This is a genomic window from Corynebacterium sp. UMB6689, assembly GCF_030215295.1.
In the GTDB taxonomy this organism is placed as follows: Bacteria; Actinomycetota; Actinomycetes; order Mycobacteriales; family Mycobacteriaceae; genus Corynebacterium; species Corynebacterium aurimucosum.
The window spans coordinates 57,164-156,946 of record NZ_JASOLS010000005.1 but is presented as its reverse complement, the minus strand read 5'-3'; the positions used below and the strand labels follow the sequence as shown (position 1 = coordinate 156,946).

Sequence of the window (99,783 nt, the reverse complement as noted above, 5' to 3'; positions counted from 1 at the left end):
AAGTGTCCAAGGCCTCCATGGATTCCGTGTCCAAAAAGACACCGGACTCCATGTCCAAAAACCCTATGGACATAACAGCACTAGCGAAGTCGGAGCCATCACCGATCGCAAGAAGGATCTGCGCTGCGGTCTTGATGCCGACTCCGGGCATACTCATCAAGACCTCACAAAGAGGGAAATCAGCGAGCATCTCTTCAACCTGCTCAGCAATGGTGTTTCGTTGCTCTTTGAGGGCCTGGATGTTTGCAGCCAGTTGAGGAATTACTAACTCGGCGGCATCGCTTCCAGGCACGGTGACTGTTTGAGCTTTCAGCGCTGTAAAAATGTCGTCTACCAGCGGGGTGGGGTCTTTACGTGTGCGCTTGATCATCCAGTTCAACACTCGTTGGTATCCGGCTCTTTTTAGCCCCTGCGGTCCCTTGTAATGGATCAATAATTCCAGGATCGGCGTGCGAGTCAGGGTGCTACCAGCAAAAACTCGTTCCAGGCTGGGGTAGATCTGGGTGAGGACACTGCGAAGCCGATTGACAGTGCGAGTGCAATCGCGGGCGATGTCATCATCGAAGCCGGACAGCATCTTTAGGGCGGAGAGTACCTCATCATTGCGGTCGACGGCACGTAGCGTGTGGGGCATTGTGCGGGCGGTGTCGGCGATGATGAATGCGTCGCGTTTGTCTGTTTTGCACGTCCCGGATAGAGATCTGCAGCTTTGCGCATCGCAAGACCTGGCAGGTATCCGACTTCGCAACCGCAGTCCCGGGCTACAGCAATCGGTAGTGCGCCGATGGTGTTGGGTTGGTCGACGATCACGAGCACGGTGCCAAGCTTCTGAAGCTGGTGAAAAACGCCTGCTAGTTCGGATTCGAGTTGAGGCAACGGTTTGTCGAAGACCTTGTTGCCATCACGGTCTAAGGCGCAGGCGTGGTGTTCAGATTTGCCGACGTCTAACCCAAGGAATATGTCGATGGAATGCTCCGGAGACATGATGAGCTCCTAGAAAACGAGATGGGTATGGCGTTGTTCCAGTCGCTGGTGTCATGACCTTCGTTGCAAGCACCCACGTTACAAAGAGACCTAGTTTAAAACTGGCCGTGTCCCTATCAGCTGTCATCGAAAGTCCTGGCACCCGGCGGCAACACCCCCCGGATTATGGAAACTACAGGGCAGGTAAGCCATACCGGGACCAGCGACTATCCCCATTATCGGGGACACTCACAAGGTAACGGGAATGCGACCGGGGAAGCCCAACGCATGTGGGCCTCGAGCATTCGCGTTTTAGCGCTTCAGCCCCGCGATCATGGTCTTCAAGTTGCTGCGCAGGAAATCCTCGTAGGTTCCCGCGACCGTGCCCGGCTTGCCGAGCTCATCGGAGTGCAGTGGCTCGTCGAAGATCGGAATCCCGGCCTCCTTCGAGACGGTCTTCATGGGGCGCGTATCCACGTTCGACTCCACGAACAGGTGCTTCGGGCGCTTGTCCTTCAGCTGGCGCACGAGGTGTCCGATCTGCGCGGGGGAGCCGTTTTCATCCGTGTCGATCTGCCAGATATACAGCTGCTCCATGCCGTAGGTGTCGACCATGTATTGGAAGGCATGTTCACTGGCCACGAGCACACGATCCTCCTTCGGCAGCGCACCGATCTGCTCGCGGTAGTCGGCGTCGATGCTCTCCAGCATGGCCTTGTACTCCGCCCCCTTCTCCTCGATGTGCTCGGCACGCTCGGGCAGGGCCTCGGCCAGCGCCGCGGTCACGTTCTCGGCCATCGCGATGCCGACGGTCGGGTCCAGGAAGGCGTGCGGGTTGATCTCCTGATTGCCCTTTTCGTCCTTGAGGTACTTCGGTTCCACGCCCTTGGTGGCCTCGACCATCTGGGAATCGTCCAGGCCCGCGGTGTTTTTCAGTTTCGCGAGCCAGCCGTGCTCACCGCCCTCGAGGTTCAGCCCGTTGTAGAACAGCAGGTCGGCGTCGCTCGTCGCATCCAGGTCCGCGGGCAGGGGGTCGTAGTCGTGCGGGTCCGTGCCGGTCGGCACGAGGTTATGGACGTCCACCGCCTCGCCGCCGATCTCCTCCACCAGGTCCGCCAGCAGCGTGAAGGTGGTGACGACGTTCAGCTGCTCACCGTCTGCCTTCTCCTCCGTCGAGAAGGTCACGGCCCCGAACACGAGGGCACCGCCCACCAGGAGGGCCAACAGCGCGGCCAGTGGCTTATTGCCCAGCGAGCGAGCAATCAGTCCCTTGCCTGGCGCGAAGAGGAAAGCCAGCAGGAACAGCGCGCTGGCGGTCAGCACGATCGTCACGCCGGAGGACACGTTGTAGCTATAGCTCAGGAACAGCCCCACTACGGAGCTGAGCGCCGAGATCGCCACTGAAAGCCCGATCATCACTCCCAGCCGGTTCGTCAGCAGGTACGCCGCCGACGCCGGAGTAATCAGCAGGGAGACCACCAGGATCACGCCCACCGTCTGCAGGGAAATGACCGTCACCAGCGTGAGCACCACCATCAGCCCGTAGTGGATTGCCCGCACGGGCACGCCAGCCGACTGCGCCATGACGGGGTCGAAGGTGCTGAGCTTGAGCTCCTTGTAAAAGACCAGCGTGAGAATCAGCACGGCAGCGGCAATACCGATCGAGAGGTTGCGGTCGGCGTCCTGAACGGTCAGGACGTTGCCGAAGAGGATCTCCGTCAGATCCGTCGCCGTCTGCGCTTTCGCCATGAGCAGCACGCCGATCGCGAAGAAGGCGGAAAAGACGATGCCGATCGCCGAATCGTTCTTCACAGTGGAGCGTTCGCTGATCAGCCCGATCGCCAGTGTGGCGAGTAGACCCGCGACCACCGCCCCGAGGAAGAGGTTCGTGCCGAGCAGGTAGGAGGCCGCGACCCCCGGTAGTACGGCGTGCGAGATGGCGTCGCCGATCAGGGCCATGCCGCGCAGCACGATGAAGCTGCCGACGATGCCGCAGGCCACGCCCACGATCACCGAGGTGATCAGCGCATTTTGCAGGTAGCCGTGGCTGAGTAGTGAGTCGAGGAACTCCGCGATCATGCTGTCTCCTCCTGGAGGGCTGCCTGCCGTGGCGTGGGGTGGGCTGGTGCTGACGGCTCGCGGATGACGAGCGCGCCGAAGGCCTTCTGCAGCACGTCGGGGACGAAGACCTCCTCGGTGGGACCCGCCGCGACGAGCTCGCCGTTGAGGACGATGAGGTCGTTGTAGTAGCCGCGCACCGTGTTCATGTCGTGGTGCACGACGACGACGTGCTTGCCCGCGTCCGCCATCTGCCGCAGCAGGGTCACGATCGTCTTCTCGCTGGGGACGTCGATGCCGACGAAGGGCTCGTCCAGGAAGATGTACTCCGCGTCCTGGACGATGGCGCGGGCAAAGAGGACGCGCTGGAACTGTCCGCCCGAGAGTTCGCTGATGTGGCGGTGGCGAAAGTCCCACATGTCGACGTCCTTGAGAGCCTGGGTGGCTGCTTCGCGTTCGGCCTTGCCGGGGCGGTGGAAAAGACCCAGGCGCGGGTAAGTGCCCATCAGGACGGTGTCGAAGACGCTGGTGGGGAAGTTGCGGTCGAGGTCAGAGCGCTGCTCGATATAAGCGATTGCGCGGCGCTGCTCGGCGGGGGCCTTGCCGTCGAGGGTGACGGGGTAGCCGGCAGGGGCGCCGGTGGGGCCTGTGCCGTGGACGTTGTGTTTGTCCAGGATCTGGAGCATCGCCTTCATGAGGGTGGATTTGCCTGAGCCGTTGGGGCCGATGATGCCGTGCATGCCGGGGGAGTCGAGGGTGAAGCTGATGTTCCGAATCGCGGTGTTCGCGCCGTAGCTCACGCTCAAGTTCTGGACGCTAATACTCATGGCAGCCAAGAATAGTGTTCAGTTCAATGAATCACTAAATTCAATGTATTGAACTTTGGGGTGGGGTGGTGTTGGGGGGCAAGTAAACCATGTGACTAATGCCTTTTAAGTGGAACCATGTGCAAGTTTGAGCTGTACACAGAATGACCAGCTCAAACTTGCAAGTGACCAGCTTAAACCTGCCTGTCAATTGCCGGTCCAGGTCGCAACGAACAAGGAGAAACCCCACTCCGAAAAAGGGAGCGGGGTTGGGAAATAGAAGCGGCCGGGGCTAGTTGTTGAGGGGCTTGCGGGTTGCGGCCATGTGTTTGGCGCGCTCCACGTTGGCTGGGAGGAGGACCAGCGGTACGTCGAATTCCACTTCGCGCTCACAGAACTCGGTGAAGCTCAGCGAAGCCGAGGCGGAGTTGGAGGAAGTAGGGGCGGTATACATCTCGGCGAGCTTGGCCACGATAACGTGGTCGTTCTCGGTGGTGCCCTCGATGGGCCAGTCATGGTCCAAGGCGGGGGAGCCGGAGTACATCTCGATAGAAGCGTCTGCAGGCGGGGTGTAGGAGGCAGCCAGGTCCGCGGCCTCGAGCAAAGCGTGAGCGAGGACGTGGTCGAAGGACATGAGCACGACGTCATCCGAGGATAAGAAGCCAGCCTTCTGGGCTTCGAAAGCAGAAGAGAAGTTGCGGGCGGAGGCGATGAAGTCGAAGGCCTTCTGGTGATAGTCTTCGACACCGGCTGCCTTGAGGCGCTCCAGCGAAGAGATAGTGCCCGTCCAGCCTGGGTAGAGACCCACCGTGCGCTCCGGGAAACCGAGGCGCGTATCGGCATGAGCAACAATGCGGTCGCAGGCCAAAGCGGTTTCGAATCCGCCACCCAAGGCAACACCCCGCACAGCCGCTACCACGGGAACCGGGACGAACTTGAGTGCACGCAGGGTTTCCGAGCCATCCGAAATCAATGATTCGACGCGCGAAGCGGAACCCGATTCACCCGCAGCCGCAATGGACGCGAGGTCCGCCCCCGCGCAGAAGACCGGCTTGTCGTTAGCAATGACCAGAGCGACAAGGTTGGAAGAGGGCACAGCGTCGAGGGCGGCTCGAATGACCTCGAGAGCCGGGGTTGGCATGGAGTTCATCGGTGTGTGCAGGTCGATGATGCCGATGCGTCCAGCAGAGGTGGACACCGCGTAGACTGCGCCCGCCTCCAGAGAAACGATGGTCTCAGTATCAAGAGAAGACAGCGTTACGACGCCCTCGCGCGGCGCGAGCTCCTGACGAGAACCCGTCGAGGACAGCACTGAGCCCTCGCCATAAAAGCCACCCGCCTGAGCAGCAGCGGAGACCAATTCAGGAACGTCTGCACCATAAGCGGAGGCGACGTGGTCGATACCGATGGCGTCGGCAAGCGCGAAGATGCCCTTCTTCCAACCGAAGCCCAAGGTCAGGCCATCGTCGATGAGGCCCACGTGGTCCGCGATGGAGGGAGCTACCTCGCAGCAGTAGGCCAGCGTGTCGAGGAAGACCGCGCGGGCAAAACGGCCGCCGGGGGAGTCGGTGTTCATGACCTCGCGCGGATCCTTGAGGCCCACGACAGGATCGGACAACGTTGAGCGGGGGACGTATTCGTAGGAAGCGTTGATGACCTCGTCACGGCCGCGATAGAAGCCACCCTCACCAGTGCGGCCGGTCAGCCCCCGAGAAACGAGACCTTCGATGAAGGAGTCATTACCAAGGGGGACGTCAAGCAGCGGATCACCTGCCGGCAAGGCCGTCTCCAACGACGTCCAAATGGGCTTGACTAGCTGGAGACCGATGTAGTCGAGCAGCCCGAAAATACCGGTGCGGGGGATGCCGAAGGCGCGGCCGAAGGCAGCGTCCGCAAGCTCGTAGCTCACGTCGAACTCGCGGGCGCGGGCCACGCCGGCGGCCATCCAGTAACAGCCCACGCGGTTGGCAATGAAGCCCGGCGTATCGCGGCACTCAAGCGCAATCTTGCCCAGGGTTTGCTCGATGGTCGTTCGCAGAGCAGCCTCCGTGGAGCCGGAAGCGATGAGCTCTACCAGGCGCATGACCTTCGGTGGGTTGAAGAAGTGCGTGATGGCGAACTTGTCGCGGCGGGTCTCCGGCACGCCCTCCAGGAGCGAAGCCAGTGGCAGGGTAGAGGTATTCGAGCTCAACAGAGCGTCCGCAGACAAATAAGGCTCAATGGCCTGATAGAGCGAATGCTTGGCGCCGAGGTCCTCGAAGATGGCCTCGATGATCCACTCGCGGTCCTCCAGCAGGGCGTAGTCATCGCTGGCGCGCACGCGCTCGGCAAATTCCGGCAGGTGGAAACCCTTGCGCTTGAGCTGGATCTCGACGCCCCTCTGGGCGCCCTCCGCGTCCTGGTCCAGCAGCACGACGTCCATGCCTGCCGACGCACACAGTGCCGCAATGCCAGAACCCATGGAACCTGCGCCGATGACGGCTACCTTGGTGATGCTCATTTACTTCGCTCCATTCTCAATAATCATGGCGATTCCTTGACCGCCGCCGATGCACATGGTGACCAGGCCATAGCGCTTGCCCTCGCGGCGAAGCGCATAAGCTAGCTTGGTCAGCAGGATGACGCCCGTCGCGCCAACCGGGTGACCGTGCGCGACGGCACCGCCATAGATATTCGTCTTGGCCGGGTCGAAGCCCAGCTGGTCCTGCACGGCGATGGCCTGGGCGGCGAAGGCCTCGTTTGATTCGATGAGGTCAATATCCTGCAACTCCAGGCCGGCCTTTTCAAGCGCCTTCGGCACTGCAGCCACCGGACCGATGCCCATGCGCGTCGGGTCCACGCCCGCGATGGACCAGGACACAATCTTCGCCAGCGGGTCTAGGCCGCGCTTGGTCACTTCCTCCGCGGTGGCCAGCACGGCGGCCGCAGCGCCATCGTTGATGCCGGAGGCGTTGCCGGCGGTGACGGTTCCATCTTTAACGAAGACCGGCTTGAGCTTTGCCAGCTTCTCGACGCTCGTCTCCCGCACGCTCTCATCAAAGTCCAGCTCGCCGACCGGGACGATTTCCTCGGTATGCACGTCCTCCGCGCGGGCCTTCGCGGCACGCTCCTGGGACTCGGCGGCGAATTCGTCCTGGCGTTCGCGGGAGATGTTGTTATCCGCAGCGACGTTTTCTGCGGTGACACCCATGTGGCCGGTGCCGAAGGGGCAGGAGAGTGCGCCGGTGAGCCAGTCGTAGAGTTTGCCATCCCCCATGCGCTTGCCAAAGCGCGCTCCTTCGACGGAGTAGGGCGCGTTACTCATGGATTCTGCGCCGACGGCTAACGCTAGAGAGCCGTCGCCAGACTGCAGGAGTTGGGCCGCACTGATGACTGCTTGGACACCGGAGCCGCAGAGGCGGTTAACACCCATGGCAGTGGAGGAGTCTGGCAACCCTACGTTCCGGGCAATCGCGCGGGAGAGGTAGAGGTCCTTCGGCACGACGGGCATGACGTTGGAGGCCACGGCGGTATCTAGATCTTCGCCTTTTAGGCCCGAACGGTCAATCGCTGCCTCGGCCGCGAGAGAGCCAAGTTCGGTCAGGGAGAGGCGGGCGAGGCTGCCGCCGAATTTACCGATAGGCAGGCGTGCAGCCCCGGCGATGTAAATGTCCTGGGGCATGAATTCCTCCATAGATTTATGCGAATGGCCATTAGTTAACTTGTATCCTAGGTCACTTTCTATTGCCGTGCAATGAAATCAGGCGAGGGGTGTGGGGGTGGCTGCACTTTTGGCGTGGGTGTAACGTGCGCCACCCCCGCGCTGTTTACAGATTGTTCAACAACCCTTATGCTTTCACCAACGTTTAATGCGACCTTCGTCACGAAAGGTGCCCAACAATGAGTTCGGAACCCACCAATCCCTCCGCTTCCCAGGAAGCCGCCCAGAACGCGCCGCAAGAAGCGCAGGCTCCCAAGGGCATCGGCGCCATGGCCGGCGCCATGTTCCTCATGGCCACCTCCGCCATCGGCCCGGGCTTTTTGACCCAAACCTCCGTCTTTACCGTGCAGATGGGCGCGGCCTTTGCCTTCGCCATTGCGCTGTCGATCATCGTCGACATCGCCATTCAGCTGAACGTGTGGCGTGTGCTCGCCATCTCCGGCATGCGGGCCAACGAGCTGGGTAATACTGTTCTGCCCGGGCTGGGATGGTTCCTCGCCATTCTCGTCTTCATCGGCGGCATGGTCTTTAATATCGGCAACATCGCCGGCTCGGGCCTCGGCCTTAACGCCCTGCTGGGCATCGATGCTCGTATCGGCGGCCTTATCGCCTCCGCTATCGCCATCTTCATCTTCTTGTCCAAGCGGGCGGGCGTCGCGCTCGACCGCATCGTCGCCGCGCTGGGCGCCATCATGATTCTGCTCATGCTCTACGTGGCGATTGTTTCCCAGCCGCCGGTGGGCGAGGCCCTGAAGAATACCGTCATGCCGGAGAGCGTCGATTTCTTCGTCATCACCACCCTCATCGGTGGCACCGTGGGCGGCTACATCACCTTCGCCGGCGCGCACCGCCTCATCGACTCCGGCCTGTCCGGACCGGAAAACGTCAACGCGATTACCAAGACCTCTGTCCTCGGCATCATCGTCACCGGCATCATGCGCGTGCTGCTCTTCCTCGCGGTCCTGGGTGTCGTCGCCACGGGCGTTGCCCTCTCTGAAGACAACACGGCTGCCGATGCCTTCCGCCACGCCGCCGGCGAATTTGGTCTCCGCGCCTTCGGCGTTGTGCTCTTCGCTGCCGGCTTGTCCTCCGTTATCGGCGCGTCCTACACCTCGATCACCTTCGTGACCACCCAGAAGGTCAGCCCGCGCACCCGCAATTTCCTCACCGTAGGCTTCATCGTTGTCTGCGCCATTCTCTTCGGCATTCTCAACTCCGCGCCGCAGAAACTCCTCATTTTCGCGGGTGCCTTCAACGGCATCATCCTGCCCATCGCTTTCGCTATGGTGATGTGGGTCGCGTTCAAACGCCACGACCTTACCCACGGTGTTAAGCAGCCGATGTGGCTGCTCATCGCCGGTGTGTTAGCACTCGTGCTGGAAATCTTCATTGGCGTTAAATCCATCTCGGGAATCGTTAACCTATGGGCATGATGCAGACTCCCGCAGAAGTGCGCGCCTTTGCCCGCGCACACGACATGACCACCACTGCCGGCCACGCCCGCGGCTTTATGCAAGCCAACCTCATTGCCCTGCCGCGCGAGTACGCCTTCGACTTCCTTCTTTTCGCGCAGCGCAATCCCAAGCCGTGCCCCATCGTCGGCGTGCTGGAGGCCGGGCAGTTCACCTCTGACCTCATCCCGGGCGGGGACATCCGCACCGACATCCCGGCCTACAACCTCTACGAGGACGGCCAGCTCACGCAGACGCTTGGCGACGCTTCCCCTTTCTACTCCGAAGATATCGTCTCCTTCCTCATCGGTTGTTCCTTTACCTTGGAGAACGCCCTTCTGGAGAACGGCATTTCCATTGCGCACATCGACCAAGGTCGCAACGTACCGATGTATCGCACGACGATTCCTTGCGCCCCGGCGGGTGCCTTCTCGGGGCCGATGGTGGTCTCCATGCGCCCCATTCCTGCGAGCCAGGTGTCCGATGCCGTCCGCATCACCTCCCGCTATCCAGGCGTCCACGGCGCCCCGGTTCACGTGGGCGACCCGGCCGCCATCGGCATCGAAGACCTATCGCAGCCCGATTTCGGCGAAGCCGTCGACATTCCTGAGGGCACAATCCCGGTCTTCTGGGCGTGCGGCGTGACTCCGCAGGCCATCGTGATGAACTCGCGGCCTAGCCTGGCCATCACGCACGCCCCAGGCAAGATGCTCGTCACCGACATCCCGGACCGCGATTTCCTCATCCCCTGAGCCCCAGTTCGGTGGCGTTTTCCTCTAGCTCTCATGACGCCGATACATGGTTCTACTCAGATGGTTCTGGTCAGAAGGTTTGTTTGGGGGCAAACAAACCTTCTGTGAATGCGTACATGGTTCACTTGGGGGTAAACGAACCTTTTGACCCGAACCATCTCACTAGAACCATGTGGGCCGAGCAGTTTCGCGCGGGTGGAACCGGCTAACAGGAGCGCAGGCGCAGCTAGAGGACCCGAAGAATCGATTCCATCGCGCGCATCAAGTCCGCGCGGCAGGCATCGGCGGCGGCCTCACGTTCGCCTTGCGCGATGAGGTGGGCTAAGTCGATGTTGGCCTGCACGTGGTTATCGTGAATCTGCGGGTAGCGCTCCAATGTCAGCAAGAATGTGAGTCGCATGCGCGCTAGGAGATGAGACATGGAGCGGTCCAGCGTCGGTGAGCCCAGACCAGCGACCAACCTCTTGTGGAAGCGCTGGTTGATGAGGGGGCGGGGAGCGCCGTCTTGCACGGCGGATTCGGTCAGCCGCACCAACTCGCCTGGGTCCTCAAAGGCGGCGTAGCGCGCAGCAGCCGGCTCGATGGCGGCGCGCGCTAAATATAGATCGCGCACGAAATCGGCATCCGGGGTGGCAATGAAGACGCCCCTGTGCGGGATGCGCTCCACGATCCGCTCGGAAGCGAGCATAGCGAAAGACTCCCGCAAGGTGTTGCGGGAGCATTCAAAGCGCTCGGCTGCGCGGACCTCGCTGAGCTGCTGCCCAGGCATGTACTCGCCTTCGGAGATGGCGGCGCGGAGGGCGGAGGCGACGGAATCTGCAAGCATGCGACTTACAGTAGCCCGCCGGCTAGGAAATCGTGGCGATCACCGCACCCGGTTCCAGCCTCGAGCCTTCCTTCGCCACACGGCTTAGCTTGCCCGAGGACGAGGCCTTGACCGCGGATTCCATCTTCATCGCCTCGATCGTGGCGATGGCCTGGCCTTCTTCGACCATCTCGCCGTCTTCTACGTTCCATGCCACGAGGTTAGCCTCGTAGGGGCATGTCACCTCGTTGCCGCTGTCGCTGGCCCCAGACGCCGCGCTTGCCGACGCCCCCTTCACCGGCCCCTGCGACAACATATCGGTGGGGAAGCCCACGCTGACCAGCTTGCCGTCGATTTCCAGCGCCACGCGGGTGCGCTGCGCGTAGATGGCCTCGACAGGAACGGTAGTACTCGTGGCCTCCGCGGAGGGGCGGTAGTTGTGGTCGAGCCAGTCGGTGTAGATGCCGGCCGCGGCATCGGCGTCGCCATGGTCCACGAGGACCTGGGAGGAGACCATATCGCGGTGGAAGGGCAGCACGGTGCGAACACCTTCGATATCGAATTCCTGAAGGGCCTGCTGCGCGCGTTTCAGCGCGATCTCGCGGGTTGGGCCCCAGACCAGGAGCTTGGCCACGAGCGAGTCATAGTAGGGCGGCACGATGGATCCGGAGCGCACACCCGAATCGACGCGGATGCCAGGACCGGTCGGCGGCTCAAAGCGCACGATGGTGCCGGGGCAGGGAGCGAAGCCGTTGAGGATGTCTTCGGCGTTGATGCGGAACTCGAAGGCGTGGCCGTCCATTTCAGGGTCTGAAGCATGAGCTTCAGACGCATGCGCTTCAGACGCATCGGACGAAGATGAGGACACGAAGGAAAGGGGTTCGCCGGAGGCGATGCGGAATTGCTCGGCGATGATGTCCACGCCCGTGACCATCTCGGTCACTGGGTGCTCCACCTGCACGCGGGTATTGACCTCGAGGAAGGAGATCGTGCCATCCTCGGAGACGATGTACTCCACCGTGCCGGCACCGGTGTAGCCCACCTTTGCGCAGATAGCGCGGGCACCCTCGTGGATGCCGGTGCGCTGTTCGTCGGAAAGCGCGGGCGCCGGGGCTTCCTCGATGAGTTTTTGGAAGCGGCGCTGCGTGGAGCAATCGCGGGTGCCCAGCACGGCGACGTTGCCGTGCGTATCGGCCAGAATCTGCGCCTCCACGTGGCGCGGGTGCGTCAGGAATTTCTCCACGTAGCACTCCGCGCGGCCGAAGGCCTCCTTGGCCTCGCGGCCGGCGGAGTTGAAGGCCGCCTCGATGTCCTCGAGGTTTTCCACCACCTTCAGGCCGCGTCCGCCGCCGCCGTATGCAGCCTTGATGGCGATGGGCAGGCCGTGCTCCTCAGCGAAGGCGCGGGCCTCCTGCCAGTCATCGATGGGATCAGAAGTACCCGGTGCCAGTGGGGCGCCGACCTCCTCGGCCACGCGGCGCGCGGCAATCTTGTCGCCGAGCAGCTCGATGGACTCAGGCGACGGGCCAATCCACGTCAAGCCGGCCTCGGCCACGGTGCGGGCAAAGTCGGCGTTCTCCGAGAGGAAGCCATAACCGGGGTGGATGGCGTCAGCGCCGGCGCGCACGGCGATATCGAGAAGCGCCGGGATGTTCATGTAGGTATCCGCCGCGGAGTTGCCGGGCAGGGCATAGGCTTCGTCGGCCACCTGGGTGTGCAGGGCGCCGGCATCGGCTTCGGAGTAAATGGCGATGGAGCGGATGCCCAGGTCACGCGCGGTGCGGGCGATACGGACGGCGATCTCGCCGCGGTTAGCAATAAGGACTGCAGAGATCATGGGTGGGTGTTCCTTTACTAGTGTTTAAGCGAGTTCAAAGCGGACCGTCGCCCCCGGCGGGAGCTGCGCGGCGATATCAATATCTTCTTCGAGGACTGTGGCGATGACCGGGTAGCCACCGGTCACGGCGTGATCGCGGAGGAAAATCACGGGCTCGCCACTCGGCGGTACCTGGACGGAGCCAGCGACCATGCCCTCCGAGGGCAGCTCGCCCTCCCGGGCGCGGCTCAACGCCACGGAGCCCTCCGGGCCGACCAGGCGCACGCCCACGCGGTTGGACTGTGCAGTAACGGTCCACTCGGTGGCCAGGAACGCCTCCAGACTTTCGGGCGTAAACCAGTCATCGCGCGGGCCGAGCACGCAGCGCAGCACACCCTCGGTCTGTCCGTGCGCGCCTTCGCGAACGCGCATCGGGTTGCTCAGCTGCGCATCCGTCATTGCGGTGGAGCGGGGGAGGACACCGATGACATCGCCCAGCCGTACCGGTGTAGGCCCCAGCCCGGAGAGCACGTCGGTGGAGGCTGAGCCCAGCTCCGCATCCGCCACGATGCCACCGCGGATGGCGATGTAGCTGCGCAGGCCCACCGTCGCGGGATCCACCGTCACCGTCGAACCTGCGGTGACGAGCACTGGGCGCGCGAGGTGTACCGGCATATCGTCGAGAAGCACGCGGGATTGGGCGCCGGTGACGCACACGACGGCGTCGGTCAGCGCGCGCAGGCGAATGCCGCCGATATTCTCTAGTACGGTGGCGCCGCGCGGGTTGCCCACCGCGACGTTAGCTGTGGCTGCAGCGGCCAAGTCCGCAGCACCCGAGGGCGTGACGCCCAAGTTGCCGCGGCCGGGGCGGCCCTGATCCTGATAAAGCGTCAGCAGGCCAGCATCGAGGACCTCCAAGCGCGGCAAGCGCGCCGGGGTGCGGCGGCCAAAAGGCGTGGTGGACACCACGTCCGGCAGCGAGCTCACCGCGCGATAGCGCACGCGGTCACCGGGCTGGACCAGTGCCGGCGGGTGGGCATCAGATTCCCACATCGGAGTTGAAGTAGTGCCCAACAGCTGCCAGCCGCCCGGGGAGACGCGCGGGTAGACAGCGGAGAAACCGCCGGCAATACCGACGGCACCAGCCGGCACCGCAGTGCGCGGGGTGGCGCGGCGCTCGATGTTGAAATTCTGCGCCGAGTCCGCCGGGGTGCAATAAGTAAAACCGGGCGCGAAGCCGCCAAAAGCGGCGAGCCACTCGGTGGACGTGTGCCAATCAATGAGGCCTTCGCGCGACATACCCATCAACTCGGCGGCCTCATCGAGGTCCTCGCCGTCATAGAGAACGTCGATCTCCACAAAGCGCGGATCCTCGCCCGCCTGCGCGGTGGGGCGGAAATCCTGCAGCTTCTCAGCGGCTGCGGCGGCGGAGTTCGGCGTGGCAAAGGTCAGCAGCAAGGTGGTGGCGGCGGCAATCGCATCGACTTGGTCCTTGAGTGGATTAGCGTCGAGCGCCGCGTGCCACGCCATGACTTGGGACAAGTCCTCTAGCTCTACGAGCAGCGCGCGCGTTCCTACGGGGTGAATATGCATCAGATGGCGCTCCGAATCTCAATTCCGTGCGCCTGCAGTTCCTTGACCACACCGCGCAGCAGCTGGACCGCGCCGGGCGAATCACCGTGCGTGCACACCGACTGGGCATCCACGTTGAGCACGGAGCCGTCGATGGCGGTAATAGAGCCGGTTTCGGCGACCTCGAGCACGCGCTTGACGACGTCCCCCTCATCACCCATTACCGCATTCGCCTCGCGTCGTGAGACGAGCGTGCCATCGGGGTTGTAGTTGCGGTCGGCGAAGGCCTCGCGGATGACGGTGAGGCCCTTCTTTTCGGCGATGTCGACGGCGATGCCGCCGGGCAGCAGCATGACGGGCAGGTCGCCGAAGGCCTTGATGCCGTCGATAACCGCGTGGGCCTGGGCCTCGTGGTGGACGATGGTGTTGTACATTGCGCCGTGCGGCTTCACGTAGGCCACCCGAGTCCCGTTGGCCTGGGCCAAGGCTTGGAGGGCACCGATTTGGTAGGTGATTTCGGCGGCAAGCTCGGCAGGGGCGTAATCGATGAAGCGACGTCCGAATGCTGCTGGGTCGTTATAACCAACGTGCGCGCCGACGGTAACTCCTGCTTCTGCGGCCGCCTTCAGCGTTCCCGCGATGGAGTGCGGATCGCCGGCGTGGAAGCCGGTGGCGACGTTGGCGGAGGAGACGAGCTGGAGCATCGCGGCGTCATCGGCCACGGGGTTGCCGGCGGTAGTCTCGCCGAGGTCAGCGTTGAGGTCTATGTGCAGCGCGCTCATAGCAGGAGGACACCTCTTCTATAGTTCCCGAATTGTTGAACAATCTATGGGTGACTAGTGTAGCCCGCATCACGTCATTTTGTGAAGTGTGTCCCTCATCTTTGCGGCTGTGGGAAGTGAAAGCACCCCCATCGCTGTCGCGTGATGGGGGTGTTGCTGGTTAACGCCTTTAGCTTGGCGCTTTAAAAGCTTAGGTGTAGAAGCTTTGAACTAGAACGGGAGGTTGATTCCCAGTGCCTGTGCTGCGGCTGGGCCGACTGCGGCCAGTGCGCCGAGGACACCTAGGACGATAGCGGCGATGCCCAAGTCGGTCGGCTTGCCGTCTTTGGAGGAGAGCTTGCCCTTGAAGTCATCGAAGGAGCTCTGGCCATCCTTGTTCTTGTCGCCCTTGTCTCCGTCGCTGCTGCCGTTGTCGCCGCCCTGCTCGCTGCTGCCGTTATTACCCTCGGTACCGGCGGAGGAGCTGGTGTTGGTGTCCTGGCTGCTGCCCTCTTCGGCGTGAGCGGCGGTCACGCCTGCGAGTGCGAGGGCGCCGGTCAGGGCTGCTGCGGTGAGGTTACGGGAGATGCGCTTCATGTTTCTTCTCCTGGGAATAGATCGGGAAAGTTGGGTCAATGCCGTATCAGACGATGTTGTCACCGTTAACTGATTTCGACTGCCCACATACTAACCAGAAAAAAGTGAGATGAGTCAAACTATTTTGTATTTTTAAGCTATTCCACGGGAATTGTCATGAAGGTCTCAGGGTGCGGGGTGGCGGTTGGGGGTGTCTGCGAGGAGCCATTTTGTGGCAATGCTCCTGGTTAACTTTGATGTTGTGGCCTATCGATGTTCTAGTTCATTCGTTGAATTTTTAACTTGCCTCAAGGTGTGCCACCGGTTGGGCGGTGGTGATTTGCGCGTCGGGAGGTTGGCAAAACGCATAAACCGCGTTCCTCCGCCTTTAGGTGGGGGAGAAACGCGGTGTGTGGCGCTAGTTGTTCTTAAGCGAAGAACTTGCGACGAGCGGCGAAAGCGCCAGCAGCGATCATGGCTGCGAAGACCAGGGCGGCAAGGCCGCGAGCAACGGTGTTGGAGCCGGTCTCAGCGGAGATACCGCGGGTCTGTGCCGGGGTCTGTGCGGCGGTGCTGTCAGCAATCTGGCCACCCTGGGCGATGACCTCGTCCTTGTTCTCCTGCAGCATCTGCTCGGAAGCAGCCTTCTCCTCGGCGGTCGGAGCGTCCTTCTGTGCAGCCTCCTGAGACTTCACGTAGGTCTTTCCATCCTTGGCCAGGTACCAGGTCACGCCACCGATGACGAGGGCAGCCGGCAGAGCCAGCCAAGCCAGCTGCTTCTTGTCGAAGTCAGTCTCGCTGGAGGAGGGGTCTTCATTGGTGGAGCCTTCGCCCTCGTTGGTGGAGCCTTCGTTGCCCTCGCCTTCCGGGTTTTCTGCATCGTCGGCCGGAGCATCCTCTTCAGGAGCTTCCTCTTCAGGGGCCTGCCGAGCCTGCAGTTGCTCCCAAGCCCACTGTGCCTGCTCTTCGGTCAGTTTGGTGGTTCCGTCCAGCTCGCCGTCCTCGTTGCGGTGCGCGTAGGTACCGTCGGCCTGCCTCTGGTAGGTCACGCCATCGAGTTCAAACTCGGCCGGGGCCGGGATCTGGGCAGAGGCAACGGCGGTGCCGCCGAGTGCGAGGGAACCAGCCAGGACGGCTGCGGTCAAAGTGCGGTTGATGTGCTTCATAAGTTTCTCCTTGTGAGGGTAGTGAGAGGGATTCAACCCAACGTGAACAACAATAGTCACAACTTTCACATCAGTCACAAGGGTTTGGGGGTTTCTCTTATTAACATGGCGGATGCTTATCGCGCCAAACGGGCCGCGTGTTCGACACGTGGAAGCCTGCCCATTGTGTCTTTGGGGCCTGTTTACCTGCATGAATGTGTAGGGCGAAATCGTTGAGCTGCGAAAATATTCGATAAAACACCAATGCGCTGAGTGTCCCCCTCTATGGGGGTATGGCAGGAAGCTCTAGCCTTGGTTAGTGGCAGCTTCAGGCGTTTCGGCTACGCCTTCAAACTGCCACCCCACCACTGCATTGCGTTCCGCCGCTGCCAGTGGGTTGGCTGGCTGGATGCAGCTGATGGTGAGCAGGCGGCCGGGCTGGGCATCGGCGCCCCAGATGCTCTCATCCCGCTCGAGACCGTCCTTTGAGGGGTCGTGCAAATCCGTTGCGGTGTACACCAGCCACTGATCGCCGGAGTTTTGCGTGCGCAGGTAAAGCTTGTCGCCTATAGAAGCCTTGTGTTCATCGGCGCGGCCGTCATAGAGATTATTGAAGACTGCCGGCACGCCCGCGCCGGTATGGCCAGCAATAACCACGATGTCCTGTGCATCCGTAGCAGGAAGTGAATAAGGCTTATCTTCCGCGATATAGGTGCAGGCCTTATTCATCGAGTCCGGATTGATCTTGTTGTCTTTGACTCGGCAGGAGCCTTCCTCGAAATCTGTGCGTACGTCAATCGCGGGGATGTACATTTCGACTGCGGGGGAGGGCTCGATGACTGCGGCGGGTTCCGTGACTACGTCGGCGGGTTGCGGCGCGGGTGCTTCTGGTTCCTTATTGAACTTAAGCGCGGCGACAATCCCGAGGAACACCAACGCCAGAATCAGGAGGACCCCCATCCCGCGACGGCTGTCAGGCTGGCGATGGCGCGCTGCGTGGCGCCGTGGTGAAGTTCCTTGTTTTCTCGTCGGTGCTGTTCGTGTTGGTGTTTGTTGGGTAGGCGCCGACAGGGAAGCGGATCGCCGTGAAGGGGTAGCGGTCGAAGAGGGAGAAGTTAACCGTTCTTGGCTGGGGCGGCGTCGCGGCCGGTAGGCCGAGCGCTCAGGGGTAGCGTCCGCGCGGCCTTGAAGAGAGCGGCTACGGCGTGCACGCTCAGCACGAAGATCAATACGGATTCCTTCTTCCGGCAGGCGGTAGCTATCGCGCTGTGCCGAGTAGCGAGAATCCATGGTGAGCTCCTGAGAAGAACGATAATTAGAAAATTACAGTACTACTCGCTCAGTAACCATTCCTTAAGTGTGCGTTATGAATCACTTGTTACCGAAGCTCATCCACGCGTTTTCCCTCACAGGCGAGCTGAAAGCGTAGTGCGTAGGTGATGAGCCAGTGGGTGGACATGAAGTGGCCGTCGACAAGCTGCGGTTGTGCGCTGGCAGCAAGCGCCTGTGCGCGGGGTAGGACGGAGGCGTCGAAATGCTCAGCGAGTTCAACGAGCATCCACGCCCTGGTCAGCGCTAGGCCGTAGAGGTGGGCCAAACGGCCATCGGTTGGGTCGAGTACCTCAGGAATTTGTGTAAGAAAGTCCAGTGCCTCGGCGCGGTGGGGAAGGAAACTGTCGAACCACCGCGGGAAATCCGGCAGAACGCGCGACATGAGTAGCGCCTCCGATAGTCCGTTGGATAGGAAATCGTGCCCAGACAGCTCCCATTCGAGCGGGTAGTTGTGGTCGTCGCCAAAAAGGAGAACCGAGGCGAGCTGCAGCAGCCAGGCGCGCCCATAGGGTATTTCATATCCGGGGTGGGCAAGGAGGTAGTTGTATTCCGTGGTGAGGGCTTCTGTGCTGAGGCGATCGTCGAGAAGCGCAGAAAGTTCTTTGGGAGACTCGGGACCAAGAATCTCGTTTAGTAGCGTGCCTGAGTACTGCATGTGGACGCTGGAGTGCCAGTTGAAACAACCGTAGAAACTGGGGTGCAGCTTGCGGGGCGCACGTCGCAGTCTTCTGTGGAAGCGCTTGTGTGGTGCATCGCGGCGGGGAATTCGCGCTCGAGTGCGGCCGCAATTGTTTCCGCCCAGTCGCTGGCACAAGTTTCTAGCGAAGTCATGCGTTAAGTATGGCAAAGCTGAAGGTGGGGTGTGTCTTCTCTTGACTTCTGGGGTGTGCGTTTGAAATTGACCATCGAACGCATGAGCGACATTGTGGTGTTGATGTCCGGTCGCCCTCGTATTCTTTAGAGCAGGCATCCAAGAGGTGGGGGAATGCACGTCCGCACGCACGCGGTCTAGCAAGGGTGTCTGGAGCTACAGGCAACACTTCGTCTTGGGGGTTGCCATTATCGAAGAAGGGGGAACCTTGAGGTTCTTGGAACACAAGCCGACGACGTTTAGTAAGAGACAAGTACATCGAATAGGAAGTGCGTTACGGAATGGGGAAGCGGTTGATGAGGAACGGTTTGGTCTGTTCTTGGGCCAGCAATCAGCCCTGTGTGATGCGATAATTCAAAAAGCAGGTCAGACCATGGCACAACTTGATAATCGGTTGACGCTGAGTTCAGACTCGATTGTGGAGCCAGATTCAGATACATACTTCCTGGGTTCTCGTGTAAAAACACGAGACACGTTGAGGGAGAAGTTGAGTCGAATGCCGAGCTTTCCTTTGGAGAATATCCAAGACGTCTCTGGAGTACGGCTGGATCTCGACGTGACTCTAAAGGAACAATCGATACTGGCGGAGCTTCTTTCTCGAGATCTTATGAAGGCTGGGGCGAGGAAGGTAGAGCTCCGGGACATGCGCGAGGAACCGCACTCGGGCTATCGCGCGGTGCACCTACATGTGATGTCTGAGGCCGGGCGTGCAGAAATTCAGTTACGAACGGCGCTTCAGTCGCAGTGGGCAAACCTTTATGAAATGGCAGGAGACTTGTAGGGGAGAGAAATCCGATACCTCGAATTCGGCGGAAAAATTCCGGCAGGATTTGAGATTGAGACCCGCGCTTTGCATGAACTGTCCGAAGTCGTAAACAGGGTGGAAAAGCTCGTCGATATTCTTACTGAGCCTTTCGAAGGCAACCAACCTGCTGATACAACGCAAAGAGAAGCACGTCAATTGCGACGTAGCATGTATAAGATGCTAGATAAATTAATCCATGAATTCGAAGAACGCCGAGTTCAACGTGACGTGGAGGGAGAATAAATCGATGCCAGCCTATTTGATTAAATACCATCGACCGACAGGTGCACTGGAAGTAACTGAGTACGAATCCCTCATCGAGGGAACCCGCGCTCGTCATAGACTGGATCAAGTAAATAAGGATCCTGACGTCGAGATTGTGGCGATTGGCGCTAAGAATTTAGAATCCGTCCGCCATACGCACGCGCGCTACTTCTTCCGTGAGAAGACCGCGCCGCCGTACCCCTTTGTGGCTTAAAGCTTGAAGCTTTGAATAGCGCAGTTGGCGAATACTAGCCGCGAAGGATTTTCGCCATGGCCTTTCCTTTGGCTAGCTCGTCAACGAGCTTGTCCAGGTACCGAATATTCTGCATCAGTGGGTCCTCGATGTCCTGGACACGGTGCCCGCAGATGCTGCCAGTGATGAGGTGGCGAGACGGGTTCAGTTGAGGGGCCTGCTCGAAGAACTCCTCGAGGGTGATCTTTTGCTCCCGGACCCTCCCCAGTCCTTCAACCGAGTAGCCGGTAAGCCAGGTGATGACTTCGTGGAGCTCGCTGACAGTCCTGCCTTTGCGCTCCACTTTGTTGACGTAGTGCGGATAGATGTCGGCGAAGGGCACGGAAAAGATTCGATGAGGCATGTGGCGCAGTATATTCGTGGTCCTCGAAATGCGTGGAGGCCGTTCGGCGTCGCGGGTTAGCCGTGCCAGAGCGACGAGATTAGCATCGCCCAGTGGTTGTCACCTATTGGTAGGAATCGCCTGCGCTGTTGTGGTTCCGCAATGCTCGCGCTGCCGTTCTGCAAAGACTTCGTTGCCATTCTGCAAGGTTCCCATTGCCGTTCTGCAATGCTCCCGCTGCCGTTTGATCATGCTGTGAAACGCCAAAAAGAGGGCACCCTCGGCCGCTGCGAAGCGGTGTGAAGGTGCCCTCTTTTGTAAAGTCTGGGCGGGTGAGATAGCTGGGTTAGTTCCAGACGGGGGCATCGCCAAGCTGCAGCTCGGAGTAGCGCGCCTCCGGAACGGTGGCGGAGTAGGGCTTGCCCACGGCCTCCCATTCCTGATCAGCGTTGCAGCGAACGTCCTGCCCGTCGGTGTCGAGCATGGTAAAGCCCCACACCAGCTTGCCCTGGGAGTTCGCCGGCAGAGTGTACGGGCCAACCTCTTGGTTGAGCTTCCAGTGCTGCTCGTGGACATAGTTGAAACCGTAGGTCTGGGTCAGCACCTTGGCCAGTTCGCCCTCGCCCTTGATGGAGCCGGAGACCTCAATGGTCTGAGTGCGGGCCTGGGTCACGGTGTGGCTGACCGGCACGGGCTCATCGTTACGGTTGGCCACGCTGGTGGCATCCGTCTGCTTGAACCAGCGGCGAGTGGCGGTGACATAGGTGCCATTCTCACCGGGTGTTGCGCAGTGCGTGCCCGGCTTGAAATCATCGTTCCAACGCTGGGGCAGCTCGAAGTCCCCGCCGAAGTCAGCGGCGTGGGCAACGGGAGCGGCTGCCAGCAGGCTCAGCGCAGCGAAGACGCTCGCGGCAGCGCGCGCGATGGACTTCTTCAGCACGTCTTAGCCCCAATCGTTGTTGTCGCGGGTGGAGACCTCCACGTGGCGCTCCTTCGGCAAGGTAGCGGTGAAGGTGTCGCCGTTAGCCTGCCAGGTGTTATCGGAACCGCAGATGGTCTTCTGGCCCTCAAAGTCGGAAACCACCCAACCCGCGCGCATGACGGCGGTCTTGCCCGGAGCGATGTTGTACGGGCCGACCTGCTCGCCGACCTCGTAGGACTGGGAGTCGGTGTAGCTGGAGGAGAAGGTGAAGTTGATCAGATCCAGCAGCTTGAAGTCCACACCGGCGGAGACGTTCCAGGTCTTGGTCTTGGTTTCCTTGATGGAGCGGGTCACCGGCAGCGGCTCATCGTTGTAGTTGGAGATGGTCCAGGAGCCAGCGGAGCCGTCGAAGTAGGTGCGCTTGATCTTAACGGTCTGGCCGGTGTCGCCCGGGTTGGTGCAGTGCTCACCAATGGTGGTCGGGTTGGCCGGGCCCAGGTCACGTGCCGGGAGGGCGTTGGCGGCCGGGGTAGCGATCAGGCCGCAAGCGACGGCCACGGCGGCGGTGGTGGAAGCAATCTTGGTCTTGAACATGGTGATTTCTCCTTTGGGAAGTAAAAGGGGGATTAGTAGATGGTCTGGGTCGGGACTGGGAGGTTGTGGTACTCCTCCGGGGTGACGTCCTCGGTGCGGGTGGAGCCGTCCTTGCTTGTGATGGTGGCCTCCGCCCAGAAGCCGCTGGGTGCGGTGGTCTGCTTGTAGTTGGAGGTCAGGCTGTACTTTCCGTCCTTACCGCAGTGGATTTCGCGGTAGTTGATGCGGGTCATGGTGGTGCCGTACTCCACGCGCACGCGTTCGCCGGGAGCGAGGTCGATGTGCTCGAGTTCAGTTCCCACCGGCATGTAAGCGCGCTTGACCGCGCCGACGGATTCGAGCCAGCCCTTCGGGATATCCCCGCGGTTGCCCTGCCAGTTGGTGTACGGCGCGTGCTCGGCGCCGACGACGAAGTCGGTGACCGGCGCGTACTCGTAGTCACCCTTGGACCAGTTGAGGAAGTCCGTGGAGTAGCCCGGCTTGCGGAAGGTCGGCTTCACCGCAGTGATGTCCAGCGGGTACCAGGAGCTATCGCGGCCTTCGCAGGTCTCGCCCTCCTTGGGCCAGGAGGGATCGCGCTGCAGTTCCTCGGAAGGCTGCATGATTTCATCCTTCTTTGGATCCGCAATCTTTTCCAGGCTGGGGCCGGATACGGAGGTGTAGTTGCCCTCGATGGGCTTGGAATTGGCGCCCGGGGAGCGGGAGGGAATCTCCATGGCCAGGTCCGAAACGGAGCCGTCCGCCTTGATGATGTAGGCAAAGGCATAGCGCTCGGCCGGGCCCTTGCCGCGGATGACGTTTGCACCGGGCATGTTCTCCAGACGGTCGTCGTTGCAGCCGACGAACATGGAGATGAAGTCCTTTTCCACCACGCCGTATTCCACGCGGAAGGACTCGCCCGGCTTGAGCGTGATGGGGCCAAAGGTTTCCTTCTCCTGCCAGCCGTTACTCAGCTTCAACCCGATATCGGACTTGGCGGTGGTGTCCCAGCCAGAAGGCATAGCGGCCTTGGAGTTGGCCTCAATCTTGTGGTTGGTGCCCGTTTCCACGGAGGCGGTGTATGGCACCTCCTGGTTCGTGGTGTTCTTGAACTGCAGGGTGCCGTCGCTTAGGTAACGGCGGCCGGTTTCTGCGAAGTGCCACTCCGGCGTGGTGATATCTTCGCCTGCTGCGCTGCAGCTCTTGTAGAGGTTCGTGATGGGGTAGGCCTGTGGCATGGGCGGAATGCTGGCCGCCTGTGCCACGGGCGCGATGAAGACCGCGGTTACCATCGCGGCTGTAGCTGTCAGCGGCGCGAGCACGCGGAGTCCCTTGATGTGCACCTGGATACCGTCCTTAAAGAAACTCAAAGAATGATGGGGAACTAATTTAATCCTGAAGCAATCCTAGGTGTCGGAAGCGCACTCCTAGGAAAAGTAGGAATGGTTTTTCTTAGGACGATGGGGGAGTTAGCAATGTCAATATGGTGACTGCCAGTGTTTTGACCTTTCGTGCACAATAATTTGATTAACCCTATATGGGGTTGGTGAATTTTAGCGGTTCTAATCAAATCCGCTGGCAGTGTGCTTCACTCTGCCCGTTTTCTACCGTGAGGTTGAGGGGACTAACGGTCCTGCTATGTCCGAATCTCTCACTCGGGGTAAGAAACGCGCGGAGGGCACTACGGTGCAATTGGCGCTGAGCTTGGCGACGTCCCCCTCACCCCGCCGCCTGCTCTCCCTTATGCGGGGCGGGGTACGTGCTGGGTAATGCGAAAGTATATTCCCATCGGGCCGCTAATAATCCACCGCCTCGCGCACGATGGGGCAGGTCATGCAGTGCCCGCCGCCGCGGCCGCGGCCTAGCTCCGCGGAGCCGATCTCGACGACCTCAATGCCGGCGGCTCGCAGCTTCTTATTGGTGTGCTTGTTGCGGTCATAGGCCACCACCACGCCGGGCTCGATGGCTACGACGTTATTGGCGTCATCCCACTGCTCGCGGGCGGCGGTATAAACATCCCCGCCGGTTTCGATGACCTCGAAGCTTCCGATGCCGAGCGCCTGGGCGACGACATCGAGGAAAGACTGGGTGGGCAGTTCGACGTCGAAAGGCGCCGTGCTCGTCGAAGGGCGCAAGACGATGGGCCGGATGGTGCCCACGACCTTGGGGTAGGCGGTGACCTTATCGGCGTCCAAGAAAGTGAGTACGGTGTCCAGGTGCATTGATGCGCGGTCAGCGGCCATGGCGGCGATGATGATCTTCTCCGCCGCACTCTCCTCGAAGAGCCGCATGGCCAGCTGGCTCACGCCCTGCCATGTGGTGCGCTCACCCATGCCGACGAGGACGATGCCCTTGCCAATCGGCATGATGTCACCGCCCTCTAGTGCTGCGAGACCCGGCTCCTCATCGGTATTTCCGTACCAAAATTGGAAATCTGCCTGCGCAAACCGCGGGTGATAGTTGTAGATAGCCCGCGTCAGGAGTGTTTCCTGGTGGCGCGCCGGCATGCGCATTGGGTTGAGCGAGACTCCGCCATAAATCCACGCCGAGTTATCGCGCGCGTACTGCGTATTGGGCAGCGGGCGCAGCGCAAAAGCGTCAGGCCCGTAGATCTCACGCATGGCGTCGATGGTGCCGTGGCCTAAGCCTTTCGGGATTTCGGCGAAAGGCAGTCCGCCGATGAGGAGCTCTGCCAGGTGCGCGTTGGACATCTCGTTGAACCAGTGGAGCAGCTCGCCGCCGATGCCCACACCGACGTTCTTATCCAGCAGCTTGAAGTCCAAGATGAAGTCACGCCCGCCCGGGGTGGCCAGGGTCTCCTCCAAGAGCTTGTGCATCTCCAGCACCTCGACGCCGTAGCTGCGCAGCTTGGTGACGAACTCCGCGTGATGCTTCTTGGCCTCGTCGACCCAGAGGACGTCGTCGAACAGCAGCTCCTCACAGTTGCTGGGGGTCAGCCGCTCGTGCGCGAGCCCCGGCGCACACACCATGACTTGGTGGAGCTTGCCAACCTCGGACCACACGCCCAGCGGGGGAGTTGTCATCTGCGTGAACCTTTCTTCGCGCGCGGTGAACCGTGTCAGCCACGTGCGTAGTGAGAGGCGGCACCGCAAGGAGGAAGTGTGAACTAGATGACAATTCTAAGATAAGTTTGAACTTTTTCAAGCTCCCGACAGCGAGGAAAACCCACGTAGGCGCAGGTTTTGCGGCGGTTTGCATACTATTATCCGCGTTTATTCAGACGGTCCCAGCGCGCACACGGTGCGGTTTCACGCCGCGCTTGGCGACGCCCTCCCTCCACCACTTCGACAACACCGACGCTGGCAGGTGCTGCATTCCCCGGCGAGCCGGATGAATAACTTTGAGAGGAATGGAAACTCTGCGCGAATAGTAGAGATGTAAACGCGCGGGGGTAGGTGTGGCGTGCAGTCCGAGGGCGAGGGAGGCCTCGCTACTGGGCGTCGAAGTCTTCAGCTATAAGGCTTGCCGCGTGCTCGCGGAGGTAGTCACGTAAGTACGGCAAGGCGAAATCGACTTCGCCGTGGCCCGTGGTGGTGATCATTTCGGCGTCGAGAAGCCGGCGGCGATAATTGCCTACATAAGAATCAGTCTTATTGAAGCGTGCCTTGATATCCGCCATCTTGGAAGGGCCATCGCTTTGAGCCATGTAGACCAAAAAGCTTCGGTCGACGGGGGAGAGGTCCGACAGCGCTGGCTCATGAACAAGTTGGCCGAGCTTGCGCTGTGCTGTTGCGACTCCTCGCTGAGCAGCGTCGATAGAAATCTCGGTACCTCCGTCAGCGGTACGCGCCTTTTCCCTAAAGGAGCACTGGCCGACGAGCTGAATCATGAATGGATATCCATGGCATGCCTCAACCGCGGTTTCCAAAGCGTCCTGTGACCATGAGGTGGCGGCGCTGTGAAGGGGTTCCTCCAGTGCTTCACGTACATCCGAATCGGAGACTCTGCCCAGTTCAATGCGGTTGGCGCGTCGAAGAAAGGTGACTGGATTGGTGTCGCCACGACTGTTCAGCTTCCCGGAAAGCAGAGGTCTAATTGAGGACGGGATGCCTGCCATGACAACGGAAATGTCCTCACCCTCGCGAACTAAATGTTGAATCGTGGCGCCGAACTCTATGAGCTCCTGGCTGCGTTGGTGGTGCATTTCATCCAGTGTTACAAGTACCCCACCGGGCTCCTGGCGGGATTTCCGGTCTAGTTCACGTTTGTAGGCCAGTAAATCTTTCAGTGCATTGCGCAGTGAATATGTGGACTCTGCAATAGCTCGAGTATCCCAATTGAGCCCGCCTCCAATGCCGAGGATGGAGACGTTGAGGCCTTTGAGCTGCTTCCTCTCTTTAGCCAGAAGCTGAATAATGCTGCTACGCAGTCGCTCAACAAAACCGGTCGTTGCAGTGTCACTGAGCGTGAGCCAGCCGCGCTCGAGCGCTTCGTCTTCGAAGGCGTTTAGAAGGACTGTCTTGCCGATGCCGCGTGGTCCGATGATGAGTGAGATCCTCTCATGGGCACCAGGGCCTTCATCGAGTGCAAAACCGAAATCACGAATGGCATCGCTGCGGCCAACCAACAGCGGGGGAGTGGCGCCGAGAGTAGCCGTAAAAGGGTTGGTGTGTTTCGGATTCATGTCCCTCACTCTAGACCACAGAGCTTTTGAAGTCTTGTGAAGTTTATGAATTTTGTGAATTCTTTGAAGTTTATGAAGAGCTTTGAAGTTTGAAGAAAGGCCGCGCCGCTATCAATAGGAAGTGGCGGCGCGGCATGGAGCGATTGGGAAAGAAGCTGGTTTACCAGCCCTTTAAGGAGCATCTTTGGCGCAAGGGAAACTCCCCGGACATCGTCGTGGATGAATCGAGTTTGGGGGAGCGAGCATCCCGCCGGGTTGAACAGAAAGCGAGCACGTACTCACTCAGCAACATTTAACTGGCCACGTACTGTAAACGTATGACTCAGGACGCTTTGAAACCTATAGCGGAACTGCCCCGCGGTGAGTTCGCATTCCCTGGCCCGCTTCGCGACGCCCTCGTCACCGCCATCCTGAACAGCACCAAGACCACTACGACGTCCTTGTTGGCCGAATATCCGCACGGCTACAGACCGCAGGAGGACGTGGGCAACCTCGAAGCAGTCCTCGATTCACACGACAACGTTGTGTGCGTCATCTGTATCACCGAGGTCCAGGTCTGTCGGCTCGCCGACGTCAGCGACGAGCACGCCATCGCCGAGGGCGAGGGCTACATCAATGCCGACGAATGGCGCGCCGGGCATGAACAATTCTGGCGCTCACCCGAGTTCGTTGAATACATCGGGCAGTTAGACATCAACGATGACACTCAGGTGGTGTGCCAGCGTTTCACTGTCGACTCGCGGTACCCGACCAAGGGGTTGGTGCCGTGGAAGGCCGAAACCTAGGAGAGGCGGTACACCTCGTAGTCATCCGGCACACCTGCGCCGGGAACGTGCTGCAGACCGAGCTTCAATGCTAGAGCAATCGAAGCCTCGTTGGTGGGGTCGATGATGGCGACGACAGGGAGCTGCGGGAAACGTTCTCGCGCACTGGCAATCGCAACGGACGCAGCCTCCTTGGCAAAGCCCTGTCCCTGTGATTCGGGTGCGAAGCGGTAGTAGAGGTTGAGTACTTCTTCACCAGCTTCCTCGCTATGGCGCACACCGGTGAAACCAATAGTGCTGCCATCAAGCGTGGACACCACGTAGTAGCCCAGCTGCTTCTCTCGCCAATTGGCTTGCCATGCGCGTGCCAGCTCCACGGCTTCCTCCCTAGTCTTCATAGCCAGTTCAGGGCGGTGCTCGTAGGTGCGGGCATCCGAGTGAATGGCGAAGATGGCGTCAATATCGGCATCCGTCGGCACCGCAAGGAGAAGCCGGGGAGTGCTCAGAGCATGAGTATCATTCATTGTGATTTCCTGACGTTGGAGATGCTGTCAAGTCAGGCTACCTAATTTGTACGCGCGAGATGCAGTCGATTTCTGCGTTGGGGCAACCTTATCGTTAAAGCTGGTTATCGGGTGGTTGCCTTTAAAGGCGCAGCAGCCTACATAGTCGTTCACCGACAATCTAGGCGCTGGTGCGGCTGGTACCTGATGGACGGGTGCAGTTTGCCGAGCTTTCTGCTCCGCTAGGTGAGCAGCCTCAGCTGCTTTCCGCTCTGAACAGCAAGCAGCCTCAGCGTGTGATCCTCACGAACGCTGGGATCGGGGGGCGTACCGAGGCTGCCGATCCAAAAATCCCTGAATGGCGCCCTGTAAAGAGAAAACCATCTCTCTACCGGGCGCTTTTAGTAGCGGGGCGCACGAAGCCTACCGCCCAAAGTTCTGCACAGCATACAGCTTGCCATCAGCACCGATGGCCATGCCGATGCCCACGGACGTGGCTCGGGGGTCGAGCAGGTTTCTGCGGTGGCCGGGGGAGTCCATCCACAGCTGGACAACGCGGGCGTCGGAGTAGTCGCTCCATGCCTGGAGGACGTTCTCGCCCCCGGCTGGCAGGCCGGCGGGGTAGTGGGTCCAGTAGTTCGGGCGGTGTCGGGTCTTGCCATCGCGGCTTAGGGTGTTGGCCCAGTCTTGTGCGAGGTTGGTCAGATTCGTGTCAACACGCAGCGGTGCGAGGCCATTGGCCACGCGTTGGGCATTGGTTTGCTTAATAATGCCTTGCACACTGGCGGATGCGCGGGGAGCTGGGGCGGCTGGGCCGCTAGCAGAGGGCTTTGTATTGAGGAGCGCGGCCGGGGCGGAAGAACCGAAGGAACTAGCAGCCTGAGCAGGGGTGTTGAGGGAGCCAGCGAAGAGTGCTGCGGTGGCAGCAATCGGGACGACAATTTTTGTGGCGGTATGTCTAAAGTGGAGGCGGAACATAGTGGGCACCTCTTTCTGCTTCAGGGTTAAGTGGCAGCTTTTTGCCGCGTACCGATCGGTACTTTCACTTAAAATTAAAGCTCTCTTTGGCGCAGAAAGACCAGTTGACCAGCAGTTTTAAGCTTTGCCTTTATGTTTGTCGCCTTTCATGTCTCGCCCCTTAGGCTTCTTTAGATTTCCCCTACTTTCGGCCCGACTTTGTAAAGGTTGAGCCGATTGTTTCAGTCAGTGGGGGTAATGTGCGGGGGTGCTCGCTCAGGATTGTAGCCTTGTGTTCAGGGGTTTTAGGTGAAAAGGGGGCAACTATTGTTGAAACCTTGGCCGTTTCTTTGTAAAAGCATGGAGACTTTCTGTGAACGTATAGCGTGCACTTATGTGTAGTGGGGTGGTACGGCAAGTGAAAGTGCGACGACGAGCGCGAATGGGCTTGAGCGCGGGGCATTTGTCCCGTTTGAAGATTAGGAAAGATAATACTGCTATTGGGGTGGGCTATTTGAGTGAGGTGTGGCGGTTGCCGGTATATCAAGAAGGGCCGCTCGGAAAGCTTGCTCGGCATGGCAGTACGGTGAGTAGCCGAGCTAAGCAGCGGGATCGGCAAAGCCCCGCATCACGTCAGATTACGCAATGCGGGGCTAGTTCGGCGCTACGGGTTCAGCGCTAGGAGCGGGTGAGGGAGTTTACTTGATGTCCTTTACCACGTCCGGGTTCTTGTCCAGCCACTCCTGGACGGCCTCCAGCTCCTTGCCTTCGCCGTACTCGTTGACCACGAGGTCTTCCAGGGTGCCGTACTGTTCATCATCCAGCTTCAGGCCCTTGAGCCACTCGGCCACCTCAGGGTTGTCCTCCTCGAAGCCGTCGCGGGCTAGCCAGTGCAGACCCTCAGTATCACCCAGGGTGCCCTTCGGGTCCTCGAGGTCCTTGACTGGGAACTTAGCGTTAGCCCAGAACGGACGCCACAGGGTGACTACGATGTCCTCCTCAGCGTCGGTAGCGGACTTCAGCTCAGAAAGCATAGCCGGGGTGGAAGAGGTGGACAGGTTGTAGCCGTCCAGCTCGTAGCCTTCGATGGTCTCCTGGGAGGCCTTGGTCAGGCCTGCGCCCGGCTCGATACCCACGACCTGGCCGCCGAAGCGGTCAGCCTGGCCCTTCAGGTCCTCAATGGAGTTGACATCATCCATGTACTCCGGCACTGCCCAGGTCAGGCGGGCATTTCCGTAGTAGGCGCCATAGTCCTCAATCTTGTCGGAGTACTTGTCCATGTACTGCTTGTGGGTGAACTCGGACCAGGCAGACGGGTAGATGTCGATGTCGCCGGAAGCGAGGGCGGTGTAGACCACGGCGGCGTCGTTAAGCTGCTCGTGCTCAACGGTGTAGCCGGCCTCCTCCAGCTTGTTCTGAAGAAGGTGGGCAGTGGACAGGCCATCGGTCCAGGACGGAATGTAGCCCATGGTGATGGTGCCCTTGTCACCGTCATTGTCGGAGCCAGATGCGGAGTCCGAGGAGTCAGAGGAGCAGGCCACGAGGGAAGCGCTCAGCGCGAGGGCAGAGACGGTGGCCAGAATCTTACGGGAGAACATTTTTGATGGTCCTTTCAGATATCGAAATGGTAATGATAGGCGCGGTGCCACTCACGCCGGAGGTTTAAGCGTCATTGAGCTTGGGCAAAGCATCGCCATGGGTACCGAGCCACTCTTGGACGGCTTTGTCTTCGTCGCCATCCTCGTACTCGTTGACGATGAGGTTTTCGAGGGACTCGTACTGCTCCTGATCCAAAGTGAGGTTCCCGAGGTAGTCAGCGACGTCGGGGAACTGCTCGCTAAAGCCCTTGCGTGCGAGCCAGTGCATGTTCTCTGGCTCTCCCATGGAACCTTCCGGATCCTCTAGGCGCTTGATGTCGTACTGGCTGTTGGCCCAGAAAGGGCTCCAGAGGGTGACGACGATGTCCTCTTGATTGTCGATGGCATTTTCTAGCTCAGCCAGCATCGCTGGGGTGGAGGAGGTTGCCAACGTGTAGCCTTCATCCTCCAAGCCATAAGCATCGACGGTGTTGGAGGACAGCTCAGTCAGGCCTGCACCGGGTTCAATTCCGACGATTTTCCCGCCGAAGCGATCCGCCTGCCCCTTGAGATCAGAGATGGAATTGACATCGTCCATATAGGTGGGAACCGCGAAGAAGCTTTCGGCCTTGTCGTACCCAATTCCCAAGTCTTCGAGGTTCTCGCCGTACTGGTCCATGTATTTCTTGTGAGTACGCTCGCTCCATGCCAGCGGGAAGATATCAATGTCACCGTTATCGAGTGCGGTGTAGAACACGGCGGCGTCGGAGAGCTCTTCGAGCTCTACGTCATAACCTGCTTCGGTGAATTGTTCTTTGAGGAGGTTGGCCCCGGATACCGTATCGGTCCACGCAGGCATGTAGCCGAGGGTAAGAGTCTTATCCTCGCCCGAGGAAGAGCAGGAGGCCAAACCACAAGCTAAAGCCGCAATAGAAACGGCGGCCACTATCTTGTTTTTCAACATTGTGAGTCCTTCTTGTTCTTTGTGTTGACTGTTTTCGGTCTGTCTAGGGTTTCTCCGTGCGCGGTATTACTTGCGCACCAAGTTCAGAATCGAGGCCGGGTAGCTCTTGAGCGAACCCAGAGCCGCGGTGAGGCGGTCAAGGAAGACAGCCAAGATAACCACAGCGAGTCCGGCTTCAACACCCTGCGCAATATCCAGGGTGGAAATGGCGGAGACCACTTCCTTGCCTAGGCCGTCCGCGCCCACCATGCCGGCGATGACCGCCATGGACAACGAGAGCATGATGACCTGGTTAATACCGGCCATGATGGTCGGCACGGCCAGCGGGAGCTGGATGCCCTTGAGGATCTGCCAATTGGTGGCACCGTAGGACTTGCCGGCCTCTACGGTTTCGCTATCCACCTGGCGGATGCCCAGTTCGGTCATGCGCACACCCGGAGGCAGCGCGAAGATGATGGTGGAGAAAATGCCCGGGACCACGCCGATAGAGAAGAATGTCACCGCTGGGATGAGGTAGACAAAGGCCGGCATGGTCTGCATGAAGTCCATGATGGGGCGGATGATCGCGCTGGCAGTGTTCGACTTTGCTGCCCAAATGCCCAGTGGAACCGCCAGGATGGTGGCAGACAAAGTAGCAATGAGCACCAGCGACATGGTCTCCAACATGGTGTCCCATTGGCGCATGCACATCACCAGCAAAAAGCCCAGGGCGGAGCCGATGGCGAACTTGGGCGAGCGGAAGAACCAACCCAACAACGCCAAGATGACGAGCATGATGATGCCAGGGACGGAGAGGAGCACCTCTGAGAAACCGTCAATGAGGAAGCTCATGATGGCGGAGAAGGCGTCGAAAAGCACGGCGGCGTTATCGGTGAGCCAGTCAATGCCGTCCGAGACCCAATCGCCCACGGGGATGCGGGGCAATGCGTTTTGATCCATGGCTTAGTTCTCCTCTCCAGTGGTGTCGATGTCACTCGATGCGGCGGACAAGAGAGTCACGCGCGGAATAACACCGGTGAACTTGCCGTTTCCGTCGACAACGAGCAGAGGGGTCGTGGTGTCGGCGGCATATCCGAAGAGCTCCGCAATGTTCTGGCCCTCATGGACAATGTGCGTGGTGCTGGAATCCAGTGGCAGCTCGCTGTTGCCGTTGCGCACCGCCTTGGCGATGTCCTCTTCCCAGACCACGCCGGCTGGTGTGCGGTCGGCATTGAGCACCACGAGCCAGGAGTTTTGAGATTCGCGCAGGAGCTTTTGCGCGGTGAGCGGGCCCTGGCTCGCGTTTAGGGTGTTCTGTGGGCGTTCGACGATATTCTCCGCATTGAGTACGCGGGAGCGGTCGACATCCTTAACGAAGTCGGCCACGTAATTATTGGCGGGGTTTTGCAAAATCTCTTCGGCGGTACCAATTTGTTCCACTCGGCCGTCGCGCATCATGGCGATGTGGTCACCAATACGCATGGCTTCGTTGAGATCGTGGGTAATAAAGACGATGGTCTTGTTGAGGGAAGCCTGTAGGTCGATGAGCTGATCCTGCATGTCCTTGCGGATGAGCGGGTCCAATGCGGAGAACGCCTCATCCATGAGCAGGATGTCTGTATCTGCTGCCAGCGCACGGGCGAGGCCCACACGCTGCTGCATGCCGCCAGAGAGCTCGTCTGGCATGGAATCACCCCAGCCCTCGAGTCCCACCATGGCCAAGGCTTCTTCTGCCTTGGCCTCGCGCTCTTGCTTTCCGACGCCCTTGATTTCCAGCCCATACGCAGCGTTCTCACCGACAGTGCGGTGGGGTAGCAAAGCGAAGGACTGGAAAACCATGGAGATACGGTCGCGTCTTACAGCGCGTAGCTCCTCCTCCGACATGGCTGCTAAGTTTTGGTCGCCAATGAAAATCTCGCCTGAGGTGGCATCCCACAGACCGTTGATCATTCGGATGAGCGTGGACTTTCCGGAGCCCGACAGGCCCATAACAACGAAGATCTCCCCCGGTTCAACCTCAAAGCTGGCATCAATCACCGCGGCGGTGAGGCCCTGCTCGCGGAGATCTTCACGAGTAGACCCATTCTTGAGGGATTCCACCCCTCTCTTGGCATGTTTGCCAAAGACCTTGTACAGATTCTTGGCAGTAATCGCTGCCATTTCCCCTCCTTGCTGCGGGAATCGCTAACTCGTCCACCGTGTCATGACATCCAGATTGTTTCAACCAAAAAATCAGCTTGCGGACAGGTTTTGCAGTTAGCTGCGCGCTCGCGGCGCGTGTTGTGAAGAGTGCAGTCCCATGCCTGAGTGCTGCGGATACTTAGGGTTCTGACGTGGTGGGGGAGTCCACCAATCTCAAGCGAATAACGAAGCTATAACAACTTCCTGTTGTCGAGCTGGACCTTGCGGGCACGGTGCGCTGCTAGGCTCGTGCGTTATGGCACTGTGTGATGCGCCGATGCTTGTCGACGGCGGCCTCGGAACCCACCTTGAAGCCCAGGGGCATGACATCTCTGGCCCGCTGTGGTCGGCGCGGGTGTTGCGGGAGAACCCCGCGCTCATTGAGTCTGCGCACGTGGACTTCTTCGCCGCCGGCGCGCAGGTTGCTACCGCGGCCTCCTACCAAGTCACCTTCGATGTGCTTGGTGAAGAAGCGGAGAAGCTTCTTCGCCGCAGCGTCGCAGTGGCCCGTGAGGCGGTGCGAGTGGTCGTCGACAAGCGCACTGCCCATGGTGATCTGCTGGTCGCTGCATCCATCGGCCCCTATGGTGCGGGTCCGGGGAAGGGGACGGACTATGACGGTGCTTATGATCTGCGTCGCGGTGAGCTACAGCGCTGGCATGCCCGCAGGATAGCGGTACTCGCGGATACTGATGCCGACTTCCTCCTTGCGGAGACCATTCCCAACGTCGAGGAGGCGGCCGCATTGCTCGAGCTTCTTGAAGCACAGCTTAAGCCCTTCGCACTGAGTATTACCGGCGCCATCGCGGTGGACCCCGAGAAGCTCTCGCGGGTTATTGAGCTTGCCAACCAGTCGCCGCGACTGGGAGCCCTGGGCGTAAATTGCGTCGACCCATCACGGGCATGCGCGGTGGTGAAGCAACTGCGAAGCGGCACCGATAAGCCGCTTCTGGCCTGCCCCAACAGCGGGGAGAACTGGGACCACGGCGCTTGCGACTGGCGTCCTGCTCCCGTCGGTGCTATGAACCTGACCGACGCAGCGGTGGAGCTTCAGGCTGCAGGCGTTAGCTTGCTGGGCGGCTGTTGCCGTGTGGGGCCTGCCGAGATTCGGCAGTTGCGCAGCGTCATCAGTTAAGCCGGGGCCGGCAATGCCGAGAAAAACTGTGGCGCGGGAGATAGAGTGTTCCTATGAAAAAGTTTCCTCTACTCGCCGCATCCGCTGCACTTCTCATCACAACGCTGTCCGTGCCCGCCGCCAACGCTGAGCTGACTCAGACTGAGCGGGACCAGTTCCGCACCGATCCCGTCGGGGCGATTGCTTGGCAGGCTATTAAGGGCTCCTCGGAATACGTGCGCGCCGATGGCAACACGATGATGGCCGCGTCCTTCTTCTCCATGACTTCGCCTGGGGAGAGTATCGGCCTGCCAGCCCTGGAGAACTGCGCCGAGCGCGTCGGCTCCTCTTCGCCGGCAGGCGGTGTGCGCTACGTGGCGGCTGCCTTGTGCGCAACCTTCGACCGGAATGCCCGCAGTCAGGTGCAGCGCGGTGACTTTGGCTACGCGCCGCTGGGCTAAGCCGCGCCGTATTGAACCGCGCTACGTCACGTAGTGCGTAGCGCATAAAATCGGGTGGCGTGTGAAGGAGGATGATGCACAAGCACGTTGTGATCATGGGAGTCTCAAGCTGCGGTAAGTCCACGGTCGGGGAGTTGTTGGCGCAGCACACCGGCCTTCCCTTCCAGGACGGGGATGACATGCACCCGGCAGCGAACATCGAGAAGATGGCCTCGGGACAGGCGCTTGACGACGATGACCGGAAACCCTGGCTCGAATCCATCGGCCGCTTCCTCGCAGACCAAGAAGGTGGCGCCATCGTTGGTTGCTCCGCGCTCAAGCACTCCTACCGCGAACTCATTCGCGCCGCAGCGCCAGATACGGTCTTCGTGCACTTGCACGGCTCCTATGAGCTGCTCAAAGAGCGCATGAGTCAGCGTTCTGGGCACTTTATGCCTGTATCCCTGCTTGATTCGCAGTTCGAAACCTTGGAGGAACTGCGCCCAGAGGAAGCAGGAGTGGTGCTGGACGTCAGCGCCACCCCGGAGAAGCTTGCCGCCGCGGCGGCCGAGTACTTGCGGGCTTAGCTGGTGCTTCCTGACTTAAGTCATGGGTGGATGAGCAACGCCACTCTTGCACTGCTACTTGGTGTTGTTCGGCGGTGGGGTGGGATTGTTCCGCACTAAAATGGCCAAGTCAGGTTTCAGGGTTAGCTGGTGCTTTCGAGATCCTGCCGCTGCTCCAGCTGCGGCACTAGAGCAGCGCGGCAGCACCGTAGAAGATAAGGACAATGCCGAAGCCAATCGAGGAAATCAGAGCTTGGTTGACGGTCCATGTCCGCAGTGTGGTCGACACGTCCATGCCCATGAGCCGGCCGACGAGCCAGAAGCCTGAGTCATTGACGTGGCTGCCAAAGACTGAGCCAGCGGCGGTGGCAAGCGTGATGAGGACCAGCTGAATTTCATTGAAACCGCCGGCCTCGACGGCAGGCACCATGAGCGCGGCGGCCGTGGTGAGGGCAACGGTGGCTGAACCTTGCGCCAGGCGCAGGGCTACCGCGATGAGGTAGCAAGCCAGGATAACGGGGATGCCAAGGTCGGACATGGAATCCGCCAACGCATCACCAATGCCGCTGGTACGCAGTACCCCACCGAACATGCCGCCGGCACCGGTGATGAGGATGACGGAACAAATGGGGCCGAGCGAGGACTCCACAGTCTTCTCAATGGCACTCTTGCCTTCCCCGCGGCGCAGACCCAGCACGGCCATCGCCGCGAGAGTGGTAATGAGCAGTGCGATCGGGGTCTGGCCTAAGAAGATGAAGAAGCGCACCCACGTGGCCGAAGGATCGACGGCGCCAGCCGTGCCCAGCGTGGTCAAGCCGGTATTGCCAAAGATGAGCACCATGGGGATAAGCAGGATGCTGATGACCGAGGCCGGGGAGGCAGGGCGATCTGGCAACTCGGCATCGCTGACCAAGGCGCCGGTTATGGCCTCTTCCAAGCGGTAGGGATACTTCTTTCCTAAGTGGAGCCCAAAGCGGTAGCTGGAGAGATACCACGTGGGCAGCGCAACGAGGAGGCCGAAGATGAGGATCAGGCCGATGTCCGCGCTGAAGAATTCACCGGCCGCGACGGGGCCCGGGTGCGGCGGCACGAAGACGTGCATGACGGAGAAAGCACCGGCCGCAGGAATGCCATAGGCCAGGACTGGGCCATCCAAGCGCCTGGCCACGGCAAAGATGACCGGGAGCATCACCATGAGCCCCGCGTCGAAGAAGATGGGGAAGCCCATAATGAGGGAGGTCATGCCCAGCGCCAGGGGCGCTTTGTTTTCGCCGAAGAGTTTCACGAGGGCGTCGGCAAGCGTTTTAGCGCCGCCGGAAGTCTCCGCTAAGCGCCCGATCATGGCGCCCAGGCCCACCAACAAGGCCACGGAACCGAGGGTCGAACCGAAGCCGCTCGTCATGGTGGGAACCACGCCATCCAGCGGGATTCCCGCTGCCAAAGCGGTGAGCGCGGAGACCGTGACAAGGGTGACGAAGGCGTGCACCTTGAAGTGGATGACGAGGATGAGGATGACGGCAATGGCCGCCACCGCAATTCCTAACAGAGGTCCGGCGCCCAGCGTGGGCTCCCAAGTATCCATGACATTCATGAATGCTGATTTTACGTGCGCGCTGCGTGGTGATCTAGAGCTCACACGCTTCAGTTGTGTGCGGGATCGCCGGTGCTAGTTCACTCCGAGTGCCGGGCCCACCGTGGCCCAACTGATGGCCAGCTCTCGGCGGAACAGCCCCCACGTGTGGCGCCCGGCCGGAAGCTCGTAGTAGTCAAGATCAACGCCAGCGGCGGTGGCTCGCTTGGCGTAAAAGGAACTGCACCAGTAATCCAAGCGTTCGTTGAGGCCCAAGGCTGGGAGTGGTGAGTCCTCAATATCGACGTCAAAGTCTGCTGGGCCACCGCGGGAGACGATGACAAAGGTCTTCCGACCCTTTTGGTGTTCGAGGTTGAGAACCGGCGAATGCTGCGCCCACGCCGGATCCCACGGCGCGCCGAAAGAACGAGCTGGGTCCGTACCGTAGAAAGCCGCGCTTACCCATGCGAAGGACTGCGCGAGGATACCTGTGGTCGAAGGGCAGCCGGAGAAGGAACCAGCAACCTTGAACCGCGGATCAAAGGTCGCCAGCTCTAGAGCTGGGCCGCCCGAGTTGCTCACGCCCGCGATGCCGTCGCGGCCGTTGCCGTGAAACTCGGCGTCGATAAGCTGCGGTAGTTCCTTGGTGAGATAGGTGGCCCACTTGTATTTTCCGTGGGTGTCATGGGGCTGCGCCCAGTCGGACATCATCGAGCCATAAGCACCGCGGGGTGATACGACATTCACCTGCTTGTCGCGGAAGAACTCGGAAGCTCCGCCACCGTCCCACCACAGTGCGTCCTCGCCCCCGCCGGCGCCGCCCAGCAGGTAATAGGTCGGGCGAGGCTGAGTATTCTCTAATCCTCCCGGAGGAAGAATGATGTCGTTGGTGATAACGCGGTCCATGGCCGGTGAATAGGCCTTAAGTTCCCACACGTTGTCTTGGATATGCCGCAGCTCGCGCAGTTGTGACGGTGCAGTGGTCGCCGGTGGGCGCGTAGCTTCTGATGCGACCGTCGGGATTCTCACTTGCTGAAGTAACTTCCCCCAAGCAGCGAAGATATTATCGGCGAAGAGCACGGGCGCCAGCGGGCCCAGGGCTATGGGATCGAGGGCACTGGAGTGTTGATCGATGTTGGCGATATCGCTGCTCATCGCATCTGGCGCCTGTGCGTGTGCCGGTTGAGCGTGAGTGGAGGAAAGGATCAGCCCCACTGAAAGAAGGCCCGCTAGTGCGGTGCGAGAGAAATGCATTGGTTCACAATAGCCAACTAATTGTGTACCGCGAAATGCCGTCTGCGATATGAGAGCCTCGTGAAAGAGCCGCTGGGCACAAAGAAACCCCGACCGCGTATGGCGGTCGGGGTCCTCTCACTCTCTCACTGCCGGACTAAGCGCCGGCGGGCTGCACTCTCTGTGAAGCGGGCGTGGGGTGTTCCTTAGAACAGGCCCTCAGCCTTCTTGCCGGTGTCCTTGACGGTGATCTCGCGGGAGTCAACGTTCTGGTCGTTGTCGGTGGAGTTATCACCCTTCAGGCGGGAAATCTGGGTCACCTCGATGTAGTTCTTCAGGCGGCCTTCCTTGGTGTTGCCGTCGCCGAAGTCCAGGTTGGCAACGCGAGCGCTCTCGCCAGCGTTAATCGGGTTGGCCAGGGTGACCTCGAAGGAGCGGGTGGAGGTCTTCTCATCGAAGCCCAAGTCGCGGATGTGCGCACCGTTGGAGGAGCGCGGGGTGATGAGGCGGTCAACGCCCTTCGGGCCCTCAGCGGTCTTGACGTCAACGCGGTACTGGACAGCTGGGAAGTCGCCGTAGTAGCGCTCGGTGCCGACGTTCTCCAGGCGGAGAGCAACGGTGCCGGCAAAGCCTGCGTGCTTAGCGCCGGAGGTGGTCAGAACCGGCTTCAGGTCCAGCTTCTGCTTGGCCTCATCGGTCTTGCCGTTATCAAGGTCCTCCTGGACCTTCTTGTCGGCTTCCTCTTCCTTCTTACCCTCAGCCTCGGACACGGCCTTCTCCTCCGGAGCGACCTCGTTGTCCTTGATGACCTCGGCGTCAGCCTCCGGGGACTTCTCTTCCTCAACAACCTTCGGGTCGTTGACGTCGGTGGTGTTCTGAGCGTCCTTGTTTGGAGCGTAGGAATCAGCGATGTCGTCGTAGAGCTTGACGCGAACCTCGTTCTTCATCGGCTGCATTGCGGACCAGAAGGTCGGGGTGGACCAGGTGCCGTTCGGCTTGCAGTACTGCTGGGTACCGGTCATGTTCAGAACGCGGAAGCCGTAGGTAGCTTCACCGGTGTGGTTCGGCGGAACATCGTACGGGCCGATGGACTGGCCAGCCTCCCAGGACAGGGAGTAGGACGCGGAAGCACCGAGCTTGGTAGCAATCTCGTGGGAGACGCCGAAGGAGCCCTCGGAGTTCTTGCCGGAGCCCTTGCCGCCTGCGTTCATGGAGGTGGTCTCAGTGCGGTCACCGTTGACGGACAGGGTGATGGACTGGGACTTGGACAGGTCCTGCTGCAGCGGGATGTCCTTCTTGGTCTGGTTGGTGGTGGAGATGGTGCCAGCCGGCATGAAGTTATCGGTCACCTTGTAGACCACGGTGCGGTGGTCCTCCCACGGGTTGCAGACCGGGCGCGGGTTGAGCACGTTGGCCTTCATGTGGTCGGAGCCGTGGGACGTGTGAACGATGGGCAGCTTGGCGTTCACAGCCGGGGTCTCCGGGTAGGACTCGGTCTGGGTAGCTGCGGAGGCAGCCGGCGCGATGAGGGCAGTGCCTGCAATCGCGAGGCCGGCGATGAGGCTGGCGGTGCGACGACGCTTGGTCATTGTTGTTCTCCTGGATGAAAATTTTTGGGGCAATGTGGTGACGCACTGCGGTGGCGCTGTAGGAGCGCTGTTGTGCCCAGTGCGTGACGTGTTGCAACGATAAGACGCTTTTCAGGATCGCGCACCCTTAGAATTGTTAATATTTTTGCCCATGGAAGTATATTTCGATCGGGTGGGTCTGAAGTGAACATTTCACTAAGAAATTTGCGCCAACCTTGGTTTTGTCCCAGTAGACCGTATTCTGGGAAAACGTCTCTTTGACCGTTCGTTCACAAACTAAAGAATGACCCCATCGAGGGGTGCTTAAGGGGTGCGTTAGGGATGGTCGGCGGGTGGTTTGGCCCTGAGGGGGCAGGGATGTGGGCGCAGCCGTAGGCTTCTGAATTAAGGGATTTCTTAAAGGGGCTGCGTCATTCTTCTTCGATCTCCGGGTCTTCCGAACGGGCTTGCTCGAAGACCTCTGCCGCGGCGCGCAGATTAATGGTGCCGATGATGAGGCCGACTACGATATCCGGCCACGGGCTTGCCCATGCCAGCATGAGAAGGCCGGCGCCAAGAATGAGAATGTTGGCGGCAACATCGTTGCGCGCGGCCAACCAAGCACCGCGCGTGAGCGCGCTGCCGTGACGCAGTTGCAGCAATAACACCGCGCAGAGCAGATTGATGAGCATGGCGGCTACGGCCGTGCCGGAAAGCGTGAGCGGCTCGGGCACGGCGCCAGTGACGATCTTCCATATGGCCATGGCATAGGATGCCACGGCAGGAATCAGGATGAGTCCGGCTAGGCCATAGCTTGCTTTGCGACGCCGAGTCCCAACTTATTTTTCTTATGAGCGGTTGTGTATTAGTCGACGATGGTGACGTCGTCCTCGCGGCGGTGTCTTTCGCCGGCGAAGCCACCGAAGGCTGTAATGAGCGCGGTGGCGGCCAGGATGATAATTCCCGGTGTAGAGCTAGGCGTGTCATTGGAGGCGTTCAGCGCGGTAGCGAGGAAAGGCAGCAGTCCCGATACTGCCGACGCGATATTGGCAGAAATGGCCACCCCGGAATAACGGACGTTAGCCGGGAAGATCTCTGAGAGTAGGACGCCCGACACGGAATAGGTGATTGTAACTAGGGACAGTCCAATGCAAACAGCAAGCGTGAGTAGTACAGCATTGCCGGTATCGATCATCGCCCACAGCGGCCACGCCATGATGGCGGTGGCAAGCGCGCCGTATCCGATAACGCGACCGGGGCCAATCTTTTCGCCGAGGCGGCCGAAGATGATGTTGATAAAGATCTGGCACACAGCGCCGAGGAGGGTGGCGTTCACGACGGTCTGGCGCTCGAAGTCCAGCGTGGTTGTGGCATAGGAGAGGACGTAGGTGCTCATGACGAAGAAGCCGCCGATTCCTAGGAAAGCTGCCGCAGAGGCGAGGCATAGTTGTGGGAAGTGTTGTGTGAAAAGCTCCTTCAGGGAGCCTTGGTGCGCGGCTTCGTCTGCCTCGGCCTCCTCTTCGAGTGCTTTGTAGACCGGGGATTCCTCAGCCTTCGAGCGAATCCACAGTGCTACTGCCAGGAAGGGGAAGGCGATGAGGAAGGGGATGCGCCAGCCCCATGAGCTCACCGCGTCATCACCGAGCATGAGTACAAGCGCGAAGGCGCCGGAGGAGAGCAACGTACCGGCGGGGGAGCCGATTTGCACGAAGGCTGCGTAACGGCCGCGCTTTTCTGCCGGCGCGTGTTCGATAGCCATGGTTGTTGCACCACCCCATTCGCCGCCGACGGCGACTCCCTGGAGCAGACGCAGGATGACCAGAGTGATAGGTGCCCAGATGCCAATGCTGTCAAAGGTGGGCAGGAGGCCAATGACTCCGGTGGCTACTCCGATAACGACGATGGAGATGATAAGGGCTGGTCGGCGCCCCATCTTATCGCCAATTTGCCCGAAAATAACCGCGCCGAGTGGGCGGGCGAGGAAGCCTACGCCGAAAGTGGCGAAGGAGGCGAGGGTGGCGCCGGTGCCCGACATTCCAGAGAAGAAGAGTTCGTTGAAGACGAGCGCGGCGGCGGTGCCGAAGAGGAAGAAGTCATACCATTCGAGGGCTGTGCCGACGAATGCGGAACTGGCGATGCGGAAGACGTCCTTTGAGTCGACCTTGATTTCCTCGGCGCCGGATTGGGCCGAGGCGGCCGGCGCTGCATGGGTAGTCATATCGAGGTGCTCCTTATGTGAAATGCATTACCTTTCTATGGAACATTAGGTGCGCGTCACCTTGGGGTGAATGGGGTGGAGAGTTTTCTATGCATTGCCCCACTGGCTGAGTGCTGTGGTTGTGTCTGTGCACAAGTGCTATCGGGCAGTGCGATGGAGTGCTAGCAAAGCTCGCGCGGCATCCTTTGGGCGAGTGATGTCAAGACCGGTGAGTTCGTTGACGTGGCGTAGGCGGTTGAGCACGGTATTACGGTGGCAGTGCAGCGCTTCCGCGGAATCCTTGATGGACCCGCAGTTCAGGTAGGTGGTGATGGTCAGGTAGAGCGGTGCGTGGTGAAGCCGTAACTCGGCGATTGTCTGGGTGAGCTCCGTCATGCCGCTGGCGGTGAAGTCTGCGAGGGCATCTCCTGCGACGGCCCAGAGTGCATCGGGCGCTTCGGTGAGTTGGTTCAGCGGCCCGGTGGCGTCGAAGATGTGTGGTGCCTGATGTGCAGCCGCGTGCGCTCCGGCTAGTCCGGTGACGTTGCGAAAGAGCACCCCGGAAATATCTGCCAACTCTTTGGTCCTGCGTCCTGTGGAATGGCTGATGGGGCACTGTTCACTGGGCCAAAAGGCCACAAACATCCCGCGCACACCGTGGCCGAAGGCCTTGCCGGAGGAGATGGGTTCGTCGAGAAGCGCGCGCAACTCCACCGCCGCAGTGGGATGGGCCACCACGACATCGAAGTGGCAATCGGCATCCAGGTTGAGCGCGCGGGTGATTTCCGCAATGCCGAGCGTGCCCAGTGATTCGGCCGCAAAGAGCCTTTCCAAATGTCGGGCGTGGGCGCGGTGCACGTCGTGCTGCCCGCGCGCTTCTTCTAGGCGGTAGGCGTCGCGTACCACCAGGTTGTACATCGTCACAACGGAATGCAGCTGGGTCACGTGGTCGATGAGCACTTCCTGGTCCGCGCCGGCGGCCCGGCGTAAATGCTCCCAGAGGACCGTGAAGTCGAGCTGGATGGCGTCGATCAGCGTTGCTAATTCCACGCCCTGGTGTGCGCGCCGCCGACCCAGGCTCTGCGCGTGGGCGCGCAGCTCCTCCTCATCCATCGCGCCGACCAGCACATCGGAGATGCGAGCGAGGACCTCAAAGGCTGTAAGGCGTAGCTCGTCCTCGCTCACTAGTGAGTCGCCATAGCGCCCTGAGCGGCTAAAGGCGGTGAGGAAATCCTCCACCAGCCGGGGGATGGTGCCCTGGACATCCGCAACGATATCGTGCCAGCGTTGTTCGTGCATGTGCACAACGCTACACGGTGGTCACTGGTGAATTGCCCTCAATGTGGAGAGGTGTATCACTTCTGCGTTTAACCTGTGGGGGTGGACACAGCACGCACCGCGTGCAGTTCGTCGGAGAAACAGGAGAACACAGGAGGACGCATGATCACGCGCATCGACAACGCCCACATCCTGACCCAAGACCCTGCGCGGCCGGTCACGGATGCGGTGGCCTTTGCCAACGGGCGCATCCTGGCAGTGGGGCAGGCCGCCCGCGACCTGCCCGCTGACCAGGTGTGCGATGCCGGCGGGCGCACGCTGAGCCCTGGTTTTAATGACGTGCATTCCCACACCGTGTGGTTCGGACAAACGCTGCTGGAAGTCGACCTCTCCCGGGCCACAACGCCAGAGGATGTCTACTCTGCATTGCACGAGGCCGAGCCGAACCCCGACGGCTGGGTAGTAGCAGCAGGGTTTCGTCCCTCCGGGCTGGATGCGTCGGTGGAGATAGAGCAGCTCGACCATGCCACCGGTGGAGCTCCGCTGCTCATCAAACACAACTCGGGTCACGCCTACACGGTCAACACCGCGGCCCTGCGCGCGGCGGGCATCGACCCCGCCAACCCGCCGGAGGTGGAAGGCGGTGAGTTTGTTCGCGATGCCGATGGCCACTGCACTGGGCTGCTCGACGAAAACGCTATGCGCGCTATCCAAGAGGTGACACTGCCGGAATCCGGCGAGGAGATTGCCCGCGCCCTGGAACTGGCCACGCGCCGCTACCTCGAACGTGGACTGACCTCTGTCACGGATGCCGGTGTGGCTGGCGGCTGGATTGGGCACAGCCCGCGCGAGATTGCGGCCTATCAGAACGCCACCCTGCATACCCGCATGCAGGTGATGGTGACCATGGATGTGCTCGACGAGATTTCCGGACACGCCTCCGACGGGCCCGGCTGGGGCCTGGATGGTGGCCTGCGCACCGGCTTCGGCGATGAGTGGCTGCAGATCGGCCCCGTCAAGATCTTCAGCGATGGCTCCCTGCTGGGAACCACCGCCGCGCTGAGCGAAAACTATGCCTGCTGCTCCCACCACGGCTACTTCCAGGGGGATCCGGAGCAGATGCGCACCCGTGCGTTGCAGGCGGCGGATTCGGGCTGGTCACTGGCCATCCACGCCATTGGTGATGCGGCGGTGGATTTTGCGATAGAGACGCTGGAGGAGGCCCTCGACAAGCATGGCGTGCCCGCCATGCCGCACCGCATCGAACACGGCGGTGTGGTGCGCCCTGACCAGATTGAGCGCCTGCGCGGCCAGCCCATCGTGGTGGTGCCACAGCCGCTGTTCATCCAGGCTTTCGGTGATGCGATGGCGGACGCCCTCGGCCCGGAGCGCACCGCGTGGAGCTACCCAGGCAAGCGGCTTCTCGACGCCTCCCTCATCCTCCCCGGCAGCTCCGATCAACCCGTAGCACCCGGCGTGCCCCTGGACGTTATGCAGGCCTTCGTGGAGCGGCGCACCGCCTCTGGCCGGGACTATGGGCCTAAGGACCGTCTGACCCCAGCCGAGGCCCTCTATGCCTATACCGCCGGTTCGGCCGCGGCGACGGGCTGGGCCGGGCGCAAGGGGCAGGTGATGCCGGGGCAGCTGGCAGATTTTGTGCTGCTTTCCCAGGACCCGCTGCAGACTGATGACCTATCCACCATCGACGTGGCCGCCACCATCGTGGGCGGCGAGCTGCGCTACGGAAGTATTTAAGGAGTAGACATGCGAGCAACCACCAACGAACAATTCCTGGCCGATTTCCAGGCCATGTCCGCCAACGGTGCCACCCCGGGCGGTGGCGTGGAACGGCAGGCAGCCAGTTCCGGCGATAACCTCAACCGCGCCTGGTTCCACGAGGTCCTAGAGTCCCTCGGGGCGCGCGTCATCTATGACGAGATTGGCAACCAGTACGGACTCTTCGAGCTTGCCCCCGGCGCCGAGTACGTGGGCCTGGGCTCACATCTGGATTCGCAGCCCTTGGCAGGCCGTTTCGACGGTGCTTATGGCGTGCTGGCCGCAGCCCATGCGGCCGGGCGCGTGGCGCAGTCGGGTGCGAAGGCACGCTATAACCTGGCGGTCATTAACTGGTTCAACGAGGAAGGCTCGCGCTTTGCACCTTCCATGATGGGCAGCTCCGTGTTCGTGGGAACGCTGGCGCTTGATCGCGCCCACTCCGCCACCGACCTTGCCGGCGTCACTGTGGCGCAGGCCCAGGAGGAAGCCGGATGGGCCCCGCGCGGTGAAGCCCCGAAGCTTGCGTCCTATGCGGAGATCCACGTCGAGCAAGGTAAGGAACTTGAAGCTGCCGGCAACACGATTGGCCTGGTTACCGCCACGTGGGGTGCGAAGAAATTCCAGGCGGTGGTCTCCGGTGAGCAGGGCCATACCGGTTCCACTCTGATGGCCGATAGGAAGGATGCGCTCTTCGGTGCCTCCCTCATCATTGCTTCAGTAGAGCGCCTCACCCACGAATTCGCCGAAGGCCAGCTGCAGGCTTCGGTCTCGCAGCTAACACTGGAGCCGAACTCGCCCGTGACCATCGCCCGCGAGGTGCGCTTCAACGTGGATGTGCGCTCACCCTCCACGGAGGTGCTGGAGAAAGCCCAAGCGCGCCTGCAGGAGATTATCGCCGAAGCAGAGGAGGAATCACGCACCTCGGTCGAGCTATCCCCAACGCACGAGTGGGCACTCAACCCCTACCCAGCAGCCGGCGTGGCGCTCGCCCAGGAGGTCGTGGAGGAGCTGGGCTACTCGCACCAGGAGATCTACACGGTGGCCGGCCATGACTCGACCAACCTCAAGGAGGTGGTGCCGACGGTCATGCTCTTCATCCCCTCCGTCGACGGCATCTCACACAACGAAAAGGAATTCACCACGGAGGAAGACTGCGTGGCTGGGCTGGACGTGCTGGCGCACGTGGCGCAGCGCCTCGTGGAAAACGGTTGCGGGGAGGATTAGGCCCCTAGCGCGGTCCTGCACTAGTCATCCGCGCTAGTCCTCATCACTCCACGGCACATACCCGAAAGCCTTCAGCGCGGTCTCGAACCCACGCTTCATGGTGGTTAACTCTTCCTCGCTGAACTCATAGGTGCGCAGGCGCGCCGGGCCGGTGAGGGGGACGTGGAGCAGGAAGCGCCGGCCTTCCTCTGTGATGCTGCACAGGCGGCGGCGCAGGTCCTCTGGATCATCGTCGATGGCAATGAGCTCGTCACGCACCAAGCGCTTGACCGCCTGCCCGATGGTGGCGGGCTGCCAACCCAGCTCCTTGCGCAGTTGCAAGATGGGAATGGGGCTCTTTTTATCGATCAGCCGGAGGAGCGAAAGGTGCGAACCGGTGATGCCGTACTCGCGGCGTGCTTCGGTATCGAAGCGCGCGCGGGCGCGCTCGAAGCGGCGGTATTCCGCGATGGTCTCATCGATGAGGTCAAAATCCGTCACGTGATCAAGCCTAAGAGCTCGGGGTTGGTGGCCGCAAATGTTTATAGCGGCAACTCTATCCAAAGGTGGAGGGATCGATGGGGCGTTGTGAACGGGGGAGCTTTTCTACTACGAGGCGGTACGAGTCCGTCACGAGTTCGGCCAGAAGTTTCGGGGTCAGCTGGGGAGCTGGGTGCACCGACACCCAATGTCTCTTATTCATGTGGTAGCCGGGCGTGATGAAGGAGTGCTCGCTACGCAACGCTTCTGCATCCAGGGGATCGGCCTTGAGGATGGCCTGCTGGCGGCCAGTGACCGCAGTGAGAAGGAGGAAGACCTTGCCGCGCACCTTAAACACGTCCCAGTCTGGTCCAAAAGGATGCGTCAGCGTGGCGCCAGGGAGTTCCATGGCGTGGGCGGTGGCACTGGAGTGAAGGTCCAGGGCGCTGGAGCCGCTTGAGCAGGAGTTCATGTGAACCAGACTAGGTGAAAACACCGTTGGGCCCCGTCCTCCGATTCCTCGGGGAGGGGCCCAACGGCGTCTCTATCAAGTCCCTCCAACTATCAGCCATTGGCCGCCCTCTGGAGGGTGAGGGGTTCTCTCTCTCGCATGCGCTCTCTCAAACGCACAAGACAAAGTATGGCGGGCGACGCTGGAATCACCTTGTGCTCTCCCTGGCAGTTTTCTGCTAGTCAAAACTGGCCCTAATCAAAGCGTGCGGGACGCTTCTCCAGAAAAGCCATGACGCCTTCCTTGTGCCCGTCCGAATCCATCTGCGCGTACTGCGTGGGCTCCTCCCACGCGAGCTGCTCATCGAGCTGCCCTAGGGCTGTGCGGTTGATGGCCTCCTTGGCCTTGGCCAGGGCATCGCGCGGCGCGATGTGCAGGCGCTGCGCTAGCTGCAGCGCGGCCTCGAGGGCGTGGCCCTGGTGCGCGCGTTGGGCGACGATCCCAGCTGCCTCCGCTTCGGCGACACCGAGCTTGTCCTGGAGAAGTGCCAGTGCAAGTGCGCGGTGACGCCCGACGGAGGCGAGCGCGGTGAGGCTTACGCCGCCGTCGGGGATGAGGCCAATCTTGCCGAAAGGTAGCGTGAAATAGGATTCTTCACCAGCGACGATGAGATCACAGGCGAAGGCTAGCGAGGCACCTGCGCCAGCGGCCGCGCCTTCGACGGCGGCGAGGACGGGAATCTCGGCGGCCTGGATTTCGGTGACAAGCGCATTGAGCTGCGGCAGCATGGTGGACTCGGCAGGGTTAGGAGCTTTTCCCGCGGCCTGCGCGGCGGCTGCTGAGTGTGCGGCGGCGACCAGATCCGCGCCGGCGCAAAAGGCCGTCTCATCACCGGTGATGATGAGGGCGCGGACGGAGGGGTCTTGGGAGGCGGTGGCAAGCGCTGCAGAGAGTGCGAGACAATGCTCCTTGGCAATGGCATTGCGCCGCGCGGAGTTGTTGATCTGGGCTATGAGCGCTGAGCCTTCGCGGTGGGTGAGGATGGCGTCGGTCATGGATTAGTCCTTAACAAGCTCGGTGAGGGAGGAAATGATGCGTGCGGCATCGGCGGAAATGCGAGAGACGATGTCAGAACACGGAGCGACATCGTGGATAAGTCCCTGCGAGGTACCGCAGGTCCACACGCCGGCATCCAAATCACCAGTCTCGTAGACGGCACGGCCGCGCTTACCGGCGACGAGGTGGCGGATATCCTCGAAATCAGCGCCTTGGGCGAGGCGCTCGGCCACCTCATCGCTCACGGCATTCTTGGCCACGCGTGTGGAATTGCGCAATTCGCGGAGGATGAGCTGGGTATCCAGCTCGCTGCGCTCCACGATGGCCTGCTTGACGTTCTCATGCACTGGGGCTTCCGTGGAGGCCACGAAGCGGGTTCCCATGTTGATGCCCTCGGCGCCTAATACCAGTGCGGCGGCTAGCCCGCGGCCGTCCGCGAAGCCACCCGAGGCCACGATGGGAATGTCCAGTTGGTCGGCGGCGGCGGGGATGAGGACGAGGCCCGGGATATCATCCTCGCCAGGGTGCCCGGCACATTCGAAGCCGTCGATGCTGACGATGTCCACGCCGACTTTCTGGGCGCTGAGCGCGTGCCGCACGGAGGTGCATTTGTGGATGACAGTGATGCCAGCATCCTTGAAAGCCGGCATGTGGTCCTTGGGGTTGTTACCGGCGGTTTCTGCGATCTTCACGCCTTCCTCAATGATGACGTCGCGGTACTCCGCATAGGGCGGTGGGGTGATTGCCGGCAGCATGGTGAGGTTGACACCGAAGGGCTTGTCCGTGAGCTCGTGGGTCCGGCGAATCTCGTGGCGCAGATCCTCCGGGGTGGGCTGGGTGAGCGCGGTGACGACGCCGAGGCCACCGGCGTTAGATACGGCTGCGGCGAGTTCGGCACGGCCGACCCACTGCATGCCGCCTTGGATGATGGGATGCTCGATGCCGAGCCTCTCGGTAACACGGGTGGAAATCATGAGGATTGTGCTCCTTCGTGGTGAGGAAAGCGTGGGGGAGTGATGACTGAGTTCCTGAACTAAACGGCGGTGAATGGCTATTCGGAAAAATGGGAACGTAGTCGCTCGATAAGGTCATCGGATAGGGCGATGGGGCGGCGCGCGGAGACGTCGATAAGCACCAGCGTCGCCGTGGCAAACACGCACGGGGTGCCATCCTGAATGAGTTCGTGGGCGACTTGATAGGAGGTGTTTCCGATGCGGGAGATCCACACGCGAGCCTCGATGGAATCGGTGTAGGTGAGCTCGGCGTCATACTGGACTTCGAGGGATCGCACCACGTGAGCATAGGAATCGGTGGCGACAGGGTCGGTGAGAGTGGCGGCTGCACGGACACGCGCCTCCTCCAGGAGGGTGACCACTGTGGCGTTGTTGACGTGGGCGTTGGCGTCTTGGTCGGACCACCGCAAGGCGAGGGTTATGGGGATGGCGTTGGTGGGCGCGCGCATTGTTCCTCCTGGGGCGAGCGGGTAGAGTGATGTACATTACTATACATACGAATTGTGGTTCGTTGCTCGAATCGTGAGGAGAATGCCATGACGGATCTTCTGGGAATCGATGCTCTGCTGAGCGAAAAAGAAAAAGCTACCCGCGACCGCGTTGCCGCACTGGTGGATGAACACATCCGGCCGCATGTGGGGCAGTGGTACGAGGAAGCGATGCTGCCGGAGTCGATCTTCCCGGTGCTCGCGGAGGCTGGTCTGTTCGGAATGCACCTGGAAGGCTATGGCTGCGCCGGGCGCTCCGCGGTTGAATACGGACTAGCCATGCAGGAGCTGGAAGCAGGGGACTCCGGTATCCGCACGGTGGTATCGGTGCAAGGATCGCTGGCAATGTCGGCGATTTATAAGCACGGCTCGGAGGAGCAAAAGCAACACTGGCTTCCCAAGATGGCCGCCGGTGAAGTCATCGGTTGCTTCGGGTTGACGGAGCCGACTGCCGGTTCGGACCCGGCAAGCATGGCGACGGTGGCGCGCTACCGCTCTGGTGAATGGGTCATTGATGGTGCGAAGCGTTGGATCGGTTTGGCGAGCGTTGCTGGGGTAGCCATCATCTGGGCGAAGGTTTCTGAGGAGGACGCGGCGGCTGCCGGGGTGGAAGCGGGCGTGCGCGGGTTCATCGTGCCGACGTCTACGCCAGGCTTTAACGCCACCCCAATTACCCGCAAGCTGTCCATGCGCGCTTCCATTCAGTGCGATATTGAATTGGGCAGCGTTACTCTGCCTGCTGATGCACTGCTGCCCAAGCATCCAGGGCTCAAGGGTCCGTTTATGTGCTTGAACGAGGCTCGCTTCGGCATCAGCTTTGGCGCTTTGGGCGCTGCTCGTGATTCTTTGGAGGCGGCTCTGGCCTATGCCAAGGAGCGCAAGCAATTCGACCGCTCACTGGCGTCCTTCCAGCTCACCCAGCAGAAGCTGGTGGACATGGCGGTGGAGCTGAACAAGGGGCAGTTGCTGGCACTGAACCTGGGCCGCGCCAAGGATGCAGGCACGCTGGAGCCCTACCAGATTTCGGTGGGCAAGCTGGCTAATTGTCGCACCGCCATCGACATTTGCCGCCAAGCCCGCACCATCCTGGGCGGCAACGGTATCACCGCGGACTACTCGCCGCTGCGCCACGCCGCCAACCTGGAATCAGTGCGCACCTACGAGGGCACCGATGAGATCCACACGTTGATTCTGGGGCGCGTGCTGACGGGGGAGCAGGCGTTTAGCTAGAAATAAGCCCGAAACCTCTCCTCCAAGTGGTTTCGGGCTTAACTATTTCTAGTTGGCGATGAAGTACATCTGCTTATTGATGAATTCTTCGATACCGAGTGAGCCAAGTTCGCGGCCGAAACCTGAACGTTTGACACCACCAAACGGCAGTTCAGGGCCTTCACCAGTCGGGGTGTTGACATTGCTCATTCCAGAATCGATGCGTTCAGCAATAGCTTGGGCTCGCTTGGAGTCTTGAGAGAACACCGCTGCTCCGAGTCCGAAAACATTGTCATTCGCTATCTCGAGTGCTTCTTCATCGGTCTTAAACTTGTAGACAGTGGCTACAGGACCAAAGAACTCCTCGTAGTAGGAATCGCTGCCACGGGGAATATCTGTGATTACTGCTGGGGAGATGTAGGCTCCTTCATCAGAAAGCTCTCCGCCAACCAACAATTGACCGCCGGCTGAAACAGCGCGGTCGAGCTGGTCTTTGAGATTCTCTGCGGCGCTACGGGAAGAAAGCGGAGCATACACAGTTCCGCCGGCAGCATCTGGCAGCCCCGGCTCCATGTGCTGCGCAAGATTGACTAGTTCTTGAACAAACTCGTCATAAATGTCTTCTGCGACAATGAGCCGCTTGTTTGAATTGCAGGCTTGGCCAGTGTTGTACATGCGTGTTCCCCAAGCGAGCTCAGCTGCAGCTTTGACATTGTCCGTGTCGAGGATGATGTACGGGTCTGAACCACCAAGCTCGAGTACGGCTTTCTTGAGGTGCTCGCCAGCTTGAGCGCCAACGATAGCCCCAGCACGTTCGGAACCGGTAAGGGAAACTCCCTGAACGCGGGGGTCGGCGATAAAGGTGGAGATTTGCTCGTGGGTTGCAAAGACGTTGGTATAAACCCCTGTGGGAACGCCAGCATCGAGAAAGATCTTTTCGATCGCCAGAGCAGAACGCGGGCAAATCTCCGCGTGTTTAAGGATAATGGTGTTTCCAGCGACAAGGTTGGGACCTGCAAATCGCGCTACCTGGTAGTACGGGAAGTTCCACGGCATGATGCCGAGCAGCGGTCCAAAGGGGCGGCGGCGAATATACGCTTTACCGTCAGCCTCCGTGGGGATTTCCTGATCCGCGAGGAACTTTTCCGCGTTATCCGCGTAGTACTGGATAATGGCAGATGAAAACTCGGCTTCTTCGACGCCTTCAGGCAGAGGCTTGCCCATCTCTTCAGCAATGATGGCGGCGAGCTCATCCTTGCGTTCTTCGAACAGTGAGGCTGCCTTGGCTACAATCTCTGCTCGCTTTGCGACGGGAGTCGCAGACCACTCTGTGAAAGCCGCAGACGAAGCTTCGAGGATTGGCTCGATGGCAGCATTATCTAGCGCATCGAAGGTTTCAACGATTTCGTTGTTGGCTGGGTTCTGGACACGGTACTGAGACATTTTTCCTCCTAGGAAAAGGTTGGGGTGTTATCTGAACTGGAATCACTACGGCTAATCACTGAGCCGGTGAAGAAATCGGGATTGCGTAAACGGGTAATCATCATGAGGATCAGGCCAAGCACTAGGATGCTGGCCCCTAAGATGAATACGATTCCGACGCCTCCGAGGGAAGAACCAGAGCCAAAGCTCGGGTCCATGGAGTCATAGGCGGTGATGAAAAACATGATGAGCAAGAAGCCACCGCCCAGCAGCGGGAATAGGAACTTGAAGAAGAGGTTTCGCACTGAAGTGAAGAGCTCTTTTCGGAAATACCACAGACAGGCTACTGCCGTGATCCCGTAATAGAAGCAAATCATGAGACCAAGAGCAGCAATTGTGTCCCACAGTGCATTCTCCGAGAGCACCCTTGTAACGGCGTAGAACGTACCCGAAACGGCGGTTGCGATAATCGTTGCGACGGTTGGAGTCTGAAACCTTGGACTGATTCGCGCCAATTGTGGGGGAAGAGCTTTGTAGTAGCTCATTGCAAGAATCGTACGGGCGGGACTAACAAGCGTGGACTGCAGGGAAGCAAACGAACTAGCTAGAACCGAGATATAAATGAGGATGGCGAACGGGCCCATAATCGGGTAGGAAAGCACCGCAAAAATGGATTCCTGATTATCGGGGTTACCAGCGCCTAGTCCATTTTCACCGATTCCTGCCCACGCCATGACAGCCACCGCTGTAAGAACATACAAGATGATTGTGATGATGATTACGACGGTAGCCGCTCGTCCAGGAGTCTTTTCTGGGTTCTTGGTTTCTTCATTCATGGTTAGGGTGACATCCCAGCCCCAGAACATGAAGATGGATAGCGAGATGCCGGCTGCGACCACCGAGAAATCCTTCATCTCGAATGGGTTGAACCAACTGAATTGAATGGGAGTGAAGTCAAAGCCATCTCCGTTGTATGCCCGCCATAAAGCTGCAATGTCGAAGGAGAGAATCGCGATGATTTGAATTGCGACGAGGATGTACTGCATCTTCTGCGTTGTATCCATACCCCGATATGCAACCCAAGCTGCAGCAATCAAGAACACAAGGGTTGTTGGAATATTCACCCAGAGGTTCCGCGTGAGTTCAGCAAGCTCGGGCCTACCTGCAAGCTGTGCGATGAGCAGGTAAAAGAAGTCGACGGCTACGGCGGCCAGATTAGACAGGACCAGAATCGTAGCGGCGATAAGGCCCCAGCCACCCATCCATCCGACCCAGGGACCGAAAGCTTTTGTTGCCCATGTGAAGGTGGTACCGGAATCAGGAGCACGGTTGTTAAGCTCGCGGTAGGCAAAAGCAACAAGCAGCATTGGAATAAAGCCCAGAATGAGGACGGCTGGAATGAAGACACCCACCGCCGAAATAGCAGGTCCAATTCCCGAAGTGAGGGTATATGTTGGTGCTAAGCAGCTGATGCCAATGACAACTGCGCCGAGCAAACCAACTTTACCGACTGCCAGACCTTTGTCTGAAACTGTTGGTTGTTCACTCATGAGCGTTCACCTCCTTTCAGCGTCATGTAGCCCGAAGGGACAACAATTGTTGGAACCGGTACATGCTTGAGGATTCGATTTGCGGTAGCGCCCAAGAAGAGCCGACCTTCACTGGCAATACGTGCTGAACCAAGCACAGCTACTTCGCCTTCTTTCCAGCTAAGGTTTTGTAGCGCTGACTGGACACTTGCTCCCGATGTGGTGATGCGCGACGCCCGGCCTTTGGAAACCGCGTCTTGGATCGCCTCGGAAAGCTGCTGCTCGAAAGTGACCCCGGAATCTTCTCCGGAAATCTTCAAAGTAATGATGCGCAACGGGACTTCTCGACGGAATGCGCGGTCGAGCCCGATAGCAGCGACATCTGATCGTCCTTGTCGCGGGCCGACAAGCGCAGAAACGCCCGTTATCGGTCCGGGATATGAATAGCCTTGGGGAGCTAGCGCGACTGGGACTTGCGCTGTGTAAAGCAAAGAGCTGGCTACTGTACCGATGCGGAATCGGTTCAAGAGTCCGCCTGAGCGTGCTCCGACGATAATAAGATCGCACTCAAGTTCTTGCGCAGCGTCATTCAAGGCGAGCGCGGGATCGGTTCCCTCCACAACGTGCCACGTCGCAGAGATATCAGAAGGAAGACTCTCTAGTGCGGCGGTGAGACGCTGTTGAGTTTGCTTTCGCACGATTGCGTTGTAGCCAGGGTCCTGAGTCTGCACGCCAAACCCTTGGGGGGTAATTGGCGAAACGACAGAGACTAGTTTTAGGGTGACTTGGCGCTCGCGTGCGAGAGCGATTCCCAAGTTGAGTGCATCGTGGCCATCACTGGTATCGATATAGGCGACGAGCAAGGAGCCGCTAGTTTTGCGGCGTGGAAAATCGGTGAGTGGATTCATTGACAGTCACCGCTTATCCCTGCCCAATGATCTGCTGCGCAACGGTTTCGCCGATACGTACCGCGCCGTCGACGTGCTGGTAACCTGCACCAGCGATGTCAGAGGAAGAGTAATAGATCGGCCCGGTTGGTTGGTTTTGGAGATGGCCCCACCGCGATAATCCACCCAAATCGTAAGATGTTGCGTAAGCTCCGCGAGTCCATTCTTCAGCCGCCATATCGGAGAGGAAGAATGCGATGGGATTCTTTACCTTGTCACCAAGGTAAATGGACATTGCATCGAGGATTCGCTCCTTGCGTTCTTCAGCGGTGAGCGCCCACATTTCCTCGGCGTAAACATCGGAGACGAAGCCGACTAATGTGCCGAAGGTATCTTCCTTTCCTTCCTCCCCGCCTGCGAAGTTCTTTCCGTAATTTGTGTTGTCATAGATTTCGGCAACAAGTCGATCTCCGCCGAATGCAGTACCGGATAATCCGTCTTCGCGCCAGAAGGGGGTTTCATAGACAGCATGAACTTTAATCACTAAGCCCATGGAAATGTGCTGGTGGGCAACATGCTGCTCGCGTGGTAGCGGTGGCACATAGGAAATGCGATTGTAGAGGTTGGGCGGAACCGCAAGGATTGCGTATTGAGCATGGACAGTTGCTCGGTCTGAGTAGGCGGTTACGGTGCCGGGGCCGCCGTTGTTGGTTACACCGTTGCGGACATCCGCTTCAACATTATTTGGGGCGTCTGCCGTCGAGGGATCTGGCGTAGCCCACTCGAGAGTACGTACAGGTGAGCTCAAGATGACGTCGTCACCGAGCTCCTCAGCCATCGCTATGGAGACGGACTGCATGCCGCCAACGACGCGCTTGTCAAGCAAGAAGTTTTCATCAACAAGGTTGTCGAATGAGCCGGCCGATGAAGCCATGAGGGCTGCTTGGAGCACGGAAAAAGTCCGAGAAGGCTTGGTGAGCATCCCTGAGGAAATGTAGAGGGAGATGTTGTCGATTGCCTCGGAATCGTCGGAAAGGCTCTCTAGCCAGTCGCGGAACGATAGGCTGTCTAATTCCTTTGCGCGTGGGTGCTCCCAAGGGGAATCCGCGTCGACTTCCTCGGCTAGCTGATTAAGCTTACTAATCAGCCGATCCATTTCTGCAGCAGTTTCCTTTGAGGTCGGGAACGTATCTCCTTCGAACTCGTGTCGCGTGCCATCCGGGGAAACATAAACCGACTTTCCTTCGCGGTAGCGGTCGAAGGTTTCGAGACCAAGCTCTTCTACGAGCTCTGTCAGTCGTGTTTGATCGGGCGAGATCCACTGACCGCCGATTTCGATGAAATGCTCGGTGCCTTGGGCATCAAGCACCTTGCCGCTCCATGTTCGGCCGCCGACACGATTGCGCGCTTCGAGAACGCAGACTGACTTACCTGCCTTCTTTAGGGTGCGGGCAGCCATAAGACCCGAAGCGCCGGCGCCGACGATTACAACATCAACTGTGCGCTCTTCGGCGCTGGTATTACCATTTGGTTGCGTGACCATTGGAGTTTTTCTCCTTCGCGTGCAGTAGGTATGCGGGGGAGGGAACCTTCGTATGAACGACGGTGCTCCAGCGTTAAATTAAACCCTTTAATTTAACGCTGTGACTACAGTAACAAAGTTGCGGAGAGAATTGTAGGGATCACAGTGGAAAAAGTTTCGCGCCCCAAAGGGCGTCCGGTTAAAGCACTGGTAAACCGGCCGAAAATTGCCTCAGCCGCATTGCACATTGTTGAGCGCAAAGGGCTTGAGGCTCTATCTATGTCAGCGGTGGCGAGATCTATGAAAGTGAGCACCGCAGCGCTCTACAATCACATTTCAAATAAGGAAGAGTTATTGGCGTTGGTGCAGGATGACATCATTGCCAAAGTTGATATCTCAGTGCTCCAAGGTGCGCTCGCAGGCGAGATTTCGGCAGTGGATGCGCTTCGACAATGGGCATGGTCTTATCGTGACATTCTGGCTGCCAACATCCCTCTAATTCGCGTGATTACCCAGCTTCCTCTTTATGGATCGCCACAAACGATTGCGATGTATGAAGCACTAGTTCAAGTGATTTCACTTGCTGGTGTACCTGAACGGGATGTTATTACGAGATTGGTTGCAATTGAGGCATTGGTTTTTGGCTCTGCCTATGACGTACATGCCCCCTTGAATATTTTTGCTTCACCGGGGCCCGAGGATAGTGCTTTAAATAAGATGAATTCGATTTACTTGGCGCAGTTTAGAGAACAATCATCTAACGAAAAAGAACAAGCTAGACTTCGTGCGGACAGGTCCTTTGAGGCGGGGCTGGAAGCGCTTATACAAACGCTCCTATAGACGCCATGGCATCTTGATCAATGCAATCGTGCCAACGATCGCGTAGCCCTCCCCGGTGTGTCGTATGACCGGGGAGGGCAAAAATAGGTACTCGAAACTGCCTAGCTAAGTTCTACCTGGGCTTTTTAAGGTCCGTGTCTTTCGGCTTCGGGGCGTTCGGATCGATCGGGCGGCCATCAGCATCCAGATCATTGAGCTCTGCCAGTTCGGTGAAGTCGGCCTGCGCGTCGGCGAAGCCTTCCTCCGGATCAATTTCATCGAAGTTGCGGATGGTGCCGTCGCGCTCGTCCTTGAACATGTCCTTGCCGTAGACGACGAGCACCATGATGATGCCGGCAGCGAAGCCCCAGGCGGCTCCCTGGGTAGCGAGAACGCCGGCGGTGACACCTGCGATGCCAAGATCCTTTTGGTTCTTGGATTCCATGATGCCCACGCGCACGGACACGAAGCCCTGGATGATGAGAGTCAGCGCCAGACCCACCGGCAGGATGGGCTCAACGAAGGAGGTGATCGGCAGCAGCAGAAGACCCACGTTGGTACCCCAACGGAAGGAGCCCGCACCGCCGAAGATGGTGCGCATGGCGCGCTTGCCCTGCTTGTAGCGCTCGACGATGACCACGTGCATTGCCGCCCACAGCGGGCCACACATGGCGACGTCCGGTCCGATAATGGACATCAGCATGTTGCGGCCACCAAAAAGCAGGTGTGCGCGCGACGGGCTGTAGACTACGGCTTCGTCCGTGCGGACGTGGTCGGCTTCTTTGAGCACTGCGTTGGCCTGCAGGACGTCACCGAAGACGACGATGTAGGCGGCCAGCACCGTTGGTATGGCGGTGAGGAACATGTGCGCCGGCGGCAAACCAACACCGAAGACGGTGTACTCAGACCACAGAGTGATGAAGTCCGGCTTGGAGAAACCCCACTCCACGTCCGGCCAGGGGGCCTCGCCCGCCAGCGGCGCGACAAAGACCGCGACGAAGATAGCGGGCAGGATGCCTAGCGAAGCCAGGAAGCGCCAGCCGGCGGCTTTCTGTCGCAGGGCTTGGAAGCCACGGGAGTACATGAGGAAGAAGGCCACGGCCACCGCGATGGTGATGGTAATGGGGAAGGAGTGGAAACGTCCGCCTTCCTGGAACACCGAGATGATGGCAGCGATACCAGCGCCAAGGACGATGCCGGAGCGCAAGCCAGAGGGGATGAGGCGGACGACCTTCGATGCCCATCCCGTTATGCCTAGCGTTAAGGAGAATATGCCCAGCATGAGCTGGAAGCTGATCAGCGCCCAGATGCGCTGCTCACCCTCCGGGAAGGTCTGGATGTAGACCGTCAACAGTGGAATGGCCGGGGTAATCCAGCCGGGGACAACTGGGTCGCCCAGGATGTGGTGGGTGAGGTAGAGAAGGCCATTGAGCATGACGACGGCCAGCGCCGCTTCGTAGGGCATGCCGAGGGCCTCGGTCATCAGGGGGATAGCGCCCAGGTCGACCACGCACATAAACAGGCCTTGGGCGAAGTCCGGCCATTCCATGCGGTAGTGCACGAAGGGGAGGCGGACATCGAAAGGCCCCATCTTCCAGTGGGGCGAAGCTTGACCGATGCCCTGGTCTTCAGGTTCGGTGGCTTCGGTGGTTTCGGCCATGACGGCCTCCTTTCAAAGAAAAGGGACCAAGCCCAGCGGGCGTGAAGCGCGCGGGGCTTGGTGAGGAAAGGTGAGAGATTTGTTGAGGTTTAGCCGAGCTCTGTTTAGTCGAACTCGATGATCTGGCGCAGGGCTGCACCGTCGGAGAGGCGGTCCATGGCGGTGTTGATGTCCTCGAGCTTGATGTGATCAGAGATGAGGGCCTCTGCGTTGAGCTTGCCCTCACGCCATAGCTGTTCGTACTTCGGGATATCCTTCGACGGAACGGAGGAACCCAGGTAGCAGCCGTGCACGCGGCGTGCTTCACCGGTCATTACGAGCGGGTCGATGGTGATGGTGGAGCCCGGTGCCGGCAGGCCAACGGTGACGGTCAGGCCGCCCGGTGCGGTGACCTTGTAAGCGGTCTCCAGTGCCTTCGGGTGGCCGGCAGCCTCCACGACGGCGGTGAACTTCTTGCCGGACTCTTCGGCTTCCTGTGGGGTCATGGCGGAGGTGGCGCCGATTTCGAGGGCCTTTTCGCACTTGTCCTTCTGCATGTCGATGCCCACGATCTCCTTCACGCCGAGTGCAGCGGCGGTAATGATCGCGGCCATGCCCACTCCACCGAGGCCAACGACAGCGATGCTGTCCTCCGGCTTCGGATCAATCTCGTTGAGGACGGCGCCGCCACCGGTGAGGATGGCGCAGCCGAGGATAGCGGCGATGTCCGCCGGGACATCGGAGCCCACCGGTACGACGGAGAGCTCGGAGACCACGGCGTGGGTGGCGAAGCCGGAGACACCGAGGTGGTGCTGAACCGTCTCACCGTTGCGGGTGAGGTGGCGGGTGCCGCGGATGAGGGTGCCCTCGTTGTTGGTCTTGGAGCCAACCTCACACGGCATCTTGCCGTCGGTCTTGCAGCCGGCACACTCGCCGCAGCGCGGGAGGAAGGTCATGACCACGTGGTCGCCAACCTTGACGTTGGTAACACCCGGGCCGATTTCCTCGACGATGCCGGCGGACTCGTGGCCTAGCAGCATCGGCAGCGGACGGGGGCGGTTGTTGTTGACCACGGAGAGGTCGGAGTGGCAGAGGCCAGCGGCGGTGATCTTGACCAGAATCTCGCCCTCGCCGGGAGCGGAGAGCTCGAGCTCGCTCACGGTGATGGGCTGAGAGTCGGCGTAGGGGCGCTCATCGCCGGAGCGCTCCAGAACGGCGCCGCGAATGGTAATCGTGTCAGACATTGATACCTCCAGACATCGGATGGGGTTAATGCCTCGCAATGTACGCCACGTCACGTCGGAGAGGGCGAGAACGGCATGGGAAAAACTACACCCAATATATGCCCGGATGGAGAATTCTCTACCTGCTGAGCGCGTGAGCGCGCAGCGCTACGAAGACATCGAGCCCGCGCTGGCCCACGGCCCACTCATCTCCCATGAGCTCAGCGATCCGGTCGAGTCGCTGGCGCACCGTATTGGGGTGGATAAACATGGCGCGAGCTGTTTGCGGGATGCTGTGGCCGGAGAGCAAGTAGTGGTGCGCGGTATCGGTCAGCTCCGTGGAATGCTCTGCGTCATAACGCACCAACGGGCCGATCGTGCGCGTGGACAGCGCGCTCAACGCCTGCGGGTCCGCGCCCAAGATGAGGCCGACGGTGCCCAAGGTATCTTCGGTGACTAAGCGGCCTTGTACGCCGAGCGCTAAAGCTGACTCCAAGTAGGCCATAGCGGAATCGTGGGCGCTGCGTGCCGAATCCAGCCCGTCGAAGCCGATGGCAGAGACCGTCAACTCAGGGAATTCAGACAGCAGCGGGGCCAGTGCCTTATCAATTGCTCGATCCGGCTGGTACAGCACGCACACGTGCTGGTCGTGGTGTGTGATAGCGGCATTTCCCGGCAGAAGGTGCTCTAGTTGCGGGCGAGTTGGCAAACTCTTTGCCGAGTGTAAGCCGACGAAATAGAGCTGTACCGAAGAATTCAGGCTGATTCCCGTTAGGTGGCGCAGACGAACGATCTCCTCGCGCCCAGCATTACCCAGAGCGACGGCGTAGACGAGGTCATCGACTTTGCGCGCGGTGGCGTCGACAAGCGCTTCGGCAAAAAGAGCAATCGCAGTAAAGGCAGCGGAGGCGTGGCTGATGACGCGCAGTTCGGCATCGCTGAGCTCTTTGTCCACGCCAATCGTGCCTAAGGCCCGCCCGTTGAACTCCACGGGGAAGGTACTGGTTGGGGGAGTGTTCGGGGCACCTTCCGTGGTCCATAGGGACACCGGTGCATCGAGGCTATCAGCCAACACGCGTTCGAGTTCCTCAAAACTCGCGTTATTCATCAGCACGTGGAGCAGCTGCGTGTTGACCTCATTGAGCCACTGCAGTTCTTCGACATGGCGGCTGAGCGCAATCTGGGAGCGGGTCAATTCGGCCACGGATTCGCCTTGGCTCTCGATGACTTGCGCATTCTCCAGCGCCACGGAGGTAATAGAGCCAAGCACCTCGAGGGCCGCGATTTCTTCGTGCGTGTAGTGGCGGGGGTGGCGGTCGCCCACGAGCAGCGCGCCGATGGTGCGCCCGGCGATGCGGATCGGGGCGCCGAGGATTCCGCGGATTCCTTCGGCTTCTACCGCGCGGTCCACGTAATCCACGTGCGTAACGTTGGGATCTGCGGAATGGTCATAGGTCCACGCTGGGCGGTTGGTGGCGGCCACGATGCCGAGGACTCCGGAGCCCATCGGCATGTTGATGGTGCGGAATTCCTCCGTGACGACACCACTGGTGGCCAGCACCTTGGTAAAGCCGGTGTCCTCATCGTTGAGGCTGAGATAGCCCACGTCGGTGCCGATGGTGGAGCGCGCGTGGCGCACGATGGCCTGGAAGATATCAGTCGATTCGCGGCCGGAGTTGAGCATGTGGGAGACGTCGAGCAGTTTGGTCGACATCACCCGCCATGTGTGGTTGGCGCGCATGGTCTCTTCGATGGCCCGAAGCGCGCCAAGCTCCTCGGCCGCCAGTTGCTCGCGCAGCTCGTCGGGGACACGGGTGCCGCTGGCGAGATGGGAGAGTACGGGGCCGAGGAGAGACATGCTCCCTAGTTTAGGGGGCTGGTCGGGGCGCCACCTACTTCCAGTGGGAAGAGGAACGCTTGGTCATCTGCTCGCGGTACTGCTGAGTGGTGGTGGGCAGGAGCTCACCGGTGGCCCAGTCCAGGATGACGCCGTAGTGGCGGACCAGGTCGAGCTGGTCCAGCTCGCCCGCGTTGTAGCGCTCTGCCACGGATTCCGGGTCCTCCGCCAGCTTGTCCAGGCGGGAGGAGCGAAGTTCCTCACGTAGCTTCGTGGTTTCCTCCTCATCGAGCTCGTACTCATCGATCTCGGGGTCGATGGCGTGGATGACAACGCCGTAGTCTTTGGCAGCACGGCCCACGGACACGTAACCGTCGATGACGTCCTCCAACACGGCCTGCGGGTCACGCTCCAGGGCATCGCCGAATCCGCCACCACCGGCAGAGGGGCGTTCGAAGGTATCGCCCGGGCCGACTGGCACGTTGGAGAAGAGTGCGCCGAGGTACTTCTCATCCGGGGTGCCGCGGTTGAGCCACACGCCCTGCGGGATAGACGGCAGACCACCCTCGATACCCCAGGTGACTGAACGGGAGCGGTCACAGCAGTAGCTCATCACGGTCTGGTTCGCGTCCGTGAGCACGCCGCCCTTGGATACGCCGACGCCGCCGCGGAACTTGCCGGGGCCGGCCGAGTCGGTGACCAGCGCGTGGTGGCTGGTGATCACAGGGGAGAGGCGCTCCTGGCCTTCCACCGGCTGGACCGCCAGGCCCGGACCGAAGACCGGTGCGGTAGCAGAAGAACCATCGCGGTCGACGCGACCGCCCCAGCCGCCGGCCATCCAGTCGTACCACATGAAGAACTCGCCCTTATCCTGCGGTTTCTTCGCATCACGCGTATCCCAACCGCCGATGAGCAGGTATTCCAGGTTGAAGGCGCAAGCCATGGCGCGCTCCTGCATGAGCTGGGACCACAGCTCGAAGACGGCGTTCATGATCTTCTCGAAAGGGCCGGAACAGAAGCCGGTCACCGCGTGCGGCATTCCGGCGTTGACCACGGTTCCCTCTGGGCCGAGGTCGATGTCCATGGCGCGGTAAAGACCGGAGTTCAGTGGAACGTCGGGGAAGAAAGTCTTCGTACCGGCGACGATTCCAGAGAACGCGGAGCCATAGCCGGCGTTGAGGAAGCTGGCGACCGCCGGTGCGGAACCATCCAGTGAGTAAGAGAGGCGCCCGCCCTTGATGCGCATTGTCACCTTGATGGGAACCAAGCCTTCTTCCTTAGCGGGGTCGAGGTCGATGTAGTCGGTGGTGGACCACTCGCCGTCCTCCAAGTCGGCGACGCGGGCGCTGACGATGTCTTCCACGTAGTCCTGGACCTCACGCAGCGCGGTCCGCACGATGTCGACCGAGTACTTGTCCACGAGACGGTGGATTTCGCGCTCACAGACTGCGGTCGCCTCAGCCTGAGCCTTGAGGTCACCCATGACGATCTCTGGGCTGCGGGTGTTGCCCGCTAGGAGCTTGGCCACGTCTTTGAGGAACACGCCCTTGGACCACACGCGCACCGGAGTGATGCGCAGGCCCTCGGTGTAGTAGTTAGTGGCGGACACATCGAAGGAGCCCGGGACGGAGCCACCGGCATCAGCCCAGTGGCCCTTGTTCTGCGCGAAGGCCAGCAGGGTGCCCTCGTAGAAGATGGGGCGCAGGAAGGACACGTCGTTCATGTGCGTGCCGCCCTGATAAGGGTCATTGATGGCGAAAACATCGCCTTCGTGGATGTCATCGCCGAATTCCTCGAGCACGGCCTGGCACTGGAAGTGCAGCGTACCGACGTGGACGGCGATGTCCTGGTCACCCTGCATGACGGTGTTGCCTTCGGCGTCGCAGAGCGCGGAGGAGAAGTCGCGCGAATAAATAACGAAGGAATAGCAGGTGCGAAGAATCTGCTCGGACATGAGGTTGACCGAGGTGGCAAAGGCGTTCTTGAGCACCTCGAAGGTAACCGGGTCGAGCGTACGGCGGCTGGAAGAAGACGGCGACGGCTTCTGTGGCTGTGTCTGAGTAGTAGTCATGTCGATTCCTTTCAAAGGAGAGTCTTAGGCGAGCGTCTTAGGCGTTGGTCGCCTTGCCGATGTGGATGCGGATGTTGGACCACTCATCAATTTCTGCGCGGTCACCAGGCGGAATGACGGTGGTGGCGTCGAATTGATCGATGATGGCGGGACCGTTGAGCTTTGCGCCGGCCTTCAGATCCGGGCGGTGGTAAATCGGGACATCGGCCCAGCCGCCGTGCGCGGAGAAGTACACAGGGCGGGTGGTCTCCGGGAGCTCTGCCTCGTGCTCTTCGACGTCATAGTGCTTGAAGGGCGGGTTCTCCAGCTCACCGATAGCGATGAGGCCAATCTGGTAGAACTCTACGGCACCTTCGCGGTCAGCGAAGGAGTACTCGCGCTCGTGCTCGTCGTGGAACATGGCGACGGCATCATCGAGCGGGTTATCGGACTCGGGGATTTCCACGGTGAGGGAGCGCCACTGGCCGCGGTAGCGCATGGAGGCAGTCAGCTTGAACTTCATGCGCTCCTCTGGCACGTGCTCCTTGTGGAGGCGCTCGCGGGCTTCGGAAATGAGTGCCTGGAATTCCTTGCGCAGGTCTGCGGTGTCCACCTCATCCACAGGGGCTTGGTACATCTTGGTGATGTCGTGACGGATATCCACGAGCAGGCAGCCCTGTGCGGAGGTAACGCCCGGGTGCGGCGGGACGACGACGGTGGGGATGGAGAGGTCGCGGGCCACCTCGGCACCGTGCAGTGCGCCGGCGCCGCCGCCGACGACGAGGACGAAGTCACGCGGGTCGTAGCCGCGGCGGATGGACAGCAGACGAACGGCGTCGGCCATGTTGGCGTTGGCCACCTGGACGATGTTTTCCGCGGCGGTCTCGGTATCGAGGCCCAGAGGATCGGCGACGGTCTTGTTGACGGCCTCACGCGCGGCATCCGGGTTGAGCTTCAGCGCGCCGCCGATGAGCTCAGTGCCGAGGCGGCCGAGGGTGACATTGGCATCGGTATTCGTGGCTTCGGTGCCGCCGCGCTCGTAACAGACCGGCCCCGGATCCGCACCGGCCGACTGCGGACCATTGCGCAGGGATCCTGCCTCATCGATCCAGGCCTCCGAACCGCCACCGGCACCGATGGTGCCCACCTCAATGGACGGGAAGCAGATGGGGAAGCCGTACTCGACCTGCCACTGCTTGGTAATGCGAATATCACCTTCGTAGACCAAGGCGATGTCGGTGGAGGTACCACCCATCTCCAGGCCGATGGCGTTGGAGTAGCCGCAGCGCGTAGCGATGTCCTGCACCGCGATGGCGCCGGCGGCGATACCGGAGGCGGCCAGGCGGACCGGGTAGCGGGAGACCATCTCCGGGGTCATGGAACCGCCGCCGGAGTGGAGGAGTAGCAGGTCACCGTCGTAGCCGCCTTCCTCCAGCTGGCGGGATAGGCGGTTGACGTAGCCGGAGACGAGCGGGGCTAGGACCGCATTGGCGACGGTCGTGGAGAAGCGGTCGTGCTCGAAGATCTCTGGGAGGATTTCGGAGGAGGTGGAGATAGCGGCGTCGGGAAGCTCCTCGCGCAGGATCTCCGCCATGCGTTCCTCGTGGGAGGCGTTGGCGTGGGAGTTGATGAAGCAGATCGCCACGGTCTCAATCTTCTTGCGGCGCAGGATGCCGGCGATGCGGCGTGCCTCTGCCTCATCGAGCGGGGTGACCTCTGCGCCGTCGAAGTCGATGCGCTCTTCGACCTCGTAGCGGTCGCGGCGGCGGATATAGGGCTCCGGAACGTCGTGGTAGGCATCCCAGAGCTCATCCTTGGTGCCGTCACGGATCTCCAACACATCGCGGAAGCCCTTCGTGGTGATGAGCGCTGCCGGCGGGAAGCGGCGCTGGATCAACGCATTCGTGGCCACTGTGGTGCCGTGGGAGAACACCTCGACCTGGTTGAGCTGGACGTCGGCCGACTTGAGGCCGTTCATCACCGCCTTCATCGGGTCATCCGGGGTGGAGGGAACCTTGGCTACCGACAACTCGTGGGTCTCGGTGTTAACAATCGCGACGTCGGTGAACGTTCCGCCGACGTCAACGGATACGCGAAAAGGCTTGGTCTCCGTCATGGTGTGGACCTCTCTTTCAAAAGATGGTGAATTCGGTTGAGAGGAATCTTGATATGGCATGAGGAGGGGAGCAATGGAGAAACAGTGAATCAAGATGGAAAACGGTGGAGGAAACTCCAAAAAGCCAGGTTGCAGGGCGCTAGAATTACCTGATTAAAAGTAAGATAGGACACTATTTTTTGGAGGATTAAGTGGCGTCACAAGATGATCCGGTGCTGCGGATCGCCGATCTCGTCGTGATGGAGCCGCGGCTGCGCCGCTTGAGCAAGACGCTCGAGGATGAGAATTTTGTGGGGCTGTGCGCCGAGGGCGATGGGGACGTGGCGGGCTGGCTAGTCCTTCCCCAGCCGGAGGGAAGCCCACGCGCCATCCAGCGTCGGCTGGTCGACGCCGCCGGGGTCATCTTCCTCGACTCCGAGTTCGATGAGCAGGAAGTCCTGGACTCGGTAGAGGGAACCGGCGCCCTCCTGTACGGCACCGATGGGATCACGCGCCAAGATATCCGGCGCGCGGTGGATGAGCTTTTGCGGCGCCAACCCAACCTGGCGTCCTGGCGCAAGCTCAGCACCATCGGGCAATTAAGCCCCGGGTTGGTTAACCCGGCGCCGGAGTCCGAGATCCTCGCGCGATTTGCCAGGTTTAGTGGAGATTCCTTGCTGTTGTTGACCGTTGATGGTCGGGTTATTGCCGCCGCCGGCGAACTGCCTGCGCGGAGTATTGCACGTTCCCTGTCGGTGGTGGTCAACCACAGCACCACGAGCATGCACGTGGGGCGTTGGAAGGTCTTTGCCCGGTGGCTTGACATTGCTGGTGAGAGCCCCTCCTTCGACCATGGCTACTGGCTGATCCGGGGGCGGCAGACCAGTCAGGATGCAGACTTCGATGACCCCGCTTTCGCAGCGCTGGAGGAACTGCTCACCGCTTCCCTCATGGCGCAGAGAAACATCCTGCGCAACCACGTTGCCGAATCGAGCGCGTTGATGGTGGCGTTGTGCGATGAGAATTCGAATAGGGAAGAAGTGGCCACCACGTTGCGCAGGCGGGGCTTTTCGGAACACGCGAAAATGCGCCTCATCGTTTCCGATTCCATCAAGGATTCCTATCGCAGTGATGTGCGCGACAAAGCTTTCGCCGTGGCCCAAGATGCGGGCGTGCCACTGGTGCTGGGATATGTGGCTGGCCGTACCTGCGTGCTGACGACGCAATCGGGTACTGAGACCAAGATTGCGGATGTGCTCTTCGGCTCAGTGGGGCTTTCCGACGGCTTCGATACCGTCGAGGAAGGCCCGCAGGCGTGGCTGCAGGCATTGCTTGCCGCGGTGGTGGTGGAACGGAAACATTCCCTGCATCTACAGAGCATGGAGTTTTCTCAGTGCAGTGCCATTGAGAAGGCAGCGGCCTACCTGGGGCAGCGCGGCCTCGAAGATGCAGTGCGGCAGCTCGACCGCGCCATCGGCTCCATTAAAGATGGGGAAGAAATCTTCCATGCTTATGAGGCCGAAGGGTTTTCCGTCGCCCGCGCGGCCAAGGTCGTGGGTGTACATGCCAATACGGTCCGGCACCGGTTGGAGGCACTGGCGGAACGCATCCGCTTCTCCGATGCAGACCTGGTCCTGTGGGCGCTGTGGAAAGCGCTGCGCCCCCGTATGCAGCGCTAGGCGGCTGGATGCGGGGGCACGGAGAAGGTGTGAGGGCAGAGAGTGAGAGGGGGAGGGGAGAGAACTACACCTTCTTCTTGCTGCGTGGGATGGGCTTGCCGGTAATGAGCGCGTGGAGCTTGCCATCGCCAATCTGCATGTCCTCCGGGAGATCCGCGGAATCAACCTCCGTCATGATTTCCTTGATGAAGTCAGACTCCGGGATGGAGGAGTTGCGAGCAATGGCCACGAGTTCACGCATCTCCTCATCGGAGAGGTGGTTGTCATTCTCAAAGCGCTTCTTGAGGAGCTCGCGTGCGCGGCGGCGCAGGTCCGCTTCGGACTGCAGCTCCCCGCGGTTCTTCAGCCAGGCGAAGCCGATGATGAACATGATGGCGATGCCCATGTAGCCCAGAATCGGGTAAACCCAGCCGATGAGGTTGGAGAAGCCAATGAAGGAGAGGACAAAGCCGATGAGCACGGAGATGACATAGACCTTGTAGAAGTGCTGCGGCTTGCCGCGGGTGAGGCGCTTGGCAAAGGCATAGAACATGCCGATGGAGGTGTTATAAATCATGCCGTAAATAGCAACGGACATGGCGACACCAAGCCACGGGTGAATCTGCTCAATCATGGCCAGCGTTGGCATCTCAGCCTCGGTGATCGGGCCCACGGAGACGTAGAGGCCACCGACGAGGACCGCCAGCAGGAACAGGAAGCACAGGCCGCCGAGGATGCCGCCGTAGCCTACTTCCTTAGCATCGAGGAAGTTACCGCCAATAACGATCATCATGGAGACCACGACGATGACGTTAAGACCCAGGTTATTGATAGAGGAGACCCACCAGTTCGGCAGCGTGGTGGGAATGGTCTGTGCCTGATCGTTGAGGTGCGACCAATCGGGGTTGGACGTGAGCACGGTATAGACCGTGCCGATGGTGAGCAGGACGATGATGAACGGGGTGATAGCGCCGATGGCGATGGTTACCTTGTCCACGTCGAGCAGGCCAGTCAGCAGCGTGAGCACGAGCATGAGGACCGCGCCGATCCACACCGGCCAGCCCCACTGCTGGTTGAGGTTGGCACCGGCACCGGCGAACATGGCGAAGCCGATGCAAAAGAGACAGGTCAGCGTGGCGAAGTCGAGGACCTTCGACACGATGGGGGTGGACACCGCGTTGAAGACGGAGGTGTGCTCCTTGGCACGGTGATAAGAACCTAGTTGGAGAATAGTGATACCGGAGATGGTCATGGCCAGTGCAGCAACGATGGCACCGACGATGCCCATGTTGCCGAAGGCAACGAAGTATTGAAGGGCCTCGCGGCCGGAAGCGAAGGAGGCACCCGCGAGTACGCCGATGAAGGCCATCGCGATGCCGAATGAGCGTTTAAGCATGGTGAACCTAACTTTAGGTGGACAGAAATAGCTACTTATGCAAACGGGGCAGGCTGCCTTTGAAGGTGCCTGCCCCGTGCGTGATGGAGCGGAAGCTTCTAGTTCGCTGCCGCCTTGATGAACTCGGCGACGACTGCGAGCTCTTCCTCGCCGCGGTCAATGACACCGGCGGAGGTGAACAGCCCGTGGTGGTAGCCCAGAAGGTGCTTGTGCGTGACGTCGACGCCCGCCTTCGCCAGCTTGCCGGCGTACTCGATGCCCTCGTCCGCGAGCGGATCGTTATCCACCGTGATCACGAGTGACGGGGGCAGGCCCTCCGGTAGCTCTTCTAGCAACAGCGGGGAGAGATCCGTTGCCGTGCGCTGTGCCTCCTCCGTGACGAAGGTATCGATGAACCAGCGCATGGTGTCCGATGCCAGCGGGAAGCCCTCCTCCAAGCGCTTGTAGGAGGCACCGTTCTCGGTTCGCTCGCGGGAGCAATCCGTGATGGGGTAGAGCAGGATCTGGGAGCTGAGCTTGGCGACGTCTTCTTCGCCCACGAACTCGTTCGCCAGGGTAGCGGCGAGCTGGCCGCCGGCCGAGTCACCCGCTACCGCGATGGAGGTCACGGTCAGGCCGTGCTCGGCCTCAGGGTTGGACAACCAGCGGTAGGCAGCGCGGCAATCGTCGATAGCCGCCGGGTAGGTGTGCTCCGGGGCAAGGCGATAGTCCACCGCAACGACCGGGAGACCGGTCAGCACCGCGATACGGCGTACCGAGGAGTGGTGGGTCTCCAGGTTGCCCATGAGCCAGCCGCCGCCGTGCATGTAGAGCACCGCTGGGGTCTCCTGGCCGCGCTCCGCCTCCGGGCGGGGGTCGTAGAGGCGAACTTGGAACTGGTCAACCTGGAAATCCGTGGTCGCGGGTTCCTTCTCCTCGTGGAGCGGGTTGGCGTGGGCCGAGGCTACGTAGTTCTCACGCACCTGCGGGATGGGGAAGTTATGGAAGGACTTCGCCCCACCATCGCGGAAAGGTTTCAGCGCCTTCCACGCATCCTCAGCGACGGGACGCCCGGAAAAATCGTCGTGCAGAGTGTGCATTGTGAACTACCTCCTAGACCAGCTCGTAGTCGTTGAGCTCGAGCTTGTCGGTCAGCTCGTAGTACTCAGCGACGTTGCCGGACCAGTTGTTGATGACGCGGCCTTCTTCGTTCTTGTACCAGGAGGAGCAGTCAGCGGAGAACGCAGATGCCTCGAGCTCCTTCTGGATCTTGGTGTTGAACTCGTCGATGACGTTCTTCTTCACGTCGAGGGCTGCCTCTGGGTTCTCGCGCAGGTAAGCAACGGCCTGGGAGATGTAGCGGTCCTGTGCCTCGAGCATGGCCACCACGGAGTGGTGGTTGAGGTTGGTGTTCGGGCCATAGAGCATGAAGAAGTTCGGGAAGCCGTCCACGGTCATGCCCAGGTAAGCCTCCGGGGAGTTACCCCAGCGCTCGCGCAGGTCGACGCCATCGCGGCCAGCAATCGGCAAATCACCCTGGAACTCCTGGGAGTGGAAGCCGGTGGCGTAGATGACCACGTCAAAGTCGTGCTCTGCTCCGTCATCGGTGCGGATGCCGGTCTCGGTGAACTTCTCGATGCCAGCGGTGATGAGCTCTACGTTGTCACGGTTGAAGGTGGGGTAGAAGTCATCGGAGCGCAGAATACGCTTGCAGCCGAAGGCGAAGGTCGGGGTGAGCTTCTCCACCAGCTCCGGGTCGTTGACCTGGGAGCGCAGGTGCTCCATGGCCTGCTCGACACCCTCGGCAGCGGAATCGGTGCCCTTACGGGTGCGGTCGAAGCCCTCCTCGCGGACCTCGTGGATCTCCTGGCGGATAGCGCGGTAGGAATCCGGGTTCTCCTGGAACTCCTTAAGTTCCTCATCGGTGAAGATGACCTGGTTGCGCGGCAGGATGTAGTTAGCGGAGCGCTGGAACACGGAGAGCTTCTCCGCCACCTTTGCTACCTCCGGAACCAGCTGAACTGCAGAAGCAGCGTTGCCGATGACGGCGACCTTCTTGCCGGCCAGGTCAACGTCGTGGTTCCACTCGGCGGAGTGGAACTGCACGCCCTGGAATGCCTCGCGGTTCGGGAAGTTCGGAACCTTCGGCTTGGAGAGCTGGCCCCACGCACCGACGAAGACGCGGCCGTAGTAGGTCTCACCGTTGGCCTCGATCTCCCATGCCTTGAGGTCTTCCTTCCACTCGGCGTTGGTGATGCGGTGGTTGAACTTGATGTGGTCGTAGAGGTTGAATTCCTCAGCAAGAGCCTTGAGGTAGCCCTGCATCTCGTCCTGACCGGCGAACATGCGGGAGACGCCAAGGTTGAGGAAATAGGAGTAGCAGTAGATCAGAGCCTGGGTATCGCAGGCAGCACCTGGGTAGGTGTTGTCGCGCCACACGCCGCCGACCTCATCGGCAGCCTCGAGGATGAGGAAGTCTTTCTGCTCGTCGCGGACCAGCTGGGCGCCCATGCCCAGTCCGCCGTAGCCGGTGCCGAGGATGATGCAATCGTAGATCTTCATAGTGGTGTGTCTCCTTTTAGACGGTGGTGGTGTGGATTAGTTTGCGCGGATGGCTTCGGCCAGGACCTGGAGGCCGTCGCGCAGGGTGGACTCATTGATGACCAGCGGGGGCAGGAGGCGGATGACGTTGCCGTCGAGGCCGCAGGTGAGGATGAGCACGCCCTGCTCGCGGCAGGTCTTGGCTACCTTGGCGGTGAGGTCAGCGTTCGGCTGGTTGTTGTCGTCTACCAGCTCGATGGCGATCATGGCGCCGCGGCCGCGGACCTCGGCGACGGTGGTGAGTTCGAGCAGCGGCTCCAGCTCCTCGCGGGTGATGGCCTCGATCTCGCGGGCGCGGGAAGCCAGATCCAGCTCCTCCATCTCCTCGAAAGCTGCCAGGGAAGCAGCACAGGCCACCGGGTTACCGGCGTAGGTGCCACCCAGGGAGCCCGGGTCCGGGGCATCCATGATCTCGGCGCGGCCGGTCACAGCGGACAGCGGCATGCCGCCGCCCACGCCCTTGGCGGTGGTGATGAGGTCCGGGATGATGCCCTCATCGTCGCAGGCGAACCAGGATCCGGTGCGGCAGATACCGGCCTGAATTTCATCGGCGATGAAGACAACGCCGTTGTCGGTGCACCATTCCTGCAGTGCCGGGAGGAAGCCCTTGGCAGGCTCGACGAAGCCACCCTCGCCCTGCACCGGCTCGATGATGACGGCAGCCAGTTCTTCGGTGCCGACGTACTGCTCGATATAGCGCAGGGTGCGCGCTGCAGCCTGCTTGCCGTCGAGGCCGTCGCGCAGTGGGTAGGACATCGGCGCGCGGTAGATATCAGCGGCCAGGGTGCCAAAGCCTTGCTTGTAGGGCTTGTTCTTGGCGGTCATGGTCATGGTGAGGTTGGTGCGGCCGTGGAAGGCGCCGTCGAAGACCACAACGCGGTTCTTGCCGGTGTAGCGGCGAGCGATCTTGATGGCGTTCTCCACTGCCTCAGCACCGGTGGAGAAGAGGCAGGTCTTCTTCTCGTGGGTGCCCGGGGTCAGCCCATTGAGCTTCTTGCAGACATCAACGAAGCCCTGGTACGGAGCATTGAGGAAGCAGGTGTGGGTGAGGTGGCTGGCGGCCTCGGCCACGGCCTTGGCAACGCGCTGGTTGGAGGCGCCGACGGAGGTCACGGCGATGCCGGATGCGAAGTCGACGATGGTGTTGCCGTCGACGTCGACAAGCACGCCACCGTCACCGTCGGTGATGTAGGAGGGGTAGCCCGGGATGACGCCAGCAGCGACGTCTGCTTCACGGGCGGCATTCAGCTCCTGGCTGCGGGGGCCAGGGATTGCGGTGGAGACATTCCGCTCCTGGGGGAGGCGGTGCTTGAGATCCTGCATGCTGTCTGCTCCTTAATACTCGGAATTTTTTATGACGTGGGTCATTCTTATGGCTAAACTTCAGAAGGGCCATAGACAATCTGGTGAAAGAATGGTGAGAATTTGTCCACAATGGATACGGGGGTAGCGGTCGGGCTGGAAGAGGGGAGCGTTTCCCTGAGGTGGTTGGCTAATCAGCCTGATTTGGGGATAGAAATTCTGCACGATTGTGGGCGCCCTTTTTCCGTAATACACCCGTGTGAGCTGCGCGATCCCCGTGAGTTTGTGGGGTCTGGGGTGGTTATCCTGCTTACCGGCATGGCCTTTGAAGGGAAGTCGGAAGAGCTGGCGGAGTACATCCACAGGGTGGCCGAAGGCGGGGTAACGGGGGTGGGTTTCGGCGTTGGGATTGCCTTTGCCGAGGTTCCGCCCGCCATGGTGGAGGCCGCCTGGGAATGCGATATTTCGCTCTTCACGGTGGCGCGGCGTGTTCCCTTCGTTTCGGTACTCGCGCGTCTCCACGACGAGCTTCAGCGTCAGCGTGAGGAAGGCCTGGAACTCTTCATTGCGCAGCAGGGTGCGCTGAACGACGCCGCCATCGCCGGCCTCGATGCCCTCGTGGATAAGACCGGACGCCTGTTGGGAGCGCACTGCTGCCTCGTGGATAAGGACGGACGGGTCTTCGCGCAGTCGAGTCACCCCGGCCTGCCCCCAGTGGAGTGGGGCCCGGTAATTACCGATACCCGCGCGCAGAACTTCTACGCCGCACGCCGCGTCGGCGGGTGGAACGTCTTGGCCCAGCGCTTGGCCGACCACGGTGCGCGCTCCTTCGGGCTGCTGGCGGTGGCGCGTGAGAGTTTCGGTGTGAACGAGCGCGCACTGCTCAAACAGGCTGCAGGTCTCGCGGAACTCACCGTGAAGCGCCCGCAGGAGCTGCGGCGCACCCAAAACGAACTCAACTCCATGGCCATGGCCATTCAGTTGGGCATGGACCAGCCGGAAGATCCCATGCGCCGCATCTTCCACATGGTGGGTGATGCGCAGGGTCGGGTACGTCCGGTCTTAGTGAAGTCAGAAGGCGAGCGCGCCCACCAGCGCTTCCTCCACGCCTTGGACGCTCGCCTGCAGGAACACGGGCGCTTGCTTTTCGAGTACGCGCTGGATAACTCCTCCAGCCTCCTGCTCTTTAGGGGGAGCCGTTCGATGAAGAACTTGCAGGACTTGTTGCGTGATATTCGGGGAAGCAAGCGCATCGTCGTGGGGCAACCCATGCCATGGGGCGAGCTGGGAGTGGGAGTTGTCCGTGAATTGGAATCCTTCGCCTTTGGGCTGCAGCCAGGAATGTTGGCGGGACCAGAATCGCGGACGCTGAGCTGGACCAGGGATCCCAGGGTTAAGGGCGCGGTGCACAATCGCGCCGAAGAAACCTGGGGCAAGGTGCGCGTGTACGACGCGGAGCACGGCACCGAATTGGCGGAAACCTTGGAGGTCTATTTGCGCGCGGGTGGCCACGTGAGCCGCACCGCTGAGGAACTGCAATCGCATCGGCATACCGTTCGCAAGCGCATCGCGGACTTGGAGGCTCTCCTCGAAGTCGACCTCAAGGATCCTCTCGTGGCGGCGGAGCTGCTCATCCTCGGGGTCAGCGTTCCGAACTGAGTCCTCAACGGTCAATTAAGAATCAATACTGAGTAAAAGGAGTTCTGCGCGGGTGACGGGGTTAGTCAAGTCCACGCCACAAAGTTGCTCCACTTTATCCAACCGAGCGCGCACGGTGTGCCGGTGAACCCCAAGCTCCGCGGCGGCAGTGGCTAGGTTGGCGTTGCCCACGAGGAAGGCGCGCAAAGTGGCGAGCAACTCCGTATTGTGCTGAACATCGTGTTTGGCTAGGCGGCTGACCGTCGCCGCGCGCCGGGCAGTGAGGGCCTCGGGTACTCCGGGCTCTGACAGCCAGGTAGGGGCAGCCGAATCGAAGGTGGCCACAGCGCCGAGCGGCAGGCTGCGCGCGTGGCTCTGGAGAGAGGACAAGAGCGCCGGTGTCAACGCCTGCCATTGGATGCGCTGCAGGATGGATGTGCGGAGGTAGCGAGTGTGTTTCCCGCTTAAACCTGGGTGTGCGGTGCCCGGGGGAAGCGCGATAAGCGCCGAATCGTGTTCCGGGCGGATGAGGTTGAGAGGCTCGGCTTTTCCGATCTCGCTCAAAGCCCGCGCGAGGCGGGAGGGGGAAGCTGCCGTGAGAAACAGGACATCGATGAGATCATGGCTATCGACCATATGAAAAGCCGCCTGCAGGGCGGGGGAGTCAACGCCGGCCAGCTGGGCATCAAGCGCCAAGGCTCCGAGGATCGTGTGCGCAGTGGTGTCGGGATGATCTAAGAGCAGGCTGGCCAGGCCCGCGAGGTGCCGGATGAGCGCGCGGGAGTAGGAATCGAACTTCTCTGCACGCGTTACCGCGATGGCCCAGCGTCGTCCCGCCGATCCGAAGATGCTGGTGATGGTGGCGCCTGTGCTTGTCGACGTCCCCGTTCCCCGCCCCGTCTGCTCCGCGGCCTCCACCGCGGCGTCGGCAGCACTGATCCGACCGCGATCGCTGCGGCTGACCACCGCTCCGGAGAAACTGGCTACTGCTACCGCGGCGCCGAGTTCCTTGCCTGCCTGTGCGATGAGTGCGTCGATGCTCGTGGCTGCCGCCTGGTTGAGGCGTTCCTGCTGGCGGTGGAGTGCAAAGTGCGCGTTGTTGTCCAAGCGGGCCTGTTCCTGAGCCACGGCTGTGGTGATGGATACGAAGCGGGTGGCGCGTGGGACCTCAAAGAGGGTGAGATTGTGCTGGGAGCAGGCGCGGATAAGTTCTGTGGGGACCTCACCGAAGGCCAGCCCGGTACCGAAGCCGATGCCCTGCACGCCTGCCGCGGCCAGAGCCGCGCCATAGCGCTCAAACCCCTCCGGTTCTTCCTGAAAAGCAAGCCCCAGGGTGAGCATGAGCGCGCCGGGGGAGGTGAACTCGCTGGGGTCCGCGAGCTCGGAGGCGTGGATGGTGTTGAACGTAGCGCTACCGGTGACGATGTTTCGCAGGTTCAAAGAGCGCTGGTTGAGCAGCCAGCGAAAGGTTATCTCACGCATGGTAGACAGGGTACACAGCTATGGATAGAAAATTTATACACCCTGTCCATAGTGGTTCCAGGATGGTAGGGGCCACACTAAGTGGCATCTTATTCATCCGAGCACAAAAGGAAGACCATGCAGGAACTTCAGTACCACATTGAGCAGTCCCGCCACCTGGGCCAGCAGGTCCCGGGCCCGAAGAGCGCCGCCTTGGATGAGCGTCGCAAGAATGCCCTCCCCGCGGGCATGGCGCCCTCGCTTCCGGGCTACGTGGTGGATGCGGATGGCGGCATTCTTGCCGACGCCGACGGCAACCGCTTCATCGACCTTGCCTCCGGCATCGCCGTGACCTCCGCTGGTGCCTCGAACCCGGCCGTCGTGGCCGCGGTGCAGGATGCTGTTGCACACTTCACCCACACCTCCTTCACCATTTCCCCGTACGAGTCCTACGTGGCCGTGGCGGAAAAGCTCAACGAGGTCACCCCGGGTGATCACCCGAAGAAGACCGCGCTGTTCAACTCCGGTGCGGAGGCCGTGGAGAATGCCGTCAAGATTGCCCGTAACTACACCGGCAAGCGCGGTGTCGTGGTCATGGACCGTGCCTTTCACGGCCGCACCAACTTGACCATGGCGATGACCGCCAAGCAGTCGCCCTACAAGAATGGCTTCGGCCCCTTCGCCCCGGAGATCTACCGCGCCCCGATGTCCTACCCACTGCGTGACGGCCTGAGCGGCGCCGAGGCAGCCCAGAAGACCATCACCATGATTGAGCAGGAAGTTGGTGCAGCCAACCTAGCCTGCGTTGTTGCTGAGCCGATTCAGGGCGAGGGCGGCTTCGTCGTCCCAGCCGAGGGCTACCTCGCAGCAATCCAGAAATGGTGCAACGAGAACGATGTGGTCTTCATCGTCGACGAGATCCAGGCGGGCATGATGCGCACCGGTACCTGGTTCGCCTCCGACCATGAGGGCATCGTTCCGGACATGGTGACCATTGCGAAGGGTATTGCCTCCGGCATGCCGCTGTCTGCGGTAACTGGCCGTGCAGAAATTATGGATGCCCCGCAGCCAGGTGGCCTGGGCGGCACCTACACCGGCAACCCGGTGGCCTGTGCTGCTGCGCTGGCAACCTTCAAGGAATTCGAAGAGAAGGACTTCGGTGCGCGTGCTCAGAACCTAGAGAAGGTTGCCCGCGAAGAGCTGGAGCCCATCCTGGGTGATGAGCGCGTGGCCGAGTTCCGCGGCCGCGGCGCCATGCTTGCCCTCGAATTCGTCACCGCTGAGGGTGAGCCGGACTCCGAGCTGGTGCACAAGATTGCCGACGCCGCAAAGGCCGAAGGCGTCCTGCTGCTGACCTGCGGCCTCGACCACAACGTCATCCGCTTCCTGCCTTCCCTGGCTATTCCGGAAGATTTGTGGCGTGAAGCGCTGCAGGTCGTCGTGAAGCAGTTCAACGAATACAAGTAGTTCATTTTGTCGCTCACCCGGATCTTTCCGGGTGAGCTCCTGTTTTATTAGTCCTTAGTTATCGGAGAAGTCTTTGTCCAACAACATTTCCGTGCCGCAGAGGGATGAGTCCACGGCGGAATTCAAACCCGCGCTGTCCTTCGTGCAGGGCATCGCCCTTATTTTCGGCACCAACATCGGTGCTGGAGTCCTTTCCATTCCTTATGCCGCTCGCAACGGAGGATTCCTCGCACTCGTTATCGCCTTGCTCGTGGCCGGTACGCTGACGACCATTTCTATGCTGTACGTGGCGGAGTCTGCCATGCGCACCAAGGCGCCGCTACAGGTTTCCGGATTGGCGGAACATTACCTGGGGCAATGGGGCCGGTGGTTGGTTTTCGTGGCCATCATCGTCAACGGCATCGGCGCGCTCATTGCTTATGCCGCTGGTTCGGGCGACCTGATCAACAATATTTTCGGGTTGTCGCCGCTCCTCGGCACGCTGATCTTCTTTGGGTTCGGTTCCTGGGTGATGTACCGCGGGCTGCACACCACGGGTAAGACTGAAGGAGCCATCACCGCAGGCATGGCCATCATCATCGCTGTCCTGTGCGGATGGACGATCCTAGGCCCGGGAATCAAGATTGAGAACCTTTTGGTTCTTCACCCCTTCTTCATCGTCCCGATTCTGAACCTGGCGGTGTTTTCTTTCTTGGCGCAGTACGTGGTTCCGGAGCTGGTGCAAGGCATGGACCCGGCTAAACCGCAGCAGACCGCGCGGGCAATCGTTATGGGCATGGTCATCACGGGCTTTACCCTGGCGTTGGTTCCTTTTGCTGCCCTGGGTCTGCTCGGCATGGAGGTCACCGAAGTAGTAACCATCGCGTGGGGCGAGGCCCTTGGCCCGGTGGCCTACTACATGGCCAATATCTTTGCCCTGGCGGCTATGTTGACCTCGTTCCTGGCGATTGGTTTTACCACCATGCGCAACGTCTTGGACATCTTCCACTGGGAAGGCGTGAAGGGACAGCGCATCGTGGCGGTGGCGCTGACGGTTGTTCCGCCATTGGTGATTTCCATTGCTGGTCTCGGCGGCTTCGTTGCGGCGTTGTCCTATGCTGGTGGTTTCGCGGGCGCCATCATGTCCGTCATTCCGGTGATGCTGTTGCACGCCTCCCGAAAGAAGGGCGACCGCGACCCAGGCTGGAACGTGGGCGGACTCGCACACCCGGTAATCCAGGGCACGATCATTGTGGTCTACGTTCTGGCCTTCATTTACTCGATCATTTCGATTCTCGGTTTAGTGCCGGCGGGTTGGGCTTAGAGCGAGCGACGAGCGTTGAGCTAACGAACTGGAACCGAGACGGGGGCTAGAAATCCTAGTGGGCGGTGATGACGATACTGTACGAATCGTCATCACCGCCTTCGTCGTCCCTGTCGAACCATTGCTGCAGACTGTGTGCATTTGTGACGTAATTGCCTTGCAGGATGTGTGCCGCACACGAGCCTCACTAGTGGCCTAGTCGTTTGCTGTTGCAGGCACGGGAGTGGTCCGCGAAGGAGAGGTTTCCTTGCCCTGTGCCGTATGTTCAGTGGGCGAGTGGCCTGAACCGATGTTGCTGTAAATCTGGGGGTGAGACCGCTTGAGCAGCTCGCCCCGGACAAAACCAGCTACACCACACAAGAGGATGATGGTTGGAATAACAAAGACCAAGTACCATAATTCGGCATCTCCAATGAGATTCTCGAAATTGGCCAAGATTAGGACGAACATTGTTCCGAATCCGATAATGGCAATGGTCGGAGCAATCTTTGTGACGAAGACGGGGTACAGGCCAGTGTGCTTTCTGAAATAGAAGTAGACCGATACTGAAGTGATCAAGAGCAAGAAAACGAGTCCGAAACCGCCAGCATTGCTCATCCAAGAGAACACGATTGCTGATGGGAAACTGTCGTCATAGCCCGAAAGTATCTGTGCGACTAGGGCTGCGGACAGAGCGATAAAACCGAAGCACGATTGGAAAAGGGACGCCGTAACAGGGGCGCCATTTTCGCTGACAGCGCCGAGATTCTTCCAAATAACCCATTCTCGTCCTAGAGCCATGAGGTAACGGGATATCGAATTATGGAAGGCAGTAACTGCTGCGAAGAGGGACGTAACCAAGAGAAGCTGAATTAGTGGAACGATGGATTGGTATCCTTGGCTCGCAATAAAATTGAAGAATAGGTCTGATCCTGATTCTTGCGCTGCCCTGACTACCTGAGACTCTCCAGTGCTTTGGGCGATTGACCATGATGAAAATCCATAGAAGGCAGAGATAACCAAGATCGATATGAGGGTTGCCTTTGGAATTGTTTTCTCTGGATTGACCGCTTCTTCGGCATACATAGCGCTGCTCTCAATGCCCATGAACCCAGCAATGGTGAAAGCAAGTAGCGTGCCTGTTCCAGCACCAATCAGTGCTGTTGGGGAAAGCGTGTCAACTGAAAGGCCGTCCACAGGGTTGCGAATTGCGAGAACGCAGAAGAATGCTATAGCGCAAGACTCTAGAAGAAGAAGAACTCCGAGAATCCTCGATGTCGCATCGGCAGATTTAATGCCTAGAAATGCCACCAGAGCTAATGCAATGAAGGACCATACTGCCCAGTGAATAGAGATGCCGAAAAGTGAATCTATAAGGCTGGATGCTGTGTATCCAAGAAGACAGTATAGAGCGATTTGCATGGCAGTGTACGAGACGACGGCCAGCGACGATGCTGCTAAACCGTGACTTTTCCCAAGGCCAGCTGATACATAGGAGAAGAACGCAGCTGTATTGGGAATTTGCTTAGCCATAGCGCAGAAGCCAACCGAAAAGAAAGCAACGAGTGCTCCGCACAGCAGATAGCCCAGTGGAACTCCTGCCATCCCTGACGTAGCGTAAGCCGCTGTCACGCCGGCGGACACAACGGTTAAAGGCGCGGCGGCAGCGATTACAAGGAAGACGATGTTGTGTGTCTTAAGTGTACGGATTTGGTCGCTCATACGGCACCATCGTTAGTTGTTGCAACGAGAGCGTTTAAAGCCGGGCTGCTGTCGTTAAAGTGCGATGTATAGGCCTTCTGAAGATAGGCGATTTGTTCCTGAGTGAAGGTCTTTCGGATTTGGCCATCCACAATGTCGGCATACTCATCCTTAAAACCAGAGCTTTCACCAGTTAGGCTTTCCAGGACGGCTAGACCACAGAAGGGAACGTAGTATTGGCAGTATCCTCCTTCTTGAACCACGACAAGGTTTCCTTCAGAAAGAGTGTCTGCCGTGGCTGCGAGCGCCTTTGTCATGTTGTAGTACCCAGAGGTTGTCACCATCATGCGGCCCAGCGGGTCCATCAGCGCAGCGTCGTAGCCGGTGCTTAGGATGATCAATTCTGGTTTGAAATCCTCAAGTGCTGGAATGACAATCTCAGCTAGCGCAGTTTCGTACACGAGATCTCCGCTTCCCGGAGGCAGAGGAATATTTAGGTTGAAATTCTCGCCCTTTCCGGCGCCTTTTTCTTCGACGAAGCCACTGTCGACAGGGAAGTTTCTATCTTGGTGAATAGACACTGTAAGAACGCGGTTGTCTTCCCACCAGATGTCTTGGGTTCCATTGCCGTGGTGAACGTCCCAATCTACGATTGCAACTCGTTCAAGTCCGCGCTCTTCAAGCGCATACGAGGCTGCTGCTGAAGCGTTGTTGAAAAGGCAGAAACCTAAACCGCGATTCCTCTCGGCATGGTGACCTGGAGGATTGATGAGTGCATATCCGCGGTCGACTTCACCATCAAGTACAGCCCGTGTCATTTCAATTGCGCCGCCAGCTGACAGCATCGCAATGTCGGCGCCTCCTTGGCCGAACGGCGAGCCCCCGTCACCGCAGTCACCACCTTTAGGTAGCTGAGATTGCTCAAGCATGGAATCGATGTGCTGGCTGGAGTGAATGCGCTCGAGTTGTTCTCGCAAAGCGGGCTTCGCAGAAAGGGTGGTGAGGTGATTGCGGAGTTGGGAGACTTGCACCAACTCATGCAGACGCCGCTTAGGCTCTGGCGAGGAGAAATGGCGGTTTACCGGTTGCAGACCGAGGGCTGGGTTGGCTGGTGTATTTCCTCCCGTGCCGGTGTCATGCCACCCGTAGAGCGTATCCCAGAGGTACCCCACAGAGGTTTTATTGTGCTTTTTAGCGCTCATTTGCGATCCTTTCTTTCAGGCTGGTGTTGAAGGAAACAGTACCTGAAAAAATGTGATTTAGGAGACGTTTCTGAGTGCTATTACAGTAATAGGTAGCCTTCTTTCTGAAGGTATATTTTGCATGTTTTGGAAAGTGAATGTTTTTTCGATCCGACCTGTGTCTAGAGGGTTTAATTACCGGTACGATAGACTTTGTCAATTGGTTGAAAATGGATGTGGCACCCCTTTTATTGGGTGTTTTGTCGCGGCGTGACAATATTTTGTTGAACGATATAATCGTGTGTTGCTTGAGGTGGCAGGGTCGACATGTTGCGATCGGATATTGTTTTACATGCAAATACTATGATGGTCGATGTTGTGGGAATGGCTTTATGTGATGTCCGTTTCGTCTGATTTGTGATATCAGAGGATGACGTAGGGATAAGGTGGAGTGGGTGGTTTTCCTTTGTATGTAAAAGCAGAAAAGTTTCCGCCCGATGTTTCCGTGGCTAGACATTGAAAAAGGCGTTGGATTACCGAAAGGTAGTCCAACGCCTTTTAGTCTCTATTTCAGGCTACTTTTCTACGTAGTAGAGCTGCTTATTGACAAACTCATCCATGCCAAGGGGGCCCAGCTCACGGCCGAAGCCAGAGCGCTTCACGCCGCCGAAAGGCATTTCCTCGCCTTCGCCAGCAGGGGTGTTGACATTTGCCATGCCGCACTCCAAGCGGCGAGAGATGGCAGCGGCGCGTTCGGTGTCTTGGGAGAAGACAGTGCCACCGAGGCCATACTGGGTGTTGTTGGCCAAGTCGAGGGCCTCTTCATCACTGCTGACCTTGTAAACAGTGGCGACCGGGCCGAAGAACTCCTCGTAGTAGATGTCGGAGCCTACCGGGATATCGGTGATGACAGCAGGAGAGACGTAGGCACCTACCTCAGACAGCTCACCTCCGGCGCGCAAGTTGGCGCCAGCCGCTACAGCGCGGTCTAGCTGGTCACGCAACTTTTCTGCTGCTTCGCGGGACGAAAGAGCAGAGTATGCTCCTTCTGGTTGGTTGTCCGGCGTGGACTGAACGGCTGCGTTCGCAAGACGCTCAAGCTCAGCGACGAACTCGTCGTAGATATCGTCCATAACGATCATGCGCTTGTTCGAGTTGCAAGCCTGTCCGGTGTTGTACATACGCGTGCCCCATGCCAGCTCCGCAGCTGCCTTGACGTTGTCAGTATCGAGCAGGACATACGGGTCAGAGCCGCCGAGCTCGAGAACTGCCTTCTTGAGGTGTTCGCCGGCTTGCGCGCCGATGATGGAACCTGCGCGCTCAGAACCGGTAAGAGATACACCTTGGATGCGAGAGTCCGCGATGATGGTGGAAATCTGGTCGTGGGAAGCAAAGACGTTGTTGTACACGCCCTCAGGAACGCCAGCGTCATCCATGATTTTCTGAACGGCAAGGGCTGAGCGCGGACAGATTTCCGCATCCTTGAGAATGATGGTGTTGCCCAGCATCAGGTTGGGCGCCACGAAGCGGGCGATCTGATAGTAGGGGAAATTCCACGGCATGATGCCGAGCAACGGGCCGATAGGCAAGCGGCGAATAACTGCCGTGCCGTTGGAAGCAGTCGGGATCTCCTGGTCCTTGGTGAAGTCTGCGCCGTTATCGGCGTAGTACTTGATAATGGCAGACGAGAACTCAGCTTCCTCGATGCCCTCGGAGTGGAACTTGCCCATCTCCTCGCCGGCAATCTGGGCTAGTTCTTCCTTGCGCTCCTCGAAGAGCTCGCTGACGCGGGTCATGATTTCTGCGCGCTCAGAGATGGGGCGTGCAGACCAGTCTTTATAAGCCGCGGCGGACTTTGCCAGTGCTGCTTCGACTTCAGCGTCTGTAGCGGTATCGAAGGTTTCGACTACCTCATTGGTCACGGGGTTCTGTACGCGATAGGTGTTGGACATTGATTACTCCTTTTCTCGTGTGTAGTTAGACCAGCGGTTGCTGGTCGTCGTCGCGCGAGGAAATTCGCGTGAGGGTTTCGCCCTTGAAGAATCCTGGATGGGCAAAGCGAGTGAACAGCATGATGAATACGCCGAGCCCTAAGACAGCGACGCTCAATATGAAGACCATGCCGATACCACCGATTTCAGACCCGGATCCGTAGGACGGATCCATGGAATCGAATGCAGTGATGAAGAACATCATGAGCAAGAATCCGCCGCCCACAGTGGGAAAGAGGAACTTGAACACGATGTTATGCATCGAGCTAAACAATTCAGTTCGGAAGTACCAGATGCAGGCCACGGCCGTGATTCCATAGTAGAAACAGACCATGAGGCCCATCGTAGCGATGGTGTCCCATAGCGCGTTTTCCGAAATAAGCCGGGTTACCGCGTAGAACACGGCTGCCGCTGCAGCGGACGCAATGGTGGCCGTCGACGGTGTACGGAAGCGTGGGCTAATTTTGGCGAACACCGGCGGCAATGCGCGGTAGTAGCCCATAGCCAGCAAGGTGCGGGCGGGGCCCACCATCGTGGACTGCAGGGAGGCGAAGGAAGAGGACAGGACCGCGATATAGATTAGAATCGAGGCCTTGCCCAAGACAGGCTCTGAAAGCACCGCGAAAATTGATTCCTGGTTCTCTGGATTACCAGCGCCCAGGCCCGTGTCACCTGTGCCGGCCCAAGAGATAACTGCCAGCGCGGTGAGGATGTACAGCGCGATGATGATGAGTACCGTAATCGTAGCTGCACGACCGGGAGTCTTCTCGGGGCTCTTCGTTTCCTCGTTCATCGTGAGGGTTACGTCCCATCCCCAGAACATGAAGATAGACAGTGAAATGCCCGCCGCGATGAGGGAAAAGCTTCCTATGCCAACCGGGTTGAACCACTCGAGCGAAATCGGTGTGAAGTCGAATCCGCCGTTGTTATAGGCGTTGTGGATTGCAACGACGTCGAAAAGCACAATGGCAGCAATCTGAATCGCAACGAGTACATACTGCAGCTTTTGCGTTGAGTCGAGTCCGCGATAAGAGATGTAGCCCGCGATAGCGATAAAGACGAAGGTAGTGGGGATATTGACCCACAGGTTCCGAGTCAGATCACTAATAGCCGGGTTGTTGAAGAGCTGGCCAAGAAGCAGGTAGAAGAAATCTACGGCCACTGCCGCCAGGTTTGATAGCACCAGAATCGTGGCGGTGATAAGCCCCCATCCTCCCATCCAGCCGGCCCACGGGCCGAAGGCTTTCGTAGCCCACGTGAAGGAAGTACCGGAATCAGGGACTGCGTTGTTGAGCTCGCGGTAGGCAAACGCTACAAGCAGCATGGGGATAAAGCCCAGCAACAGTACTGCCGGGACGTATTGACCCACTGCTGAAATCGTTGGGCCAATACCGGAGGTCAGCGTATAGGTAGGGGCGATGCAACTGATGCCAATAACTACTGCACCAAGCAATCCGACGCGGCCCGTAGCTAGCCCTTTGTCTGATGCTGTCTCTTTAACAGAGTGGGTGGTTGGCGTCGAAGGGGTCGTGGTGGTCATGAGCTGTCACCACCTTTCGATAGAAGATTGTTCTCTTCGCCGGCCTGCATATAGCCGGCGGGCACAACAATCATGGGGACTGGGATCAAGCGGAGCATTCGAGACGCAGTCGAGCCTAAGAAGAGACGCCCAGGAACGGCCATGCGGGAGGAACCGACAACGGCGATTTCCCCGTCTTGCCAGCTCAGCTTTTCCAAGGCTGTGCTGACGTCTTTGCCAGACGCCACCTCGGTGGTGGCGTGCCCGGCGTCAAGCATGTGCTGAGCGGAGTCAGCCAGTTTACGGTTGGCATAAGCATTGAGCGCGCTGGGCACGTCGGTTCCGAGCCCATGCATGTCAGACTCACCGCTTAGGACGAGCGAGACGAGGCGCAAGGGAATCTCACGGCGACGTGCACGATCAAGGCCGATCGCAATGACGTCGGAGGTGCCACGGCGAGGGCCAAAAAAGGTCGTGACTCGAGTGATAGGGCCTTGGTAGGAGTATCCGCGCGGCGCGAGCGCGACAGGAACGGGGGCAGAGTGCAAGAGCGCATTGACCGCGGAACCCATCTGGAAACGTCCGAAGAGGCCACCCTTCCGGGCACCAACGACGAGCAAGTCGGCACCAAGGGTCTCTGCAGTTTCGCAGAGCGCGGCAGCTTCGGAATCCCCCGTCACGATGCGTGCGGTTGCAGTGATTGCTTCAGGAACCTCTGCGAGAGCCTCCTCCAGCCATCCAGCGATTTGTTCCTCCACAATGGAGTCATAGCCACGGTCGTGCGGATAAACGCCCGAGAAGGAGCTATGAGCGGGGGCTACCATAACGAGTTCGAGGCGCACGTTGCGCTCTTTTGCGAGAGCAATTCCTAAACGCAACGCGTCTTTGCCGAAATCGGTAGCGACGTAACCCACGAGGATACAACCACTAGTGTTGCGGCGAGGGAAACTTGCGGGAGCCATGTTTAAGCCTTCGCCGCTTGCTCTGCGATAGCCAGTGCGGCGATCTCGCCCTGGCGTACTGCGCCGTCGACGTGCTGGTAACCTTCCGCAGCGATGTCGGAGCATGCGTAGTAAATAGGACCAGTCGGCTGATTCTGAAGGTGTCCCCAACGCGAGAGTCCACCAAGGTCGTAGGAGGTAGCGTAGGCGCCACGGGTCCATTCCTCGGCTGCCATATCGGACAGGTAGAAAGCGATGGGCTCCTTGGTCTTGGGCCCAAGGTAATCTGCCATGGCGTCGAGAATGCGTTCTTTGCGCTCTTCAGCCGGCAGGTGCCACATCTCCTCTGCATAAACGTCGGAGACAAAGCCCACGAGGGTGCCGTAGGTGTCTTCTTTATCTGCGGTCGACTCGGCAAAATTCTTGCCGTAGTTGGTGTTGTCGTATATCTCCTGAACGAGGCGGCCGCCACCAAAGCCGGTGCCGGAGAGTCCTTCTTCGCGCCAGAACGGGGTGTCATAGATGGCGTGCACCTTGATAACCAGGCCCATAGAGATGTGCTGATGCGCAATCTGCTGGTCACGCGGCATTGGGGGAACGAAGGAGATGCGGCTGTATAGGTTTGGCGGAACAGCAAGGACAGCGAAACGCGCCTTGACGGTTACCTTGTCCGAAATGGCGGTAACGTTTCCGGCCTCGCCATTTCCCGCGACACCGTTGCGAACATCTGCCTTGATGTTGTTGAGTTCGTCCGCGGTAGATGCATCCGGCTCCGCCCAGTGAAGCTCGCGCACAGGTGTGCCGAGGTGGACATCGTCGCCCAAGCCCTTGGCAAGCGTTAAGGAGACGGACTGCATACCGCCGACGACGCGCTTATCTAGAATAAAGTCCTCATCCACAAGGTTGCTGAAGGAGCCTGCGGAACAAGCCATGAGCACTGCTTGAAGAGTGGAGAACGTGTAGGAAGGCTTGGTCAGCATGCCGGACGCCACATAAATCGAAACGTTGTCGATGGCCTCGGTATCGTCGGAAAGCTCCTCAAGCCAAGAGCGGAAAGAGATGGAGTCGAGCTCTTTCGCGCGAGGGTGTGACCAGGGGTTTGCTGGGTCCATCTCTGCCGCAAGCTCATCCATGATCTTGATGAGACGATCCATTTCAGCAATGGTCTTCTCATCAGCGGGGAATACGGTGCCCTCGTACTCGTGGCGGGTGCCATCCGGGGAAACATAGATTGATTTACCTTCGCGGTACCGGGAGAAGGTCTCAAGTCCAAGTTCGTCGACGAGCTCGATGAGGCGGGTCTGGTCAGGAGAGATCCATTGGCCGCCTAACTCGACGAAGTGCTCGACACCCTGCGCATCCTTAACCTTCCCGTTCCAGGTTCGGCCGCCGACGCGCTCGCGAGCCTCGAGGACGGCTACGCTCAAGCCCTTTTTCTTGAGGGTGTGGGCAGCCATGAGTCCGGCGGGGCCAGCACCAATGACAACGACATCGCGCTCAATAACGGCCTTGTGGGAATTAACGGGGGAAGTCATGAAGGTGTCTCCGTTCCTATGGGACGATAGAAGGGCAGATACGGCAAAATGAACATCATTCATTTTGTGTCTCGTATCACTGTACAGAAAGAACGTAACGCAAGACAAGGTTTAAACGCTGTGAGTTCTCATCGACCCAAAGGACGGCCCCATAAAGCGCTGGTCACTCGTGAAAAAATTGCTAAAGCTGCGCTAACCATTGTGGGGGAGGATGGCTATGAAAAGCTCACAATGGCGTGTATCGCACGCAAACTAAATGTGGGAACCAGCGCCTTGTATAACCATCTTTCGGGGAAAGAGGACTTGCTCGCGCTCATTGAAGATGCGGTCATGGAGCAGGTGGAGTGTGGTTCCTTGTATGCCGCGCTTGAGAGTGACCCGAAGATTTCACCCCGTGATGCTCTAGTTAGCTGGGCGACGTCCTACCGTGACGTCTGCGCACGGCATGTCCCGCTGGTACGGATTATTGCGTTGACCCCCATTTCCGGCGCGCCCCGCACAGTAGAGATGTACGAGGTGCTAGCCCGAGTCCTAAAACAAACAGGCTTGCCGAATTCGGCCATTATGCCCCGCATCGTAGCGCTGGAATCCTTTATCTACGGCAGCGCCTACGATGTCCACGCCCCCGAGGACATTTTTGATCTACCAATGGATAGCGAAGCTCGCGCACCGGCACTAGCCGATGCGCGCGGTGCTTTCTTGCCGGCTGCCTCTGCCGAGAAAGGCGCGGAGGAAAGCAACCCTTATGCAGATGAGCCGTTCCGCTTGGGGCTTGAAGCTCTCCTTGCGGACATCCCAGAGGAGAAAATTGGTTAGTTTCTCCAAGGCTGAATCCCTGCGCGGCGCCAGGCCTCCAAGAACTGGGTGGTCTCGGCTTCGTCTGTAATGGACACGCGCACGCCCTCATCGAGGTAGCGGCGGATGACCACGCCTTCATCAAGCATCTTCGTTTCCACCTCTTCGGCATCTGGGCGCGGCAGCCAGACGAAGTTACCGTAGGACTTCTCGGCTCCCAGTTCCGCGCAGACGCGGTCGCGTTGTGCTTTGGTGATCTCGACGGCGTCGTCAAGCTCGTCGTGGCGTTTGAGCACCTCCACCGCGGCAGTTTCTGCCATGGCGGTCACCGTCAGCGGTAGGGAGAGTAGCCGCAGCGCATTGATGATTTCTTCGCCCGCCACCGCGTAGCCCACGCGCATGCCAGCCAAACCCCACGCCTTGGAGAAGGTGCGCACGCCGAGCAGGTTGGGATAGCGCTGGTATTCCTCCACCGAATCCGGGGTATCGGAGGCGTCGTTGTACTCCCAATAGGCCTCATCGAGCAGTACGACGACGTCTTGGGGCACCCGTTCCATGAAAGTGCGGAATTCACCGCGCGTGATGACGGTGCCCGTCGGGTTATTGGGGTTGCACAGGATGATGAGCTTGGTCTTGTCTGTCAGTGCATCGAGCACTGCCTCCAGATCGACGCGGTAATCCTTCGTGAGCGGGACCAGAATTGGTTCCGCTCCGGCCATGCGCACGTACAGGGGATAGGCCTCGAAGCTGCGCCAGGGCACGATGACCTCATCGCCGGTGTGGCAGGAGGCCAAGATGGTGGCCTGCAGGATGGGCGTGGAACCCGCAGAGACGAAGATATTATCCGCCGGAACATCTAAGTAATTGCACAAGGCATTGGTGAGCTCCAAGCTGCCGGGCTGTTGGTAGCGGTTGGTGGTGCGGGCGGCGTCGGCAACCGCGGCAATGATGTCCTCGGCGGGAGGGAAGGGGACCTCGTTGGAGGAAAGTTTCAGGGCATTGGGGAAATCCTTGCCCACCTTGTACTCGGGGAAGCTTGAGAGATCACTACGAAGCATAATCACGTCCTTTCTAAATCATGTCCCAGATGGTCACGGCCATGATCAGCAGGCCCATGCCGAAGACGAAGTAGTTCCACGGGTCATTGCGGAATTGCTTGTACACGTCCAGTTTCTTGAACATGTACACCGGAACCAGATAGACGATGAACGCCACGAAGACACCGGAGACCACGGAAATCATCGAAATAATGGAGGGGTTAAAGATGGCAACTAGCGTGGTGCACACGAAGACGATGACATAGATGATGTTGAGCAGCGTGCGGTGCGAGACCTTTTCCGCCAGCTGTGGCGCGGCGTTCTTCAGCAGGTATTCCGTTCCCTCTTCGGTACCGAGCATGTGGCCGAAGTAGGAGGAAACGATGGCGCAGATGACCACGATGGGGGCCATGTAGGCCATGAACGGAGTGCCCGTGACGTTAGCGAAGTAGGAGAGCACCGGAATATTTTGCTCGAGTGCCTCATTCATGCCGTCGGCGCCAAGTGCGAGGACGCAGGACCACACGAAGAACATGGTGAAGACGACGAGCAAGATGGCGGTGTAGAACTCCGTGCGGGAGACGCGCTTCTCGGTCTTCTCGCCGTACTGCGGCTGCATGTCGATGGCAAACTGCGAAAGCGCCGCCATGTGGGAGAAGGAGAAGACCAGCACCGGAAGGATGAGGAAGATGCCCTTGAGCATCTGGCCCCAGCCATCGGCACCATCGTCGAAATGGATGAAGCTGTGCAGGTCCCAGCGCGGAATGAGGTAGACGGAGGTGATAGCCAGGGCGATAATCAGCGGGTAGACCAGCACTTGGGCCAGCCAAATCATGGGTTTGCGGCCGATGGCGAAACCGCCGGTCATGATTCCGACGCAGATGGTGGCGAGTAGCCAGCGGTCGATGGAGGGCCCGCCAAGCTGGTTGACGATGAAACTATCCACCGCGTTGGTAATGGAGACACCGTAGATCAGGACGGTGGAAAAGACCGTGATCCAGTACAGCACCGCGAAGCCAATTCCTTGGCCTTTGCCCAGGTACTGCGAAACCAGCTCGAGGATGTCCTTGCCATGGTCCTCCTTGGGTGCGCCCGCAACGATGCGTGCATAGGTGCGGTGTGAAAAATACACCAGCGGAAGGATGAAGACCGTAGCGAAGACGAGCGGCCAGAAACCGAAACCGCCCGCATTGAGCGGAAGGAAGAGGATGCCCGCACCCACCGCGGTGCCGAAGAGCGTAATGATCCACGATGCGGTGGAGGCGGCGGGGCGCTGCTTGGCAGCGTCCCCCTCGCCCACAATGTGCTCGCCTTCCTTCAGCTCAGTGGTGGGCGGAGTGGATGGTGTTGGTGGAGTATTGGCAGAGCTCATGGTGAGCCTCCTCTATTCGATGGGCAGGGAGTGGTCCTGGTCGGTGATGACGTTGATGAGCGCCGGTACGCCGTCCTCGGTGATGGCACGCAAGGCCCGGGCTACCGCCTCTTGTGCCTGCGAGTCATCGGTGACGAGCTCGCCATGCGCGCCGAAGCCGCGGGCGACGGCCGCGAAATCCGGGTTTATAAGCTGCGTGCCGGAGACGCGGTCGGGGAAGTGCTTCTTCTGGTGATCGCGGATGGTTCCGAACTCGCCATTGGACATGACGATGATGAGGAAGGGCGCGCCGTACTGCAGCGCGGTGGCTAGCTCTTGGCCGTTCATGAGGTATTCGCCGTCGCCAGCAATGGTGACGACGGTGCGCTCCGGGAACTGCAATTTGGTGGCTACCGCGGCCGGGATGGAGTAGCCCATCGACCCGTTGCGCACGCTGAACTGGGAGGGGTAGACCTGCGAGCGCAGGAACTGCTGGGCCCAGATGCAGTGGTTGCCGGCGCCGAAGGTGTAGATGGGATCCTGCGGCAGCTGCTCGTGGAGTGCTGCGAGGATGGCCTCCATGTGGGCGGTGCCGTCTTTTCCGGGGCGGTAGTTCGCTGGCTCGGGGAGGGTGGCGAAGTCGAGGTGGTTCGCGTGCGCGGTATCAAACCACTCGCCGCGCTTGTCCGTGCCCTCGACGTTTAGGCGGTCCAGCGTGTTAGCGAAGGCCACGGGGCTTGCCACGATGTGTTCTAGCAGCGCCACCGAGTGCCCGCGCAGGCTGGTATCAGGATTGATCGCGATGTTGCGTGCCTGCGGAGACTGGCGCAGGGTGTAGCCGTCGGTGGGGACGTCACCCAGCACAGCTCCTACCTCGATGACCAGGGAGGCGTCCTCGAGTAGCTGCGCTGCGCGCGGATCACGGCCATATCCGAGCCAGCCGGCGTTGGCGGGGGAGTCGAAAGGCACGCGGTCAGCGGCGCGGAAGTCTTGAATGATCGGGATGCGGTGCTCTTCGGCGAAGCGAGTGATCTTCTCTGCGGCCTCCGGGGTCCAGCGCGGACCGCCGGCAAAAATGAGTGGACGCTCTGCGTGGCTCAGCTCGCGGGAGAGGAGGTCCAGGTGATCGTCGGAAAGCGCGCCCTCCGATACCGGGATGGGTGGGTGGATGCTGCCGGTGAACTCCTGGTGGAGAACATCCTCCGGCAGGCCCACGATGACGGGACCGGGGCGACCCTGCTGGGCTTGGAAGAATGCCTCGGCCACAACGCGGGAGGCGCGCGATGGATCGTCGAGGACAAAGACCTGCTTGGCCTGGGTGCCGAACCAGGCCTTAGGGTCGAATTCCTGGAAGGACTCGCGGTCGCGGTCGGCGGTGGGGATGAGGCCCACGAAGAGGACGAGCGGGGTGGCGTCCTGCCAAGCGGTGTGGATACCCACGTAGGCGTTGGCCGCCCCGGGGCCGCGGGTGACCATGGCGACGCCCGGCTGGCCGGTGGCTTTGCCGTGGGCTTCAGCCATGTAGGTGGCACCGCCTTCGTGCCGGGTGACGATGGCCTTCACAGGGGAATCGTAGAGGCCGTCGAGCACGGGAAGGAAGCTTTCGCCGGGCACGAGGAATGCGCGGGTGACGTTGTGCGCGGCGAGGGATTCGGCAATGGCGGCGCCGACGTGTGACATGGAAACCTCCCTGAAGTAGTTGTGTTGGTGGTCTCATTATTCTTTGGTGATGTCATGTTGTCTAATGTCTAAAAAGCTGGAAAGCCAAACCCTCAGGGCATGGTTGGTGGTAAAAGTAGGGAAATGGACATGGTGAAGGCCAAATATTTCCTTGCGGTTGTGGATTCCGGCACGGTGACTGCTGCTGCGGAACGCCTTGGAATAACTCAGCCGGCGCTGAGTCGGCAGCTTAGGCGCTTTGAGAAAGAACTGGACCTGGAGCTCTTCGTGCGGGCTGGTTCCTCGCTAGCGCTCAGCGATGCGGCGCATGCCCTCATCCCGACTTGCCGCCGCCTCCTCGCGGAATCCGCGCGCGCCGGGCAGGCGGTGGAGGCACTTCGGGCGGGCAGTGTCCCGGCGTTGCGTGTGGCGGCTACGCCAACGACGATTTCGACGCTACTTGCCCCTTTTATTGAGGCCGCTGGCTCAACTATCCCTCTGCTCACCACGACCCCGGTCACGCACTATGACGTTTTCGACGCGCTGGAAGGCGCCGCCGACGTGGTGATTGCTACCATTCCGCCAGGCAATGACGTGGCCTCGCTGGCTTTGGGCACGATTCCGGTGCGTGCCTGGGTGCCGCCGACGCATCCCTTAGCACTGGAGTGTGCGGGTTCGACCAGCGTGGAGGTTAAACGGTTATTGCAGGAAAATGTGGCGCTGCCCTCGCGGCGAAGTGTGTCTCGCGGGGTGGTGGATTCCTTCGTGGGCACGGCTGGCTACGCCTTAGGCTCGCACGTGGAGTGCGATGATACGGCAACGTTATGCGCCTTGGCGCGTGCTGGGCGAGCCGTAGCGCTCATGACGGAGCTGCAACCAGTGCGGCTGGTGGGCTTCGACGTGGTCGATGGTGAGCGCGCTCTGGCAGGGGTACCGCTGGTCGCGGCCTGGTCCCCGGGACACTATGCGGGGGAAGAGATTGCGCAGATTGCCCAACGGTTCCGCAGTTTTATTGAGGGGTCGCTTCGCTAGGGCGTTTTCTTGGCGCTGGGCGCTTCGCGCGCCTAGTTTCGCAGTCGACAAAACTGCCCCAGTTGCCAAAGATCTGGCCAGATCTTGAGGCGGAGACAATAACTTTGGCGAGTAGGGCGGTTGCGCAGCACACAGCGGCGTGCCGTGTTACCTTGGAGCCTAACTTTCCGGGGGGAATGACATGAAACATGGCATTGTGTGCGGCCTATCTAAAGGTGCGCTTGCAACTCGCGTGCGCCGAGGAGAGATTACGCGACTTGCCAAGGGGCTTTATGTCTGGGGCAGGCCCGAGCCATTAGAACTATTAAAGCTATTACAGGAGCACAGGCCATTCCTTAAGGCGACAGGAACAACGGCTGCCCAGGTGCTTCTTGGCGAGACCGTGACTTTTCCACTGCGGCTCGCCAGTGTGGAGAGAATGCCGACATCAACCTTTTATGTGCACTCGCGGGTGAGCGTCGAGAGTTTCGTTACCTCGTCTGGGATCCGGGTCCTTAATCCTCTTGTCGCCATGAAATCTGTTAGTCTTGAACTGGGGATTCGCGTGTTTGAGTCCATCTACTCCTCGAAGGCCGGACGCGCCCGACTGGATAGTCACCGCGAAGCACTCAATGTCACCCCTGTTGCAAGCCAACGAATGCTAGAGCAGGCCGCGTTGTTCACGGATTCTGGTGCGGAGGTGAAAGTAGCCAAGGGGCTGAAAAGGCGTGGGCTCAAGGTCGAGTGCAACGTTGTTATCGGCCACTACACCTGGGACATCGTGCTCCCAGAGCTCAAAGTTGCGGTAGAAATCAACGGGATGAAATTCCATTCCCAGCAAGAGTCATGGTTGCGGGACCATTGGAAGAACAATGAGGGCGCACTGATTGGGTGGCTAACGCTGCGCTATACAGGTCATTGCGTGGCGCATCATCTGGACTATGTCATTGACCAGATAGCTAATGCCAGGAATCCGGACTTTGAGAAGCGTTACTTCAAGTTCATCGGTTTCTGGCACGAGGGAGTGTTGCCGCCTAAGCCGAAACCGTGGGAATACAGCGAGCACTTGGGGTATGTGCCGCCTGTGCCGCCGGAACCACCCGACTATCCAGAACCGCCCGACTTCCCGGAGCCACCCGACTGCCCTAGGTGACGAAGTTATTGCCAGATCTTGAGTCAGAGGCGAAAACTTTGGCAGGACGGGCAGTGTGGGGCATGTTCCTGGCAGTTGTGCCCGGCAGCATACGGCTGACGCTAGGCAGCAACCAGCCCCTCAACGATGAGCGCCAGGGCCGCGCTGATAGCCCCGACGAGGACGATGCGGTTGAGCACCTTGGCGTTGATGAAACGGTTGAGGTAGCTGGCGGCGATGAGGCCCACGATGGCTACCGGCAGGTAAGCCGCGGCAGCGGTGAGCTGCAGGCTGGTGATTTGCCCGCTTAAGCCCAAGATCGCCAGCGAGATGGTGCAGCCGATGATGAAGGTACCCGACAGGGTGCCGCGTATGCGGGCTGGGTCATAGCCCTTGAGTACCAGCGCCATGGGCGGGCCGCCGATGGAGGTGGATGTTCCCAGGAACCCAGAGGCAACGCCTGCCACCGCAATGTTGGTGGTGGTGCGCTTGGGGGACCAGCCGAGGCTGGACAAAGTCATGGCAAAGATGACCGCGCAGCCGATGAATAGGGAGAGCCCGCGGTGGGAGAGGGAAGCAATGGCCCACGCGCCGAGCAGGGATCCGGGTATTCGCGCGATGGAGGAGATGGCCACGATGTCCCAGGACACCGCCGAGCGCGCTTTGAGCATCGTCGTGGTGGAAATGACGAAGGCCAGCAAGAGAATGAGCGTGGGAACCAGCTCCGGTTTGATCAGCGCCAAGATGGGGGTGGCGATGGTGCCCAGCCCAAATCCGATGGTGCCCTGGCAGATTGTCCCCACGAGGATGAGCACGCCGATAAAGATGTAGAGCCAGCTGAACATTGCTCTACTATCTCATGAAGGCTTTTAGGAGCGGACGGTGACCTTCTCGTTGTCTGCGATTTCCTGCAAACGGTCGGCTGAGCACAGGCCCGCCACGATGACGGCGGAGCCGCCCGCGGCCAGCGGTTCGAGCACTGCACGCTGGAAGGAAGCGGTGTCCGTCCAGCCCTGTGAAAGCACGCGCTCAGCGCCCAAATCCGTGGGGAAAAGCTCCGGCAGTGGGGTCGTGGTGCCATAGAAGTGATCACCATAGAAGCGCACGGTGGGGCCGAAGTCGATGGTGCCCAGCGGCAGCTCGCCGCCGCTTTCGACAACGCCGCGGCCAAAAGGATCCTGCGTGACTAGCACCGTATCGACCAGTGGGGCTGACGCAGAGTCGGCGCCCGCCGCAGCCTTGAGATAGGTCTCCGGGGAGGTGAAAACCACGGCGATATCGTCGGCGTGCGGTTCTGTAGCAACCGCACCATTCTTAATGTCGAAGGGGACTCCGGCGGCGAGCGCCCCAAGCGCAATGACGGCAGCCTGCCAGGACACCGGAAGGTCAATGAGGATGCGAGAATCCGTGTCTGGTTCGAGGTCGAGCTCTTCCAACAGCATGTTGGCAATCTTGGAGGTCCAGTTCTCCAGCGTTTGCGCCGAGAAGTCCATGCGGGTGCCGTCAGTTTCGTTATAAACACTGAGCCGGGGAGCAGAGGCATCGGCGGACAGGAGATGCTGTAGGAGTTCCATGTCCGCCCATCGTAGGTGGCAGGCGCTCAGCCCGCCACGAACGACCGGTGACTAGGCCCTTGAGTCTACTGCGAGTTCACCTCGCAGCAGACTAGTTCACGCAGCGCGGGCCATCGCCGCCAGCGTCGATCTCAGGCGAAACCTCCGCGGTACCGAAATCATCGCCCGGGGTACCAACCTGCTGAGTGTCGCCACCCTGGCTGGGCTCCGCAGCAGCCTCTTCTTCCTGCGCGGAGTCATCCTTCGGGCCGGAGTAATCATCAGTAGCCACCACGATGAAGGTATCCGGCTCGAGCTCTTCGTTGGCCGTGACTGGCAGTCCGCCGAGCTGCTCAGCCAGGGCCCGGGCGCGCTCATCGTTAGCATCCGCGGCCACAATCTGGGACTCGGTATACAGGCCCGACTGCGCATTGGCCGTGCGCTCAACTGTGTAGCCCACGTTCTTCAGCCACGCGCCGATTCCGCCGGCCATTCCGTCGACGTTGCCGGCGTTCAAGACGTGCAGGTTGAGGTTTTCAGCCACGGGCTTCTCGCCGTTGTCGCCGCCCTCGTCCGAGGCGGCATTCTCAGACTTTTCTTCTTCCTCGGCTTCTTCTTGGGACTTGGCCAAATCTTCCATGAAGCGGTGGACCTCTGCGGTATCGATGGTCACCACCGATTCGCCATAGTCACCCACGCCGGTAATTGAGGTCACCGGGATCGTCGTAAAGGTCACGTTGCCGCCGGCCAGCCCGGCCAGCTGGGTGACGAAGCCCATGATGTCCCAACCGTCATCGATGACCACGGAGCGCTCCACGGCATCGGCAATCTTGTTGAGTTTGCCAGGGGAGGTCAGCGTGCCCGAGTCCAGCACCTTCGAGGTCAGCGATGCCATGTAGGCCTGCTGGCGCACGATGCGGTCAAGGTCACCGCGCGGAAGATCATAGCGCTGGCGCACGAAGGAGAGGCCCTCGGAACCCTTCAAGGTTTGGCGCCCGGCCGGGAACTTGGCGCCCGACATCGGATCATCGACGGCGTCGTTGAGGCAGACGTCGACGCCCCCGACGGCGTCGGTAAGCAGCACGAAGCCTAGCAATCCCACTTCTGCGTAGTGATCAACGCTGACATCAGTGAGTTGGTGCACCATCGAAATGAGGCCAGAACGGCCGGCCTCCGTGCTTTCCTTCTCAATCTCCTTGTCCGTATGAGGTGCCTTTTTGCCCGCTGCTTCAGCCTCCGCGTTGTCCTGCTGCAGCTCCTCCATCTTGGCTACCTTGTGTTGCGCAAAGACTGCGTTGATCTTCGTGTTTCCGAAGTCTTCGTCGTGGACATAGGTATCGCGCGGAATGGATACTGCCGTGGCGCGCGAGCCATCGTTGGGAATACGGATCACCATGATGGTGTCCGTGTTTTCTTCACCTTCGTCCACGCCGGCATGCAGGTCTGCCAGCTCCTGTTCGGAAAGCGGATTCCCCTTGGCATCGGTGCGGGAGTCCTTGCCCACGAGCAAGATATCGACCGCGCCATCGAGACTGCTGTCCTTGAAACCACCCTGGTTACCCAGCGCCAGGTTGGAGGCGGAGGAAATATCATTTCCCAGCTTTCCCACGGTGAAGTAGCCCACGCCGGAGAGCACCAGGACGACAGCAGACAGGAACGCGACGACGGCTTTCACCGGCGTCGATCCTCGTTGGGCGGTGGGCGCGGACTGCGAGGGCGCGGCCTGGATATGGCGGGCGGCGCGCGGGGAGTTCGGGGAAGTCACGGGACTAGTTTAGGTGAGCTCGCTGCAAAAACGTGAAGCAGTGTCGCGGGCGCGTGCGCGCACTGGCGTTGGGTACGCTCAAATTTATCGTGAAGAATATACAGAAACCCCTGGCCGTGGTCACCGTGACCTTTTCTCCTGGCCGTTACCTCAGCGATTTCTTGTCCTCGCTGCGCTTGGCGACGTCCCGTCCAACCCTCACCATCCTCGCCGATAACGGCTCGACCGATGGGGTGCCGGAAGCTGCCGCGCGGGAGCACGCGGACGTGGAATTCCTCGATACCGGGGGAAACCTCGGTTATGGCGCCGGAATGAATGCCGGCGCGCGTTTCGCTCGGGCGAAGGGCGTCGATGAAGAGTTCTTTCTCATTGCTAACCCGGACGTGACGTTTAGCGAAGGTTCTCTGGATGAGCTGATCGCGTGTGCGCGCCGCCACCCAGATGCCGCGGCGGTGGGGCCGCGCATCGTGGAGCCGGATGGTAGCAACTATCCCTCTGCTCGCGCGGTGCCGACGTTGCTGACGGGTGTTGGCCATGCGCTCTTTGGCACAATCTGGCCTTCCAATCCGTGGTCGCGCGCCTACCGCGATGATGCCGACATGGACAGCGAGCGCCCGGCCGGCTGGCTATCCGGCTCCTGTCTGTTGGTGCGCTGGGAGGCTTTTGAGCAGATTGGCGGCTTTGATGAGCGTTACTTCATGTATTTGGAGGACGTGGACTTAGGTGACCGCTTTGTCCGCGCCGGCTGGCGCAATATCTTCTGCCCCACGGCGGTGATTACCCACGCCAAGGGCCATTCGACGCAGGCCCATCGCGGCGCGATGCTGCGTGCCCACCATGACTCCGCCTATCGCTTCCAAGCGGATAGGCACCCGTACTGGTACCAAGCGCCACTGCGCGCGGCTTTGTGGCTGGGGTTGCGGGTGCGCGGGCTGGTTTTAAGCGCGTGCCGCGACGGCTCCTAGGGCTGGGGCGCTTATACACTAACGGTGGCTTATCTGAAAAGAGATTAAGGAACGATATGACTGAATCAGCGCCCCAGTGGGGATCGACGGCCGATGCCGTCATTCTGGTGGGAGGTCGCGGCACCCGTCTGCGCCCGCTGACGATTGGCACGCCGAAGCCGATGTTGCCCACGGCCAACTACCCATTCCTTCAGCACTTGCTTGCTCGTATCAAGGAAGCAGGAATCGAGCACGTGGTGCTTTCTACTTCCTATAAGGCGGAGGTCTTTGAGGAGTACTTCGGGGACGGCTCCGAGTTGGGCTTGGAGATTGAGTACGTGGTGGAGGAGACCGCTCTGGGCACTGGTGGCGGTATCCGCAATGTCTATGACAAGTTGCGCCAGGATACGGTCATGGTGTTCAACGGTGACGTTTTGTCCGGAATGGATCTGAACGGCATCCTCGATACGCATCACTCCAAGGATGCGGATGTGACGATGCACCTGCTCAACGTTGCTGATCCTCGCGCTTTTGGTTGTGTTCCGACGGATTCTGAGGGCCGGGTGACGGCCTTTTTGGAGAAGACTGAGGATCCGCCGACGAACCAGATTAATGCTGGCTGCTACGTGTTCAAGAAGGATGTTATCGAGACCATCCCGGCAGGCCGCGTGGTTTCTGTCGAGCGCGAAACCTTCCCGCAGCTGTTGGAGTCGGGCCGCCTTGTGGTCGGACACGTGGACAACTCCTACTGGCGCGATATGGGCCGTCCGGATGATTTCGTCCGCGGTTCCTCTGATCTGGTGCGCGGTATTGCGCATTCGCCGTTGTTGGTGGGCCGCACGGGTGAGTCCGTGGTGGATGAGTCCGCGGGTATTGCCGGTGGCGTGCTCCTTCTGTCTGGT

General features: G+C 60.1%; 83 protein-coding genes and 1 pseudogene (1 of these 84 running past the window's edge). 22 read left to right on the top strand and 62 right to left on the bottom strand.

Annotated elements, in window-relative coordinates; all coding sequences use genetic code 11:
• Window positions 1-76: 76 nt before the first annotated feature.
• The 5 genes and pseudogenes from QP363_RS04525 to QP363_RS04505 all read right to left on the bottom strand — a co-directional run.
• A pseudogene (locus QP363_RS04525) lies at window positions 77-984 on the bottom strand (IS110 family transposase); the annotation flags it as partial.
• 291 nt (window positions 985-1,275) lie between these two features.
• Window positions 1,276-3,042 (bottom strand): metal ABC transporter solute-binding protein, Zn/Mn family, encoded by a 1,767-nt coding sequence (locus QP363_RS04520; RefSeq protein ID WP_246815742.1) that lies wholly within the window; start codon window positions 3,040-3,042, stop codon window positions 1,276-1,278.
• Window positions 3,039-3,848, bottom strand: a complete 810-nt coding sequence (locus QP363_RS04515; protein ID WP_035006260.1) for a metal ABC transporter ATP-binding protein — start codon at window positions 3,846-3,848, stop codon at window positions 3,039-3,041. The genes QP363_RS04520 and QP363_RS04515 overlap by 4 nt, the downstream gene beginning before the upstream one ends.
• A 271-nt stretch (window positions 3,849-4,119) precedes the next feature.
• A complete protein-coding gene (locus QP363_RS04510; protein WP_284762959.1) occupies window positions 4,120-6,327 on the bottom strand; it encodes a 3-hydroxyacyl-CoA dehydrogenase/enoyl-CoA hydratase family protein in 2,208 nt (735 codons plus the stop codon).
• Window positions 6,328-7,488, bottom strand: a complete 1,161-nt coding sequence (locus tag QP363_RS04505) for an acetyl-CoA C-acyltransferase (protein ID WP_284762957.1) — start codon at window positions 7,486-7,488, stop codon at window positions 6,328-6,330. It lies immediately after the preceding gene.
• Window positions 7,489-7,706: 218 nt separating this feature from the next.
• Between QP363_RS04505 and QP363_RS04500 the strand changes: the two genes are divergently transcribed.
• Both QP363_RS04500 and QP363_RS04495 read left to right on the top strand, forming a co-directional pair.
• Complete coding sequence (locus QP363_RS04500) at window positions 7,707-8,960, top strand: NRAMP family divalent metal transporter (RefSeq protein WP_070644330.1); 1,254 nt, start codon at window positions 7,707-7,709, stop codon at window positions 8,958-8,960.
• Window positions 8,960-9,730, top strand: a complete 771-nt coding sequence (locus tag QP363_RS04495) for a putative hydro-lyase (protein WP_284762985.1) — start codon at window positions 8,960-8,962, stop codon at window positions 9,728-9,730. The genes QP363_RS04500 and QP363_RS04495 overlap by 1 nt, the downstream gene beginning before the upstream one ends.
• A gap of 226 nt (window positions 9,731-9,956) precedes the next feature.
• On the opposite strand, the gene QP363_RS04490 is transcribed toward QP363_RS04495, so the two are convergent.
• The 8 genes from QP363_RS04490 to QP363_RS04455 all read right to left on the bottom strand — a co-directional run bounded on the left by QP363_RS04490 (window position 9,957) and on the right by QP363_RS04455 (window position 18,707).
• The gene (locus tag QP363_RS04490; protein ID WP_070716985.1) at window positions 9,957-10,556 is read right to left on the bottom strand and encodes a GntR family transcriptional regulator; all 600 of its coding nucleotides are present in this window, start codon (window positions 10,554-10,556) and stop codon (window positions 9,957-9,959) included.
• 22 nt (window positions 10,557-10,578) lie between these two features.
• Complete coding sequence (locus QP363_RS04485) at window positions 10,579-12,372, bottom strand: biotin carboxylase N-terminal domain-containing protein (RefSeq protein ID WP_284762953.1); 1,794 nt, start codon at window positions 12,370-12,372, stop codon at window positions 10,579-10,581.
• Window positions 12,373-12,396: 24 nt separating this feature from the next.
• Window positions 12,397-13,944 (bottom strand): urea amidolyase family protein, encoded by a 1,548-nt coding sequence (locus QP363_RS04480; protein ID WP_284762951.1) that lies wholly within the window; start codon window positions 13,942-13,944, stop codon window positions 12,397-12,399.
• Window positions 13,944-14,705 carry a 5-oxoprolinase subunit PxpA gene (locus tag QP363_RS04475; RefSeq protein ID WP_284762950.1) on the bottom strand — a complete coding sequence of 254 codons (762 nt, stop codon included), beginning with the start codon at window positions 14,703-14,705 and terminating at the stop codon, window positions 13,944-13,946. Before QP363_RS04475 ends, QP363_RS04480 begins: the two co-directional genes overlap by 1 nt.
• 210 nt (window positions 14,706-14,915) lie before the next feature.
• A complete protein-coding gene (locus QP363_RS04470; RefSeq protein ID WP_284762949.1) occupies window positions 14,916-15,281 on the bottom strand; it encodes a hypothetical protein in 366 nt (121 codons plus the stop codon).
• A gap of 407 nt (window positions 15,282-15,688) precedes the next feature.
• The gene (locus QP363_RS04465) at window positions 15,689-16,426 is read right to left on the bottom strand and encodes a hypothetical protein (RefSeq protein WP_284762947.1); all 738 of its coding nucleotides are present in this window, start codon (window positions 16,424-16,426) and stop codon (window positions 15,689-15,691) included.
• 285 nt (window positions 16,427-16,711) lie between these two features.
• Window positions 16,712-17,695: a hypothetical protein gene (locus QP363_RS04460; protein WP_284762945.1), complete on the bottom strand. Its 984-nt coding sequence runs from the start codon at window positions 17,693-17,695 to the stop codon at window positions 16,712-16,714.
• 88 nt (window positions 17,696-17,783) lie between these two features.
• Window positions 17,784-18,707, bottom strand: coding sequence for a DUF2891 family protein (locus QP363_RS04455; RefSeq protein ID WP_284762943.1), 924 nt, complete (start codon window positions 18,705-18,707; stop codon window positions 17,784-17,786).
• A 274-nt stretch (window positions 18,708-18,981) separates the two neighbouring features.
• Between QP363_RS04455 and QP363_RS04450 the strand changes: the two genes are divergently transcribed.
• Both QP363_RS04450 and QP363_RS04445 read left to right on the top strand, forming a co-directional pair.
• Window positions 18,982-19,389: a hypothetical protein gene (locus QP363_RS04450; RefSeq protein WP_246815740.1), complete on the top strand. Its 408-nt coding sequence runs from the start codon at window positions 18,982-18,984 to the stop codon at window positions 19,387-19,389.
• A gap of 220 nt (window positions 19,390-19,609) precedes the next feature.
• Complete coding sequence (locus tag QP363_RS04445) at window positions 19,610-19,891, top strand: hypothetical protein (RefSeq protein WP_236659317.1); 282 nt, start codon at window positions 19,610-19,612, stop codon at window positions 19,889-19,891.
• 34 nt (window positions 19,892-19,925) lie between these two features.
• Here the strand turns inward: QP363_RS04445 and QP363_RS04440 are convergent, their stop codons facing one another.
• The 4 genes from QP363_RS04440 to QP363_RS04425 all read right to left on the bottom strand — a co-directional run bounded on the left by QP363_RS04440 (window position 19,926) and on the right by QP363_RS04425 (window position 23,039).
• Entirely contained in the window at window positions 19,926-20,273 is a 348-nt protein-coding gene (locus QP363_RS04440) for a DUF2200 domain-containing protein (protein WP_070446309.1), read from the bottom strand.
• A gap of 325 nt (window positions 20,274-20,598) precedes the next feature.
• On the bottom strand, window positions 20,599-21,192 hold the full coding sequence (locus tag QP363_RS04435; RefSeq protein WP_070644320.1) for a hypothetical protein: 594 nt from the start codon (window positions 21,190-21,192) through the stop codon (window positions 20,599-20,601).
• Between the two features lie 3 nt (window positions 21,193-21,195).
• Window positions 21,196-21,768, bottom strand: a complete 573-nt coding sequence (locus QP363_RS04430) for a hypothetical protein (RefSeq protein WP_070644318.1) — start codon at window positions 21,766-21,768, stop codon at window positions 21,196-21,198.
• Between the two features lie 32 nt (window positions 21,769-21,800).
• Window positions 21,801-23,039: a hypothetical protein gene (locus QP363_RS04425; protein WP_210385994.1), complete on the bottom strand. Its 1,239-nt coding sequence runs from the start codon at window positions 23,037-23,039 to the stop codon at window positions 21,801-21,803.
• A gap of 346 nt (window positions 23,040-23,385) precedes the next feature.
• On the opposite strand from QP363_RS04425, the gene QP363_RS04420 reads away from it, so the two are divergent.
• Window positions 23,386-23,517 (top strand): hypothetical protein, encoded by a 132-nt coding sequence (locus tag QP363_RS04420; protein WP_284762942.1) that lies wholly within the window; start codon window positions 23,386-23,388, stop codon window positions 23,515-23,517.
• Between the two features lie 26 nt (window positions 23,518-23,543).
• Here QP363_RS04420 and QP363_RS04415 read toward each other — a convergent pair whose 3' ends face one another.
• On the bottom strand, window positions 23,544-24,791 hold the full coding sequence (locus QP363_RS04415) for an arginine deiminase (RefSeq protein ID WP_070644316.1): 1,248 nt from the start codon (window positions 24,789-24,791) through the stop codon (window positions 23,544-23,546).
• 407 nt (window positions 24,792-25,198) lie between these two features.
• Entirely contained in the window at window positions 25,199-26,392 is a 1,194-nt protein-coding gene (locus tag QP363_RS04410) for an ATP-binding protein (RefSeq protein ID WP_083308512.1), read from the bottom strand.
• A 317-nt stretch (window positions 26,393-26,709) separates the two neighbouring features.
• On the opposite strand from QP363_RS04410, the gene QP363_RS04405 reads away from it, so the two are divergent.
• On the top strand, window positions 26,710-27,177 hold the full coding sequence (locus QP363_RS04405) for an ASCH domain-containing protein (RefSeq protein WP_070644315.1): 468 nt from the start codon (window positions 26,710-26,712) through the stop codon (window positions 27,175-27,177).
• Here QP363_RS04405 and QP363_RS04400 read toward each other — a convergent pair.
• From QP363_RS04400 to QP363_RS04375, 6 genes are all read right to left on the bottom strand, one after another.
• Window positions 27,174-27,680, bottom strand: a complete 507-nt coding sequence (locus tag QP363_RS04400) for a GNAT family N-acetyltransferase (RefSeq protein WP_070644312.1) — start codon at window positions 27,678-27,680, stop codon at window positions 27,174-27,176. The two genes, QP363_RS04405 and QP363_RS04400, sit on opposite strands and share 4 nt — an antisense overlap.
• Window positions 27,681-28,082: 402 nt before the next feature.
• Window positions 28,083-28,637 carry a CAP domain-containing protein gene (locus QP363_RS04395; protein WP_070644310.1) on the bottom strand — a complete coding sequence of 185 codons (555 nt, stop codon included), beginning with the start codon at window positions 28,635-28,637 and terminating at the stop codon, window positions 28,083-28,085.
• A gap of 677 nt (window positions 28,638-29,314) precedes the next feature.
• Window positions 29,315-30,214 carry a glycine betaine ABC transporter substrate-binding protein gene (locus tag QP363_RS04390; protein ID WP_070644309.1) on the bottom strand — a complete coding sequence of 300 codons (900 nt, stop codon included), beginning with the start codon at window positions 30,212-30,214 and terminating at the stop codon, window positions 29,315-29,317.
• Between the two features lie 64 nt (window positions 30,215-30,278).
• Entirely contained in the window at window positions 30,279-31,157 is an 879-nt protein-coding gene (locus tag QP363_RS04385) for a glycine betaine ABC transporter substrate-binding protein (protein WP_070644306.1), read from the bottom strand.
• Window positions 31,158-31,223: 66 nt separating this feature from the next.
• On the bottom strand, window positions 31,224-32,096 hold the full coding sequence (locus QP363_RS04380; RefSeq protein ID WP_070446289.1) for a proline/glycine betaine ABC transporter permease: 873 nt from the start codon (window positions 32,094-32,096) through the stop codon (window positions 31,224-31,226).
• 3 nt (window positions 32,097-32,099) lie between these two features.
• Complete coding sequence (locus tag QP363_RS04375) at window positions 32,100-33,296, bottom strand: glycine betaine/L-proline ABC transporter ATP-binding protein (RefSeq protein WP_070719581.1); 1,197 nt, start codon at window positions 33,294-33,296, stop codon at window positions 32,100-32,102.
• A 277-nt stretch (window positions 33,297-33,573) separates the two neighbouring features.
• Between QP363_RS04375 and mmuM the strand changes: the two genes are divergently transcribed.
• The 3 genes from mmuM to QP363_RS04360 all read left to right on the top strand — a co-directional run bounded on the left by mmuM (window position 33,574) and on the right by QP363_RS04360 (window position 35,458).
• Window positions 33,574-34,452 carry a homocysteine S-methyltransferase gene (gene mmuM, locus QP363_RS04370; protein ID WP_284762941.1) on the top strand — a complete coding sequence of 293 codons (879 nt, stop codon included), beginning with the start codon at window positions 33,574-33,576 and terminating at the stop codon, window positions 34,450-34,452.
• 53 nt (window positions 34,453-34,505) lie between these two features.
• The gene (locus QP363_RS04365) at window positions 34,506-34,892 is read left to right on the top strand and encodes a hypothetical protein (RefSeq protein WP_070446284.1); all 387 of its coding nucleotides are present in this window, start codon (window positions 34,506-34,508) and stop codon (window positions 34,890-34,892) included.
• Between the two features lie 71 nt (window positions 34,893-34,963).
• Window positions 34,964-35,458: a gluconokinase gene (locus tag QP363_RS04360; RefSeq protein WP_083313793.1), complete on the top strand. Its 495-nt coding sequence runs from the start codon at window positions 34,964-34,966 to the stop codon at window positions 35,456-35,458.
• Between the two features lie 166 nt (window positions 35,459-35,624).
• Here QP363_RS04360 and QP363_RS04355 read toward each other — a convergent pair whose 3' ends face one another.
• The 6 genes from QP363_RS04355 to QP363_RS04330 all read right to left on the bottom strand — a co-directional run bounded on the left by QP363_RS04355 (window position 35,625) and on the right by QP363_RS04330 (window position 43,304).
• On the bottom strand, window positions 35,625-37,019 hold the full coding sequence (locus QP363_RS04355) for a GntP family permease (RefSeq protein ID WP_284762984.1): 1,395 nt from the start codon (window positions 37,017-37,019) through the stop codon (window positions 35,625-35,627).
• 84 nt (window positions 37,020-37,103) lie between these two features.
• Entirely contained in the window at window positions 37,104-38,261 is a 1,158-nt protein-coding gene (locus tag QP363_RS04350; protein WP_284762939.1) for an alpha/beta hydrolase family protein, read from the bottom strand.
• A 185-nt stretch (window positions 38,262-38,446) separates the two neighbouring features.
• On the bottom strand, window positions 38,447-39,829 hold the full coding sequence (locus tag QP363_RS04345) for a hypothetical protein (protein WP_070730601.1): 1,383 nt from the start codon (window positions 39,827-39,829) through the stop codon (window positions 38,447-38,449).
• Between the two features lie 410 nt (window positions 39,830-40,239).
• The gene (locus tag QP363_RS04340) at window positions 40,240-40,596 is read right to left on the bottom strand and encodes a cation transporter (RefSeq protein ID WP_256364860.1); all 357 of its coding nucleotides are present in this window, start codon (window positions 40,594-40,596) and stop codon (window positions 40,240-40,242) included.
• Window positions 40,597-40,673: 77 nt separating this feature from the next.
• Window positions 40,674-42,026 carry an MFS transporter gene (locus tag QP363_RS04335; RefSeq protein WP_070446275.1) on the bottom strand — a complete coding sequence of 451 codons (1,353 nt, stop codon included), beginning with the start codon at window positions 42,024-42,026 and terminating at the stop codon, window positions 40,674-40,676.
• A 138-nt stretch (window positions 42,027-42,164) separates the two neighbouring features.
• Window positions 42,165-43,304 carry a helix-turn-helix domain-containing protein gene (locus tag QP363_RS04330; protein WP_284762937.1) on the bottom strand — a complete coding sequence of 380 codons (1,140 nt, stop codon included), beginning with the start codon at window positions 43,302-43,304 and terminating at the stop codon, window positions 42,165-42,167.
• A 141-nt stretch (window positions 43,305-43,445) separates the two neighbouring features.
• On the opposite strand from QP363_RS04330, the gene QP363_RS04325 reads away from it, so the two are divergent.
• Window positions 43,446-45,038 carry an amidohydrolase gene (locus QP363_RS04325; protein WP_284762936.1) on the top strand — a complete coding sequence of 531 codons (1,593 nt, stop codon included), beginning with the start codon at window positions 43,446-43,448 and terminating at the stop codon, window positions 45,036-45,038.
• 9 nt (window positions 45,039-45,047) lie between these two features.
• Entirely contained in the window at window positions 45,048-46,283 is a 1,236-nt protein-coding gene (locus QP363_RS04320) for a M20 family metallo-hydrolase (RefSeq protein WP_284762935.1), read from the top strand.
• A gap of 33 nt (window positions 46,284-46,316) precedes the next feature.
• Here QP363_RS04320 and QP363_RS04315 read toward each other — a convergent pair whose 3' ends face one another.
• The 5 genes from QP363_RS04315 to QP363_RS04295 all read right to left on the bottom strand — a co-directional run bounded on the left by QP363_RS04315 (window position 46,317) and on the right by QP363_RS04295 (window position 49,711).
• On the bottom strand, window positions 46,317-46,763 hold the full coding sequence (locus QP363_RS04315; RefSeq protein WP_070644274.1) for a MarR family winged helix-turn-helix transcriptional regulator: 447 nt from the start codon (window positions 46,761-46,763) through the stop codon (window positions 46,317-46,319).
• Between the two features lie 55 nt (window positions 46,764-46,818).
• On the bottom strand, window positions 46,819-47,214 hold the full coding sequence (locus tag QP363_RS04310; RefSeq protein WP_236659315.1) for an MmcQ/YjbR family DNA-binding protein: 396 nt from the start codon (window positions 47,212-47,214) through the stop codon (window positions 46,819-46,821).
• 233 nt (window positions 47,215-47,447) lie between these two features.
• Window positions 47,448-48,248, bottom strand: coding sequence for an enoyl-CoA hydratase-related protein (locus QP363_RS04305; RefSeq protein ID WP_070644272.1), 801 nt, complete (start codon window positions 48,246-48,248; stop codon window positions 47,448-47,450).
• Window positions 48,249-48,251: 3 nt separating this feature from the next.
• Window positions 48,252-49,223, bottom strand: a complete 972-nt coding sequence (locus tag QP363_RS04300; RefSeq protein ID WP_284762931.1) for a nitronate monooxygenase family protein — start codon at window positions 49,221-49,223, stop codon at window positions 48,252-48,254.
• 77 nt (window positions 49,224-49,300) lie between these two features.
• Window positions 49,301-49,711 carry a thioesterase family protein gene (locus tag QP363_RS04295; RefSeq protein WP_284762930.1) on the bottom strand — a complete coding sequence of 137 codons (411 nt, stop codon included), beginning with the start codon at window positions 49,709-49,711 and terminating at the stop codon, window positions 49,301-49,303.
• An 87-nt stretch (window positions 49,712-49,798) separates the two neighbouring features.
• Here QP363_RS04295 and QP363_RS04290 point away from each other — a divergent pair, with 87 nt between their 5' ends.
• A complete protein-coding gene (locus QP363_RS04290; RefSeq protein ID WP_284762928.1) occupies window positions 49,799-50,980 on the top strand; it encodes an acyl-CoA dehydrogenase family protein in 1,182 nt (393 codons plus the stop codon).
• Window positions 50,981-51,028: 48 nt separating this feature from the next.
• Here the strand turns inward: QP363_RS04290 and QP363_RS04285 are convergent, their stop codons facing one another.
• The 4 genes from QP363_RS04285 to QP363_RS04270 are packed head-to-tail and all read right to left on the bottom strand — an operon-like array spanning window position 51,029 to window position 56,340.
• Complete coding sequence (locus tag QP363_RS04285) at window positions 51,029-52,402, bottom strand: NAD-dependent succinate-semialdehyde dehydrogenase (protein WP_284762926.1); 1,374 nt, start codon at window positions 52,400-52,402, stop codon at window positions 51,029-51,031.
• Between the two features lie 8 nt (window positions 52,403-52,410).
• A complete protein-coding gene (locus QP363_RS04280) occupies window positions 52,411-53,931 on the bottom strand; it encodes an APC family permease (protein WP_284762924.1) in 1,521 nt (506 codons plus the stop codon).
• Window positions 53,928-54,818, bottom strand: a complete 891-nt coding sequence (locus QP363_RS04275) for a universal stress protein (RefSeq protein WP_070644257.1) — start codon at window positions 54,816-54,818, stop codon at window positions 53,928-53,930. Before QP363_RS04275 ends, QP363_RS04280 begins: the two co-directional genes overlap by 4 nt.
• 13 nt (window positions 54,819-54,831) lie before the next feature.
• A complete protein-coding gene (locus QP363_RS04270) occupies window positions 54,832-56,340 on the bottom strand; it encodes an NAD(P)/FAD-dependent oxidoreductase (RefSeq protein ID WP_070644254.1) in 1,509 nt (502 codons plus the stop codon).
• A gap of 144 nt (window positions 56,341-56,484) precedes the next feature.
• Here QP363_RS04270 and QP363_RS04265 point away from each other — a divergent pair, with 144 nt between their 5' ends.
• Window positions 56,485-57,159, top strand: coding sequence for a TetR/AcrR family transcriptional regulator (locus tag QP363_RS04265; RefSeq protein WP_284762922.1), 675 nt, complete (start codon window positions 56,485-56,487; stop codon window positions 57,157-57,159).
• A gap of 112 nt (window positions 57,160-57,271) precedes the next feature.
• Here the strand turns inward: QP363_RS04265 and QP363_RS04260 are convergent, their stop codons facing one another.
• From QP363_RS04260 to QP363_RS04240, 5 genes are all read right to left on the bottom strand, one after another.
• The gene (locus QP363_RS04260; RefSeq protein WP_070644248.1) at window positions 57,272-58,798 is read right to left on the bottom strand and encodes a hypothetical protein; all 1,527 of its coding nucleotides are present in this window, start codon (window positions 58,796-58,798) and stop codon (window positions 57,272-57,274) included.
• Between the two features lie 104 nt (window positions 58,799-58,902).
• Window positions 58,903-60,021 carry an alcohol dehydrogenase catalytic domain-containing protein gene (locus QP363_RS04255; RefSeq protein WP_070446252.1) on the bottom strand — a complete coding sequence of 373 codons (1,119 nt, stop codon included), beginning with the start codon at window positions 60,019-60,021 and terminating at the stop codon, window positions 58,903-58,905.
• A gap of 118 nt (window positions 60,022-60,139) precedes the next feature.
• Window positions 60,140-61,858 (bottom strand): GAF domain-containing protein, encoded by a 1,719-nt coding sequence (locus tag QP363_RS04250; protein WP_284762918.1) that lies wholly within the window; start codon window positions 61,856-61,858, stop codon window positions 60,140-60,142.
• A 34-nt stretch (window positions 61,859-61,892) separates the two neighbouring features.
• Window positions 61,893-63,908 carry a hydantoinase B/oxoprolinase family protein gene (locus tag QP363_RS04245; RefSeq protein WP_070644210.1) on the bottom strand — a complete coding sequence of 672 codons (2,016 nt, stop codon included), beginning with the start codon at window positions 63,906-63,908 and terminating at the stop codon, window positions 61,893-61,895.
• Window positions 63,909-63,945: 37 nt separating this feature from the next.
• On the bottom strand, window positions 63,946-66,003 hold the full coding sequence (locus QP363_RS04240; protein ID WP_010189244.1) for a hydantoinase/oxoprolinase family protein: 2,058 nt from the start codon (window positions 66,001-66,003) through the stop codon (window positions 63,946-63,948).
• Window positions 66,004-66,194: 191 nt separating this feature from the next.
• On the opposite strand from QP363_RS04240, the gene QP363_RS04235 reads away from it, so the two are divergent.
• Window positions 66,195-67,661 (top strand): helix-turn-helix domain-containing protein, encoded by a 1,467-nt coding sequence (locus QP363_RS04235; RefSeq protein ID WP_284762914.1) that lies wholly within the window; start codon window positions 66,195-66,197, stop codon window positions 67,659-67,661.
• Window positions 67,662-67,725: 64 nt separating this feature from the next.
• On the opposite strand, the gene QP363_RS04230 is transcribed toward QP363_RS04235, so the two are convergent.
• The 4 genes from QP363_RS04230 to gabT (QP363_RS04215) form a co-directional block, all read right to left on the bottom strand.
• Complete coding sequence (locus tag QP363_RS04230) at window positions 67,726-69,036, bottom strand: membrane protein (protein ID WP_010189242.1); 1,311 nt, start codon at window positions 69,034-69,036, stop codon at window positions 67,726-67,728.
• Window positions 69,037-69,134: 98 nt separating this feature from the next.
• Window positions 69,135-70,115 carry an alpha/beta hydrolase gene (locus QP363_RS04225; RefSeq protein ID WP_010189241.1) on the bottom strand — a complete coding sequence of 327 codons (981 nt, stop codon included), beginning with the start codon at window positions 70,113-70,115 and terminating at the stop codon, window positions 69,135-69,137.
• A gap of 13 nt (window positions 70,116-70,128) precedes the next feature.
• Window positions 70,129-71,577, bottom strand: a complete 1,449-nt coding sequence (locus QP363_RS04220; protein ID WP_070446241.1) for an NAD(P)/FAD-dependent oxidoreductase — start codon at window positions 71,575-71,577, stop codon at window positions 70,129-70,131.
• A gap of 36 nt (window positions 71,578-71,613) precedes the next feature.
• A complete protein-coding gene (gabT, locus tag QP363_RS04215) occupies window positions 71,614-72,939 on the bottom strand; it encodes a 4-aminobutyrate--2-oxoglutarate transaminase (protein WP_284762908.1) in 1,326 nt (441 codons plus the stop codon).
• A gap of 111 nt (window positions 72,940-73,050) precedes the next feature.
• Here gabT (QP363_RS04215) and QP363_RS04210 point away from each other — a divergent pair, with 111 nt between their 5' ends.
• Window positions 73,051-74,577, top strand: a complete 1,527-nt coding sequence (locus tag QP363_RS04210; protein ID WP_284762907.1) for a PucR family transcriptional regulator ligand-binding domain-containing protein — start codon at window positions 73,051-73,053, stop codon at window positions 74,575-74,577.
• Window positions 74,578-74,592: 15 nt separating this feature from the next.
• Here the strand turns inward: QP363_RS04210 and QP363_RS04205 are convergent, their stop codons facing one another.
• Window positions 74,593-76,038, bottom strand: coding sequence for a PucR family transcriptional regulator (locus tag QP363_RS04205; protein ID WP_284762906.1), 1,446 nt, complete (start codon window positions 76,036-76,038; stop codon window positions 74,593-74,595).
• A gap of 117 nt (window positions 76,039-76,155) precedes the next feature.
• Here QP363_RS04205 and gabT (QP363_RS04200) point away from each other — a divergent pair, with 117 nt between their 5' ends.
• Both gabT (QP363_RS04200) and QP363_RS04195 read left to right on the top strand, forming a co-directional pair.
• Window positions 76,156-77,484: a 4-aminobutyrate--2-oxoglutarate transaminase gene (gene gabT, locus QP363_RS04200; protein WP_070730630.1), complete on the top strand. Its 1,329-nt coding sequence runs from the start codon at window positions 76,156-76,158 to the stop codon at window positions 77,482-77,484.
• Between the two features lie 91 nt (window positions 77,485-77,575).
• The gene (locus tag QP363_RS04195) at window positions 77,576-78,787 is read left to right on the top strand and encodes an amino acid permease (protein WP_246815749.1); all 1,212 of its coding nucleotides are present in this window, start codon (window positions 77,576-77,578) and stop codon (window positions 78,785-78,787) included.
• A 195-nt stretch (window positions 78,788-78,982) separates the two neighbouring features.
• Here QP363_RS04195 and QP363_RS04190 read toward each other — a convergent pair whose 3' ends face one another.
• The 6 genes from QP363_RS04190 to QP363_RS04165 form a co-directional block, all read right to left on the bottom strand.
• Entirely contained in the window at window positions 78,983-80,488 is a 1,506-nt protein-coding gene (locus QP363_RS04190; protein ID WP_070446229.1) for an APC family permease, read from the bottom strand.
• Window positions 80,485-81,669 carry a class II histone deacetylase gene (locus QP363_RS04185; RefSeq protein WP_070446227.1) on the bottom strand — a complete coding sequence of 395 codons (1,185 nt, stop codon included), beginning with the start codon at window positions 81,667-81,669 and terminating at the stop codon, window positions 80,485-80,487. Before QP363_RS04185 ends, QP363_RS04190 begins: the two co-directional genes overlap by 4 nt.
• A 554-nt stretch (window positions 81,670-82,223) precedes the next feature.
• Entirely contained in the window at window positions 82,224-83,600 is a 1,377-nt protein-coding gene (locus tag QP363_RS04180) for an NAD-dependent succinate-semialdehyde dehydrogenase (RefSeq protein WP_070644169.1), read from the bottom strand.
• Window positions 83,601-83,625: 25 nt separating this feature from the next.
• Window positions 83,626-85,179, bottom strand: a complete 1,554-nt coding sequence (locus tag QP363_RS04175; RefSeq protein ID WP_070644168.1) for an APC family permease — start codon at window positions 85,177-85,179, stop codon at window positions 83,626-83,628.
• Window positions 85,176-86,120, bottom strand: a complete 945-nt coding sequence (locus tag QP363_RS04170; protein ID WP_070446221.1) for a universal stress protein — start codon at window positions 86,118-86,120, stop codon at window positions 85,176-85,178. Before QP363_RS04170 ends, QP363_RS04175 begins: the two co-directional genes overlap by 4 nt.
• A gap of 2 nt (window positions 86,121-86,122) precedes the next feature.
• Window positions 86,123-87,634, bottom strand: a complete 1,512-nt coding sequence (locus QP363_RS04165; protein WP_284762902.1) for an NAD(P)/FAD-dependent oxidoreductase — start codon at window positions 87,632-87,634, stop codon at window positions 86,123-86,125.
• A 48-nt stretch (window positions 87,635-87,682) separates the two neighbouring features.
• On the opposite strand from QP363_RS04165, the gene QP363_RS04160 reads away from it, so the two are divergent.
• On the top strand, window positions 87,683-88,450 hold the full coding sequence (locus tag QP363_RS04160; RefSeq protein WP_284762900.1) for a TetR/AcrR family transcriptional regulator: 768 nt from the start codon (window positions 87,683-87,685) through the stop codon (window positions 88,448-88,450).
• Here the strand turns inward: QP363_RS04160 and QP363_RS04155 are convergent.
• From QP363_RS04155 to QP363_RS04145, 3 genes are read right to left on the bottom strand one after another with little or no spacing between them, the layout of a single operon-like run.
• Entirely contained in the window at window positions 88,447-89,487 is a 1,041-nt protein-coding gene (locus tag QP363_RS04155; protein ID WP_216381055.1) for a histidinol-phosphate transaminase, read from the bottom strand. The genes QP363_RS04160 and QP363_RS04155 overlap by 4 nt on opposite strands.
• Before the next feature lie 13 nt (window positions 89,488-89,500).
• The gene (locus QP363_RS04150; protein ID WP_284762897.1) at window positions 89,501-90,838 is read right to left on the bottom strand and encodes an aromatic amino acid transport family protein; all 1,338 of its coding nucleotides are present in this window, start codon (window positions 90,836-90,838) and stop codon (window positions 89,501-89,503) included.
• A gap of 12 nt (window positions 90,839-90,850) precedes the next feature.
• Window positions 90,851-92,497 (bottom strand): thiamine pyrophosphate-dependent enzyme, encoded by a 1,647-nt coding sequence (locus QP363_RS04145; protein WP_284762896.1) that lies wholly within the window; start codon window positions 92,495-92,497, stop codon window positions 90,851-90,853.
• Window positions 92,498-92,626: 129 nt separating this feature from the next.
• On the opposite strand from QP363_RS04145, the gene QP363_RS04140 reads away from it, so the two are divergent.
• Complete coding sequence (locus tag QP363_RS04140; protein ID WP_246821758.1) at window positions 92,627-93,508, top strand: LysR family transcriptional regulator; 882 nt, start codon at window positions 92,627-92,629, stop codon at window positions 93,506-93,508.
• A 181-nt stretch (window positions 93,509-93,689) separates the two neighbouring features.
• On the top strand, window positions 93,690-94,640 hold the full coding sequence (locus tag QP363_RS04135; RefSeq protein WP_284762895.1) for a type IV toxin-antitoxin system AbiEi family antitoxin domain-containing protein: 951 nt from the start codon (window positions 93,690-93,692) through the stop codon (window positions 94,638-94,640).
• Between the two features lie 101 nt (window positions 94,641-94,741).
• On the opposite strand, the gene QP363_RS04130 is transcribed toward QP363_RS04135, so the two are convergent.
• From QP363_RS04130 to QP363_RS04120, 3 genes are all read right to left on the bottom strand, one after another.
• Window positions 94,742-95,464 carry a sulfite exporter TauE/SafE family protein gene (locus QP363_RS04130; RefSeq protein WP_284762893.1) on the bottom strand — a complete coding sequence of 241 codons (723 nt, stop codon included), beginning with the start codon at window positions 95,462-95,464 and terminating at the stop codon, window positions 94,742-94,744.
• Window positions 95,465-95,488: 24 nt separating this feature from the next.
• Window positions 95,489-96,193, bottom strand: coding sequence for a TIGR03089 family protein (locus QP363_RS04125; RefSeq protein ID WP_070446201.1), 705 nt, complete (start codon window positions 96,191-96,193; stop codon window positions 95,489-95,491).
• Between the two features lie 91 nt (window positions 96,194-96,284).
• Window positions 96,285-97,937 (bottom strand): LCP family protein, encoded by a 1,653-nt coding sequence (locus QP363_RS04120; RefSeq protein ID WP_210398900.1) that lies wholly within the window; start codon window positions 97,935-97,937, stop codon window positions 96,285-96,287.
• Between the two features lie 89 nt (window positions 97,938-98,026).
• Between QP363_RS04120 and QP363_RS04115 the strand changes: the two genes are divergently transcribed.
• Window positions 98,027-98,902, top strand: coding sequence for a glycosyltransferase family 2 protein (locus tag QP363_RS04115; RefSeq protein ID WP_070446586.1), 876 nt, complete (start codon window positions 98,027-98,029; stop codon window positions 98,900-98,902).
• Between the two features lie 56 nt (window positions 98,903-98,958).
• Window positions 98,959-99,783: the 5' portion of a sugar phosphate nucleotidyltransferase gene (locus QP363_RS04110; protein WP_070446197.1), read on the top strand. Its footprint extends 270 nt past the window's final position; the window shows 825 of its 1,095 coding nt (coding positions 1-825); the start codon lies at window positions 98,959-98,961; its stop codon lies off the right edge, out of view.

Coding starts and splice junctions, on each gene's coding strand:
- QP363_RS04165 (WP_284762902.1), bottom strand. CDS start 87,634: ATGACTTCCCCCGTTAATTCCCACAAGGCCGTTATTGAGCGCGATGTC.
- QP363_RS04125 (WP_070446201.1), bottom strand. CDS start 96,193: ATGGAACTCCTACAGCATCTCCTGTCCGCCGATGCCTCTGCTCCCCGG.
- QP363_RS04155 (WP_216381055.1), bottom strand. CDS start 89,487: ATGCTTCGTAGTGATCTCTCAAGCTTCCCCGAGTACAAGGTGGGCAAG.
- QP363_RS04485 (WP_284762953.1), bottom strand. CDS start 12,372: ATGATCTCTGCAGTCCTTATTGCTAACCGCGGCGAGATCGCCGTCCGT.
- QP363_RS04490 (WP_070716985.1), bottom strand. CDS start 10,556: ATGCTTGCAGATTCCGTCGCCTCCGCCCTCCGCGCCGCCATCTCCGAA.
- QP363_RS04465 (WP_284762947.1), bottom strand. CDS start 16,426: ATGAAGCACATCAACCGCACTTTGACCGCAGCCGTCCTGGCTGGTTCC.
- QP363_RS04240 (WP_010189244.1), bottom strand. CDS start 66,003: ATGACGGAGACCAAGCCTTTTCGCGTATCCGTTGACGTCGGCGGAACG.
- QP363_RS04480 (WP_284762951.1), bottom strand. CDS start 13,944: ATGCATATTCACCCCGTAGGAACGCGCGCGCTGCTCGTAGAGCTAGAG.
- QP363_RS04255 (WP_070446252.1), bottom strand. CDS start 60,021: ATGTCTGACACGATTACCATTCGCGGCGCCGTTCTGGAGCGCTCCGGC.
- QP363_RS04460 (WP_284762945.1), bottom strand. CDS start 17,695: ATGGATTCTCGCTACTCGGCACAGCGCGATAGCTACCGCCTGCCGGAA.
- QP363_RS04175 (WP_070644168.1), bottom strand. CDS start 85,179: ATGACCACCACGACCCCTTCGACGCCAACCACCCACTCTGTTAAAGAG.
- QP363_RS04430 (WP_070644318.1), bottom strand. CDS start 21,768: ATGTTCAAGACCAAGATTGCTTCCACCACCGCCGCCGTGGCCGTCGCT.
- QP363_RS04320 (WP_284762935.1), top strand. CDS start 45,048: ATGCGAGCAACCACCAACGAACAATTCCTGGCCGATTTCCAGGCCATG.
- QP363_RS04400 (WP_070644312.1), bottom strand. CDS start 27,680: ATGAATGATACTCATGCTCTGAGCACTCCCCGGCTTCTCCTTGCGGTG.
- QP363_RS04325 (WP_284762936.1), top strand. CDS start 43,446: ATGATCACGCGCATCGACAACGCCCACATCCTGACCCAAGACCCTGCG.
- QP363_RS04395 (WP_070644310.1), bottom strand. CDS start 28,637: ATGTTCCGCCTCCACTTTAGACATACCGCCACAAAAATTGTCGTCCCG.
- QP363_RS04390 (WP_070644309.1), bottom strand. CDS start 30,214: ATGTTCTCCCGTAAGATTCTGGCCACCGTCTCTGCCCTCGCGCTGAGC.
- QP363_RS04185 (WP_070446227.1), bottom strand. CDS start 81,669: ATGAGCGCTAAAAAGCACAATAAAACCTCTGTGGGGTACCTCTGGGAT.
- QP363_RS04350 (WP_284762939.1), bottom strand. CDS start 38,261: ATGCATTTCTCTCGCACCGCACTAGCGGGCCTTCTTTCAGTGGGGCTG.
- QP363_RS04230 (WP_010189242.1), bottom strand. CDS start 69,036: ATGCTTAAACGCTCATTCGGCATCGCGATGGCCTTCATCGGCGTACTC.
- QP363_RS04410 (WP_083308512.1), bottom strand. CDS start 26,392: ATGAATCCGAAACACACCAACCCTTTTACGGCTACTCTCGGCGCCACT.
- QP363_RS04495 (WP_284762985.1), top strand. CDS start 8,960: ATGCAGACTCCCGCAGAAGTGCGCGCCTTTGCCCGCGCACACGACATG.
- QP363_RS04305 (WP_070644272.1), bottom strand. CDS start 48,248: ATGACCGACGCCATCCTCACCCACCGCGAAGGCTCAGCGCTCATAGCC.
- QP363_RS04270 (WP_070644254.1), bottom strand. CDS start 56,340: ATGGTCACGCAACCAAATGGTAATACCAGCGCCGAAGAGCGCACAGTT.
- QP363_RS04205 (WP_284762906.1), bottom strand. CDS start 76,038: ATGCGTGAGATAACCTTTCGCTGGCTGCTCAACCAGCGCTCTTTGAAC.
- QP363_RS04380 (WP_070446289.1), bottom strand. CDS start 32,096: ATGGATCAAAACGCATTGCCCCGCATCCCCGTGGGCGATTGGGTCTCG.
- QP363_RS04190 (WP_070446229.1), bottom strand. CDS start 80,488: ATGAGCGACCAAATCCGTACACTTAAGACACACAACATCGTCTTCCTT.
- QP363_RS04145 (WP_284762896.1), bottom strand. CDS start 92,497: ATGTCACACGTCGGCGCCGCCATTGCCGAATCCCTCGCCGCGCACAAC.
- QP363_RS04245 (WP_070644210.1), bottom strand. CDS start 63,908: ATGACTACTACTCAGACACAGCCACAGAAGCCGTCGCCGTCTTCTTCC.
- QP363_RS04510 (WP_284762959.1), bottom strand. CDS start 6,327: ATGAGCATCACCAAGGTAGCCGTCATCGGCGCAGGTTCCATGGGTTCT.
- QP363_RS04150 (WP_284762897.1), bottom strand. CDS start 90,838: ATGAGCTCTGCCAATACTCCACCAACACCATCCACTCCGCCCACCACT.
- QP363_RS04470 (WP_284762949.1), bottom strand. CDS start 15,281: ATGAAGCGCATCTCCCGTAACCTCACCGCAGCAGCCCTGACCGGCGCC.
- QP363_RS04360 (WP_083313793.1), top strand. CDS start 34,964: ATGATGCACAAGCACGTTGTGATCATGGGAGTCTCAAGCTGCGGTAAG.
- QP363_RS04310 (WP_236659315.1), bottom strand. CDS start 47,214: ATGAACTCCTGCTCAAGCGGCTCCAGCGCCCTGGACCTTCACTCCAGT.
- QP363_RS04220 (WP_070446241.1), bottom strand. CDS start 71,577: ATGAAGATCTACGATTGCATCATCCTCGGCACCGGCTACGGCGGACTG.
- QP363_RS04140 (WP_246821758.1), top strand. CDS start 92,627: ATGGTGAAGGCCAAATATTTCCTTGCGGTTGTGGATTCCGGCACGGTG.
- QP363_RS04275 (WP_070644257.1), bottom strand. CDS start 54,818: ATGAATCCACTCACCGATTTTCCACGCCGCAAAACTAGCGGCTCCTTG.
- QP363_RS04260 (WP_070644248.1), bottom strand. CDS start 58,798: ATGGCCGAAACCACCGAAGCCACCGAACCTGAAGACCAGGGCATCGGT.
- gabT (WP_070730630.1), top strand. CDS start 76,156: ATGCAGGAACTTCAGTACCACATTGAGCAGTCCCGCCACCTGGGCCAG.
- QP363_RS04445 (WP_236659317.1), top strand. CDS start 19,610: ATGAATTCGAAGAACGCCGAGTTCAACGTGACGTGGAGGGAGAATAAA.
- QP363_RS04300 (WP_284762931.1), bottom strand. CDS start 49,223: ATGATTTCCACCCGTGTTACCGAGAGGCTCGGCATCGAGCATCCCATC.
- QP363_RS04385 (WP_070644306.1), bottom strand. CDS start 31,157: ATGTTGAAAAACAAGATAGTGGCCGCCGTTTCTATTGCGGCTTTAGCT.
- QP363_RS04160 (WP_284762900.1), top strand. CDS start 87,683: ATGAACATCATTCATTTTGTGTCTCGTATCACTGTACAGAAAGAACGT.
- QP363_RS04420 (WP_284762942.1), top strand. CDS start 23,386: ATGTCCGAATCTCTCACTCGGGGTAAGAAACGCGCGGAGGGCACTACG.
- QP363_RS04335 (WP_070446275.1), bottom strand. CDS start 42,026: ATGACTACCCATGCAGCGCCGGCCGCCTCGGCCCAATCCGGCGCCGAG.
- QP363_RS04440 (WP_070446309.1), bottom strand. CDS start 20,273: ATGCCTCATCGAATCTTTTCCGTGCCCTTCGCCGACATCTATCCGCAC.
- QP363_RS04250 (WP_284762918.1), bottom strand. CDS start 61,858: ATGTCTCTCCTCGGCCCCGTACTCTCCCATCTCGCCAGCGGCACCCGT.
- QP363_RS04425 (WP_210385994.1), bottom strand. CDS start 23,039: ATGGTAACCGCGGTCTTCATCGCGCCCGTGGCACAGGCGGCCAGCATT.
- QP363_RS04505 (WP_284762957.1), bottom strand. CDS start 7,488: ATGCCCCAGGACATTTACATCGCCGGGGCTGCACGCCTGCCTATCGGT.
- QP363_RS04345 (WP_070730601.1), bottom strand. CDS start 39,829: ATGACCAAGCGTCGTCGCACCGCCAGCCTCATCGCCGGCCTCGCGATT.
- QP363_RS04285 (WP_284762926.1), bottom strand. CDS start 52,402: ATGTCTCAGTACCGTGTCCAGAACCCAGCCAACAACGAAATCGTTGAA.
- QP363_RS04210 (WP_284762907.1), top strand. CDS start 73,051: ATGGATACGGGGGTAGCGGTCGGGCTGGAAGAGGGGAGCGTTTCCCTG.
- QP363_RS04290 (WP_284762928.1), top strand. CDS start 49,799: ATGACGGATCTTCTGGGAATCGATGCTCTGCTGAGCGAAAAAGAAAAA.
- QP363_RS04135 (WP_284762895.1), top strand. CDS start 93,690: ATGAAACATGGCATTGTGTGCGGCCTATCTAAAGGTGCGCTTGCAACT.
- QP363_RS04295 (WP_284762930.1), bottom strand. CDS start 49,711: ATGCGCGCGCCCACCAACGCCATCCCCATAACCCTCGCCTTGCGGTGG.
- QP363_RS04520 (WP_246815742.1), bottom strand. CDS start 3,042: ATGATCGCGGAGTTCCTCGACTCACTACTCAGCCACGGCTACCTGCAA.
- QP363_RS04130 (WP_284762893.1), bottom strand. CDS start 95,464: ATGTTCAGCTGGCTCTACATCTTTATCGGCGTGCTCATCCTCGTGGGG.
- QP363_RS04500 (WP_070644330.1), top strand. CDS start 7,707: ATGAGTTCGGAACCCACCAATCCCTCCGCTTCCCAGGAAGCCGCCCAG.
- mmuM (WP_284762941.1), top strand. CDS start 33,574: ATGGCACTGTGTGATGCGCCGATGCTTGTCGACGGCGGCCTCGGAACC.
- QP363_RS04330 (WP_284762937.1), bottom strand. CDS start 43,304: ATGCACGAACAACGCTGGCACGATATCGTTGCGGATGTCCAGGGCACC.
- QP363_RS04225 (WP_010189241.1), bottom strand. CDS start 70,115: ATGCACACTCTGCACGACGATTTTTCCGGGCGTCCCGTCGCTGAGGAT.
- QP363_RS04365 (WP_070446284.1), top strand. CDS start 34,506: ATGAAAAAGTTTCCTCTACTCGCCGCATCCGCTGCACTTCTCATCACA.
- gabT (WP_284762908.1), bottom strand. CDS start 72,939: ATGCAGGATCTCAAGCACCGCCTCCCCCAGGAGCGGAATGTCTCCACC.
- QP363_RS04355 (WP_284762984.1), bottom strand. CDS start 37,019: ATGGATACTTGGGAGCCCACGCTGGGCGCCGGACCTCTGTTAGGAATT.
- QP363_RS04405 (WP_070644315.1), top strand. CDS start 26,710: ATGACTCAGGACGCTTTGAAACCTATAGCGGAACTGCCCCGCGGTGAG.
- QP363_RS04280 (WP_284762924.1), bottom strand. CDS start 53,931: ATGAGTGAACAACCAACAGTTTCAGACAAAGGTCTGGCAGTCGGTAAA.
- QP363_RS04455 (WP_284762943.1), bottom strand. CDS start 18,707: ATGCCTGCTCTAAAGAATACGAGGGCGACCGGACATCAACACCACAAT.
- QP363_RS04450 (WP_246815740.1), top strand. CDS start 18,982: ATGGCACAACTTGATAATCGGTTGACGCTGAGTTCAGACTCGATTGTG.
- QP363_RS04515 (WP_035006260.1), bottom strand. CDS start 3,848: ATGAGTATTAGCGTCCAGAACTTGAGCGTGAGCTACGGCGCGAACACC.
- QP363_RS04180 (WP_070644169.1), bottom strand. CDS start 83,600: ATGTCCAACACCTATCGCGTACAGAACCCCGTGACCAATGAGGTAGTC.
- QP363_RS04170 (WP_070446221.1), bottom strand. CDS start 86,120: ATGGCTCCCGCAAGTTTCCCTCGCCGCAACACTAGTGGTTGTATCCTC.
- QP363_RS04475 (WP_284762950.1), bottom strand. CDS start 14,705: ATGAGCGCGCTGCACATAGACCTCAACGCTGACCTCGGCGAGACTACC.
- QP363_RS04415 (WP_070644316.1), bottom strand. CDS start 24,791: ATGACAACTCCCCCGCTGGGCGTGTGGTCCGAGGTTGGCAAGCTCCAC.
- QP363_RS04375 (WP_070719581.1), bottom strand. CDS start 33,296: ATGGCAGCGATTACTGCCAAGAATCTGTACAAGGTCTTTGGCAAACAT.